The organism is Robertkochia sediminum (genome assembly GCF_016786255.1).
GTDB classification, from domain to species: Bacteria; Bacteroidota; Bacteroidia; order Flavobacteriales; family Flavobacteriaceae; genus Robertkochia; species Robertkochia sediminum.
This window is the reverse complement of record NZ_JADMKT010000073.1, coordinates 57,672-173,014: the sequence shown is the minus strand read 5'-3', so window position 1 is coordinate 173,014 and position 115,343 is coordinate 57,672. Positions and strand designations below refer to the sequence as shown.

The following is a 115,343-nucleotide window of genomic DNA, read 5'->3' as shown; positions in this document are numbered from 1 at the left end:
CCGCTTCAGTAAGTTTATAGACACCTATCTCGTTCCATCCGGGATCTTTTGTCAAGGGTATGGCAATAGAAGTTCTTTTACCACCGGAGAGCTTGTACTTCCAGCTTAACTTATCGTTTCGGGTTACCAATGCATACCCGTGATCATTACCCGTTACCTCCAGATCGAGCTTTACCGTATCTCCTGACGCTCTGAACCTGACGGAGGCCGCAGAACCTATGAGCTCTGCTACACCATCATCCCCTTGGCGCGTTCGACCGAAGTAATTATAAAGGGTATCAGGAGCACGTTCTTCCAATTGCATTTCAGGAGTATCGGCCACCAAAGGATCAAGACTGTCTTTTACCGTTTCAACCGGTGTTTCTTCCTCCTGCTTTTCCAATTCACCACCATTAGGTCCTGCCTCCTTTTGCGCTCCCTGCCTGCACCCCACAAGAAGTACCACAAGCAAGAAAATTAATTTTATAGATCTCATTACCAGTATTTTAACTAAAGATAAGGCGTTGCGACATGAGATACAACCGGCATGAAAAGAAAATAGTTGAGGTTACAAAACAAAGAAGTGCCTGTAACTAAATACAGACACCTCTTAAGAACGAAGTAAGTAAATTGATTATTGACCGGATCACCTGCCTTGCATGTGATCCTGAAACAGAGTGCTCTGTAGTCGGAGACAAACCTAAGCCAAACTTGTTACGAAAAGGTTTCGTGTATAAGAAATAATCATTGTGCTAATGTCAACAAATTAAAGAAGTCCTTAAGAGACTTCGGAATTTTCATCCTAACCACAAAAACAAGGCGTTTCACATCAATAATATGTAAGAATTACCTTATAGGCATAGGAATTACTATCTTAACGTTCCCAAATTTTATATACCACTATGAATCTTACCCGATATAAACTTCTGTTTCTTGGCATCGCCCTGGCAGTGATCGGCATTGCCCTGCACTTTCTAAAGGTGGAATTGTCTGACCTTATTTTTGGTACCGGATTATTGATCGCGCTTAGTGCAGCATTTATGTTTACCTATAAGGAGAAGGAAGAATAGTGGCGGACTGCTGCACATAACAACACCAGGCAATGAGGCATCCCATCCAACGCGCCGGCTGGCAGGTTGGGAGAGGATTGCAGATCCTTGGTTAACTCCCCTTTGCAAATAGAAAGACAATCCCACCTACTCCAAATACCTAAACTCCAGACAGCTCATTGCACCGATTGGCGGAAGGTGCATTCAGCGAACGCTGGAGACGGAAAGAGGCCAGGTAGAAATTACGGCGAACTACTGTACTTAACACCTACAAGCCATCAAGCACCCCATCCAACGCGCCGGCTGGCAGGTTGGGAGAGGGTTGCAGATCCTCGGTGAATTCCCCTTTGCAAATAGAAAACCCACAGGCCTTACAGGCCTGATGTTTTTTATACCCTTCCGTCTCCTACGAGCAAGCTCGGGAGACTTCAGGGTATAAAAAAACCCATCGCCTTCGCGATGGGTTTTCTGCTTGTAGTGACCCCGAGAGGATTCGAACCCCTAACCCTCAGAGCCGAAATCTGATATTCTATCCAGTTGAACTACGGGGCCTGTTCGTGTATACGAACCACTACGTATTGACGGGGGCTAATTTAACCCGCTAATTTATTTCTCACAATAGTAGAAATGGTTTTTCCATCGGCTTTTCCGGCCAATTCTTTAGAGGCCATTCCCATAACCTGCCCCATTTCCTTCATGCTTGAAGCACCGGTCTTTTCGATGATAGCCACAACTACCTTTTCGATCTCTTCTACGCTCATTTGCTCAGGCAGGAACTTCTCGATGATGGCAGCCTGTGCCAATTCAGGACCGGCCAGATCTTCACGTCCCTGCTCGGTGAACACAACAGCACTTTCCTTGCGCTGCTTCACCAATTTTTGCAAGATCTTGATCTCCTGCTCTTCAGTGAGTCCGTCCTTGGTCTCTGCATTGCTCTTAGCCAGTAAGAGTTCTGATTTCACCGCTCTTAAAGCCTCCAGAGCTGCGGCGTCCTTGTTTTTCATAGCGGCCTTCATTTCGGCCATTACTTTATCTTGTAAGCTCATAAATTCTCGCTTTTTAACTTCTTAAAAACAGCTTTGCGAAGATAAAAAAATAACCCGAGAACCTTGATCGGTTCCCGGGTTTTCGCGCAACACTGCATGTCGTTTTGCTATTAATCAACATTATCGTGTAAGAACGAATTATTACTTCTTAGCTGCACCTCGTCATTGCTGTCTGAACCAATGCTCATACGCGATGAAGAAGTGTCCTGAGAGCGATGGTCCTGAAGGTCGATACCCATGCGCTTATAGGCCGGCTGCTTCTCGATCTCATCGATCCTGGCGGTGTTATTCTGAAACTTATAATTGAAATCTTTAAGCTTGCGTCTGCGCTCTTCTGCACGCTTTCTCAAGCTGTCTTCGATCGAACTGTTGAACGGATCGGCTTCTTCTGAAGGCCTCACCTGAGGCACTTCCTCTGCAGGAACCACTTTCTTTTCTACCTGAAACTCTTCTTCCATAACCTCTGCAGGTTTAGGTGTCGGTTTAGATGCCGGCCCGGGTTGTTCTGCACGAGCGCTGTTCAACGTTTCCTCTACGTCCAGGTAATCTCCTAAACTGTATATCGTAGGCTCATCTGCAGGCTTAGGCGTCTCTGACACCACTTCTACAGGGTCCTTAACTTCCATGTCGTTTACCTCGTCGCCGAGATCGAAAGTGATCGTATTGTTCACTTCTTCTTCCTGTGGCTTAGTTTCCTGAAGAGGCAGATCAAAAGACAAAGAGATCTGCTTCTCTTCCTCTTCTCTCTGTAGCTCTTGCGCATCGACCACATCTATTCCGCGGATCTCATTTGTAGTATCGATGATCACAAAATCTTCTTCTTTAGCCTTTACCTCCTCAAAGGTCACCTCCATATTCCTGATCAACTCTGAAGTTGGTACGAGATCTATGGTTGGCACCTCCTGCTTAGGTTGCTGCTGTATTGTTTGCTCCTGTTGCATAGGAAGTTCCGGCTGCACCGGAGCCTCTTCAGGATCTTCCAACTGATGCACTACCGGTTTTGCTGCTTCCGGCCTGGGAGGCTGCTGTACCGGACGGTCGGTTTTAATCATCCCTGTCGCACTTCCTTCAGGACTCAGATCGTGAGTTGCCTTTTGTTCGTCTTCAAGGGTGTGTATAATGCGTTTTACCTCAGTATTGGTGATCTCGTGCTGCTGATCAGAATTAAATCCGGTGGCGATAATGGTTACAGAGATGGCATCACCCAGCTCTTCATCTTCACCAACACCCATAATGATGTTCGCATTATGACCGGCCTCTTCCTGAATATGATCATTGATCTCACCGATCTCATCGAGGGTGATCTCTTCGGTTCCGGAAACTATGAGCAACAATACGTTTTGAGCCCCGGAGATCTTATTGTCATTTAGCAGTGGCGAATCAAGCGCTTTCATGATCGCTTCCTGCGCCCTGTTGGACCCTGTAGATGTAGAAGACCCCATAATGGCGGTACCGCTGTTAGAGAGTACCGTTTTAGCATCCCTGAGGTCGATGTTTTGCGTGTAATGATGTGTAATAACCTCGGCGATACCTCGAGCTGCAGTGGCTAAGACTTCGTCTGCCTTAGAGAATCCGGCTTTAAACCCAAGATTACCGTATACTTCTCTAAGTTTATTGTTATTGATCACAATGAGTGAATCGACATTACTACGCAGGCGCTCTACCCCTTTTTGAGCCTGTGCACATCGATTCTTTCCTTCGAACTGGAACGGACTGGTTACGATACCTACCGTTAAGATGTTCATATCTCTGGCGATCTTAGCAATGATCGGCGCCGCTCCTGTTCCGGTACCACCACCCATTCCGGCAGTGATAAATACCATTTTGGTATTGGTGTCGAGCATGGATTGCAGCTCCTCAAGACTTTCTACCGCAGCCTGCTCTCCTACTTCAGGGTTAGCACCTGCTCCAAGCCCCTCAGTTAGTGAAACGCCGAGTTGGACCTTATTCGGTACCGGACTGTTCTGCAATGCCTGAGCATCTGTATTACACACCACGAAATCGACCCCTTTGATCCCTTGCTGGTACATGTAGTTGATCGCATTGCTTCCTCCTCCGCCTACACCGATCACTTTGATCACATTGCTCTGGTGCTTCGGCAGATCAAATGAAATGTTGCCCAAATTGTTGTTTTCTCCACTCATAATTACACTTTTTTACCCCTATTATTATTGGTTAGTTAACTCCGAAACGGGTTGGGTTATTCGGCGTTATCTAAAAAATCTTTAAGCTTATCTGAAAAGCGTTCCAGGAACGTTTTCTTTGGCGGCTCCTGTTTTTCCGGCTCCTCAGTCTCCCCATCCTCAGGCCCCTCTGTAACCTGTGGCTCATCGATCACTTCCGGCTCTTCTTCAATCACCATGGCGGCGGCATTGCGCTCACGCTGCTCCAGAGCCTTCATGACCAATCCTACTGCCGTGGCATAGATCGGACTGGCTACTTCGGCATCAGAATCACCGGCCAGGTGTTCATTTGGAAAACCGATACGGGTATCCATGCCCGTAATGTATTCCACTAATTGCTTCAAATGCTTAAGCTGACTGCCCCCACCGGTAAGAACGATCCCGGCGATCAGCTTTTTCTTTTGTTCTTCATGACCGTAGTTCTTGATCTCCATATACACCTGCTCGATGATCTCTACCACACGGGCATGGATGATCTTCGAGAGGTTCTTAAGTGTGATCTCTTTGGGTTCACGCCCACGAAGACCAGGTATCGATACGATCTCGTTGTCCTTATTTTCTCCGGGCCATGCAGACCCAAATTTGATCTTAAGCAGCTCTGCCTGTTTTTCAATGATCGAACAGCCCTCCTTAATATCTTCAGTGATCACATTACCTCCAAAGGGGATCACTGCTGTATGTCTTATAATTCCATCTTTAAAAATGGCCAGGTCGGTAGTTCCACCTCCTATATCGATAAGGGCTACCCCGGCCTCTTTCTCTTCCTGGCTTAACACTGCATTTGCCGAAGCCAATGGCTCAAGGGTGATACCCGAAAGATCGAGCCCTGAATTCTTTACACAGCGACCAATATTCCTGATCGAGCTCACCTGCCCTACCACAACGTGGAAATTTGCTTCCAGGCGACCGCCATACATTCCTATAGGCTCCTTGATCTCTGCTTGTCCGTCTACCTTATACTCCTGCGGAAGCACGTGAATGATCTCTTCACCCGGCAGCATCACTAATTTGTACACCTGATTACAAAGGTCGTCTACATCTTCTTCTCCAATAACTTCTTCAGAATTGGTTCTGGTAATGTAATCGCTGTGCTGCAAGCTTCTGATATGTTGACCTGCAATACCCACTACACAGTCGTGTATCTTAACACCTGAAGCACTACCGGCTTCTTCCACAGCCTGTTGTATAGATTGTATGGTCTGGGTAATATTATTCACCACCCCGCGATGTACCCCAAGGCTTTTCGATTTTCCTATACCCAGGATCTCGATCTTACCGTAATCGTTCTTACGGCCAACCATGGCCACGATCTTTGTGGTACCTATATCTAATCCAACAGCGTAATTAGTACTTTCCATATCTTATTTTTTGGTGCACACCACCTGGTTGTCAAAATCCAGGTCTACAGCCTTATACGCGGCCAACGACTTATCTTTGGTGGCTTTCTGGTAGAAAGCTTTAAAATTGTTAAACTTCTTATCGAGTCGTTCCAGGTCACTCAACCTCAAAACGAAATCGTCTGTTCGAAACCGGAGTTTAAATCCGGCCTTGTCCTTGTGAATACCAATGACATTCTTCTTTAAAAAATCATCATGGTAAATAAAATCCGCAAGGTGAAAAACCCCCTGCAATCTATCTTTTGCTACCTGCCCTGTAACCAACGGCACCCTGGCAGCATATACCGGCGACAAAGGCATCCACTTTCCTTCATCGTCTACATAATAATGTTCTTTCCCGGCGACCCTGGCTATCGGGGTACGCTGCACGATACGAGCTCCCAATGTTCCGGATACGGTGAGGCAAACCTCCGCATCCTTGATCATATCATGCTCATTAAGAAGCATTTCGACCTCATTTAAATCTAAACTTTCTCGGTGCACCTTCGAGGCTGTGTCCTTGTTTTGTATCAACAAGTTATTAACCGCATAGTGCGTGATATAGAGCGATTCCTCATTGAGAAATTCGATCTTTGTCTCCTTATTTACTGTACGTTTATCGTTGCGATAATTAGCGAACGAGAATGACACGATAACCAGGAGTACGATCAGCACGATCTTGATATGTTGCACGTACTTTTTCACGATATCAGAACATTTTTTATATCATTCACCATGGCGCCGATATCTCCGGCACCCATAGAAACCACGACCTCGTGTTGGCTCTTTCCTAAATATCCGAGCAGCGCTTCGCGGGTCATGACCTGCTTTCGGGGATGCTCGATCTTGCTCAGCAAAAGGTCGGCATTGATCCCGGGTATGGGCAGCTCACGTGCCGGATAGATCTCCATTAAAATAATCTCGTCGAACTTCTCCAGAGCTCCGGCAAAAGCTTCCAGAAAATCCCTTGTACGACTGTAGAGATGAGGCTGAAAAACAGCTGTGATCCGGCGATCCGGATGAAAACTTCGAACTGCTTCATGCACCGCTTCGATCTCTGTTGGATGATGGGCATAATCATCGATATACACCAATTCAGGGGTGAAGATCTGGTAGGAGAACCGGCGTTTTACACCCTTAAAGCTCTCCAGGGCTTTAGTAAGGCGGTCGAGGGGGGCACCCAGTTCGACCGCCATTCCCAGTGCTACTAAAGCATTAAGCAGGTTGTGCTGTCCAGGCTTTCTGAACACCACCTCGCGTGCCTCGCCATAAGGCGTAACCAAATCGCATGTGTAGGCTGAATTGGAAATCTTAATATTTTCAAACCGGTAATCGGCTTCAGGCTCGAATCCGTAGGTTATCCCATTCAGGGGTAAACCGTAACGCACCAAAAGCTTGCCTCCGGGTTTTATTTTCTTCACAAAGGCCCTGAAGCCTTCTTCGAGAACCGCTTTCTCTCCATAGATATCGAGGTGATCGGCATCCATAGAGGTGACACAGGCAATATCCGGATCGAGCTGCAGGAACGACCTGTCAAACTCGTCGGCTTCCACCACAGTAATCTCCTCACCTTCGATAAGGAAGTTGCTGTTAAAGTTCTCAGACACCCCGCCCAAAAAGGCTGTTATTGGGTATCCTGATGCCTTTAAGAGATGCGCCAGGATACTCGATGTGGTCGTTTTACCGTGCGTACCTGCTACGGCCAGACATTTAGAATCTCTGGTAATGAGACCAAGCACTTCTGCCCGCTTGAGCATGGCAAAACCACCATCGACAAAATAATTCCACTCCACATTAGTCTGAGGAATAGCAGGAGTATACACTACCAAAAGCCTCGGGGTATTTACCCTGAAAGCCTCGGGAATACTATCCGGATGGTCCTCATAATGCACATCGACCCCCTCTTCCTGAAGGGCACGTGTAATAGACGTTGCAGTGCGGTCGTATCCGGCCACCTCCATCCCTCTGAACTTAAAATAACGTGCAAGTCCGGACATACCTATACCTCCTATCCCGAGGAAGTATACTTTATCGATATGTTTAAGATCAAGCGCGTTCATGCTTATTTGTTCTTTCGGATATTTAATATGTTCACGATCTCGTCTACAATGTTCTCTGTTGCCTGTGGCAGGGCCATTTTCCTGATATTTGTTCCCAGCGCCTGTTGTTGCTCTTTAGATGTAATAAGCTCACGAAACACGGTTTCAAAACTCGCATCGAGTTCTTTTTCGGACAACATCAGGGCAGCACCTTTCTCCACCACCGCCATCGCATTTTTTGTTTGATGGTCTTCGGCAACATTAGGCGAAGGAATGAACAGCACCGGTTTTCCAACGATCGAAAGCTCGGAAACCGAACTTGCTCCCGCACGTGAGATCATTACCGAGGCACACCCATAGGCCAGATCCATCCGGCTTATAAAAGGCTTCACTTTTACACCTTCAGCCGCTAAATGCTTATACTGCTCATAATACAGCTTACCACATTGCCAAAGCACCTGCACCCCGAGCTCTTTGAACAGGTCGAGGTGTTGCGCCACCAGCTCATTGATGCGTTTTGCCCCCAGGCTACCTCCCATCACAAAGAGTACAGGCTTTCCGGATTCAAAGTCAAAGTAGGACATGGCCTCTTCTTTGAGATGATCGATCTTTAAAAGGTCGCTCCTTACCGGGTTACCGGTCTTAACGATCTTAGCAGCCGGAAAAAATCGCTCCAGGCCGTCATAGGCAACAAATATCTTTTCGGCCTGTGGTGCCAGCCACTTATTAGTGATCCCGGGATAAGAATTTTGCTCCTGAAGCACACAAGGCACCTGCATCGAAGCAGCCATCTTTAAAAGGGGACCGCTGGCAAAACCACCCGTACCAACAACAAGATCCGGCTCAAACGCCTTGATGATCTGTCTTGAACGGAAAAGGCTGCTTATAAGCTTAAAGGGAAACATCAGGTTGGTAAGGGTTAGCTTACGCTGAATTCCCGAGATCCACAATCCTTTGATATCAAATCCTTCTTGTGGCACTTTCTCCATTTCCATTTTATCCTTAGCTCCTACAAAAAGGAACGAGGCCTGCGGATAACGGGCCTGGAGTGCCTTCGCAATGGCTATAGCAGGATAGATGTGTCCTCCTGTACCTCCTCCGGATAATATGAACTTATAATTACTCACTTAATACCGCTATCGGATTAGATTCTTTCTCATTCATTTCTTCTTCTTGCTCCAAGGACTCTTGTCTTTTGGCGCTCACACTTAATATAACCCCCAATGCAACACAGGTCATCCATATAGAGGTACCTCCACTACTAATGAGCGGCAGGGTTTGCCCGGTTACGGGAAATAATTCTACAGCAACAGCCATATTCACAAAGGCCTGAAACACTATGGGCAAGCCCACTGCGGCAACAGCCAGCTTTCCATAGACCGAATCGGCCTTATGGGCTACCACTACAATGCGAAACAGCAATAACAGGTACAGGAACACCAGTACCAATCCGCCGGCAAGGCCGTACTCTTCCACAATAATGGCAAAAATAAAATCTGATGAACTTTGAGGCAGGAAATTCTTCATAACGCTCTTTCCTGCACCCATTCCTACGATACCTCCCTGGGCTATGGCGATCTTCGCCTTCTCGATCTGGTAATTATCTGAGGCATCCTCATTATCTCCCGTAAAACTTTCGATCCTGCTTATCCAGGTATCCACCCTGTTGGGAAATACACCCGGGAAGGCCTTGGCCGTAAGCACGAACATCGCAAATACTACCAGTCCGGCTCCCAGAATACCCAGCAGGTATTTTATCGGGTAACCGCCGAGGAAGCACACCATAAGAACCATTACAAAAAGGATCGCCGTCGTAGAAAAATTGGCTGGCAAAATTAAACCTAAAACCAAAAAAACAGGCATCCAAAGCGGAAGAATTGAGTCTTTAAAACGAGGTTTTTCATTCCTTATACGCGACAGGTAACGTGCCACATTGAGTAACAGCACAATAGCCGCCAGGGTAGAGGTCTGAAAAGAGACACCCACGAACGGAATGCGTATCCATCGGCTGGCATTGGCACCTCCAATCGTGGTGCCCTGAGCCAGAGTATAGGCTAACAACCCCAAAACCAGCGGTAAGGCCAGAATAGACAGTCCTTTAAAGTAACGGTAAGGTATTTTATGTACACCATAGATAATCCCGAATCCAACGGCCAGCAATCCACCGTGCTTTATCAGGTGCCCCAGGGTGGTCCCGTTACCTACCACGTACACCAGGTTGGTACTGGCGCTGTACACAGGCAGAAACGATATCACCGCCAAGAGGGTCACTATGGCCCAGATGGTCCTATCTCCTTTTATGTTGTTAAATATAGCTTGCACTTAAGCAGGTACTTAGTTTATTGGTTACTACGTCTACAACGATCTTACAGCATTCTTAAACTGATTCCCTCTGTCTTCATAACTCTCAAAGAGATCAAAGGAGGCACACGCCGGAGAAAGCAACACACTCTCCCCTTTATCGGCGATCTTATGCGCCATTTGCACCGCCTCGCTCATGGAGGTGGTCTCCACCATCACATCGACAACATTACCGAAGGTGTTCATTAGCTTGGCATTATCAACCCCAAGGCAGATGATCGCCTTCACCTTCTCGCGTACCATAGACATCAAAGGCAAATAATCATTTCCCTTATCTACACCTCCAACGATCCACACGGTAGGCGTTTTCATGCTTTCAAGCGCAAAGTAGGTAGCATTCACATTGGTAGCCTTAGAGTCGTTGATAAAAACCACATCATGGATCTTTAGCACCTGCTCCAGGCGGTGTTCTACCCCCTGAAAACTCTGCATGCTGTCTCTGATGGTCGATTTTCTGATCTTTAATAGCTGGGCAACTGCCGAAGCTGCCATGGCATTCTTTTGATTGTGCTTTCCTTGCAAGGTTAGGGTCTCTGTAGACATGTTTAATTGCTGGTTATTGATGTTTATTTTTATTTCGTTTTCTATTATACAAACGCCTTCTTCAGGCTCCTTCTCCAGGGAGAACGGTATCAAACGGGAGCGCACGGGGTGCTGCTCCAGCCACCCGGTGATCACCGGGTCATCGGCATCGTAAATGAGGTAATCTTCCTCTGTCTGGTTCATAGCGATCCGAAACTTCGATGCGATATACTTTTCAAACTGATATTCATAACGGTCCAAATGGTCGGGGGTGATGTTGGTGATCACCGCGATATGCGGCCTAAAATCAACGATACCATCGAGCTGAAAACTACTGATCTCAAGCACGTAGTACTCCGGCGATCGCGTTGCTACCATTTGCGCGAAACTATCACCGATATTTCCGGCCATGGCCACATCTAATCCCGCCTCTTTCAAGACGTGATCGGTAAGCATGGTCGTAGTGGTTTTCCCATTACTCCCGGTGATCCCTACAAGCACTGCATCGGTATAGCTGGCTGCAAATTCGATCTCTGAGATCACCTTGACCCCGGCTTCATGAAGTTTTTTCACCAAAGGAGCCGTATCGGGTATCCCCGGACTCTTCATGACCAGATCGGCATTAAGGATCTCCGATTCTGTGTGTCCGCCTTCTTCCCAGCGGATCTCGTTATGAATAAGAACGTTCTTATATTCGGGCTTGATCCGGCCTTTATCAGAGACAAAGACCTCAAAGCCCTTCTTTTTTCCTAAAATGGCGGTTCCTACACCGCTCTCTCCACCACCAAGCACTGCCAGCCGTTGCATACTACCTCAGTTTTAAAGTCACTATAGACAATACGGCGAGGATAATACCAACGATCCAAAAGCGGGTTACGATCTTACTCTCGTGATACCCTTTTTTCTGGTAGTGATGATGCAAAGGCGACATGAGAAAAATGCGCCTTCCTTCTCCAAACTTTTTCTTGGTGTACTTGAACCAGGACACCTGCATAACCACCGACAGGTTTTCTGCCAGGAAGATCCCGCAAAGCACAGGGATCAACAATTCCTTGCGTACAGCAATAGCGATCACAGCAATGATCCCACCGATAGTAAGACTACCTGTATCACCCATAAATACCTGGGCCGGATAGGTGTTATACCACAGGAACCCGACAAGAGCTCCAACAAAGGCTGAAATAAATATGGTTATCTCTCCCACTCTGGGGATGTACATGATATTCAGGTAATCTGAAAAGATGATATTACCAGAAACCCAGGCAAAGATCCCGAGGGTCAAGGCAATAATGGCAGAACTTCCGGCAGCGAGTCCGTCGATCCCATCCGTAAGGTTGGCCCCGTTAGAAACGGCAGTGATAATAAAGATCACGATGGGTATGAACAGTAACCAGGCGTAATCGCGGTAATTCTCACCGGTCCAGGCCAAAAGCTCGGAATAATCAAATTCGTTATTCTTTACAAAGGGGATGGTTGTCTTGGTAGACTTCTCTTCGGCCGTATATTCCTTATTCAATCTTTCTGATGCGTCTACCTGCACATTTTCAACCTGAACACCGGCCGGCGCCTTAAGCTCTTCTTTGACCGTCACCTCCGGGTGCATATACAGGGTAACCCCAACAATGATCCCGATCCCGATCTGTCCGATCACTTTAAAGCGACCTTTTAATCCTTCCTTGTCTTTCTTGAAGGTTTTGATATAATCGTCTACGAACCCGATAACACCCATCCAAATGGTGGTAGCAATAAGCAGCTCGATGTACACATTATCCAGTTTTGCAAAAAGCAGTACAGGAATAAGGGTAGCCAGGATAATAATAACCCCACCCATGGTAGGCGTTCCGGCCTTTTGCGACTGCCCCTCAAGGCCCAATTCGCGCACACTTTCTCCTATTTGCTTTTTGCGCAGATAATTAATGATCTTCTTACCGTAAATTGTCGAGATCAGCAAAGACAATATAATCGCCGCTGCCGCTCTAAAGGAGATAAACTCAAAGAGTCCCGCCCCCGGCAATTGATATTCTCTTTCCAAAAACTCAAATAAATAGTACAGCATATATCTTATTTTGAGATCCTATAACACTCAGGATCCGGTCTTATTTATCTAATTGGTTCAACAGTTCTTTTACCACCTTGAGGTCGTCAAAATCGGTACGCACCCCATTCACCTCCTGGTAGGTTTCATGCCCTTTTCCGGCGATCAGGATAATATCTCCTTTTTCGGCCATGGCACATGCGGTTTTTATGGCTTGCTTTCTATCAACAACAGAAAGGGTCTTTTTAAAGTTTTGGGCTTGCACCCCTTGCTCCATCTCTCCAATAATGGTTTGTGGGTCTTCTGTTCTCGGATTATCAGAAGTAAAGATGGCTTTATTGCTCATACGTGATGCGATATCGGCCATAACCGGACGCTTGGTCTTATCCCTGTCGCCTCCACACCCCACAACTGTAATGAGCACTTCATTACCCGTACGCACTGCGTTAATGGTGCTCAACACATTCTCTAATGCATCGGGAGTATGCGCATAATCCACGATGGCCGTGATCTTTCCGGCAGACACAAAATGCTGAAATCTACCACCCACACTCTCCAGTTCGCTCAACATACGAAGCACCTCAAAAGTCTCCAGCCCTAAAAGCGTTGCTGCCCCGTACACTGCAAGCAAATTGTACGCATTAAACTTCCCAATGAGCCTGCTCCACACTTCGTGATCGTCGATTTTCAGTACTAGACCGCTTAATTGGTTCTCCAGCACCTGCGCCCTGAAATCGGCGTAAGAACGCACGGCATAGGTATGTTTTTGCGCCCGGGTATTCTGAAGCATGACCATTCCGTTCTTGTCGTCGTTATTGGTCAAAGCAAAAGCTCCGGCCGGGAGACCATCAAAAAAGCGTTTCTTCACATCGCGGTAAGCAGCAAAAGTCTTGTGGTAATCCAGGTGGTCATGACTAAGGTTGGTAAAAATACCCCCCTTAAAGGTCAATCCGCCTGTGCGCTCCTGATCGATACCATGCGAGCTTACCTCCATAAAGCAGAACTCCACACCCTCCTGGTTCATCAGGTGCAGGTACTTGTTGATGCTCATGGAATCAGGGGTGGTGTGGGTGGCAGGGTATTCCTTCTCACCCACCATCACCCTAACTGTAGAAAGTAATCCTACCTTGTATCCCGCTTTGATAAAGAGTTGATATAAAAGAGAAGTCACGGTAGTCTTTCCATTGGTACCGGTCACTCCGACCAGCTGTAGGTTTGCTGAAGGATTATCGTAGAAGTTCGAAGCCATTACTGCAAGCGCCAGCTTGGTATCGGCCACCTGCACATAGGTAACCCCATTGACCAATTGCTCCGGCATCACCTCACAGATCACAGCCAAAGCTCCCTGGTCTAAAGCCTTGGAAATATAAGCATGGCCATCGACCTGCACTCCGCCGATAGCAACGAAAACATCATCGAGCCCAACCTTTCGCGAATCGAAATTGACCTCGTTGATGCGGATATCGGTACTTCCGACTACAGCTTCAATATTGACCTTATAGAGTATGTCTTTTAATATCTTCATGACAGCTTCAACACCACCTTTTTATTATCTTCAATTTTCACACCGCTCTTAGGCATCTGCTTTACAACTCTTCCCTGACCTTCGACCTCTACTTGCAACCCAAGGTTTTCAAGGAGCGAAACAGCATCCATCCCACTCATTCCTTTTACATCGGGAATAGCCTGATGGGAACCGCGCACCTTGGCGTAATAGGCCTCGTAACTTTTAAGAGCCGGTTTATTTTCTTTATTCAACTCATCGACCGTATCGATAAGCGGTGAATTGGTATAGATCTTATGAGCGATACTTTTAAATACAGGACCCGATACATCTGCACCGTAATACCCAACACTCTTATCGGGCTCATGGATCACAACGATACAAGAGTATTTAGGCGCCTCGGCAGGAAAGTACCCCACGAAAGACGAGATATAATTAAGTTTACTCTTATCGCGGTAATCCTTTTGTGCAGTACCCGTTTTTCCGGCCATGGAAAAGTTCGGACTATAGAGCCGGTGTCCCGTTCCATGCTCTTTCTCCACCACATTCTTCAACATGGACTGTAATTTCTTTACAGTTTCCTTTGAGCAGATCGACGGATTGAGCACCTCTTTCTCCATGATCTTTACAGGCTGATCCCATTGCCTTACCTCCTTAATGAGTCTTGGCTTCACCATTTCTCCATCATTAGCAACGGCATTGTACAAGCTTAGGATCTGTAATGGCGTAAGCTCAACCCCATACCCGTAAGCCATCCACTGCAAAGAGATCCCACTCCAGTCTTTATCGTTAGGATAGGGTATTATCGGATTTGCTTCACCCTCAATAGGCAAGCCGAGAGGCTTATTGAGGCCTATATTATATATTCTGTTTACGAAACGTTCCGGCTGATCTCCGTAGAACTCATCGATCACCTTCACCACTCCGGTATTCGAAGAAACTTCAAACACCTTAGAGGCTGTGATCTCTCCGTATCCACCCCTCCGGGAATCCCTTACGGCCTTCCCGTAGAATCGGAGCACTCCATTCTCTGTATCGATCACCGTGCTGGTGTCTACCGCTTTGTCTTCAAGGGCTGCCATCATAGACATAAGCTTAAAGGTAGACCCCGGCTCGAGTGACTCTCCAATAGCATAATTGAGGCGTTCGTAATATGTTCCGCTTTTTGTTCTTCCGAGGTTAGAGATCGCTTTCACTTCTCCGGTCTCGACCTCCATGACCACCACACAACCGTGGTCGGCATTGTATTTTTCCAACTGGGTCAATAAGGCGTGATGGGCAACATCCTGGATATTGATATCGATCGTAGAAACAACATCGTACCCATCAACTGGCTCCACCTCATTGTAATCGGTAATAGGCTTCCATTGCCCCTTGGCGATCTTTTGCTTCAACCTTCTCCCCTGCTTCCCTCTCAGGTATTCTCCAAAGGCGCGCTCCAGCCCTACCCCGAAATATTTTGACGTTTCGGCATTGAACTTCTCCCACCCCACACTTCGCTCGGCAATAGCCCCGAGCGGGTGCTCGCGTTGCGTCTCCTGCTCTACGATGCGTCCGCCCTTATAGGGACCAAGATCCAACATCGGGAAATTACTAACCCGTAAATAATCGGTATATCCCAGGTCACGGGCAAGGAGTAAATACCTATTCTTAGAAGCTCTTGCCTTACGCATGAGGTTCTGGTAATACGAAGAAGGTTTACCAAAAACCAACGACAGTGAATCGGAAAGCGCCTTTACATGCGCTTCAAAAACCTCTTGTTTTGGCGTTACAGCATCGAATCTCACATCGTAGCGCGTAACCGATGTTGCAAGAAGGCTCCCATCGTCCGAATAGAGATTCCCACGATTGGGCTCGATCACGAAATTCCGGATCGTACTGTCTTCTGCTTTTTTCTTGTAATGATCCCCTTCGACCACCTGGATGGTTACAAGTTTAACCACCACAGCCATGGCAAAGAGAAACATACAGCCGGCCACAAAATACAATCGGTTTGATATGTTCTTTTCGGTTATTGCCATGCTTATTAATCCCTGCTTACTACCTTTATTTTTTTCGGCGGTGCCTCTGACGGCACCAACCCATACTTTTCTACGTTGCTCCTTACATTCGATTCCAGCCTTCGCTGCTGTAACCGGGTTCGAACATCAACGAACTCACTCTTCAACTCCATCACTTCATCACTGAGCTCTGCCAGCTGATGCACCTTGCGATCGGCCTGGTGCGCACTTGTGATCATGATCCCCGCCAGCAGTGAAACAAAAAATATGAACCTCCAGTTCTTTCCCGCATCACCACTTATCAAAAAATTTCCTCTTAAGACATCTAAAAGTCTCCCCTTCATAAACTACAATCGTTCTGCTATCCTCAGACGAGCACTTCTGGCCCGGTTATTTTCTGCTATCTCTTCAGCCGAAGGCTTGATCAACCCTCCAACCTTTTTGAACGGCACAAGAAGATTTCCGTAAAAATCCTTCTCCGGCTCGCCCTCAAATTTTCCACTCCTTATAAAGTTCTTCACCAACCGGTCTTCCAGGGAGTGATAACTTATCAAACTCAACCTCCCCCCGGGCTTTAACACCTCCGGCATTTGCATCAGGAATTCCTTTAACACTTCGATCTCCTGATTTACTTCGATCCGGATGGCCTGATAAATGGGCGCCAGGATCTTTTGCTCCTTATGTGCAGGCAACAATCTACCCATCGCCTTCTTCAACCCGTCGGTAGTTTCTATCTCACCCTTCTCCCTATGAGCAACAATGGCCCGGGCAACCGCACCGGCATTTTTAACTTCACCATACATGCGCAATACAGTTCGAAGGTCTTCTTCACTATACTCATTAACCACCTGATAGGCCGACAACTCACTCCTCTTACTCATTCGCATATCCAAACCTGCATCGAATCGTGTTGAAAATCCGCGCTCCGCCACATCGAACTGATGGGAAGAAACCCCGAAATCACCAAGCACACCATCCACCTGCTTTACGCCTTCAAATCGTAAAAAGCGTTTGATAAACCTGAAGTTCTCATGAATAAGCGTAAACCGATCATCATCCAGGGCATTAGCCAAAGCATCCTCATCCTGATCAAAGGCGATCAAACGCCCCTGAGACCCAAGTCTGCTCAGGATCTCTTTTGAATGACCACCCCCGCCAAAGGTCACATCAACATAAACCCCATCGGGCTTAATTGCCAAACCATCTACGGTCTCCTTTAACAATACGGGATTATGATACTCACTCATCCTGATCCAAACTTAAATTCCCCATTACCTCTTCTGCCAGCTCAGAGAACCCATCGGCCCCTTCGTCCAACACATTATAATACCGCTCTTTATCCCAAAGCTCCATTCGACCAATAGTCTCACTCAACACCACCTCCTTGGTAATCCCGGCAAATTCCATGAGATTACGCGGAATGGACAAGCGTCCGTTTCCGTCTACCTGAACCAGGCGAACACCAGCCGTAAACTGACGAATAAAGTCATTATTCTTTTTTACGAACCGATTCAACTTCCCCACTTTCGCAGCTTCCTTCTTCCATTCCTCCACGGTATAGATCTCCAGACAATGCTGAAAAATGGACCTTTTGATCACCAAACCCTCGTGAAGCACAGGCGCAAGTTTGGCCCTTAGCGAGGAAGGCACCATAACGCGCCCCTTGCTATCTGCCTTGCACTCATACTCTTCGGTAAATTCGAACATACGACAATACGGATTCGGTGTTATTTTTCAAATATATAGAAATATTTACCACTTTTTACCACAAGTGAACACTTTTTACCACATTGTTGATAAATTACCCCGACATCCCTCGCAAACCAAGCAACAGTCTGGGGTACAAGAGTGTGAAAAAGTGGGAATCGAGGTAAACGCATCACAAAAACCCTCGAAAAAAACCAACATGGAGCAGCCATGAATACCTGTATTTCAAAAACGTTAAAATATCGTTGAAATGCCTATATTTGTTTCCATCAAAACATGTAACCGACCATTAATGGCATACGAATTAAAGAAGGAAGGCAAGTTTACCTATATAGAAGTTGGCCAGGGAACACCCATCATCGTCTTGCACGGACTCATGGGAGGTCTGAGTAATTTTAGTGGAGTTACCGATTATTTTTCACAAAGGGGATACAAGGTACTCATCCCGGAACTACCCATATACAGCATGTCACTGCTGAAGACCACCGTAAAAAGTTTCGCCAATTTCCTTGAAGAATTCATAGAATACAAAGCACTGGACCAGGTGATCCTGCTGGGAAATTCCCTCGGCGGACACATCGGACTGCTACATACCAAATTATACCCACAAAAGGTAAAAGGACTGGTGATCACCGGAAGCTCAGGACTATATGAAAATGCCATGGGCGACGGATACCCTAAGCGCGGAGATTACGAGTACATAAAAAAGAAGAGTGAGGACGTATTTTACGACCCTAAGATCGCCACGAAAGAGATCGTAGATGAGGTTTACGCTACGGTTAACGATCGCGCAAAATTGGTCAAGACACTCGCCATAGCCAAAAGTGCTATAAGACATAACATGGCTAAAGATCTTCCGGCGATGGATACCCCTACCTGTATTATCTGGGGTAAGAACGACACGGTAACCCCTCCTAATGTTGCCGACGAATTCAACCGATTGCTTCCGGATTCCAATCTGTTCTGGATAGATCAGTGTGGTCATGCCCCCATGATGGAACATCCTGACGAATTCAACAGGATCCTCGAAGAGTGGCTTACCTCACGTAATTTTTAGATCATGCATATAAAATCGGCCTCTTTCGTGATGAGTAATACCGATGTCGGGAAATGTCCTAAGGACCGTCTTCCGGAATACGCCTTTATCGGGAGGTCGAATGTGGGCAAATCGTCCCTCATCAACATGCTTACCGAGCGCAAGAGCCTAGCCAAGACCTCCGGCAGACCGGGGAAGACCCAACTCATCAACCACTTTCTGATCAATAAGAACTGGTTCCTGGTAGACCTTCCCGGATACGGATATGCAAGGGTATCAAAAACTGCAAAGAAGACCTTTCAGAAATTCATCACCAACTATTTCTCTAAGCGAGAACAGTTGGTTTCTGCCTTTGTACTGATCGATGTTCGTCACGAACCTCAGAAAATCGACCAGGAATTCATGGAGTGGCTCGGAGAACATCAGATCCCTTTCTCCATTATCTTTACCAAGGGCGACAAGCTCAAGCCCGCGGCCCTGGAACGCAACGTAAAAGACTACCTAAAAAAAATGGAAGAAGGCGTTTGGGAGCAGGCTCCGAATCATTTTGTAACCTCTTCATCCAGCGGCCTCGGAAGGGAAGATGTTCTGGAGTATATCGACGCGATCAACAAAGAGATCGGTGGCCAGGCACCCTAAAACCAAACTTCACGCTTTAGACGTTACACATTGCTATAGCCGTAGGTATTGTGCTGTAGGTTGTATGCTGTACACTTTAAGCTGTAGGCGGTAGGCTATACGCTGTAAGCTGTACGCTGCAAGCCATAGGCTGTACGCAGTAAGCTATAGGTTGTTGGCTGCAGGCTGTAAGATGTACGCTGTAAGCTGTAGACTGTACGCTTTAAGCTGTTGGCTGTAAGCTGTACGCTGCAGGCTATAAGTATTAGACATCAGGGGAAACCCCATAATCCTAAAATAAAAGATGGCGAATAATACCCCGGAATCTCTCAGAACTCCGGGAGTATTTTAACTTATCTTTAGTTGTAAAAGGGTATTATTACTCTTGTTTGAGTTCGAGTTTTTCTGCAAAGTAATCGCAAAAATCCCTCATCGTAGCCGACATTTTCTCGTCCTGGGTGGCTTGCTCAAAGGTATTTGCCATAGAAACCAGGGTTTGATGAAAGAACTTCTTCATTTCGTCTACAGGCATATCCTTGGTCCAGAGATCGATCTTCAGGGTTTCCTGACGGGCGCTATCCCAGACCGATAAGAGCACCGCTTTGGTATCGGCATTGCTTACGCCGCCATCTTCAGCACTCCATTTTAATTTTTCGGGAATCCTGTTCTCATCAAGACCTACGGTTATATTAATATCAGAAGTATGCTTAACTGCCATTATTTTAAAGGTTTAAAACGGGAATCATTAAATATCTTTTCAGCCGGTTCTCCCAGCATTTGCTGCAAAGATACTTCATTATTTTCCATATAGGCACTTACGATCTGCCAACCTATATACCTCCCAACGCGTCCCGGGGAATCGTGGTCCAGTTCGAGGTAGAACTTGGAGAAGGGGGCGGGATTCAAAAAGCGCTGATCCAGTTTACTATCGGTAGAAAATAAGAGATCACGATCTATAAAATACCTCCAGATCTCACTCTCATTGGCTTGCACCCAGGCAAACTCATTTTCTGTATACCCCATGACCGCAGCACCGGAAGCTTCCGGCAACAGTTGTTGCATAAGGTAATGAAGCTTACCAAAATAGATGACCTTAGCCAGGAAGCTTCTGTTTTCCGGACCACTAACCAATCTAAGCGCCACCTGTTCTGCAACATCCACCGGAATACGCTCAGGCTCCAGGTTTTTCCTGATGTATTGCTGTATCCCTTCGTAGAATCGGTGATCTGCACCCAGGTAATTATCAAGTCCAATAAGCAAAAGAGAGTCTGCGTAGATCACCCGGTTACGATAATCCACATCAGAGGTTACGGTAACCACATCGGGTATCGTTAGGTTAGGAAAATAATAATGAACGTGCTTAAAAAGGGTTTCAAGTGTATTGGTTTGCGAATCGAATCCCGAAAATTTATTACTCACCTCGATCAGTAGCTCCTGCTGCAAGGTATCTTCCATTCGCTTGTACCACACCGAATCGGCAAACTGCGCCGGAAAAAGATACGGGAACTGCTCTTTGAGCACCGGCAGGTCATTCTGACCGGCAGCAGCAAAAGCAAGATCAAATCGTTTTACCTCCAGATCGACATCTATAGCTGCGATCTCTTTTTCCCTTTGATCCATTTGAGAACAGGAATAAAAGCCGGCAACCACCATTAATAAGATCAGGATTTTCTTCATTTGTTCGTATTTTACTTAACAACCTGCCCGTTGAATGACAGGAGAATGATTTATTTTTGTGTGAGATTGTTCAAAACTAAAAATAATAACGTAAATCCCGACTCCAACCGGGACGAATAAAATCAAACACCCATTATGGATGCAGCAGCAGTAACCAATCACATCGTAAACTGGCTTAAAAACTACGCGCAGAACGCAGGAATGAAAGGATTTGTGGTCGGGATCTCCGGCGGGATCGATTCGGCCGTCACCTCTGCCCTATGCGCCAGAACGGGAATGGAAGTTCTCTGCCTTGAAATGCCCATTCACCAGGCTCCAAACCAGGTAAGCCGTGCCCTCAACCACATTGCCTGGCTGCAGGAGCACCACGACCTTGTACGAATGACCCAGGTAAACCTGACCCCGGTTTTCGATGCTCTTATCGACACGCTACCGGCGGTCGAAAAAGAGGAAGACCGCTTTATGTCGCTTGCTAATACACGCGCAAGACTGCGCATGACCTCCCTCTATTATTTTGCTGCCCTTGAAAAACTCCTGGTGGCAGGAACGGGTAATAAAGTGGAAGATTTCGGAGTTGGCTTTTACACCAAGTACGGCGACGGAGGAGTCGATCTGAGTCCGATAGCCGACCTTCTAAAAACCGAAGTGTACGAAATAGCTGCCTATTTAGGGATCAATCAAGACATCATGGAGGCAGCTCCCACCGACGGACTTTGGGGTGATGACCGCACCGATGAAGACCAGATCGGAGCCTCCTACCCTGAACTGGAATGGGCGATGGCTGAAGATGAAAAAGGCACTACTTCTGATGAATTAAGCGGTAGAAAAAAAGAAGTTTTTGATATCTACAAGCGCCTCAACAGGGCAAATAAGCATAAAATGGAGCCAATTCCGGTATGCACTATACCGTTGAACCTGAAATAATTACAGAATAAAAGAAAGTTTTTTCAACTATTTTGTGGTAGTATTTTTTTTAGTTATTTTTACGTATAATTCATCCCCATTTTCCCTTCACAGATCTTATAATTGAGCTTGCGTCACTTTGGCTGTCTTTTTAATTAATTAAAAAAACGCATTATGATCAAAGTATTAGTGGCCGATAATCATCCCGTTGTGAGAGAGGGACTGAATGCTGCCTTAGGAAGGACTGAAGAGTTTGATGTTATCGCCAGTGTCAGTACCACATCAGAATTGTTTGACGCTCTGGCAATGGAAAAGCCAGATGTTGTACTCCTGGAAATGGACATCCCGGAAGTAAATGGGATCACGGCACTCCGAAAAATGAAGAAAGACTATAGCGATGTAAAAGTGCTTATATTCAGCGCACAGGCAGAAGATGTTTACGCGCTGTCCACACTAAGGGCAGGAGCTTCGGGATACGTTTCAAAAACCGCTACCATTAGCACCTTAAAGAATGCCATAAGTAAAGTTGCAGAAGGCGGCATGTTTATTACCAATGAACTCGCACAGCGCCTTGCCTTTGATGAAAGCACGAACAAACCAAGAAGATTTTTCCGAAAACTCTCTACCCGTGAGGTCGAAGTCCTTAAACTTCTCGCCTCCGGAAAACGCAATAAGCACGTAGCAGAAGAACTGGGATTGAACGAAAAAACAGTAAGCACCTACAAGGCCCGCCTAATGAGAAAGCTCAATGTAGACAATATGGTAGATATGCTACAGCAGGCTAAGGCACTCGAGCTTTACTAGAGTACGCGGTTCAATTTATAAGACAATAACTTTTTTAGTTGGTGGTAATTCATGATCTCTTCGAGAATTTCATGAGTACCACCTTCTGCTTTTAAGACATCATCCTGCAACTGATCTACCCGCTTATCGATAAGATGGCACCGTAGCGAAAGGATGGTTTCACTCACCAGCTGGGTCATTCCTGCTTTTTTTTCTTTTACCAGGATGTTATTCTTCTCCCAATTATGCAGACTGTACTTTTCATCGTCCATAAGCATGGACGACAATTCTGAGGCTATGGCCGTGTCTAAATTATTCAGAAAACCATCTACCGAGAACGCCTCATCGGCATTCATCTGACTAATAAGGCGCTCGTAGACCTCCCTGAACATCGGATTAGAGAGTTCTACCTCATCCTGTTGCAGATCCAGGTAGATCTTTTCAAACACCTTTGCTTGTTGGGTCTCAGGCTCGAGCACAAGCTCCCCGTCTTCATCTTCCCTTAGAAAAAGATCCTGAAAATCGCCTTCTTCGAGTCCGTACAATAACAAAAGCTCAATGATCTTACGTTCCAGGAACTGCTGCGTATCGATCTTTTCCACCTGGGGTTCAGGTCGAACCACTTCAAAGGCCTTTTGCTCCCTTTTATGTTTCTTATTGGCCTCATCCAGATCTTTCCTGTCCTGTTGCGCAAGACTACTGTACAAGACCTCTTCTGAGATATCCATAATACGGGAACACTCTCGTATATAGACCTCCTGTTGTATGCGATCGGGGATCTTTCCAATACTGTTGATGATATCCCTGATCGTAGCCGCTTTTTTAACCGGGTCATGCTGTGTTTCATTCACCAGAACAGAAGCCTTGAACTGAATAAAATCCTTGGCCTGGGTTTCGAGAAAATACTGAAGTTCCTCGGGCGTATTTGACGCAGCAAAGCTATCGGGATCTTCCCCCTCGGGGAAAGTAACCACCTTCACGTTCATACCTTGCTCCAGGATAAGATCGATACCACGCATGGAAGCCCTTAATCCGGCAGCATCCCCGTCAAAAAGAACGGTAATATTCCTGGTCAAACGGCTTATCAGGCGTATCTGCTCTGAGGTAAGTGCAGTACCGCTGGAAGCTACCACGTTGGTGATGCCACTTTGATAAAACTGGATCACATCGGTATATCCTTCTACCAGGTAACAATTATCTTCCTTGGCTATGGTTTGCTTTGCCTGATACAGTCCATAAAGCACCTTACTTTTATGGTAGATATCACTCTCGGGAGAATTGAGGTATTTGGCTGCCTTTTTATCGTTCTTCAGGATCCTTCCTCCGAAACCGAGCACCCGACCACTCATGGAGTGAATAGGAAACATCACCCTCCCCTTAAAGCGATCAAAGAACCGATCTTCTCCCTTTACGATGGTAAGTCCGGTCTTTTCGAGAAATTCGAGTTGATACCCCTTATCCAGAGCAGCCCTGGTAAAGGCATCCCACTCATCGAGGCAATACCCTAAATGGAACTTTCTAAGGGTCTCATCTTTAAATCCGCGCTCCTTAAAATAGCTGAGTCCAATAGCCTTTCCGGGCTCTGTATTGTTCATGGTATCTTCAAAATACTGCCGCGCAAACTCAGAGACCAGGTACATACTTTCGCGTTCGCTGGCCTTTTCTTTCTGCTCATTGGTTTGCTCGGTCTCCTCGATCTCGATACCGTATTTTTTAGCGAGATATTTTATGGCTTCAGGGTAATTAAAATGTTCGTGCTCCATTAAGAATGCCACCACATTACCGCCTTTCCCACTACTAAAGTCTTTCCAGATCTGCTTTACGGGAGAAACCATAAAACTGGGGGTGCGCTCATCGGTAAAGGGACTGAGCCCTTTATAGTTCGAACCTGAGCGCTTGAGCTGCACAAAATCGCCGATCACCTCCTCTAAGCGGGCGGCATCGAACACCTTGTCTATGGTCTCTTTTTTGATCAATGGATAAGACTTTGGATTAAAAATAAGGATTCCCGCCGTGAAGCGGGAATCAAAAATAAACAAATTCTATTTAGTGATCAGAGCTCCCAACGCAGCCCGAATGCAACCTCATGCTGATCGGGGTTAGGATCCTTAAAGATCGTATTTAATCCGTAGCGTGCATACAGGGTGAGATCGCCAAACCCCACATACCCTGCGAGACCGTATACGGTATTAGAGGTGTTGTAGCTGTTCTTGATCTTCTCCTTGGTACGTTCGCCATCGATCTTGTATTTTAGCTTGTGCCGTGTGGTATAGTTTAACCCCGCATAACCCCCGAGTCCGACCCGGAATTTTCTATGCGTACTAAAACGAACGCTATTATTACTCTCGATACGCCTTGAAGGCCCCATCTCAAAATACACAGGTATTACGAGGTTATCCATTCGGAGCTTGGATTTCTTAAGATCACCATCAAAGGGCTCCAGCAGGGTCAGGTCGCCATCGCGAACAAAATAACGATCGTCTTCCGGCTTAAATCCGTTGAATTGAAAGTTGATCCCATAGACCAAACGCAGCCAGTTGGTGTCTTCAAAGACCCTGGTTTTAAATTGCCACCCTATTTCAAAGAAGCGACTACCGCCAATTTTATACGGACTATCATCCAGAGAGCCTCCATCGACCAGGGCATTACTAAACCCGGCTGCGATCACGAGATTTCCTTTGGTTCGTCTGCTCACCGACCAACCTTCGTGACATGAAAAGCAATCAAAGTCGCCAAAATAAAACCACTCGTCCCGGTCTTTTCCCTCCCTTTTGCGGTACACTACCTCTTCGGGCTCATCGGAGATGGTTACGAACTCGCCTCTTTTAACGAGCTCCATTTTATTTTCGATAATGGCTGTACGATTCTCAATGTTGCGGGCAGTGACCAGGGCAGCGGCCTCCTTTTTTTGTTTTGCCTGCTCTGCTGTGATCAGCCCATCGGAGAGCTCTTTGTCTATCTCTTCTAACTTTTGCTTCAGCAGGGCGCGTTCTTCTTCAAGCATTTCTGCTTTTACCTTTTCCAGACGCTCCAGCCGGGCCTTAACGGCAGGCGTCATTTCTGATTTTCCCTCCTGAGCCTGTAGCGGCAAGGCCGTGAGAAGCATGGCCCCGAAGAGGGCAATGATGGTTGATTTAAACATGATCTAAAAAATTATTGATTAATGAATGAACTATTCGTTTCTGTCGGCTACAGCCGATCGAAGTTTAACGATCTTCTTTTTGATAGCGTCCAATGCCTTATCCTTGAAGTTACGGTCCAGCTCTTCTTCAACATCGGCCAGCAATGCCGCTGCATCTACTTTCTTTTGAGTCTGAAGATCTCCGGCACCAACCTCACGCATAGCAGCTTCCAGGAGGGCATCGACCTCCTTGTTATACGCTTCGTCCGGAGACACCTCATCGGCAACGGCTACGACCGCTTGAGCCGACTCTTCATGGAGCTCTTCCACAATGGTCTCAGGTTTCTGCATTTCCGAATGATCTGATGGAGCTATAGCCGGAGAATTTTTATTCTGACGTGGCGTCGCGACAACAGCTTTGGTCAGATCGGTTACTTCTAAAGCGATCTCTCCTTCCGGTTGCGGCTCCTGCACAGGACGTTCTGGGATCACCTCCGATGACTTATCAGGAAGTGCTTCCGGCGCTGCCTCTTGCTCTGCTATCGGAAACGTATCGATGCGGTCGTCGGGAGTATATAGAAATCCGGACACGATCAGGATAATACCCGCTACAGCCGCGGCGAACCACCAGATCTTTTGGCTATTTGAGCCACCGGATTCCTGCTCGTCTAATTGCGACTGCAGTTTCTCCCATGCATTTTCGCTAGGCTGGATCTCCCGATGTTCCAGGGCAGACCGGACTTGTTTATCGAATTCTTCTGACTTCATATGCTTTATCCTTAATTTCGACCAGCTTATGCTGAAGCAACTTGCGGGCCTTAAACAACTGTGTTTTAGACGTGCTCTCAGAGATATTGAGAACAGCTGCGATCTCTTTATGCTGATACCCTTCAACGGCATACAAGAGAAATACCGAACGATAGCCCTCCGGCATATCATCTATAAGGCGCTGCAGTAATTCTACCTCCAGAGTATCAGACCAATTTCCGGGATCAGCCCCGTCTAACAAGGCGTCTTCAGAAGGATCTACAAATTGCTCCGGTCTTTTCTTTCTCAGATGATCGATACACTGGCGTACCATAATACGCCGCATCCATCCTTCGAAGCTCCCCTCTTCCCTGAATTTTGAGATCTGATCAAAAACCTTGAAAAAGCCCGTTACCATAATATCTTCAGCATACTGAAGATCGCTCACATAGCTCCTGCAAACACCCAGCATCTTTGGAGCATATCGCTTGTAGATCTCGTTCTGAGCCTCACGATCGCCGGCTTTAGCCCTCTTGATGAGCGATGACAGATGGTTATGTAAGCTAACTACTTTCAACAAAGGTTTCATTTGGTCTTCTGTTTATACAGACGCAGAAAAAGCATATCGGGTTGCCCGGGAATTGTATTTTTTTTGAAAAAATTCCCTGCCACTTTATTTAAAAGAAGCTCAAATCGCTAAAATGTTACAGAAAAACAGGTGAAATTGAAGAAAGATTCGACACCCATACCAGGGCGGCATAACCTCCTGAAGGCTACTTTTTACGTTCGATCACGTAATTCACCATGAGCTCCAGGGCATCCCGGTAGGGCGTTTTAGGATAGGTATTGAGAATATCCAAAGCCTCCTTTTGGAAGGCGAACATTTTTTGCTCTGCATATTCCAGTCCGCCGGAAGACTTTACGTAGGCAATAAGTTCACGCACCCGGACCTTGTCCTTATTGTGATTCTTAACCGAATTGATGATCCAGCGCTTTTTAGGTCTATCCGCCTGGTTAAGGCTATAGATAAGCGGCAGGGTCATTTTTTGCTCTTTAATATCGATACCGGTAGGCTTTCCGATAGGACCATCGGTATAATCAAACAGGTCGTCTTTGATCTGAAAGGCCATTCCTATCAATTCACCAAAACGGCGCATGCGCTCCACTTCTTCTTCGTCGTTGGTCACAGAGCAGGCGCCCAGGGCACAACAGGCAGCGATAAGGGTGGCTGTTTTTTGCCTTATGATCTCATAATAGACTTCTTCTGTAATATCGAGACGGCGGGCTTTTTCGATCTGCAGCAATTCTCCTTCACTCATTTCACGTACGGCTACCGAAATGATCTTTAACAGGTCGAAGTCACCGTGATCGATAGAAAGCAGAAGCCCCTTAGACAGGAGGTAGTCTCCAACAAGTACAGCGATCTTATTCTTCCAGAGGGCATTGATAGAGAAAAACCCTCTTCTGCGATTACTGTCGTCTACCACATCATCATGAACAAGGGTTGCCGTGTGAATGAGCTCGATAACCGAAGCGCCCCTGTAGGTACGCTCGTTCACCTTACCTCCGGAAGCCATTTTAGCCACCAGAAATACGAACATAGGGCGCATTTGCTTCCCTTTGCGGTTAACGATATAATGGGAGATCCTGTTAAGTAGAGCAACCCTTGAAGACATGGCATCATGAAACTTCTTTTCAAAAAGTTCCATCTCCTCATGAATGGGTTCTTTTATTTGCTCTACGACCTTCATCTAGTTCTCAAATATACTATTTTGAAGGTATTTTAAGACAATGTTCACTGGCAATTTGATCATATGCTTCAGCCCTTTTTATTGGCCAGCTGTCCGCAGGCAGCATCAATATCCTTTCCTCTTGAACGCCTTACAGTTACCGTGATCCCATTGCGCTCCAATTCTCTTTGATACATCTGTATGGCAGCGAAATCGGCCTGACGAAACTGCTCATCACCTATGGGATTATATTCGATAAGATTGACCTTAGAGGGTGCGAAACGACAAAATTGCACCAGGGCACGAACGTCTTCAATGCGGTCATTGACCCCTTTCCAGACCACATACTCATAGGTGATCTTACTCTTGGTTTTCTCATACCAATACTCAAGGGCTGCTCTGAGTTCGGATAACGGGAAATGTTCGTTAAACGGCATGATCGAGGTTCTCACCTCGTCAATAGCCGAGTGGAGGGATACGGCAAGCTTGAACTTTACTTCGTCGTCTGCCAGTTTCCGGATCATTTTTGGCACACCGGAGGTCGAGACGGTAATTCGTCTTGGCGACATGCCCAATCCGTCTTTCGACGTGATCTTATCAATGGCCTTGATCACATTATTGTAGTTCATGAGTGGCTCTCCCATCCCCATAAAAACAATATTGCTCAGGGGGCGGTCAAAATACAACCTGCTCTCGTTATCAATGGCAACGACCTGGTCATAGATCTCATCGGGATTCAGGTTGCGCATGCGTTTAAGCTTCGCAGTCGCACAAAATTTACAATCCAGGCTACACCCTACCTGACTGGAGACACAGGCCGTGGTTCTCGAGGGGGTAGGTATAAGTACCGACTCGACCACCAGTCCGTCGTGAAGCCTGACAGCATTCTTTATGGTACCATCGTTACTTCGCTGCATTTGGTCAACGCGAATGTGATTGATCACAAAATGGGCTTCCAGGATCTCGCGGGTCTCCAGGGAAATATTGGTCATTTCCTCAAAGGTATGGGCCGATTTACTCCACAACCATTCATACACCTGATTGCCGCGAAAGGCTTTATCGCCCCGGTCAACAAAAAAGGCTCTCAATTGCTCACGGGTCAAGGCCCTGATATCTTTCTTCGTGTCCTGCATAATTGTGCAAAGATAAGCGATTTAGCTGCTTAATTAAAGCCTGTTCTTGATATGGCCACAAACAGCTGTTTGATAAAAAACCCCGGTGGTATTCCGGGGTCTTTATATTTTCTAATAACGTATGCCATGACTCACTTAGAGAATGAGCATCGCATCGCCGTATGAGTAGAACTTATATTTTTCTTTAACGGCCTCCTTGTATGCCTTCATCATCAGATCGTGTCCAACAAAGGCAGAGATCATCATAAGGAGGGTCGATTTTGGTGTATGGAAGTTGGTTACCATACAATCGGCAATACTGAATTCATAAGGAGGGAAGATGAACTTATTGGTCCACCCTTCATAAGGATTCAGGGTTTGCTCTGAAGATACAGAACTTTCCAGGCCGCGCATTACCGTGGTACCGATAGCACAAACCTTTCTTTTATTACTCTTTGCCTTGTTTACGATATCGGCAGCTTTTTCGCTAATAAAGAGCTCCTCACTATCCATTTTGTGTTTAGAAAGGTCTTCTACCTCAACAGGGTTAAAGGTACCCAGCCCAACGTGAAGGGTCATTTCTGCAAAATCAATACCCTTGATCTCAAGACGCTTGAGGAGGTGCTTTGAAAAGTGCAGTCCGGCGGTTGGCGCAGCTACTGCTCCTTCTTCTTTGGCATAGATGGTCTGATAACGCTCCTCGTCCTCAGGCTCTACATCTCTTTTGATGTATTTAGGAAGCGGGGTTTCACCCAGCTCGTTTAATTTCTTTCTGAATTCCTCATACGAACCATCATAGAGGAATCTAAGGGTACGTCCTCTGGAAGTAGTGTTATCGATCACCTCAGCTACCAGGCTTTCATCTTCTCCAAAATACAGCTTATTACCAATACGGATCTTTCTTGCAGGGTCTACGAGCACATCCCAGAGGCGCTGCTCTACATTGAGTTCCCTAAGCAGGAAAACCTCGATCCTGGCTCCGGTTTTCTCCTTGTTTCCGAACAAACGGGCAGGGAATACCTTGGTATTGTTAAGCACCATTACATCGCCTTCATCAAAATAATCGATAAGGTCTTTGAACATCTTATGTTCGATCTCACCGGTTTCACGGTGAATGACCATCAAACGGGCTTCATCGCGATTTTCCGAAGGGTATTCAGCAAGCAGTTCTTTTGGGAGCTCAAAGTTGAAGTTTGATAATTTCATAGCCATATTTATTTTACCGGCCTTTTTGCTGTAATTTTTCTGAAACCAGAACCCGGCGAAATACAGGCACAAAGACGGTGATCTCTAGAGAATAATAAATTATACGTTCTTTTCTTACAGGAATCGCCCGGGAGGGAGCAAATATACAATATCGGTACAGGGGTTGTCAAGCAAATCGCCAATTATTTCCCTGCCAATCAATGTTGTGTCTTTGCGGCTAGAGGGGAGGTTTCGTGGTTACGATGCCTCACAAGTAAAATTCACCCTTGTCAAGATTCTATATAAAATCAAAAGGCTTGCTTATCGGTCCCGAGATCAGGGTAAGATCCGGACAGCTCCTTAACACGATTCCACATGAAATCCAAGAGCTTGCATATCGGTCCAGAAATCGGGGTATGATTTGGACACCACCTCCGCATCGTTAATGATCAAAGGCACTTTAACAGCCAAGGGGGCAAAGGCCATAGCCATACGATGATCGTTATAGGTATCAATGGCTACCTCAGTTTTGATCTGTCCGCCCGGCTCAAGGTACAGCGCTTCGTTGGTAACGCGAATATCAGCCCCAAGTTTTTGGAGCTCCGTTTTAAGTGCTTCAAGCCTGTCGGTCTCTTTGATCTTCAGGGTATGCAGTCCGGTTAATTCACACCCCACCCCTTTGGCAAAACAGCTTACCGCAATGGTCTGGGCGATATCGGGTGCATTGGCCAGGTCAAGCACGAGTCTTTCCGACGGTTGTCCATCTCCATCACAGGTCAACAGCAATCGATGACCATCGAAGGAGGTACTCACTCCCAGTGCCGGATAGATCTCTTGCAATACACTATCACCCTGCAGGCTGTTTGACTTATAGCTTTCCAGTTCAATTGAACTTTGGTTAGCGATAGCAGCCAGGCTGTAAAAATACGATGCCGAACTCCAGTCTGACTCAACGGTTAGTGTACGCGCTTTGGCAGCTCTTAACGGACTCACCCTAATGACACCACCGTGAAAATCGGTTTCCACCCCGATCTCGTTTAGCAAAGACAGGGTCATTTTGATATAGGGAACAGAAGTGATCTTTCCTTCCAGGTGTAGTTCCAAACCGTTTTCCAAAGCAGGGGCTATAAGCAGTAATGCAGAAATGTACTGACTGCTCACATTAGCGGCCATGGTCACCTTAGGGTTTGTAATAGCCGTTCCGCGAACGCGAAGTGGCGGGTAGCCTTCATTTTCCATGTATTGAATATCGGATCCCAGGCTTTTCAGGGCATCAACCAAAATAGCTATCGGCCTTTCCTTCATACGTTGCGACCCGGTGAGCACAACTTCCTTTTCCGGTTGGGTAGCAAAATAGGCGGTAAGAAAACGCATTGCGGTTCCCGCATGATGAATATCCACCGTACCCCGCTCCTTTTCCAAGCCCTGAAGCATAACGCCGGTATCGTCAGAATTCGATAGGTTGGTCACTTCAAGGTTCGGATAAAGCGCCTTTAACAATAGTAAACGGTTACTTTCACTCTTAGACCCGGTAACACGGATCTTTCCATTAATATTCTTTTCCGGAAATGTAAGCCTTAATCTCAATGCGCGTTTTTTTTTGGGATAGGCCGATAAAAATAAAAAAGATTCCCGCAGTTACGGGAATCTTTTAAAGCTTTTATTTTAGTTTTTCATTGTTGTGATGCCGGTCGTGATCGCGTTTGGTCTTCTTCTCCATTTTACGGTCAAAAGCCCCCTGTAGGTCGATCCCGGTTTGATTGGCGAGACAAAGTACCACAAATACCACATCGGCCAGCTCTTCTCCCAGGTCCTTATCCTTATCACTCTCCTTTTCACTCTGTTCTCCATATCTCCTGGCAATGATCCTTGCCACCTCACCGACCTCTTCGGTAAGCTGAGCCATATTGGTCAATTCATTAAAATAGCGCACCCCGTGTTCTTTGATCCATTCATCTACCGCCAATTGGGCATCTTTAATATTCATGTTGTTATGCTTTGGTGATTACAATTTTCTCTGCCTCTTTCTTGATCATTTCTCTGAAGAAGGTTCTCAAATGCTCGTAATACTCAGATGAAACCACATCGGTATTCAGGTCCGTGCTCACTCTTAGCTGTAACACATTACCGCGGTTTACGATCTGATACAGAAAACTTCCCAGATTATCAGGCAGCACAAATTTAGTACTTTCAGGCAGAGATTCTACCTGATAGCCTTGTGGCAACATATAATTAACCATGTATGAGTCTGTTTGCGGAAACAGGAAGTCTACGGGATACTCTCTTTTTTCTGATTTAAAGGGATGCTCGGTGGTCGTAAAGAACATTAAAGGCTCAAGGAACATCTTCCCGGAGATCGACTCTACCCCTTCGTCTTTATAAAACTCGAAGTTCTCCACTACCGGCTGGTAGGGATTCTTCAGGTTCTCTATCTCATAATTTTCGATCTCGATCCCGGAGTATTCGTTCTCGAGTTCCTGAAGGTATTCTTCTTCGATCATATTTACATTTTCATTTCTGAAGCCATATGCCCGGTGATGGGTATACTGCTTACGCACTCGCCCTTTTACACTACCATCCTCATTGACCTGCACGCTCAGATTGATCATATTTTTAGCCTTTTTTGAAGGGCTAAGGTCTACGGAAACTGAACTCCCGTCTTCGCGAATGAGCCTTCCATTCCAGTTCAACACCCGGTAGGGCATAATATTAGGCACGGCAAGTTTGGAGGTAGCATCGAGCAGCACGAGCTGTCCATCCAGTTCTACCGCAGCAACCACATAATTGAATCCGTCTGAAGTAGGGAAAATTGGGATACCGTGGGATTTTGTACTTACCAGGATCGGATTGGCCATAAAACCTGCATACCGCAACATAGCGATAAGCATCAGGTTGATATCGGCTACATTACCCGTGGTTTCCTTATAGGCTTTTCGAACTCCGTTACGTGCGCTGTAACCATAGGTTTCGTCCCAGTTCATTCTGGCCTTCACAAATTCGAAAACTGCGGCTATGCGCTCGCCCTGGCCGGAGTTTTTTTGTAATACAGGGTCCAGGTCTTCCCTGAAATACCCTTCCTTCTTCAATTCAGCCTCCAGTCCGCTCTCGTAAATAAATTTGGTTACGTCTTCCCAGGTTTGGGTAAAGCTCTTGTAGTAAGAACCGGGGATCTCGATCTTAGAAAGTTCAAAATTCACCCCAGCCCTGTAGTTTTCGATATTATCCACAAAGGGCTCCGCTTTTAGGGAAGGAATATCAGACTCGTTATACACATAAGACATATCTACGGTCTGGGTGTGTGGATTTTGCTTACTCTCCACCTTCGGATTCACAAAATAGTACCCTTTGTTTCTCATGTTAAAGGTAAAGGTCTTGGGAGCACTAAATTTCGCTTCCAGCTTGTTCACCGGAATACCGTATTGGAAACGAAACGGATCGATACTAAAATAATAGGTAGAATTCACCGTATAACGAACCTCGACCACAGAACCTTCTTTGACATTAGGCATGGTAAAAGAAACCTTGGTCCTGTACTCATTGATCTCCTCTTTAAAGATATCGTCCTTATCGAGCTTATATTCCTCCAGCTTACCGTTCTCTATATTGTACGTGTAGGCTTTAAGACCAACCAGGCGCTCCGATCCACTACCTCCATCATACAATCCGATCTCGAATTCGGCATACGGAAAGCCTTCATCAGTGTAGATCTTAACACGTTGATGGATGTCTGTAGTTAACTGTATACCATCTCCCTGAAAGGTATAATAGGAACTTCGGTAATGATAGAGATAGGCCGCCTCGGCATCCTTCTCCAGGGGATGTTCCTTTTCCATGACCTCTTCCTTTGACACTTTCCTGAACTTAAAATTCTGGGAATTACCCAAGGTGAGCGTAAAAACCACCAAGATGATGGTTAATAAAGATGTAGATCTCATTGTAATTTGGTGTTTGGTTTAATGATCGGTTATAAGGTGGTTTGGGTTGCGTTATTTTATTTCTCTGCCAACTCCCCATCGGGCACCAGCAGTACCTTAGCGTTATCCAGGGAGTTAACCTTTTTCATAAAAGCCCTGAAATCTTTGTATTTATCTTTAGGATACGATCCGCTCTTTAACAGCAGAGACCGTTTATAGATCACCGTTTGTGCATCGAGGAGGGAACAGGAGACCTCATAGATGCCAAATTCGGTTTCTATGGTTTCTGAAGCAGGCAGGTCTGCCAGGCGATACCCTTCCGGCAGATGATAGGTGTATTCATCCTGATCTAAAAATCCGCGTTTAATTTGAAAAGGTAATTTCCGGTTTCTGTAACGGTCGGGCAATTGGATCTTGCGATTAAAAGAATTGAGGTGAAGCAGAAATTGGTCGCCAGCCTCAGACATATAGCTTTCCACCTCAACCTCCAGGTCTTCTTTCAACACCACTTCATCTTTATTGTTATCATAGCTGTAGTCTTTTAGGGTAAACCCGTTGAGATAGGACCAGAAACGGGAATACCAATTTTTAATATCCTGTTCATCCCTGGTCATCTCCCACTTTGAAAAGTACCGGTCGTATTGTATCCCTGTAGCCGTTAGCGAAACCTTTCCTTTTAGCGCACCATCTTCTGTAAGGTGACAGTCGGCCTTCGTAACCAGACCATTCGAATGATCCAGATAGGCAACGGTGTGTCCGAGCTTTCCGCCCTCCGGGGTGATCACAAGTACATTGCGGTTATCGGTAAAATCTCCCAGGAATCCGAAAGGATGGATCTTAGAGGTACAGTCAGACCAGATATAGTCATCTTCATAGGGTATGGCCAGGATCACATGATCTCCGGCTCCCAGGCTGGCAAAATCTTCCGGAAAATCATAGATACCGGCTCCGGATTCCACATGCACGTAATACGCTTCAACGCCCACTTCTTTTAACAGGGCGATGGTGTAATTGGTTAACCCTTTACAGTCGCCGTATTTCACCTTATCAACATCGATAGCCGCAATAGGCTGAATACCTCCGATACCCACCTGCACACTGATATAACGAGTTTGATCCTGCACATAATTGTATACGATCTTACTCTTTTCGTAGACATCATCTACACCATCGGTAAGGGCTCTTACCTCTTGTTTTGTCGCTTCAGAGATCTCCTGTCGTCCGCTTAAGATATCGGAATACATCCAGGCGCCTATTTCTTCCCAGTTCGCCCCATAGCCATCTTTACCCTCATGGTGAAAGGCATTCATCGCGATCTCTATCTGCGGAGCGATCTTACTGAACTCAGGGGCCATGTACTCATCTTTTATAGCCTTGACATTTTTGGCAACATAATACACCCTACCCGGGGTCACTTCCTTTTGAAGATCCAGACCTTCCAGGTGCATCTCCCGGATCCTTGGAGGTTCTAACCCTTCGGCGTATATCATTTCGAACTCGGCCAGTTCCGAACTAATATCATACCCCATTAAGAATCGCATTCCCGCTCCTGAAGTGTTGGCAGTCGTAACCTCATAGGAGAACTCCATGGTAAAGGGATACGAAACCGGAGTATAGTCAAGGTACAGTCGTCTGCTTTCAGAATATAAGGTTCCACCGCTAACCGCACTGATATCGTGAAAATCACGCTCGCGGAATTTCTCCAGGCGCTCTCCCTTACGGTCGTAGATCACAGCCTCCACCTTTTTCACCTTTACAGAAGGGCTGTACCCTACAACGGGATACAGAAATTCGAGTCCGTCCTTATTAAAGACGGTGATCGCCCAGGTAGCCTGAACTTCAAATTTATCCTGATCAGACATTTCGTAGCGCACCTGATCTTTACGTACTACGGCATTTGAATTGTGTTTAAGGTCTTCGGGAATGAGAAAAGTGCTGTAATCCTGGGCAATTGTAGTATTAAAACACACAACACCCCATACGATAGCGAGAAGGATTCTGGACATGAGTGTAGAAAATATTTGCTATAAATGTAAGTATTTTCCGCACATACGAAAAGAAACGAAAGGTAATTATTCCCTGTTCTTACTGTCAATCAATATCGTAACAGGACCATCATTGATCAGACTCACTTCCATATGAGCCCCGAATACCCCGGTTCCGGGCTTCTTCCCGATCTCCCGTTCTATTCCGGCAATAAAATTCTCGTAGAGCGGAATGGCTGTTTCAGGACCGGCAGCACGGATGTAAGAAGGGCGATTGCCTTTTTTGGTAGCGGCATGTAAGGTGAATTGACTGACGACGATCACGTCTCCCTGAACATCCTTTACAGAAAGATTCATCACCCCCTGATCGTCGTTAAAAATTCGGAGACCGGCGATCTTACGGCACAGCCAGCTCACATCTTCTTGTGTATCGGAGTTTTCGATTCCGAGCAATACCACCAGACCTTTTTCTATATTGGCGGTTGGCACTCCATCAGAAATCACACTGGCTTGTTTTGCCCGTTGAATGACCACTCTCATAAAAAATCAAGGTATTTGATCAATCTGCTGTGTAGTTATCGGTGCGGTAGTTTTCGTCTTCCCCCTCAATGATCTGCAGGTAGCTCTTATAACGACTCCACGAGATCTCGTCGTTTTCCAGAGCTTCTTTTACCGCACATTTAGGCTCGTCTACATGCAGGCAGTTATTAAACTTACATTCACTTTTCAAGGCAAAGAACTCAGGAAAATAATCTCCCACCTCCTCTTTTTCCATATCCACGATCCCGAAACCTCTTATTCCCGGAGTATCGATGATCTGTGCATCAAATTCGAGGTCGAACATTTCGGCAAAGGTGGTGGTATGTTGTCCTTGTTTATGCTGTTCTGATATTTCTGCTGTACGGAGTTCCAACCCGGGTTGCAAGGCATTGATAAGTGTAGACTTCCCTACTCCGGAATGCCCGGAGAACATACTGGTTTTACCCTGCATCAAGTCTTTTAAACCATCGACCCCTTCACCGGTTACTGCCGACAGCTCCATACATTGGTATCCGATCTTTTCATAGATGGAGCGCAGGTATTTGACCTCGAACAATTGTTCAGGATCATAGGTATCTATTTTATTAAAAAGAAGCACAGGCGTAATATCGTATGCTTCGGCCGTTACCAGGAAACGATCGATAAAATCGGTAAAGGTCTTCGGATTGTCGATCGTTACCAAAAGAAATGCCAGGTCTACATTTGCGGCAATGATATGCGTACGCTTCGAAAGATTCACCGATTTTCGAACCACGTAATTCCTTCTGTCCAGGATCTCTGAGATCACCCCGTAGGTTTCATCCCCATTGGTCTCCAATTCAAAGTTTACTTTGTCGCCAACAGCAAGCGGATTGGTACTCTTGATCCCTTTGATACGGAACTTCCCCTTAATGCGGCAATCGTAAAATTGGCCTTCGGCGGTTTTCACGCTATACCAGCTACCGGTTGATTTATACACTGTTCCTGTGATCATAGGGTCTGAAACTTGAATATTAGATATTTAAAAAGCAAAATTAACTACATTTAATACAGCATACCATTAATCTGATAAAAATATGAAAAAGCTCTTCACCTTCATTTTCATCGTATTTATTACCGGCGAAGCACTTTCTCAAACCTACGAATACATGGTAATAACAAGTGTTGAATCAATCGTGCCAGCCGGCCTGGGACGTTCCCGGCTTATCTCTTCAGATGAAGATCGCAATTACCAGGACTACACCTCAAAGCGCAGCGAAGAAGACGACAGTCGTAACCGATCTAAACGAGAAGACATAAGGGTAAAGAATTTTGAAGAAACCAAACTGCTTAATTTTTACAATCTCACCGGCATCCGTTTCCAGAATATCGCGGCCAATGATGCGGTGATCACTTCGAAATTAAACGATCTTTCCGAAAACGGCTGGGAGCTCGCCTTTGTTACCAGTGGTGTAGAAAGCGATGCGGGGGAGCAGGACGGTAACGGGATCTTTATTACCCGATTCATCTTCAAAAGACCGTTAACCCAAGACTAAAGACCAGCAAATAAAAAAGCGGCTTGAAAAAAGCCGCTTTTTTATGGTTACTTATTAAGGATCTTCTCCTGGTGGTTGATCGATTCCTGGTGGATCGCCTTAAAGATTCGCAGCACGAATTCTTCACTAAGTCCGTGTTGCTCCCCCTCAAGTATCATCTTACCAAGGATCTCATTCCATCGCTTAGTTTGCAGCACCGCAACGTTTCGAGATTTCTTCAACGCCCCGATATTATCAGACACCTTCATTCTTCTTCCCAGCAGATCGATCATACTGTTATCGATAAAATCGATCTGAGCTCTTAAATTATCGAGCTTCATATTGTACTCACTTTCCGGGTCGGTCTCTTTCCTGATCTTAAGGTCTTTCATGATCTGCACCAGGGAATCCGGAGTTACCTGCTGTGCGGCATCACTCCATGCGTTATCGGGATCGGTATGGGTTTCTACCATGAGTCCGTCAAAGTTAAGGTCCAGTGCCGTCTGAGACACGTCATAGATCATATCGCGTTTTCCGGTAATATGCGAAGGGTCGCAGATCAAAGGCAGGTCAGGGAATCTGTTCTGCAATTCGATAGCGATCTGCCATTCCGGGATATTGCGGTATTTGGTCTTCTCATAGGTTGAGAATCCACGATGGATCACGCCAAGGTTTTTGATATCGCTCTTATATAGGCGCTCGATACCTCCGAGCCACAACGACAGGTCAGGGTTTACCGGATTCTTAAGGAGTACGATCTTATCGGTTCCTTTCAGGGCATCGGCGATCTCCTGAACAATGAACGGACTCACAGTAGAACGGGCACCGATCCACAGCATATCCACATCGGCCTCCAGGGCGAGCTCTACGTGGTTCTTATTCGCCACTTCGGTCGCGATCTTTAATCCGGTCTCTTCCTTTGCACGCTTCAACCAGTTGAGGCCTATAGCCCCAACTCCCTCAAAATTCCCGGGGCGTGTTCTGGGTTTCCAGATCCCAGCGCGAAAGTAATTAACATCGGTATCTTTAAGTTGGTGCGCTATGCCCAACACTTGTTCTTCGGTTTCTGCACTACACGGCCCGGCGATCACCACAGGGTGTTCTAATTTTAAGTTATCGAGCCAATTTCTTAGTTCCGGTGTATTTTTCATTGGTTAACTCTTATAAAGTTTTTATTGTAATTCCTTTTAATATATCCTTGATCCTGTTGGTGTTCTCCATTTCGCTATAGATAGCCTCGTAGTTCTCTTCGGCCAGCAGGTCACGGAAATGCCGCAGATTTTCTATATACCCGTCAAGCGTTTCCATGACGTTCTCACGGTTGTGCTTGAATATGGGAGTCCACATAGCCGGCGAACTTTTTGCCAGTCGCACGGTACTTTCAAATCCACTTCCCGCCATATCGAAAATATCTCTTTCGTTACGTTCTTCCTGGATCACTGTTTTCCCCAGCATGAACGAACTAATATGCGAAAGGTGGGATACATATGCAATATGTTTATCATGAGATTTAGGATCCATATAGCGAATACGCATGCCCAGGGTCTCAAAGATATCTTTGGCGCGTTCCTGTAGTTTAAATGCCGTTTTCTCTACCTCGCAAACAATATTGGTCTTTCCGGAGAAGAGACCGCTCTCTGCTGCCGCAGGACCGGAAAATTCAGTTCCCGCAATAGGGTGGGTAGCCAGAAAATTACGTCTTTTAGGATGGTTTGCCACCCGGTCGCATACCAGGGCCTTGGTAGAACCCACATCCATGACCAGGGTGTCATCATCTACCTTATCCAAGATCTCCGGCAACAACGCTACAGCTGCATTTACCGGTATGGCTACAACCACCACCCCGGTATTTGCCAGGTCATTCTCATCACCCGCCTTATCGATAAGCCCTAAGGACAAGGCTTCCTTCAGGTGATCCTCATTATGATCTATCCCGGTAATCGTATACACTCCCGAAGCCTTGAGGTCTTTTGCGATCGATCCTCCGATAAGTCCTAATCCAACAACACATATTCTCATACTGCTATATCTTTATCGCTACATCTGCTAATCGCTTCCTCAAGGGTATCTGCATTAACGCAGAGGGAAAAGCGCACATAGCCTTCGCCATTACTACCAAATACCGTTCCTGGTGTAATAAAAATGTTCTTCGTGTACAGTACCTCATCGGCAAATGCCTCGGCACCCGAAGCACCTTCCGGGATCTTTGCCCATACGAACATACCCACTGCTTCCCTGTCGCATACACACCCCAGGGAATTTGCCAGTTCATAGACCAATTCGCGGCGTTCTTTATACACACGATTGAGATTCGCATACCATTGCGATGAGAGCTCAAGGGCTTTCACAGCCCCTTTCTGGATACCGTAGAACATACCGCTATCCATATTGCTCTTTACCTTAAGTATGGAACTCAGATATTTTGCACTCCCCATGACAAAGCCTACTCTCCATCCGGCCATATTGAAGCTCTTACTGAGGGAATTGAGCTCGAGCGCTACCTCTCTTGCACCTTCGACCTCGAGAATACTTACAGGTTCATGATTGAGAACAAAGCTATACGGGTTGTCATTGATCAGGAGGATGTTATACTCCCTTGCAAAGTCAATGATCTTTTTAAAATCTTCTTTTGAAGCCTTTGCTCCGGTTGGCATATGCGGATAACTCAACCACATGAGCTTCACCTTGCTCAGGTCTTCTTTTTGCAACTGCTCGAGATCGGGCAGCCAATTTCCTTCTGCATTGAGATCGTAATACCTTGGTATGGCCTCCACGAGGTTGGTTACCGAAGTATAGGTGGGATATCCCGGATTGGGAATAAGCACCTCATCGCCTTTATTGAGAAAGGCCATGGAAATATGCATGATCCCCTCTTTTGACCCCATAAGCGGCAGGATCTCTGACGTCGGGTCAAGTTCTACGTGGAAGAAGCGCCGATAAAAACCGGAAGCTGCTTCCCGAAGCTCAGGAATACCCTGATAACTCTGATATTGGTGAGCATTTTCTTCATATACAGCGCTGGTAAGTGCCTTGAGCACTTCGGGCGACGGTGACATATCAGGACTTCCGATACCAATATTGATCACCGGCTTCCCATCCGCCATCATTGCTCGCACCTCTGCCAGCTTACGTGAGAAATAGTATTCTTCTACCGTGTTTAATCTGTGCGCTTGTTCAATCATCGTTTTGCATTTATATACTCTCCGTGAATTCTAAATTTTTCTGCCATGATCTCCAGTACCGATCTGGCCTTTTGGAAATGCTGATAGTCTTCAAAAGTGACATCAACAAAAAAGGCGTATTTCCAGGGTGTCTCCATGATGGGCAACGACTGGATCTTGGTCATGTTCAGCTTGCAATCGCTCATAACATTGAGCACTGTTGCAAGGCTGCCTCTTTTGTGATCAAGCTCGAACTTCATAGAAGCCTTATTGATCTTATCTGTCGGGATCACCGAATTTGTGGGTTGCACCACCACAAAACGGGTCTCGTTATTACGTATGGTCTGTATCTCGGCAGCCAGGATCTCCAGGTCGTAGAGTCCGGCCGCCGCCTTTCCGGCAATAGCCCCTACTCCTTTTAAATTCCCCTGGTGGATACGTCGGGCCACCTCTGCCGTATCGGCATCTTCCACCAATTTAATATGGGGGTATTGCTTAAAGAACTTCTTACACTGCAACAAGGCCATGGGATGCGAGTAAACCTCCTTGATATCTTCTATGGTTTGCCCCTTTAGCCCCATAAGGTTATGGTGAATATTCAGGTAGTGCTCACCGATAATATGCAACCTGTTCGCATCGATCAGGGCATAGTTCGGAATAATAGAGCCCGCTATGGAGTTCTCTATAGCCATGACAGCGGCATTGGCCTTTTTGGAGATCACCGCATCAACGAGGGCGTCAAAAGACATACACTCCTCTACGGCGCTATCGCCAAAATATTCCATAACGACCTGATGGTGGAATGACCCTTTAATTCCCTGAATTGCGATTCTTTGATCCATAACAAAAAAAAAGTCCCGGTTTCTCCGGGACTTTATATTAAATATTGTTGCTTAATATTATGCTATACAGGTCCCCTTCTCCCCTTTAAAAAAATAAAAGTAGAAGTAAAAGAAGGTCCAGATATAGCTAGATGCGTTCATCGTTCTTAACTAAGATTAATGCTAAGGTAAAAATTAAAACGAAACAACAAAGTGCCACCATTATTTTTTAAAGATATATTTATTTTCAGCCTTCTTTTTTATATTTTCCCCCGGCCTAAGTCCCGATCGCTAAGAATTCTCAATCTCTTTTAAAACTTTCTTTACGGCATGTCGATACAAGTAGAAAACCTCAGCAAGAACTATGGAGCCCAAAAAGCGCTTAACAACGTAAGTTTCAGCATCAAAACGGGGGAGATCGTTGGGTTCTTAGGACCCAATGGTGCGGGAAAGTCGACCCTCATGAAGATCCTCACCACCTACCTGGAAGCCGATGGCGGAAAGGCAGCGGTTAACGGAAAGCAGGTAGACCAAGAGAAACGCGACGTACAGCGAAGTATAGGATACCTGGCAGAGAACAATCCGCTTTACCCCGACATGTATGTGCGCGAATACCTTGAGTTCAACGCAGGGATCTACAAAGTGGGTAAGGAGCGTATAGAAGAGGTGATCACCATGACCGGATTAACCCCTGAAGCCGGCAAAAAGATCAGGGAGTTGTCTAAAGGGTACAAACAAAGAGTAGGCCTGGCCACAGCCCTGCTCCACGATCCAGAAGTACTGATCCTGGATGAACCCACCACCGGACTCGACCCGAATCAGCTTATGGACATCAGGGAGCTCATCAAGGGCCTCGGGAAAAAGAAAACTGTTCTGTTGTCTACACACATCATGCAGGAGGTAGAAGCCATGTGCGATCGGGTGATCATGATCAAAAAGGGTACTATCGTAGCCGACAAACAACTTACTGCACTTAAGGAAGACCAGGAGCAGATCATTGAGGTGGAATTCGACTATCGTGTAGAAGAAGTCTTATTGCAAAATATCCATGGCGTTACGGAGGTTAAGAATGTAGCGGGGTTCCTGTACCAGTTAAAGTTCAGCACCAAAAAGGATATGCGACCGGCAGTTTTTGATTTCGCCCACGACAACGGATTAAAGACCCTGCAACTCAACCAAAAGAACAAGAACCTGGAAAACCTCTTCCGGGAACTAACGGCAGATCAATCATAGATCACCTTTCCGGTATAGTTCTCTTCGACCTCGACCACCGGAGGTGTATTAAGCAAGATCAGATCTCCTGTACCCCAAAGCGATCCGGTAACAGAAACTGTTGGCCTTATCGTAATATCATGAGCACTTCGGTGATAAATATCGGCTGTCATCACCTCAAGATCGGGCATATACCCACGAACGGAATTATCAACCATTCGCAACCGTAAATGGTCTGCTTTACCGCTTATTTCAAAATTCGCCAGCACATTGGCCTCTATCTCCAGGGTATTGACATCTACATTCAAAAAGAATTCTCCAATAGCGACCCCCGTTGTCTCTGATAAGACTACCGATATTAATCTCAGGCGATCGAAATCCAACACCCCCTCCGAGCGTACTGCATACTGGGTATAACTTCTGATCTCCGAAAGCTCGGGCGTGGTTACAACTAATTGCACCACCTTGTTCCCAGAAGTGAACGCGCAGGGTCTTTTTGTACTTACAATAAGTTTACCTTCTGCCACCTCCAGTGCAACATCATCGATAAGATTCTTCCCCGCTATTACTTCCACCTTCTGCGCCTCTCCTTTTGCGACAATAAGTTCAATATCTTCATAGACTACGATCCCATCAAATGAAGACAGCGTTATTTCCCTGCGTACCGATTCTCCAGCCGAACCAAGGCAGTCCGTACTCACATCACAGCCCTGTGCCCCTGCCATAAGCAAAAACAACAATATCGTATTGCATAGGATCTTAAACATTCTTACCATCGGTATCCAATTCCAAGTTCAACAGCTTCGGCCTTTGCCCAATGACTTTTCAGGGTGACCGCTCCGAAAATATGTGGCCGGAAATACCTTTTGAGGCCCAACCTTAAATATACATCATTCTCAAACTCAATGGGGTTATACACATAATACCCCATCTGGGAGAGGATGCCTGTTTTCCCAAGAAAAAGCTCATGTCCAAGGAAAAGTCCGATACGCCTGTAATCTGCATCTGCTTCACGGTCTTCTTCAAAAAACGAAACTACCCTGTACCGGTTGTATTCGATCAGGAACTCTGAAAAGAACACATCGACTCCGGCCTGAAGGGCACTCTTTAAATTAATGCGCTTATCGGCGTAGAAAGACCCAACAACAAACGGATACTGTCCGCTACCCACGATATCACTTTCATTAACACCTCCACGTAGGACAAGATTATACCCCACGGGCTCTGTGTAGGCATTAGACACCTCTCGCCGTTCTCTTCTCAAAGGTTCGGAATCAAGGTCGTAATTAGCTCCCAGATTAAACACGATGGAGTTCGTACTGGTATTTGGGGCTTTGACATTCGCATTGGAGTAATGAATGAGCGACACCCCAAAATTGAGTCCGAGGCGTTTCCAGATGCGATCCCGATGGTAATTGAGCATCATATAGGTACTGCTTAGCAGGGTACTGCCATAGGCATTGTTCCTGAAATTAGTTTCCTTATCATAGGGGTTGGTAGCATAAGCTACTCCCTGCCCTACGCGAAACATCAGACGTCTCTTAAAAAAATAGAAGTTATAATGGGCATAAAGACCAAAGTTCTCACCCAGATACGTGTTTTTAAGGTCCTGATAGGTAAAGCTCACCCCGTAATCCGGAAAGTTGTACAGATGATGCCAATCCTGAGACCCATCGGTTCGCTTATTCCAGCTCACAATAACCCCGTTTGGGTTTTCGGTGATCAGGTGGAGGAGATCGGGATTATGCTCCATGATCGTACCGTAATAATAGTGAAGATCAAGAAAACTATTGCGCCTTTCTTCCTGCCCGCGGACAAGAACAAAACACAATAGCAACAACAAACTTAGGGCGTTACGATTAGCGATCATTACACCCAAAAATAAGTTTATTATTTAAAATACCGACTCTGCGATAGCCTTAATATTATCTGATTTCCCCATGGAATAATAATGCAATACGGGAACCCCGGCTTCTTTAAGCTCCCGGGATTGCTGTATACACCATTCTACCCCAACCTGGCGAACCGCTTTATTGTCCTTACATTTTTCAACTTCGGCAATAAGCGCTTCCGGCAGGTCGATCTTAAACACCTGCGGAAGGAGCTGCAGATGACGCTTGACAGCGATAGGCTTGATCCCCGGTATAATAGGCACCGTGATCCCCATAGCTCTTGCGCGTTCCACGAATTCAAAATAGGCCTCATTTCTGAAGAACATTTGAGTAACCACATAATCGGCCCCCATGTCGACCTTGTGCTTTAATTTTTTCAGGTCTGTTTCCAGGGAAGGCGCCTCGAGGTGTTTCTCAGGATATCCGGCCACCCCGATACAAAAATCGGCACGGTTTCCGGCTTCCATGGTCTCATGAAGGTATTTACCCTCTCTGAGGTTTCTGATCTGCTCTACGAGCTCGGACGCATACTCATGACCTCCCCTGGTTTTTTCAAAGTACCGCTGATGCTTCATAGCATCACCCCTCAGAGCCATAACGTTATCGATGCCGAGGTAGTTACAATCTACCAGCAGGTATTCTGTCTCTTCTTTGGTGAATCCGCCACACAAAACATGAGGTATGGTATCTACATCATACTTGTGTTTGATCGCGGCACAAATCCCTACGGTCCCGGGGCGCATACGTGTGATCTTGCGTTCGAGCAGACCTCCCTTATCGATATACACGAACTCCTCTCTTGAGGTGGTCACATCGATAAATGGCGGATCATACGCCATAAGCGGATCGATATTGCGATACAATTCGTCTATGCTACTCCCCTTCTTCGGCGGAATGATCTCAAAGGAAAAAAGCGTTTTACCTTCGGCCTTTTTAATATGTTCGGTTACTTTCATTCAGTTCTTTGTTGTTTCTTTTTGAGCTACGATCAACGATCTGCGATATTCGGATTAAGCCATTTTTGCGCTTCTTCCAGGGCTATACCTCTTCTTGAAGCATAATCCTCCACCTGGTCGGCAAGGATCTTCCCGAGACCAAAATACTTACTTTCAGGATGGGCCAGGTAGTATCCGGAAACAGAAGCCGCCGGCCACATCGCCAGGCTCTCTGTCAGGGAAACTCCAATGCGCTCTTCTACCTGCAGTAATTCCCATATGGTTTTCTTTTCCAGGTGATCCGGACACGCCGGATATCCCGGTGCCGGACGAATACCGCGATATGCTTCCGCAATAAGGGCCTGGTTGTCTAATTGCTCTTCAGCGGCAAAGCCCCAATGCTCCTTACGTACTTTTTCATGCAGGTATTCTGCAAACGCCTCAGCAAGTCGGTCGGCAAGGGCTTTTACCATGATACTGTTGTAGTCGTCATGGGCTTCCTCGAAGGCTTTGGCCTTTTCGGCCACCCCAAATCCTGCTGTCACACAGAAGGCCCCGATATGGTCGCGCTTTCCGGTAGCCTCAGGCGCAATAAAATCCGCTAGTGCCAGGTTAGGCACCTGTCCTGATTTTTTTGATTGCTGACGAAGGGTGAGGAATTTATGGGTTGGAACGCCCTGGGCGTCGTACAACTGAATATCGTCGTGATCTACGGTGTTCGCAGGGAAAACACCAAAAACACCCTTGATGTCGAACCAATCTTCATTTTTGATCTGCTTCAGCATGGCCTTTGCATCGGCAAATAATTCGGTAGCCTGAGCACCAACCTTCTCATCCTTAAGAATGGCAGGATATTTTCCGTGAAGGTCCCATGATCTAAAAAATGGGGTCCAGTCTATATACGGCTCAAGTTCTGCGGCGGTTACCGTTACCTCTACTATTTCTTTGGTGGCGGGCGTTACTGGGTCAAAAGCCTCCCAATCGAGTTGCAAGCGATTAGCCCTGGCCGATTCCAGGTCTAAGTACGACTTAGTTTTGGAACGACTCAGGTAGCCTTCCCTGAGCTTATCGTATTCTGCCCTTAATCCCGCTTTATAGGCATCGGCATCTTTTCTTCCTAAAAGGTTACCTGCCACGGTCACGGCTCTTGAAGCATCGTTAACATGCACCACACTACCCGAAAACTCCGGTGCGATCTTTACTGCCGTATGGGCTCTTGAGGTCGTAGCTCCACCAATAAGCAGCGGGGTAGTGATCTCGCGACGTTCGAGCTCTTTAGCCAGGTAAACCATTTCATCCAGCGATGGCGTAATGAGTCCGCTCAACCCTATAAGATCAACATTTTCTGCGACCGCCTGCTCGATGATCTTTTCCGGTGGCACCATAACCCCAAGGTCTACCACCTCGTAATTATTACACGCGAGTACTACGCTTACAATATTCTTTCCGATATCGTGAACATCGCCTTTCACGGTTGCCAGCAATACTTTCCCGGCACTTCTGGAATTCTCTTCTTTCTCTTCTTCAATAAAAGGCAATAAATAGGCTACCGCCTTTTTCATCACCCGGGCAGACTTCACTACCTGCGGCAGGAACATTTTCCCACTACCAAACAGGTCTCCCACCACGTTCATTCCATTCATGAGGTGCTCTTCGATCACCTGGATCGGGCGCTCTACCTCCTGACGCGCTTCTTCCACATCGACCTCAATAAACTCATCGATACCTTTCACGAGGCTGTGGGTTAATCGGTCTTGAAGGGGGGCTTCCCGCCATTCCATATTGGCTCTTCCCACGACCTTATCGCTACCCTTTACCTCCTGGGCAAAGGCCAGCAAGCGTTCGGTCGCGTCTTCGCGACGGTCAAGCAACACATCTTCAACATGCTCCAGCAGGTCTTTTGGGATCTCATCGTAGACCTCCAGCATTTGCGGATTCACGATTCCCATGGTCATTCCGTGCTGTATCCCATGATACAGGAATGCCGAATGCATCGCCTCGCGAACGGCATTATTCCCTCTGAAGGAGAACGACACATTGCTCACCCCTCCACTCACATGGGCACAGGGCAGGTTTTCCCTGATCCACTTGGTCGCCATAAAGAAGTCGACCGCATTCTTACGGTGCTCTTCCATACCCGTAGCTACCGGAAAGATATTGGGATCGAAAATGATGTCTTCGGGAGCAAAGTTCACCTCATCGACAAGGATACGGTAAGAGCGCTCGCAGATCTCGATACGTCTTTCGTAGCTATCGGCCTGCCCTTTTTCATCAAAGGCCATGACGATCACCGCCGCCCCATAGCGTTTTATTTTTTTTGCACAGGCCTTAAACTCGGCCTCTCCTTCTTTGAGGGATATGGAGTTAACCACACATTTTCCCTGTACTACTTTGAGTCCTGCTTCTATGATCTCCCACTTTGAGCTATCTATCATCACCGGCACTCTGGCAATATCGGGCTCTGATGCGATAAGTTTTAAAAAGGTAGTCATGGCGTGCACCCCGTCGATCATCCCCTCATCCATATTCACATCGATGATCTGTGCTCCTCCTTCAACCTGTGCCCTGGCAACTTCAAGTGCTTCTTCGTATTTCTCCTCCTTGATCAGGCGCAGAAATTTACGGGAACCGGTTACATTGGTACGCTCCCCGATATTTACAAAATTGGTATCGGGTGTTATGATCAGGGGCTCCAGGCCCGAGAGTTTCAAATATCTGTTACAGTTCATCATCATTCTGCTGTTGGGGTAAGCGTTCTGGGTTCATATTCGGCAACGGCATTGGCGATCTCACGGATATGCTCGGGGGTGGTTCCACAACACCCTCCGATAATATTCACCACGTGTTGATCGAGGTACTTTCTGATCAGAGCCTGCATCTCTTCAGGTGTCTGATCGTACTCCCCAAAATGGTTAGGCAGTCCCGCATTGGGGTGGGCCGAAATGTAGGTATGTGATTTTCGGGACAGTCGTTTCACATAAGGAAGCAATTGATCGGCACCCAGGGCACAGTTAAATCCGATACTCAACAGCGGAATATGAGACACGGAGATCATAAAGGCTTCGGCCGTTTGTCCGGAAAGGGTCCGGCCGGAAGCATCGGTAATGGTGCCACTTACCATAACCGGGATATCTTCACCTCTTTCTTCTTTCACCTCTTCGATTGCAAAGAGAGCTGCCTTGGCGTTAAGGGTATCGAACACGGTCTCTACCAGAAAAACATCGATCCCACCATCGGCCAGAGCTTCTGCCTGCTGTTTGTAGGCCAGGCGTAACTCATCAAAGGTCACCGCTCTGAACCCCGGATCGTTGACATCTGGCGACATACTTGCCGTTTTATTGGTAGGCCCCATAGACCCCGCTACAAAACGTGGCTTTTCGGGATTACCGGACGTAAATTGATCGGCAACCTCCCTGGCGATACGGGCGCTTTCAAAATTCAGATCGTACACGGCATCTTCCAGGCCATAATCGGCCATGGCGATCGTTGTAGAAGAGAACGTATTGGTCTCTATAATATCGGCACCGGCCTCGAGGTATTTCGCATGCACGGCAGCGATCGCCTCCGGCTGGGTAAGTGACAACAGGTCGTTATTACCCTTTTGAGAATGGGCCGCCTCTTTAAAACGGTCTCCCCGAAAATCGGCTTCCGTAAATTTATACTCCTGAAGCATGGTTCCCATGGCTCCGTCCAGCACCAGTATGCGCTTCTCTAACGCTTTTCTTATATCCTTCATGATCCTATTCTGTAAAGCAAAACACACAGGTTGCTTTACTGTTATTTTTTAATATTCCCGGTATGTTATCTGTGCAAAAAAAGGGAGATCAAGCATTCGTTATCTTTCCTTTTCAGGCAGAATGTAGCACCTTCTCCGGTTAGAGGGTTGCTAAGGTTTCAACGGGTCTTATCCCTTCACCTTTCTTGATAACACATCAATACCTTAGTGAATTGAGCTGCAAATATAACCACTATAATATTTCCCGCAAAAGCCTCTAAAACCGGGGATCTTCTCCCCATCACGCATCGCTGCTCTCTGATGTATGGGATCCGACTTTCGCTCTTTTTACCGCCGTCTGTAATGCCTGCTCCAGATCGGCCAGCACATCTTCCACATTTTCCAATCCTACAGACACCCTTACCAGGCCATCGGTGATCCCCACTTCGAGCCTGTCCTCCTCAGCCAGCTTACTGTGGGTGGTCGATGCGGGGTGGGTTACAATGGTACGGGTATCACCCAGGTTAGCAGACAAGGAACACATCTGTATGCTATTAAGGAACCTTCTTCCTCCCGCTATACCGCCTTTAACTTCAAAGGCCACGATACTCCCCCCGTGTTTCATCTGTTTTTTTGCTACTTCGTACTGTGGGTGCGATGGTAAAAAGGGATGACGCACCCAATTAACAGCATCGTGTTTCTCAAGGAACTGCGCTACCTTGAGGGCATTCTCACAGTGCCGGTCTACGCGAACAGCGAGGGTCTCCAAACTCTTCGAAAGCACCCAGGCATTAAAGGGCGACAGTGCCGGACCCGTATTTCTCGCAAACAGATAGATCTCTCTAATCAGATCGGCACGACCTACTGTTACACCTCCAAGCACCCTGCCCTGACCATCGATAAGCTTGGTAGCCGAATGAATGACCAGGTCGGCACCAAATTTTATGGGTTGCTGCAGGTAAGGGGTTGCAAAACAATTATCGATGACCAGGATCAGGTTGTGTTTTTTTGCGATCGCCCCCAGGGCTTCCAGGTCGAGCACATCGACCCCGGGATTGGTAGGGGTCTCGGCATAAAGTATCTTCGTTTCGGGCCTGATAAGCGATTCCAGCGTATGGACCTCATTGGCCTTAAAATAGGAAGTGGTGATATTCCACTTCGGGAGGTATCGGGTAAACAACCCATGGGTAGACCCAAATACCGAACGACAGGATACAATGTGATCCCCGCTGTTGAGGAGTGCCGCAAAGGTGGAAAATACGGCTGCCATCCCTGTAGCAAAGGCATATCCCGACTCAGCCCCCTCCATTTTACAGATCTTCTCAACGAATTCACTGGTATTCGGATTGGTGAAGCGGCTGTAAATATTGCGCTCTTTTTCTTCGGCAAAGCCTGACCTCATATCTTCAGCATCTTCGAAGACAAAGCTGGAAGTAAGGTACATTGGCACGGAATGCTCCTGGTATTCCGTGCGATTTAGCTGGGTTCTTATGGCGTTGGTTTCAAAATGATCATTATTCATACTATATGGTTTTCAGGTTAATGGTCAAACGTAATTTCTCTCACTTAATTTCAGGATATCTCCGAATACCCCTCTTGCGGTAACGGCCGCCCCGGCACCTGCTCCCTGGATCACAATAGGGTGCTCACCGTAGGATTCGGTATATATCTCAAAGATCGAATCGGCACCACGCACCTGTCCGAGAGCACTTTCCCGGGGCACCGAAACAAGGCTTACATCCAGGATCCCCTTATCCTGCTGCAGGTCACCGTGAAGATCTCCGATAAACCGAAGCACGTGACCCGGTTCCAGGGCATCTTTCAAACTTTGAAAATACCCGTCGAATTCATTAAGTCGCGTCAGGAATTCGGCCGGCTCCATGGCTTCGAGCGTCTCCGGAACAAGACTTTGCACGTTCACATCATCGAGCTCGTTCATAAGTTCGAGTTCTCTGGCCAGGATCAACAGTTTTCTTCCCACATCGTTCCCGTTAAGGTCTTCCCTGGGGTCAGGCTCGGTATACCCCTGGTTAAGAGCTTCTTTGAGGATGACACTAAAAGGAAGGTCTTCTACAGAGAATCGATTGAAGAGGTAACTCAGGGTCCCGGAGAACACCCCGCGAATACGGGTAATATTTTCACCGGAAAGATGTAGCAACCTGATCGTATCGATAAGGGGCAATCCCGCCCCTACATTGGTCTCATACAGGTATTGTTTCTGGTTGCGCTCCAGGGTCTCACGAAGCGACCTGTACTCGCGATACCCCAGCGTATTGGCGATCTTATTGGACGACACCAGGTCGAACCCTGCCGCTACCAGCCGCTCATAACTCGCGGGAAGCACATAACTTGCCGTATTGTCTACGGCTATAAGATTACCCAAATGGTGTTTTTCTGCAAAGGCTACCACCCCTTCCACCGATGACGTAACCGTGCTTTCTTTCAATCGCTCTCTCCAGTCGCTACCAACCCCGAAAGGATCCAGAAGCACCTGCCTGGAATTCGCAATGGCAACAATACGGAGTCGCACCTTTTTGCGCTTTTCAATATTCTTCGCTGAATTAAGGATCTGATCGATAAGCACGCCACCAACGGTACCATGACCGAAGACCGCAATATTGATCACCCTTGAGATGCCGAAGATCTCACCGTGAATCACATTGACCGCCTTATGCAGGTCTTTCTTCCTCACCACCAAACTCACATTCTTTCCGGTCACTGCATTATTAAAAAGCAGGGGGACCACCTTGTTCCTGATGAGGGTGGTATAAGGCTGATGGAAAGTACTGTGATCCTGTCCCACAATAGAGATCACCCCAACCTCGTCTGTTACCGAAATAGCATTCACATCATGAGTACGGAGGTCGGCCTCGAACTCCTTTTTTAGCGCTGCAACCGCATCCCCGGCTCTATTGGCATTCACCACGAGTCCGATACCCCTTTCTGAAGACCCCTGGGAGATGATGCTCACACTTATATGCGCTTCACCCAGCGCCCTGAAGATACGGGCATCGACCCCAGACCTCCCCAGCAATCCGCGACCTTCAAGATCTACAAGAGCCATATGGTCGAGCACCGATAACGACCGTATCCCTTCGCCCTCAGAATTTGCACTGATAAGGGTACCCTTGTTTTCCGGATCGAAGGTGTTGAGAATGCGCAGGGGAATATTCTTTTCCAGCAGCGGAATAATGGTTTTAGCGTGGAGTATGGTCGCCCCAAAATTAGCGAGCTCATTCGCCTCATTATAGGACAGCTTCTCTATGCGCCTCGCTCCCGGCACCCATTCGGGATCGGCTGTAAAAATCCCACTTACATGGGTATAGTTCTGGACCTCGGCAGCATCGAGATAGTTGGCCAACAAAGCCGCTGTATAATTACTACCATTACGCCCAAGCGTGGTGGTCTCATTCTTCAGGTTGGTTCCTATAAAACCGGTAAGCACATTAACCGTAGTGCCATTATGAGTGGTGAAATGTCGCACTACATTGGCTCGCGACACCTCATCTATAGGTTGAGCGTCACCAAAATCTCCGGTTGTTTTGATCAGCTCACGGGTATCTGCAAAATATGCATTCACCCCAGCTTTCTGCAGCAGGTGACTCACAGTGATTCCGGATAGTACTTCCCCCTGGGCCAGGACCTCATCCCTGATCTTATCGCTGTAATCACCGAGCAATCGCACTCCGGAAAGCAAGCTCTCCAGCCTATCGAATACCTTCCCCACAGGAGCATCGGGAGCCAATACCTGCTGATATGTTTTAAATTGCTCCAAAGCCTCAGCATAAGACCTGCCTTGAGCCGCACTTTCAAGCAGAGCCTCCAACTCGTCGGTGGCGCTCCCCCTGGCAGAGACTACAACGGCCAGGCGTTCTTTTCGCGCTGCCTTATCTTTAATGATGTTGATCGCATTTGAAACCCCCTGTCCATTGGCCAGGGAACGGCCTCCGAATTTCAATACGGCTATCTTCTCACTGCTAAGCTCAGGCCTGAATACAGGTTGGATCAATTTTGCCAATTGTCCGGTCTCGATCAAAAAGGCATCATGCCCGTGTACAGAGTCGATCTCTCCATAGCCCACGCGACCGCTAGAGGCAGCCAGTCGCTTATAGGTATCGCGATTTTCTTTGGCTGTGAAGAACAGGTCTGAACTCACACCTACAATAAGGATATTGGCATCGATCTCTTCCAGGATCTTAAAATCAGCCCCCCTGTCGCGGGTAATATCAATGGTTTTCAGCAACTGGTTCATGAGCTTATAGGCAGCAAGCTGAAAACGGTCTTGTAGTTTTTTGCCGTGATGCAACAACCAGCTCTCCACATTGAACACCTGAAGGGTTTCATTGGTACTTCTGCCAAACCGCTCATTGAACGATTCAGGGGTACGGTAGCACAGCATAGCATGCATACGTGCATCGTGAACGGGGTCGTTCGAATTGTTGAGAATTCGCTCTTGTATCTGGCAGTTGGCAATAAGCCAATCGGTAGATTTCCAGTCTGAAGCTACGGGAATAAGATGTTGGGTGATATGGGGAGCCAGCGCTGCCATTTCCCAGGCGATACCTCCCCCCAGGGAGCCCCCAATAAGGGCGAACAATTTTTCGACCCCGAGCACTTCAAGTCCCTTTAAGAAGACCGAAGCGATATCTCTGGCCACAAAATCCCGGTAATTATCAATAAGAACACCGTCGTAACCGTTTCCGGGAATATTAAATGAAAGAATGGTGTAGGTATGGGTGTCGATACACTTTCCGGGCCCGATAAGCTCGTTCCACCAGCCGTCGGGACCACTCACGTTAGAATTCCCGGTAAGGGCGTGATTTACAAGCACCACAGGTGCAGAAAGCAAAGGCTTTCCGAATACCTGGTAAGACAGGGCAACATCCTGAACAGCCCCGCTCAGGGTTTGAAATTCTTTGAGTTGTAATGACAACAGTTCTGTTTTCAGATCCAGCATGATCAAACTAATTATTCCTCATAAAATGAGGGGTTATGCCGAAGTACCCTGAAAGGCAGAACTACAAGAGTAGAATAAGGTTATCTTCCCCCAATTCGGGGTAGAATGTAGCACCTTCTTTTATTTCAAAAGGGTTGCTAAGGCTTCGCAGGGTCTAGTCCCTCCGCCTTTCCTGATAACTTCAGTCAGTAAATTTATGAACTATACAAGCGTGCTTTGTTGCTCTTTAGAGCTTGGCAGCAGTCGCTTCTTTAAAAGCAGGGGCAAACGCCTCCTTCACTTTTTCAACATGGTCTAATTTTTCCCAGGTAAAGAGCTCCACTTCCTTCTCTACCCTTCCGTTATACGGAGATTCAAACACCTTGGTGATCACCTGAGGATCTTTCCCCATATGTCCGTAAGCTGCGGTTTCCTGATAGATCGGTTCGCGAAGTTTCAGACGATCTTCGATCGCGAACGGACGCATATCAAAGAGTTCTTTCACCTTATTAGCGATCTCCCCATCGGTAAGGTCTACGTTAGCCGAACCATAGGTGTTTACAAAGATCGAGGTAGGCTCTACCACTCCGATGGCATAACTCACCTGTACAAGCACTTCTTCTGCCACCCCGGCAGCCACCAGATTCTTGGCAGCATGTCTTGCAGCATAAGCCGCACTGCGGTCTACCTTACTCGGATCTTTTCCGCTAAAAGCTCCTCCACCGTGAGCTCCCTTACCACCATAGGTATCTACGATGATCTTTCTTCCGGTAAGACCGGTATCTCCATGAGGACCTCCGATAACGAATTTCCCGGTAGGATTGATATGGTAGTTCACATCGGCATCAAAAAGCTCCTGAACATAGGCAGGCAACTGCGCCTGAACACGTGGCATAAGGATCTCTTTAAGGTCTTTCTGGATCTGCTTCAGCATCACCTCATCATCATCATGGAATTGATCGTGCTGTGTAGAGATCACAATGGTATCAATACGCTGGGGAATATTATCGTCTGAATACTCAATAGTAACCTGTGATTTGGCATCGGGTCTCAGGTAGGCGATCTGATCACCTTCCCTGCGAAGTTCTGCCAACACCTGAAGGATCTTGTGAGAGATATCCAGTGCCAGAGGCATGAAGTTGGCTGTTTCGCTGGTAGCATAACCGAACATCATTCCCTGGTCTCCTGCTCCCTGCTCTTCTTTGGTTGCACGATCAACCCCCTGGTTGATGTCCTGGGATTGCTCGTGGATAAGAGAGATCACCCCACAGCTGTCGCCGCTGAACTTATAGGCTCCCTTAGTATACCCGATCTTATTGATCACTTCTCTTGCTATAGACTGCACATCGAGATAGGTATCACTCTTCACCTCTCCTGCCAATACTACCTGCCCGGTAGTTACCAGGGTTTCACAAGCCACCTTACTCTCGGGATCAAAAGCCAGAAAATTATCCAGTAAAGCATCACTGATCTGATCTGCGATCTTATCCGGATGTCCTTCACTCACCGATTCTGATGTGAATAAATACGCCATACGATACTAAAATTTTGTTGCGGGAGGAGATCTGACGAAAGTCGTCTAAAGGAGATTACCACACTTCCGGGTTCGGAAAGGCGATAACTGCTTTAGCATTTTTTATTGAGGTTGCAATCAGTCAAATCTGTCCTCCGATAATTTGTAACGACAAAAATAGACATTATGTTTTGTTTGCAAAACGTTTTTAGAAATTATTACCAGTTTGCACTGAGCACCTTACCTGCAACAGGAAAGTATAAGAACACGTGAAACCGCAGCGGATCATATCATGAACATCGATTATGCTCTACAGGAATAACGGTTAAAACCACCGGTTTTAGAGAAAAACGAATCACCAAAAGGCCCTTTTAAAATTCGCTTTTAAAATTGTTTCCCTCCTTAGGCATAACTTGTATATTTACCACAAGAAGCTATCCTTAAATTTATAATTTCAGAACCAGATGCACGTTGCCATTGCCGGAAATATTGGAGCGGGTAAAACTACGCTCACACGTTTATTAGCAAAACATTTTAATTGGGAGCCACATTTTGAAGACGTGGTAGACAACCCTTACCTGGACGATTTTTACAACCAGATGGAGCGTTGGAGCTTCAACCTGCAGGTATACTTTCTCAACAGTCGTTTTCGCCAGATCCTTCAGATCAGAGAAAGTGGTAAGCAGATCATTCAGGACAGGACTATTTATGAAGATGCCCATATTTTCGCGCCCAACCTGCACGCCATGGGACTCATGACCAACAGGGACTTCGAGAACTACAGCAGCCTCTTCCAACTCATGGAGAGCCTGGTGCAGTCGCCGGACCTGCTTATTTACCTGAGAAGCTCTATCCCTAACCTGGTAAAACAGATACACAAGAGAGGAAGAGACTACGAAAACTCGATCTCTATCGACTACCTGAGTCGCCTGAACGAACGCTACGAAGCATTTATCCACCAATACGATAAGGGCAAACTACTTATAATAGATGTAGACCGTTATGATTTCGTAGACAACCAGGAAGACCTTGGGGAGATCATCAATAAGATCGATGCCGAGTTACACGGGTTGTTTTAGAGATGGTAAAAGGGTAAAGGAGTAAAGGGTAATGAATAAAGAGCAAAGATAGCGACTTTGACAGCAGGCACCGTTTCACCGCGTAACTGCGTCACCTCATAACTGTATAACCTTGTCATCCCCCGAAGCTTTAGCGAAGGAGGGCATAACCCAATAACAAAAAAACACCGCCATTGGGCGGTGTTTTTGTATTTACAAAACCTGTGGTTAGTTCTTTTCTGCCTCGGTTTTCTTAATTTTCACTTTTACTGCATCACCGTCAACCTCTTCAACCGCTTTCTCGATGTCTTCTTTAGTACCCTCAACGGTTACTTCTTCAACGGTCTCCTCTCCGGCAACAACTTTGGTGGTAGTGATCACAGCAGTAGCCTCTTCACCTTCACCTTGTTCAGCCACCACCTCAACACGGATCTCCTTACGCACCTCTTCAGCAGTCATAGCAGTACCTTCTACAGTGTGATGTCCAAGAATTGGAGAGATCACAAGACCTACCAAACAAGAAAGCTTGATCAGGATATTCATCGATGGCCCTGAAGTATCTTTGAACGGATCACCAACGGTATCTCCTGTTACAGCTGCTTTATGAGCATCAGATCCCTTATAGGTCATTTCGCCGTTGATCATAACACCGGCTTCAAACGATTTCTTAGCATTATCCCATGCACCACCGGCATTGTTCTGGAAGATAGCCCAGATCACACCAGACACACAGACACCGGCCATATACCCTCCAAGAGGCTCAGCACCGAATACCAATCCGATAAAGATAGGAGTCACAATAGTGATCACTCCGGGAAGCAGCATTTCTTTAAGTGCGGCCTGCGTAGAGATATCTACACACTTTCCGTATTCAGGAGTTCCTTTCCCTTCCATAATTCCGGGGATCTCCTTGAACTGACGACGCACCTCGTGAACCATTTCCATAGCTGCACGACCAACCGATTTCATGGCAAGGGCAGAAATGATCACAGGGATCATAGCACCCACGAACAGGTTAGCCAACACCTCCGCCTTAAAGATATTGATCCCATCAATACCTGTAAAGGTCACATAGGCCGCAAAAAGCGCTAAAGCAGTAAGTGCTGCCGAAGCAATAGCGAACCCTTTTCCGATCGCAGCGGTAGTATTACCCACAGAATCGAGAATATCGGTACGCTCACGTACTTCAGAAGGCATCTCGCTCATCTCTGCAACCCCTCCTGCGTTATCGGCGATAGGTCCGAAGGCATCAATAGCCAACTGCATCGCGGTGGTAGCCATCATAGCAGAAGCTGCAAGGGCAACCCCGTAGAAACCTGCCAGGGCATAAGACCCGTAGATCGCTACAGCGAACAGGGTAACCGACCAGAACGTAGATTTCATACCTACTGCAAGTCCGGCAATAATATTGGTAGCAGCCCCCGTAGAACTGTTGGTTACGATATCGAGTACCGGTTTTTTACCTAAACTGGTATAGTAAGAGGTCACATAAGAGATCACAGACCCCACGAACAATCCGATAAGTGCTGCGTAGAATACGTGACGGGAAGGAACACTCTTATACCCTTCCTGGAAAAAGCTCATTTCGATGGTTTCCGGAAGCATCCACTGGATCAGGAACCAACTCGCAAATACAGTAATCCCGATAGCTACCCAGTTACCGATATCCAAAGCGCGTTGCACCTGAGCTTCTTTAGCATCATTACTGCCAATACGCACCAGGAAAGTTCCAATGATAGAGGCGAGGATACCAACCCCGGCGATCACCAACGGAAGGATTATAGGCCCCATATTATTAAAATTATCAGAGAATTCCCCTACCACTTTCATATCGCGGATCAGGTAATTTCCAAGTACCATCGATGCCAGTACGGTTGCCACATAAGACCCGAAAAGATCGGCCCCCATTCCGGCAACATCACCAACGTTATCACCAACGTTATCGGCGATCGTAGCAGGGTTACGCGGATCATCCTCAGGGATACCCGCTTCTACCTTACCTACAAGGTCGGCACCTACGTCGGCCGCTTTAGTGTAGATACCTCCACCTACACGTGCAAAAAGAGCGATAGACTCAGCTCCCAGTGAGAAACCTGCAAGGGCTTCAAGCACCATGGTCATATTGTCATAGAAAGAACCTTCCTGCCCCATGAACATATTGGTAAAGAACAAGAAGAACAAACTAAGCCCCAGCACTGCCAGTCCGGCAACACCAAGCCCCATTACCGTTCCTCCTCCAAAAGACACCTGTAGTGCCTTAGGAAGACTCTCACGGGCAGCTTCTGCTGTTCTCGCGTTCGCTTCGGTAGCAATACGCATACCGATATTACCGGCAAGGGCAGAAAACAACGCGCCCGCGATAAAGGCGGGCACAATAAGCCAACTGGTAGTGGCTACGATCATCGAGATCCCGTAAAGGGCAATAGAAGCGATGATCACGAAAATAAATAGAATACGATATTCAGCTTTGAGAAAGGCAAGAGCTCCTTCTTTAATATGTTCCGAGATATCTTTCATTCGTTCATTCCCGGAAGATTGTTTTTTAACCCATGACGCCTTGATCAACATAAAGACGAGCCCCAGCAAAGCGAGGGCCACGGGAATATACACAAAATTAAAATCCATAATATATAGTAGTTAAATATTCGTTAAAGCGTTTAAAAGTAGTAAATAGCGGGTAATAAAAAAAGCAATAACATCATGCTATTGCTTTCTTTATCAACATATTTTAGTATGCTTTATCGAATACTCACCTTCTGGAAAGGAGTGTCACTCTCGCGGAATCTGTCGATACACTTAGAGATGATCTCTTTGGCTTCACCGGCATCTCCCCATCCACCAACACTTACTTTCTTCTGCTCCAGATCCTTGTATACCTGGAAGAAGTGCTCGATCTCGCTAATAAGGTGCGGATTCACTTCAGGAAGGTCGTTGAGCTTATTCCAGATCGGGTCTGACACAGGCACACAGATGATCTTCTCATCCGGTCCTTTTTCATCACCCATATGGAACACTCCGATAGGCTTCACCTCCATCACACATCCGGGGAAGGTAGGCTCAGTTACCAGAACGAGTACATCCAGCGGGTCACCGTCAAGGGCAAGAGTTTCCGGAATAAATCCGTAATCGGCCGGGTACATCATCGAAGAAAAGATCATACGATCGTAACGGATCTTCTTCAGTTCAAAGTCATATTCGTATTTATTCCTACTCCCTTTAGGGATCTCGATTAAAACATCAAATGAATTAATTTTTACTGGACTCATAGTTTCTTCTTTTAAAAGGGCTGCAAAAGTAAGCAAGCATCTCTTAATTTACAATGAATCACAAAGGTAATTTACATTACTTAAGATAAAGATGATCAAATCGTTAAAAAGTCACCTGGAAAGCCCCGGTAACTCCAAAGGGACGGGCATCCGGCAGATCCAGGTAATTACCGCGGAAGTTAAAATCGATACGAAAAACCTTAAAAATATTACCGATCCCAACTGAATATTCATAGTAAGGCGTGCTTTCGGGCGCCAGTAGTACGGTTCCTGAAGGGGCATTTAGCGCTATATTCTCTTCAGAAATACTCCCCCAGACACCTCGTAACCCGATAAGCTCACGAAGATTCAGTTTTTTCAGGAACGGAATACGCGCAAACAACCTGCCATTAAAATTGTGCTCCATTTGCACGCTCAGGTAGGTATCGGTAACGAATTCGTAGAAATTCAGGTTCGGAAAGGTGTTAAAGATCGAAAAATACGTCTGGTTCCCGGGAATCGGACTCAGCAAACTAAGAGGAACCTCACCGAAGATCTTTCCGGCTTCGAGATTGGTGGTCATACGCCCAACCCCGCCTATCTGTAGTGGCTGATTGTAATAGAACTGGATCTTTTTAAAGTTAAAATCACTTTTAAGCACATCTTTCATCCCCAGCGTATACCTCACGATGATACGGGCAAAATCGTCATTCACCGCGTATTGATCTACTCCATATCCCATTACCCTTCTACCGGGCGTATAGGCCATCTGGGTAACCAGAGCAAACTGTCGCACCTCATCGCTCACGCCATCGGGAGCATCGGGATCTACATAACTCAGATTGAACTGATCGGGCAAGGCCGATCGCATTTTACGGTAATCAACACCCCAACGAAAAGTGAAATTCTTAAAGAAGTCGTATTGTACAGCTGCTGTTGTGAGCCTGATATTGGTGAGGGTATTGTTGGCCCCGGCAGTGAATAAGGCCGACGACGCAAAGCTACGGCCCAATACATCATTGGTAGCTGTAAGGCTCACCCCCAGCTGTTCGATATCTCTTCGGGTTCCCGCCGAAATAATGAACCGGTGTTTGCGGTCAAGCATCCAGCGCCCCGAGATCCCGTATTTAAACCTGCGATCCCTGAAGCCGTAGGCCAGATACCCCTCCAGTCGCCACTGGTCGTTTTGCGAAAAATACGTTCGTCCGCCACCTCTTAACCGGATCCCTTCCACATCGTTATATCCAAAACTCGAAAAGATCGGGCCGTAATCGAGGTTAAGCCGGTCAAATTCGTAATACCCCGAGGCAAGTATCGACCCTGCATTGTAGAGCATCTTGAACTTGGGCACAGTTTGCAAGGTATCCAGCATGGTATAAATGCCCTGCTCATCTTCATTGAGCTCCTCAAGGCGGTTCATACGCCAAAACTCATCAGAGCGATTAAAAACCAGATCATTAAAGGGATCTACCTGCTGGTCGTAGAAGCTTCGTGGTTTCTCCCGGTCAAATTCATAACCATTATATATGGTAGTGCGTTTACCATAGACCCCCCTGGACTCTTCCTTTTTACGCAAACTGAAGTCAGACATCACATAATCGCGCTTCAATACAAACACCGAGTCATTAAGCACCTCGAATTCCTGTTCGATATAGAGGTCTTTTACCCAGTTCACATTGGCACTTTTTGACGCCTGCATATTGATCTCCTTCACGGCAAAGGTGGTATCGTTTACCCAGAAATCGCCTTTGAAGGTAAGCTCATTGGAACGCCGCGGATAATACACAATATTGTAACACCACTTATTGTCGCGATAGGTGCTGTCTGTAAGCACATAATTATACACATCGACCCCGGTTCTGGAGAGCGGACTCACAAAACTCTTATCAAAGAGTTTGATATAGTTATTGTAGATATCGTAGGTAGCATAGAGGTCCTGGATAAAACTCAACACTGCCTGATTGGCATCGAATCCCGAATTTTTATTCCCCTTAACGATCTCCCGTTCGGCATTGAGCTTATTATCACCAAAAACCTCGCTGGCAGTTTCATTAATAAATATAGGCAGATAGGTCTTACCGGTAACATTGGACGTATCGACTTTATCAAAGATGAATTCCATCCCCTTAAAGATGCGGTTCTTCATCAGGGTACTGTCGATGGTGTTGAGGTCAAACTCTATCTTCTCATATTTGTCGTAACGATACTGATCGAACATATTGAGGCCGTTGACACGCTTTTTCTCCCAGACCTTTCGTAAAAGATCGATGGCCGGGTTGTTCTTTTTAGGCTGCTTCCCCACATAGAGCACCACCTCATCCAGTTCTTCCCCCTCAATAAGGACCACCTCCATATTATAGGTCACCCGTTTTACCAGATCGATCTGCTGTGCGGTATAGCCTAGCAGTGTTACTTCAAGCACCTTATAGTTCTCCTCACTCTCCAGGTAAAACCTTCCATTCTCATCGGTAATGGTCCCTTCAAAAGAATCGGCAAAAAGCACGTTGGCATAGGCCACAGGCGCTCCCTGCTCATCGATCACCTTACCACTTACTTTGGTCTGAGCATAGGTAAAAACACAGGATAGTATAAAGAAAAAGCTAAATAGGTATCTCATAAAAAAAGAAAACTTCACCGCTCTGTTCAAGCGGTGAAGTTATATAAAAGATATGACTTACATTATTATTTGTAAAGCACCTTTTTCACGGCCTTCACCACATCGTCGGCGTTAGGCAACCACTTTTCCAGAAGTACCGGCGAATAAGGCGCTGGTGTATCTGCAGTGGTAATACGTTGAATAGGGGCATCAAGGAAATCAAATACGTTTTCCTGAACCTGGTATGTGATCTCGGAAGCCACACTTCCAAAAGGCCATGCCTCCTCGAGAATAACCAGGCGATTGGTTTTTTTAACTGAATTGAAAATAGCGTCGTGATCCATTGGCCTTACTGTACGCAGGTCGATGATCTCACAACTAACACCATCTTTTTCCAGTTCTTCTGCTGCTTTAAGAGCTTCTTTGATGATCTTACCGAAAGACACGATGGTCACATCGGTACCTTCTCTTTTGATATCGGCAACTCCAAGTGGGATCATGTACTCGTCTTCCGGCACTTCTCCCTTGTCTCCATACATTTGCTCCGACTCCATAAAGATCACTGGATCGTCATCTCTGATCGCAGCCTTAAGAAGACCTTTGGCGTCATAAGGATTAGAAGGTACGACAACCTTTAATCCGGGACAGTTGGCATACCAGCTTTCAAAAGCCTGTGAGTGCGTAGCTGCCAGCTGTCCTGCAGAAGCAGTAGGACCACGGAAAACAATAGGAACGTTAAACTGACCACCAGACATCTGACGCATTTTCGCGGCATTATTAATGATCTGATCGATCGCTACCAGTGAGAAGTTAAAGGTCATGAACTCAACGATCGGACGGTTCCCGATCATGGCAGAACCTACAGCAATACCTGCAAAACCAAGCTCTGAAATAGGTGTATCAAGTACACGATCAGGCCCAAATTCATCTAACATCCCTTTGGAAGCCTTATACGCACCATTATACTCAGCAACTTCCTCACCCATTAAATAAACGGTGTCATCTCTGCGCATCTCCTCGCTCATGGCTTCACACACAGCTTCTCTAAACTGAATTGTTCTCATGTATTCTTTAATTGAAAAATATTAATCGATTAGCCTTATCCTAAAAAGGTTAACAAAAATAGTAATTCTCAACCAACTTACTCCAAGAAGAACAAAGAAAAATATATTATGCATGCATAGTATTTTTGATAAAATATCAGTATATTGGCGTCGCATAATTCGAATCAAACCATTACAAAACGTATGAAAATATTAGTGTGTATAAGCCACGTGCCGGACACCACCTCAAAGATCAATTTTACTGAGGGCGACACCAAGTTCGACACTAACGGCGTACAATTCGTGATCAATCCAAATGATGAATTCGGACTTACCCGCGCCATGTGGTTTAAAGAAAAACAAGGCGCATCGGTAACGGTGGTTACCGTAGGAGGAGCCGATACAGAACCTACACTTAGGAAGGCACTGGCCATTGGAGCCGACGATGCTATTCGCGTTGATGCTCATCCTACCGACGGATTCTTTGTTGCGAAGCAGCTTGCTAACGTAGCCACCCAGGGAAATTACGACCTTATCATCGGAGGACGTGAATCTATCGACTACAACGGAGGTATGGTTCCCGGAATGCTGGCCACCCTGATCGGAGCCAATTTCGTGAACACCTGTATCTCTGTGGAGGTTGAAGGTAATGAAGCTACAGCGATCAGAGAGATCGACGGTGGTAAAGAGACCATTAAGACCACCCTTCCTTTGGTTCTGGGAGGACAGAAGGGGCTGGTAGAAGAAAAAGACCTGAGAATACCTAATATGCGTGGTATCATGATGGCCAGAAAGAAAGCGCTTAATGTGATGCCAGCAGTAGAATCTGCTCAACCTACCGCGGCCACTGCTTTCAGTAAACCTGCGCCTAAAGGAGACGTTAAGCTGGTATCGCCGGAGAATCTCGACGAGCTCATCGATCTTTTACACAATGAGGCCAAGGTGATCTAAGCACCACCTCCAAGTTTCATGAACCAAAAAATTTAAAAATCCATGTCTGTATTAGTATATACTGAATCTGAAAACGGAACGTTCAAAAAGACCGCTTTCGAAGTAGCTGCCTACGCAAGAGAGATCGCCAACACCATGGGCACCTCAGTTACTGCAGTTGCGATCAATGCTGAAGATGCCAGCGCTCTGGCCGACTACGGGGTAGATAAAACCCTTATGGTCGCTTCAGATAAACTCGAAAAATTCAATGCCAAGGCCTATTCCGATGTCATCGCCCAGGCGGCAAAGAAAGAAGATAGTCAAGTAGTTGTGATCAGCTCCAGCGCCAATGCCAAATATCTGGCACCCATTCTGGCGGTAAACCTGGAGGCCGGATACGCTCCTAATGTGGTAGCCTTACCGGAAAGCACCTCACCTTTTAAAGTAAAGCGAACAGCCTTTACCAACAAAGCCTTTAACCATACCGAGATCACTACCGAGGTAAAACTCATCGGTCTCTCCAAGAACTCTTTCGGGGTAAAAGAAGCCCAGGGAGCAGGAGCTACCGAAGACTTTACTCCGGAACTTAGTGCAGATGATTTCGGTGCAGAAGTGACGGCTGTAGACAAGGTTACCGGGAAAGTGACCATTGCCGATGCTGAAATAGTGGTGTCTGCCGGTCGCGGACTCAAAGGTCCGGAGAACTGGGGAATGGTTGAAGATCTGGCCGATGTTCTCGGTGCAGCAACGGCGTGTTCCAAGCCGGTTTCTGACCTCGGTTGGAGACCTCATGGTGAGCATGTCGGACAAACCGGAAAACCGGTAGCTTCCAACCTGTATATCGCTATCGGGATCTCTGGTGCCATCCAGCACCTTGCCGGGATCAACGCTTCAAAAACCAAGGTGGTGATCAACAACGACCCTGAGGCTCCTTTCTTTAAAGCAGCCGATTACGGTGTGGTTGGTGATGCCTTCGAAGTTGTGCCACAACTCATCGAAAAATTGAAAGCATTTAAAGCGAATAACGCATAATTTTTGTTAAATTGTGCCCTTAAGGGGCTGTCTGATTGCGGATAAGTTCGTAACAGACAGCCCCTTAATCATTTTACACACTTATGAGCTTAGTTAAATTAAATATCAAAGGGATTTCTTATAGCCAGACACAAAACGGTGCCTATGCTCTTATCCTGAATGAAGTTGATGGAGAACGCAAGCTTCCCATTGTGATCGGCGCCTTTGAAGCTCAGTCTATTGCCATTGCCCTTGAAAAGGAGATCAAACCTCCCCGACCGTTAACCCATGACCTTTTTAAGAATTTCGCAGACCGTTTCGACATCGTGGTCAAACAAGTGATCATTCACAAACTGGTAGATGGGGTTTTCTATTCCAGTATCATCTGCGAACGCGATAAGATCGAAGAGATCATCGATGCACGTACCAGTGATGCCATTGCTTTGGCATTGCGATTTAACGCCCCCATCTTTACCTATAAGAACATTCTGGACAAGGCGGGAATATACCTCAAGTTCACTCCAAAGGAAGAGAACGAGGAACACGAAGAAAGCATCATTGTAGACGAAGTGCTCAGTGGTGAAGAAAAACCCTCCCAGGGAAGCGGAGAAGACTACCGCACCTATTCCCTCCAGGAATTGTATTCCCTGCTCGACGGGGCCGTAGGTAATGAAGATTACGAAAAGGCCGCCAAGATCCGAGATGAGATCTCCAGAAGAGAGCAGAACTAGGGATAAAACCTTTCAATGCCTGGAATTATTTTAGCAAACAAAATTCAGAACACTTTGAGAACACTTCTGATCGCTTTACTCGCATTACTAAGCAGTACTGTTATATTTTCCCAGGAATTGGAAAAAACCTGGACTCTTGAAGACAACACATCGACCAACATTCCGCATACCATCGAATTCACCGATGGGGATTTTGAGATGCTGCACCTTGCCGACACCATCATGTATAAAGGCAATTACTTTGTACAGCAAAACAACCTCCTCCTCTATTTTGACGAGCCTGCAGACAGTACGTCTCGCTTTAAAATTCGGACCCTGACCGATTCGACCCTTACCCTGGAACACAAAACAGGAATACTCTCCTATCTTACGAACAAACCTATGGCACCAACAAGCCTTACGGAAGCCCCCGGCCTTATTCCAAGTACCGGGCTCAGCATGAGCAGCATCCTGAGAGGAGCCCTGGGGATGTTCGTACTCATTTTCATCGCATGGCTCTTCAGCAACAATCGCAGGGCAATACGCTGGAAAACTGTGGCCATAGGCCTGGCGGCACAGCTGCTACTAGCTGTTGGAGTATTACTTATACCCTTTGTTCAGAGCGGCTTCGAATGGGTCGGAGGCATCTTCGTGCTCATCCTCGACTTCACCAAAGCGGGTAGTGAGTTCTTACTGGGAGGCATGATGGATGTTAGCTCATACGGATTCATCTTCCTGTTTCAGATCCTGCCAACCATTATCTTCTTCTCTGCGTTAACCTCCGTACTGTTTTACCTGGGGGTGATCCAGATCGTGGTAAAAGGACTTGCCATGCTACTGTCCAAAACCCTTGGGATATCCGGAGCAGAAAGTCTGTCTGTGGCGGGTAATATATTCCTGGGCCAAACTGAAGCCCCACTTATGATCAAAGCCTACCTGGAACGCATGACCCGATCAGAGATCCTCCTGGTCATGGTTGGTGGTATGGCTACCGTTGCCGGTGGTGTACTCGCCGCCTACATCGGATTCCTGGGTGGTGATGACCCTGAACTGCGCGTACAATTTGCAAAACACCTCCTTGCCGCCTCCGTAATGGCCGCACCCGGAGCTATCGTAATATCCAAGATACTTCACCCGCAGCAGCAGGAAGTAGACACTAATGTAGAGGTCTCTTCCGAAAAAATAGGGAGCAATATCCTAGACGCCATCGCCAATGGAACGACTGAAGGACTGCGACTGGCCGCTAATGTAGGAGCCATGCTCCTGGTGTTTATCGCCTTTATCGCCATGATCAATTATTTTCTGAATTGGGTTGGCGGATTCACCACGCTAAATGACCTTCTCGCTACCCACACCCCCTATAACAGCTTTTCGTTAGAAAGTATTCTGGGGATCATTTTCGCCCCGCTCATGTGGGCTATAGGGGTTGCCCAGGAAGACATCATGCTCATGGGACAATTGCTCGGAATAAAACTCGCAGCCAGCGAATTCGTGGGCTATGTGCAGCTGGCCGAACTCAAGGACGCCAGTTCTGCCATTAACTTCACCTATAACAAATCGGTGATCATGGCCACTTATATGCTTTGCGGATTTGCCAATTTTGCCTCTATCGGTATACAGATCGGAGGTATCGGCTCTCTCGCTCCCGGACAACGAAAAACACTTTCTGAATTCGGACTCAAAGCTGTACTTGGCGGATCCTTAGCCTCCCTCATGTCGGCGACCATTGCCGGAATGATCATTGGTTAAACCGTTGATAATTTTTTGATAACTAGACCGGTTAAACACTTCTCCGGATAAGGCCTTATGCCTATATTCGCCACGGAGGTGATTTCTTAGATCCCTGCACCCGAATTATTAATATTAAAATACCCGAACAGGATGAAACAATATCACGACCTGCTAAAACACGTACTGGAACATGGAGTAGAAAAGGAAGACCGCACAGGAACCGGTACAAAAAGTGTATTCGGGTATCAAATGCGTTTCGACCTGTCTGAAGGTTTCCCGATGGTCACCACCAAAAAGCTCCACCTCAAATCGATCATCCATGAACTGTTATGGTTCCTTAACGGCGATACCAACATCAAGTACCTTCAGGAGAACGGCGTTCGCATCTGGAACGAATGGGCCAACGAAAACGGAGACCTCGGCCCTGTATACGGCCATCAATGGCGCAATTGGAATTCTGAAGATATCGACCAGATCACAGAGATCATCGAAACTCTGAAGACCAACCCAGACAGCCGCCGCATGTTGGTTTCCGCATGGAACCCCAGCGTGCTTCCCGATACTTCGGTTTCGTTCGAAGAGAATGTAGCCAACAACAAAGCGGCCCTCCCGCCCTGCCATGCCTTTTTCCAGTTTTACGTGGCCAATGGCAAGCTATCTTGTCAGCTTTACCAGCGCAGCGCAGATATCTTCCTGGGAGTGCCTTTCAATATTGCATCCTACGCCCTCCTCACCATGATGATGGCACAGGTATGCGGCTATGAAGCCGGTGAATTCATTCACACCTTTGGCGATGCTCATATCTACAACAATCATATGGATCAGGTAGCACTTCAATTGAGCAGAACACCGCGTGCCCTGCCACAAATGAAGATCAATCCTGAGGTTAAAAGCATCTTCGACTTCAAATTTGAAGACTTCACCCTGGAGAACTATGACCCGCACCCGCACATTAAAGCCAGCGTAGCGGTTTAGGACATGGAGAACGTCATATCTGCTGGGCAGCAGACAAAAAATAACCTTTAAAGACCACCCTTCCGGTGGTCTTTTTTATTGCGGTATCGGGGTGTTGAAATATTTTATTACGTACCTCCCTCTATATTAGCGCTTTATTCTTATTTTTAAGAAAAAAGCACAACAACCAAATATGATCATCACCAGCTCAATAATCACCGAATTCCTCCAAACCAGGCAGGCAACCGATGAGATCTGCGCCCCCCTGAAAATTGAAGACTACGTGGTACAACCTGTGCAGGATGTATCGCCCCCAAAATGGCATCTCGGACACACTACCTGGTTCTTTGAAACGTTCATACTTCAGAAATACAAACCGGGCTACGAACCTTATGACGAGCGCTACGCCTACATCTTTAACAGTTATTACGAAACTGCAGGAGACCATATCCTGAGAACAAAAAGAGGCAATCTTACACGTCCTACAGTAGAAGAGGTCTACGCCTACAGGGATTTTATCACCCAACAGCTTACCGAATTCCTGGAAGACCATCTCAACGAAGAGATCCATGAAGTGGTTACCCTGGGAATCCACCACGAGAAGCAGCACCAGGAACTACTGCTTACAGACATCAAATACATCCTTGGCCATAATCCTTTACTTCCACGATATTCCCAAACCTTCGAAGAACACGATCTGGAGAAGCAAAAGCCAAAATGGCTACGTGTAAACAAGGGCCTTTACGAGATCGGCCATAACGGTCATGACTTTTGCTTTGACAACGAGCTCAAAGCTCACAAGGTACATCTCATACCGTACAAGATCAGCAACAAACTGGTAACCAATGGGGAGTTCATGGAATTCATGGCGAGTGGCGGTTACGACAATGTAGAACTCTGGCACGCCGAAGGCTGGGACTGGATCAAGAGAGAAGGCATTCGCTCACCGCTGTATTGGTACTGGCACAAGAACCGATGGAAACACTACACCCTTAAAGGATACAAAGAAATAGATCCGGAAAGTCCGGTGACGCACATCTCGTACTACGAGGCAGCAGCTTTTGCACGCTGGCAGGATGCCAGACTCCCGACAGAATTCGAGTGGGAGGTTGCCCAGGACCGATTTGACTGGGGAAAACGCTGGGAGTGGACAGACAGTAGCTACCAGCCCTACCCCGGTTTTAAACCACAAAAGGGCACCCTGGGAGAATACAACGGTAAATTCATGATCAACCAAAAGGTGTTGCGGGGCGCTTCTGTGGCCACCTCAAAAAATCACAGCAGGCCAACCTACCGTAATTTCTTCCACCCCCATTTAAGGTGGCAGTTCACCGGGATCAGACTTGCCAAATAACGGCCTTCATGAAATCGGAACAGCATCCAATAACGGTTAAAAGTACTTTCGAAAAAGATGTTTTTGAAGGGCTCACAGCCTATCCAAAATACCTACTTTCCAAATACATTTACGACAAAAGAGGAGACGCCCTCTTCCAGGAGATCATGGCACTGCCGGAGTACTACCTTACCCGCGCCGAGTACGACCTGCTGGATACCAATAAACGCGATATCGCTGCACTTTTTGAAGATCCCGATGGCTTTGACCTTATCGAACTGGGGGCCGGAGACGGCAAAAAAACAAAACTGGTGCTAAGCGAACTACTGTATCGCAAGGCCGATTTCACTTATATTCCTATTGACATAAGCCTTAATGCTCTCGACAAACTCACCCTCTGCCTGAAACAAGAACTACCGGAACTCGAAGTTCAACCGGGACAGGGCATGTACTTCGATGTCTTAAAGCGATTGAGCAGTTATAATCGCAGAAAAAAGGTGATCATGGTCCTGGGATCCAACATCGGCAACCTGCTTCATCCAAAAGCCATCGAATTTCTCAAAAAGATCAAAGACAGCCTTAGCAGGAACGATCTGTTGTTCATGGGGTTTGATCAGAAAAAAGAGCCTTCGGTGATCTTAAACGCCTATAATGATCCTACAGGAGTTACAGCAGCATTCAATAAAAACCTTTTGGTGAGGATCAACAGGGAGCTAGATGCTAATTTCGATATCGACAACTTCAAACACTGGGAAAGTTACGATCCGGAAACAGGCACTGCCAAGAGCTTCCTGGTAGCGCAAACCAAAATGGAGGTGACCATTAAAAAACTGGACCTTACCATAACCTTCGACCCCTGGGAAACCATACATACAGAAATTTCTCAAAAATACGACGACAGAACAGTGAGTTGGCTCGCCAACGAAGCCGACTTGAGAATAAGCAGGATATTTCAAAGTCCTGATGGTGGCTACAAGAATTATGTTTTTACAATGAAGTAAGATAGATCATGGAACGTCCGAACCTTATTAACACACACCAGAACAAGCTTCATCACCTCGCCCAATTCCCGGCTGCCTTCGGAGCAAGCTTTTTACCCGCCCGTGAAGATCACAGTCAAACTACTATGGAATGGAGTATCGCAAAGAGCTCCCTGATATCGCAAACCTATCAAGACGTTCACCTCGAGCTGGAATACCCCGGACTCATGTTCCATCTGGTGCATAAAGACAAGAAACATTCCTACGATCCCCTGGGAGCTACCCTCAGTGATCTGGATCACTGGATACGGGAAACCCTCTCGGAGGTCGGAATCGACCCATCTCCTTTTTCCCGGGATATGGGATTTACCTTATCCACTCCCGTCGATGTATTTATAAGCCTGGACAACGACGATGAAAAGATCTTACTGCAACTCACAGAAGAGCGCAATATTGCACAGAAAGCGCTAAGCACGCTCAGTGAAGAGAGTGAGATGACTTGTTCTGAAATACGGGTATGGCCGCATCATTTTGACACTGCGATGCTCATGTATCCCGAAGCGAAAAACAAGCATAAAGGAATATCTCTGGGTTACTCCCCGGCCAATGCGGTCTCCAACACACCGTATTATTATGCCAGCGCCTGGTCTGACAAGGAGATCGATCACAGCGCCCTTCCGGAGTTAAAACACGGCTATTGGCATCTCAACAAATGGAAAGGCGCCCTGATCCCTGTAAACCAGGCCCTGGACCTAAGGGTGATCATTGCCTTCTACGAAGATGTTGTCCCGACTCTCAAGAACCGATTGTGATCAAACGCTGAGCACAGCATTTTCGGCTCCTGCATAGTCGTTCCAACGATAGGCATCGGCCTCTGCTTCATTCACATAAGCGCCATCTATGAGGTAACGAAATTCGTATGAATTGTCTACAGGAATATTAATAGTCCCTTTAAAGTTTCCGTTCTTCAGCTTTTTCAGGTCTGCCTTGGCAGGATCCCAATCGTTGAAGTCACCAACTACTGCCACCTTATTAGCTTCCGCTGCCGGAACGGTAAAGGTTACCTTACATACCGGCTTCGATTTTAGATACTGCTTAGAAATTGCCATAATATAAATTGTTTAAGCGATTTTATGAGAGCAAATTTATCAATAAAGCACACCCAAACAACTGCTTTACAAAGAATTAGCAATTTCCTAAAATAGACAACTTCAAAACAACAGATCATTAAAAAATGAGTGCTATTTCTACTCCTTTCTAATTCCCCGAACTCTTTTTAAGAATATTCAACAGCCGATCGACCTCTTCTTTTTTATTGTAAAAATGAAATCCTACGCGCATTTTACCTCCTCGTACTGCAAAAATCACCTCCCGGGATTCCAGTGCGCTTTGCTGCTTCTCATTAACCTCCAAGGCGAAGAAAGGAGCGTGCTCCTTACGTTCCATGATACGGGGATCGAGAAAACCATGAGATGTTAGTTGTTCCCCTGCATAAGACCGCAGTATCTTTAGCTCTGATGCGATCTCCTGCACCCCTGTTTCCTGCAATAATTCAATAGCCCTCTTCAGACTCCCCATGCTCAGGCTATCCAGATGGCCGGGCTCTACATGATTTTGCAAATGATCATTGTCTCTTAAAAAAGGTTCCGTTTGCGGCTCAAAGGGTAGGGTATGCGCATAAAAACGCTCGTCGACACCTGACCTTACCAAAAAGAAACCGTTACCCGTTCCGGCCAACAACCACTTATAACCACTTGCTCCCAGGATATCAATTCCGGAATCATCAAAATCAAAAACACCGGTACCCAGGTACTGCGTACCATCGGCCACAAAGAGGGTATCGGGGTACATCCCTTTGAGCTCTTTTATAAAATCACCGGCCAACTGCAATCCGTTTAGGTATTGCACCATACTAAACGCAAAAACATCGGGTACCGCTGTTTCAAAGGCTTTTAAAATGGCACCCTCCATCTCCGGGGATGCAGCCACCTTTCTCACCGAGCTAAAGCCCCCGGTGATCACCGGCCAGTTGAGGGAAGGATAATCTCCATCGAGCAACAAAAAAGAGGTTTTCTTATCCAAGCCTCCACACAATACCTTCCACCCAAAGGAGAAATTGGGCACCAGGTAAACCTTATCTGCGTCGACAGCACAATACGCTGCCACCGTTGATCGCACCTGATCAAGACCGGCAAGCGACCGCTCCTTGAACCTGCTCCCTCCTATGAGGTGATCCAGGTCATGCTCCTGGCGCCACTCCATGAGCTCTTCAGACAGCAAGCCATAGGCGGGAGTATTCAAGTAGGTATACTGTGCCGTATACGGAAAATGCATTGAAAATTTACCTTTCATCTTCTTATCGTTTAGTTTAAGGGTAGTACCGCAGAAAAATGATCTGCTTTGCGTAACTTTGTTACACACCTAAAGGTAATGAATATGCGCTCAAAGCAGAGATCCATCAAAGAGATCGACCCCGAGCAACACGAAATGCTCGAGAAGGCACAAAGCCGGATCAGGCAAAAAAAGCGATTGTATTATCACTTTGTTATTTTCCTGCTGGGCAGCGTCTTTATGATCGTACTCAACAAGGTGCTTAAATACGGTGAACAATACGATTGGTTTGTATGGGCCATTTCCGGATGGGCTTTTCTGTTCATCATCCACTTCATCAACGTATATATCACCTCTGTATTCTTAGGAAAGGAATGGGAGCGTGAGCAGCGTGAGAAGTTGGTGCTCAAACAAAAAACGCGTATTGCAGCATTACAAAAGGAAGTTGAAAAAGAACACCCCTTACCTCAAGACCCAACTAAAACACCCGAATAAATGATTACCATGATCGCGGCAGCAGCCGAGAACAATGCCCTGGGCAAAGACAACGATTTGGTCTGGCACCTTCCGGACGATTTTAAACGATTTAAAACCCTTACTACCGGCCATTATATCCTTATGGGCCGTAAGACCTTCGAGAGTTTCCCTAAGCTTCTTCCAAAACGCACTCACGTAGTGATCACCAGGCAAAAGGACTATGCTCCTGAAGGTTGTATCGTGACCAACAGCCTTGACAAGGCTATTGAAATTGCGAAAGACGACCCACAGCCGTTCATTATCGGTGGAGGCGAGATCTACAAGCAAGGCATGGAAAAAGCAGATATGATCGAGCTCACCAGGGTACACGGTGAGTTTGAAGCAGACACCTATTTCCCGGAGATCGACGAAAACGAGTGGGAGCTTGTCGGAGAAGAGTTTCACCCAGCAGACGATCGTCATAACTACGCTTTCACCTACCTCACATACAAAAGAAGGAACTGATCCATGCTACCAGAAACGGTACGGTGCGATATCGAACAGCAACTGGGGACTATTACCGGCGATCCAAGTACACTGCACGGCGGTGACATCAATAATGTTTTCCTTGTCAACATCGCTAACGACAGGGTGGTCATTAAAACCCACGCAACCCCTTATCCCGGAATGTACGAGGCGGAAGCCAGCGGATTGATCGCGCTTTCAAAGGCAGCGGGATTTCGCATCCCCAAAGTGCACTATACCTGCGATGCGTATATCGCTCTTGAATACATTACTCCTGGGCCGCAGCAGCAGGTGAAAGGGGCAGCCCTGGGTATAGCCCTGAGCAGCTTACACCAGACTACTTCTGAAGTTTATGGTTGGGATCACGACAACTACATAGGCAGCCTGCCTCAATCGAATGCCCAACATAAGGACGGAATTGCCTTTTACAGAGAAGAGCGCCTGTTACCGCAATTTAAACGCGCAAAGAACAAAGGCTTCACCTTTCGCAATCTGGATACCTTTCTGAAAAATCTGGATGATCTCATTCCACAAGAACCTGCCTCCCTCATTCACGGAGACCTGTGGAGCGGGAATTTCATGGTAAGCGACCGGGGAGAACCTTGTCTGATTGACCCCGCCACCTGTTATGCCAACAGAGAAATGGACCTTGCTATGATGGCCCTATTCGGTGGATTTCCTAAAAATTACACCGATAGCTATAACGAGGCTTATGCACTTTACCCCCGCTGGAAAGAACGCATCCCGCTTTGGCAGCTGTATTACATCCTGGTACACCTCAATCTTTTTGGTGCCGGATATTACTCGAGGTGTATGCAGATCATTAAAAGGTATTCCTAATCACCCAGCCCGCCGGGATACAAGGATTAGGGAATAGGGAATAGGGAATAGGGAATAGGGAATAGGGAATAGGGAATAGGGAATGGGGGAATTGGAATTGGGAGTAAGGAATTGGGAGTAGGGAATTGGAATTGGGAGAAGTGCCTGAAACACCTCAGGAACGGAATACTCCAGTTTCTTCACCTCCTTTACCCTCTTTACATCTTCACCCCTTTACCTCTTTACCCTCTCACACTCCGTAGCTTTAGCGAAGGAGTGCTTTACCTCCTTTATGAGATCGCCGCGTTCACTGCGCTCACTCGTGAAGACAAAACACCACATTCATCATTCAGGATCCACCATCAAATCGTTATTTTCTCTACCGTATAAGAATCCTCCACATCTGTAAGGAAGGAACTAAGAAGCTGCGGATCGCTATTCGTATAAAACTTAAGCGCTGCCTTTCCTGAGGGTCGATCGGCAAGGAGATCGTGTTTTTCGAGTATCCTTTTGGTCTGGGCTGCCACTGCCCTGCCGCTATCGATAATATTCACGTGAGTCGGAAGAATTTCCTTAATACGCCTTATGAGATAAGGATAATGGGTACACCCGAGCACCAGGTGGTCGATCCCTGCAGTGATCATAGGTGCCAGGTAGCGGTGTAACAGTTCGGTCATCTCATCAGAGTCTATACGTCCCTGCTCGATAAGCGGCACGAGTCCGTCACCCATCTGTTCGATCACCCTGATCCCTGAGGCGTAGTTTCCCGAGGTCTTTGCAAAAAGCTCACTGCTCAGGGTCCCACGGGTAGCAAGCACCCCCACGGCCCCACTTCGGGTATGCAGTGCAGCAGGTTTTATGGCCGGTTCGATACCAATAAAGGGCAGGTCGTAATTGCTCCTTAAATAAGCAATGGCATTGGTGGTAGCCGTATTACAAGCTACAACGATGAGCTTACATCCTTTGGAGAGCAACCATTCTGTATTTTTAATACTCAGATCGAGTATCTCGGGCTTACTGCGTTCTCCATAGGGAGCATTGGCACTATCGGCAAGGTACACTGTAGATTCACCGGGCAAAAGCCCGTGGAGTTCCTTCCAGATCGAAGTCCCCCCTACCCCTGAGTCGAATATTCCGATAGGCTTTTGGTTCATGAAGTCTAAAAATAAAAAAACTGCCCGCATTGACGCGGGCAGTTCTCAAAAATATTTTACACGGATCTTTACTTAGAATCCGAGAGCCGCTTTAACATCGGCAGTGATATCGGTACCTTCAGCAAGGATGATCCCTGATCCGCTTGAAGCGTCAAGAACGTAGTTAAATCCTTTGTCTCTTCCTACTTTCTGGATCACGTCATTCACTTTTCTAAGGATCGGCTCGAGAAGCTCCATTTTCTTTTTCTCGATCTCCTGAGCAGCTACCTGCTGTGCCTGCTGAATGTTAGCCTGCATTCCCTGGATCTCCTGAGCTCTCTTAGCGTTCTCCTGATCGGTCTTAGAAGCAGCTTCGTTCTCATAAAGCTGAGCTTTGTTCTGAAGCTCCTGGAATGTAGATCTTATATCGGCTTCATAGCTTTTTCCTAATTTCTGTAGCTCAGCCTCTGCAGCCTTCATTTCCGGCATTTCGGCCATAAGTTGGTCAACAAAGATGTGAGCCACTTTGGTTTGCGCATTGGCGAAACTCATCGATCCTACTGCAATTACAACGGCAATTACTAACGTCTTTAAGTGTTTCATGGTGTTTAAATTTCAAAAATAGATTTAGTATTATTTTTATTTATTTTCTTCTGTACTCCCGGAGTTTTCTTCTCCATTTTCTTCTTTCTTCTTCTCTTCTCTCGCCTTACGCTTGGCTTCGCGCTCCTCGAGCATTTTCTTTCTGCGTTCTTCGTATGCTTTCTTACGCTCTTCGATCTGCTTTAACTTGGCAGCTCTTCGGGCTTCAATGATCGAATCCCTTTCGGAAACCTTTTCTTCATAAGCGCTTTTTCTGGCCTTAAGTTCCGGGTCTTCCTCTTTATAGGCATCCATCACCGAAGGCTCACCATTACGCTGTGTGGTCTTACGGGTCACATCGATCATACGCAATACCTGGTCGCTCAGGTCATAGCGCTTTTCTGCAAAGAGCATGACCACATCGGCAGAACGATCGAAAATAAAATCGTACTTGCGACTTTGGGCGAGTTCCTGAACTGCACTGAACACCTGGTCTTGCACAGGTTTCACCAGTTGTGTACGTTGACGCACCAGGTCGCCTTGCGGCCCGAAACGATCCTGTTGATAGTCCAGCACTTCTTGTTCAAGGGCCTTGATCTCCAGTTCACGCTCTTCGATAAGCTCTTTGGTTAAAAGAATACGCTCGGTATCGAGGTCTTGTCTCATCTGGTCAATAGCCAGTTGTTGTTCTTCGACCTCTTGTTTCCAGCGATCTACTTTTTTCTCAAGCAGTTCATTGGCCACCTTATACTCCTGCACCTGTGCCAGGATGTAATCCATATCAACATAACCGATACGAACACTTCTCTGGGCACTAACGGCCTGAAGCATTAAGGTTGAAAGCAATAAAAAAAGAACTTTTATTCTCATGGGACTTTCTGTTTTGTTCCTTTGGTAAACCAGGATCAAAATAAGCATTTAATCCCGATCGGAAAGCAGCCCAAATATATTAACAGCGATTTACTTATAGAAAATATCGTGCCAAAAATTAAAACTGCTGTCCTATGATAAAGTGGGTTTGCCATCCACTGATCTCCTGCTCACCCGGTACTCTGTCGAATCCATATCCAAAGTCGATCCCAAGAAGACCGAAGGCAGGCATAAAGATCCTGATCCCTAAACCGGCCGATCTTTTCAACTCGAAAGGATTGTACTGCTGGTAGTCGTCAAATCCGGCTCCACCCTCTGCAAATCCAAGTGCGTAGATCGAAGCCGAAGGCTTTAAGGTGATCGGGTAACGCAATTCAAGTGAGAACTTATTATAAATAGCCGAACCGTCTACGGTAGACAGCTGTTGGTTAGGATAACCTCTCAACTGAATGTTCTCCCTACCATCCAGGGTAAAGTTTCCGAGTCCGTCACCTCCAAGGAAGAAACGCTCGAACGGGATCACTCCACGATCCTGGTTATAGGCTCCGAGGAATCCAAATTCGAATCCACTTTTCAGCACCAGCTTTTCAATGATATTGGTATACCACGCACCGGTGAACTTGATCTTGTAAAATTCAAGCCAATCCAGCTTTTTCTGAGAGATCTTCCCTTCATCAGGAACCACCTCACCCTGCTCATTAAGGGTTTGGTATTCGGGATCGTTCTCCAGATTAGCATAGTCAACTCCGTTAAACAATGAATACGGAGGTGTTAACTTAAGACTGATATTAAACTGCGAACCACTCATTGGGAAGATCGGGTTTACCGAGGTATTATTCCTTGTGAGGGCAACGGTATAAGCAAAGTTCTTTGCATTTCCGTTTCCGTCAGGGAAAGGGAAAAGCGAAATAAAGTAATTCTTCAGTTCGTATTGCTGAAAGGTAAGGGCGTGCGAAAGCTGGAAGCTATCGTCCGGCCATCTCAACCGCTTCGCCAATCCGAGGGTGACCCCGTTAATTGCAAAACGCTGATCGCGATCTACATCCCTGGTAAGCGGATTGAACTGGAACTGAAGGGTCCTTGAAAGCGACACAGAGAACTGTACCGGCTTTTTACCTCCCCACCACGGTTCTGAGAAAGAGAAACTATAGGTCTGGAAGAATCTACTCGCCTGTAAACGCAGCGATAAACGCTGTCCGTCACCCATTGGGATCGGTTTATAGGCATCTTTATTAAACAGGTCTTTGATCGCAAAGTTATTGAATGACAGTCCGAGGGTACCAATGAAGCCTCCTCCACCGTATCCACCCTGGAGTTCGATCTGCGAAGACCCCTGCTCCTGCACTCCGTACTGCAGATCTACAGTTCCTTCCTGCGGATTGGGATTAAGTACCTGGATATCTATGCTTTCAGGATCGAAGAATCCCATTTGACCAAGCTCTCTGATCGTACGAACCACACGATCTTTAGAATAAAGCTGTCCCGGACGGGTTCTCAGCTCCCTGTAGATCACATGATCATTGGTCTTATCGTTTCCAATAACATCAACGCGATTCAAATAAGCCTGCTTTCCTTCGTTCACACGAATTTCAAAATCGATGGTGTCGTTCACAGCCGCAACCTCTACCGTATTGATCGAAGAGAAAAGATATCCTGTATTCTGGTATAGGTTTTCAATAGTGTTGGCGTCGGGATTAGGATCGCTCACCTGTTCGGCAAGAAGCACCCCGTTATACACCTCTCCCTTACCGATACCCAGAAGGTTTTGAAGGTAGGCGTCGGTGTAGGCAGCATTCCCTACAAAATCGATATCACCAAAGTAGTAACGGCTTCCCTCTTCAACATCTATAGCTATAGAAATGGTATTATCGTCATTATAGATAATAGAATCTGAAACAATTCTGGCATCGCGGTAACCGTTCTCCTTATATTTATTAACGATACCCTTAAGGTCTTCCTGGTAATCTTCGGGAATGAACTTTGATTTTTTCCAGAAGCGTCCAAAGAATTTCTCTTTGGTGTTCTTCATGGACTTTTTCACCTTGGCATTGTTGAGCTTCTCATTTCCGGAGATCTGGATATCATTTATCTTCACTTTCTCTCCGGTATCAACATTGATCACCATTTTTACTCCGTTCGCCTGAGTGGTATCGGGAATGGTATTGATGTTCACCTTGGTATTGAGGTAACCCTCTTTCTTATATTTATTCACCAGGTAGTTTCGGGTATTCGACAAGAACCCTTCGGTTACTTTCTCTCCCTTCTTAACATCGGCTTCTTTTAAAACCGCCTCTGCCTTGCGCTCTTTTACACCTTTGATCTTTACATCGGTAAGGGTAGGCAATTCTACGATCTCGAGTTCAAGAAAGATCTTATCACCCTCGATACGGGTTTGGTAGAAATTAATATCGCTAAAGAGTCTGAGTCCCCAGAGCCTGTTAATGATCTCACTCAGATCTTCACCGGGAATAGTGATCTCCTGTCCAACACGCAGTCCTGTAAAGGTAAGTACGGTTTGTTCGTTAAAACTTTTGAGTCCCGTAACTTCGAGTCCTCCAAGGGTATAGGTCTTACCCTGTTCGTATGAGGTATCCTGAGCCGTTACTACTGTAGTCATTGCTGTGAACAGGACCACAAAAAATACACTTAAAAATCTTTTAAGCATGATATTTTCAGCTAAGTTGTTCGCTTGTCTTTCCAAATCTGCGCTCTCGGTTTTGATAATTTAAAATTGCTTCGAACAAGTGTTCTTCGGTAAAATCGGGCCATAAGGTACTGGTAAAGTACAATTCGGCATAGGCGATCTGCCACAAAAGAAAATTGCTTATCCGATGTTCTCCACTGGTACGGATAAGCAAGTCTACATCTGGCAGGTTGTGGGTATAAAGATGATTATTAATGAGCTTTTCATCAATATCATCCTTAGAAATTATGTTATTTTTAACTTTGTCTGCGATCTCTTGTACTGCGGTTTTCAGCTCTTCACGAGAACCATAGCTCAGGGCAAGGGTGAGGGTCATTCGTGAATTCTCACTGGTCTTATCCATCACTTCATGCAACTCTTGTCTCGCCTTCTCCGGCAATGCATTCAAATTACCAATGGCGTTGAGTCGGATATTGTTCTTGGTGAGGGTCTTCATTTCCTTTTTCAGCGAAGACACGAGAAGCTTCATCAGGGTCTGCACCTCCATTTTTGGGCGCTTCCAGTTCTCTGTAGAAAAGGCGTATAAGGTAAGGTTCTCAACTCCCAGACGGGCGCAGGCCTCTACGGTTCTGCGTACTGCCTTGGTACCATTCTCATGGCCAAAAATGCGCAGTTTCCCTTTTTGTTTTGCCCATCTTCCATTACCATCCATAATGATGGCAATATGCCTGGGCAGGTTTTCCTTATTAATTAGTTGTTCATTCATCAGACATCATTCATAACAACTGTAACACGGCTTGCGTATAAAGGTGTAGGTTAGGGTTACACCTGTAAATACATACCAGTCGTCACTGTACAAATTTCCAAATCGCTCAAAATTACTACCCGCCTGATCACCGGGATTACTCCCGTCGAGGTTATCGGTCAGGGCATACCTGGCCCCCACCTCTGCTCCCAGAACAAAATGCTGTCCGACCTTACCTTTAACCCCTACGGTCATCGGGAAGGCCACAGTACTTTTTCGTCCGTCGGCCAGCGCTGCTGTACCCGGAGCATTGTAATACAGGTTGTCGTGCATGAGAACCGATACACCACCGTGGAGATAGGGCGTGAACGGATGCCTGAAATCATGTAGGTTAAATTCCACAAAATTAAATTCCATACCGAGAGACACTTCGAGGGCTTTGTTCGTAAACCTGTAATTTCTTTGGTTACGCGCTGTACTCGAGGCATCTGCATCATCACCACTCAATTCTGAGTAGATCACACTTACACGGTATGAATAGCGATCGCTTAAATTCCACTTCCCTATACCTCCAACTGCCAGTTCGTTCGGATTAATATACCGTTCTGAACCTACATCGCCTATGGTATTAGACCCACCCAGGAAAACACCTAGTTCATAGGTTTGGGCATGGACCGCACAGGCAGCACAAAGCAGTATGGCAATAAGTAAGGCTCTCATATAATTCAAGGTTTGCAAATATATACAATATGACATACCAAAGGTAGTATCACGTGAATGAATCTGCTTTAAAAACAAAAATTTAGGGCAATTATTGCTCTTATAATTCGTTTTGGGGCACTATCAATTTCGCTTATCCTCTCCCCAAAGCAATTTCTGCCGCAGCGTATTTAAAAAACTCTCCTCTGTGAGGTATACCATTCCTATAGTAAATGGCGCTTTTTCGATCCTAATATCGGTATCGTTGTGCAAGGTGGCGATCCTGCTGTCCAGAGCGATCAAAAAATACTCCTCTCTCCCACTCACAGATAACCTTATATGGGTTTTATCGGGTATCACCAACGGCCTGGCACTCAGGTTATGGGGAGCTATTGGGGTGAGCACAAAGGCATCGGTCGCCGGGGTCACCACCGGACCGTTACAACTCAGAGAGTACCCGGTAGACCCGGTGGGTGTCGCGATAATGAGCCCGTCGGCCCAATAGGCCGTAAGGTATTCATCGTCAAGCCAGGTATTCACCGTGATCATAGACGTCGTATTCTTCCGGCTTACTGCAACTTCGTTCAGCGCGAAGTTCACCTCGGTCTGCTCCTCAACACCGGGAGTGGTGGTTACCTGCAGAAGGGATCGTCTGCGCACCTCGTATTCACCGGAAACCACTGCATTTACCGCTTTTTCGATATCGCCTTTTTGCACGGTCGATAAAAACCCTAACCTTCCGGTATTAACCCCCATGATAGGAATATCGAGATCTCTCACAAAAAGGACGGAGCGAAGCATGGTGCCATCGCCTCCAACACTTATAAACAGATCAAAGCTGTTATCGAGGTCGTAAAAAGAAGAAAAGGTATCGTAAGTGCGCTTGAGCACTCCGTGGCGCTCCAGGTCCTTGCAGTATTTACGCTCTATGTGTACTTCGGCATTTTTCTGTTGAAGCAGATCCAGCAATTCACTAACATAGATCGCAGCGTCTTCCTGGTAATACTGACCGTAAACTCCTATTTTCAAAAGTATGCTCTTTTATGATTGATTAATTTCTCTGAAGTATGCCTTAGGGGAAGTTTGGGGAACGATCAAATATTAAGGTAGCGATCGAGGTATTGAGAACGCTTTTTAAGCTCATCCAGATACGCATCATCCTCGGTACCTGAAACCACATTATAATTATACCGCCGGAAGGTTTGCAGGATCTCGTTCAATCCGGAAGACCCCACCTTAACCGTTACCTGGGTAATATCGTCGTGCATGTCTGAGATAAAAGCTCCCAGCACCCTGCCCTCATTACTCTCCACGATCTGGGAGATCTCACTAAACGAATAGTCGTTGGTCCCTTTTTCCACGATAAGCACCCCACCCTGCTCACTTAAGAACGGAGTTTCTCTGAATAGCCCTATGATATCTACCAATTCGTAATATCCGAGATAATTACCCTTGCGATCGAGAACCGGCATAACGTTCGAATCGCTCCTTGCAAAAGCCTCCAGCACATCGAGCCAAACCGTATGCTTACTCACAAAGAAATGATCGAGAAGATAGAGGTAATCACTTAACTTCTTCTCACTATCAAATCCCTCAACATCTTCTTCAGAAAGCAAACCCAGCAATTTCTCATCATCGACCACCGGGATATGGGAACAGGTTGTTTTTGCAAACAAGGCTGCAGCCATCCCTATGGTGTAATTAGGCAACAGGGGTAAACACTCGTTCGATATGTGTGATTGCAAATTCATTTCCCAATATTTCTTTAGCAAATTAATTAATTTATATAACAATAAAGCAGGCGAAGCTTCGTATTTTTGACAAGATTTTTTCAAACCTTGCAGAATCATGACGAAGTTAAGTGTGAACATAAACAAGATCGCAACGCTGAGAAATTCACGTGGAGGTAATGTACCCGACGTTCTCAAAGCCGCAAAGGACATCCAGGACTTTGGAGCAGAAGGGATCACCATACACCCCAGGCCCGACGAGCGACACATTCGCTACCAGGACGCCCGCGACCTGAAACCCATCGTGCACACCGAATACAATATTGAAGGTAATCCGATCAAAAAATTCATCGACCTGGTTCTTGAGGTCAAGCCCACACAGGTAACCCTAGTGCCCGACAGCGTAGACGCTATCACCTCAAATGCAGGATGGAACACCATCAAGCATCGCGACTTCCTGAAAGAAGTTATTTCAGAATTCAAGGCTAATAATATCAGAACCTCTATATTTGTCGACCCTGTAACCGAAATGGTAGAAGGTGCTGCCGCCACGGGTACCGATCGCATCGAACTGTACACCGAGGCCTATGCTGTAGAATTTGCCAGAGGAAATACTAACGGAGTACAACCCTATGCCGAAACAGCGGCTTTAGCCACGTCCTTAGGCATGGGTGTCAATGCCGGTCACGACCTCAACCTTGAAAATCTAAAGTATTTCAGACAACAGCTACCTTCACTACTCGAGGTCTCCATAGGTCACGCCCTGATCTCGGAGGCCCTCTACATGGGACTTGAGAACGTAGTTCAAATGTATCTGGAAAGATTGAGATAAATGACAGACCAACTGTACAGTAAAATACTTGGAGAAGGCGCCCCCCTGCTGATCCTGCATGGCTTCCTCGGGATGTCTGACAACTGGAAGACCCTGGGAGCAGAATACGCAAAGAACGGATATCAGGTTCACCTCATCGACCAGCGTAACCACGGAAGAAGCTTTCACGCCGAGACCTTTAATTACCCTACCTTAAGTGACGACCTGGCAAGGTATGCAGACCAACACCAACTGGAAGACTTCAATATCATCGGGCACTCCATGGGAGGCAAAACTGCTATGACCTTTGCATGCGATCACCCGGAAAGAACAGCAAAATTACTTGTTGCCGATATCGCACCCAGGTATTACGCCCCTCACCACCAGGAGATCATCAACGGACTTAAAGCAATAGACCTCCGGGCGGTAAGATCAAGAGGAGACGCAGACCGCATGCTGGCCGAGCACCTTTCGATACCCGGAATCCGTCAGTTCCTGTTAAAGAACTTGTACCGAAAGCAGCCCGATCAATTCGCGTTTCGCTTTAACCTCGATGTGCTGGCCAACAGGCTCGAGGAGATCGGTGAACCATTGGAAGCCGATAACACCTATAATGGAGACACCCTGTTCTTAAGCGGGGCAAAATCAGACTATATAAGAGAAGAAGACACACCTCTGATCCGAACGCATTTCCCAAATGCACAGATCAGGGAAATAGCCAATGCAGGCCATTGGTTACACGCAGAAAACCCAGCAGCATTCCTCGAGGAAAGCCTGGATTTTTTTAAACACTAATTTCTATAACCTACAATTAGAATCAAGGGTATATCGGAACAAGAGCCGAAGCCCAAAATCAAATCATTCTTATGAGAACAAGATTAACAACAATGGTAGCCCTTATGGCTATGGCAATTAGCTATGCCGGAGGTTTCAGAGTAGCGCTTCAGGGGCAACGTGCCCTGGCTATGGGACACACCGGAGTAGCCGTGGTAAACAATGCAGAGACGGCATTTTTCAATCCTGCCGGAATGAGCTTTTTAGAAGAGAAGTTCACTGCAAGTTTCGGAGCAAATGCGATCTTCAGTAACATCGTTTTTCAAAACGAAGCTTTCGGATACAGCACTGCAGCCGACAATCCGCTGAGCACCCCTTTCAGCCTTTACGGGTCGTACAAGATCAATGAGAAACTAAGCCTGGGTATCGCGGTTTACACCCCCTATGGATCAAGTGTTGAATACCCGGAGAACTGGGAAGGTTCACACCTCGTTCAGGACATATCCCTGAGAGCGATCTTCTTTCAGCCTACGATCTCATATAAAATAAGCGATAAACTGAGCATCGGCGCAGGACCCATCTACGTAAGCGGAAGTGTGAACTTCAGCAGAAACCTGGACCGCGCCACCACCAATACCGAAGGCGAAAGACTGGGTGTCACCATCGATCAAAAAGGTATCGGTGCCTGGGGTTACAACGCTGGTGTGATGTTCAAGGCGAACGAAAAACTCACCCTCGGACTTAACTACCGTTCGGAGATCGTGATGGAAGCCCGCGGTGGAGATGCCGATTTCCGTAATGTACCCACCTTCCTGCAAGGACAATTTGCCGATGGCACGTTCGATGCCGACCTGCCACTACCTGCAGAGCTCAGCGTGGGAACCTCGTACCAGATCAACGATCAGTGGATGGTTGCCTTCGATTACAACCGCGTATTCTGGAACTCTTACGACGCACTTGATGTGATCTTTTCTAACGGACTCGAATCGATCAACCCAAGAAATTATAAAGACGCTTCAAGCTACCGTTTCGGATTCCAGTATAAAGCCAACGAAACCTTTACCCTTAGAGGAGGTTATTACTTTGATGAGTCACCGGTACAGGAAGGGTATTTCGCTCCGGAGACGCCAAGAAACGATTCCAACAACTTTACCGCCGGACTTAGCGTTCAGCTTAGCGAGCGTTTTGCGCTTGACGCCTCATTCCTTTACATTCACTTTAGCGAGATCGACGCCTCTTACGATTACTACCTCGAGAACGGTGTTGCAGCTCCTTTTGGAGGGACGTACAAGAACAACGCATTTATTCCCGGGATCGGAATTACTTATTCCCTTTAATAACCTCAGAAAAAGAAAACACTCATGAAAAACAAGTTCATATATATCGCTCTGGCCATGGCGGCCTTCACCAGTTGTGAACCCGAATTCAACGATCCGATCGACGAGAGCGGATTCTACACCCAGGGAGAAGCAGACCTTTCAAACTACGTAGCCCTTGGTAACTCGCTAACCTCAGGATATACCGACGGCGCGCTTTACCTCGACGCTCAAATGAGCTCATACCCGAACATCATGGCCGAAAAATTCGCCATGGCAGGCGGAGGTGCATTCACCCAACCTCTGGTTAACGACAATCTTGGAGGACTCCTTCTTGGAGGGCAACAAATTGCAGACACCAGACTTGTACTCAATTTTGACGAGAACGGAAATCCGTTCCCAACACGTCTCGCCGGTACACCTACCACAGAGATCACCAATGCTCCGGAAGGTCCCTTCAACAATATGGGCGTTCCGGGCGCCAAGAGTTTCCACCTGGTAACCCCAGGCTACGGAAATGTGGCTGGGATCGGCACTACTGCCAACCCTTATTTCGCCCGAATGGCTTCTTCTGCAGAAGCTACCGTATTGGGAGACGCCCTGGCACAACAGCCTACCTTCTTCTCGCTCTGGATCGGGAACAACGACGTATTGAGCTACGCCGCTTCTGGAGGTATAGGAACAGACCAAACAGGAAACCTTGACCCGTCGAGCTATGGCAGCAACGACATCACAGACCCTAACGTTTTTGGTGCTGTTACCAGTGAGATCATCAACAATATGAGCGCAAACGGAGCCAAAGGAGTCGTGATCAACATCCCTGATGTTACCCTGGCACCTTTCTTCCGCACCGTTCCTAATAACGCCCTTGTACTTAGCGCTGAGCTAGCCGGACAACTTACCGGATTCTTCCAGGCAGTAGCAGGGATCACCACACAAGGACTTATTCAACAAGGGGTAGACCCGGCAACGGCTCAGGCCCTGGCCAGCCAGTACGCCATTACTTTTAACGAAGGCCCTAACCGTTGGATCATCGACGTACCGGTTTCTCAAACCAATCCGCTTGGTTTCCGTCAAATGACAGAAGAAGAACTGGTACTCCTTACGGTAGATCAGGCCGCACTGGCTTCCGGATACGGGAGTGTTGTTCTTACTCCGGAAGTACTTCAGGTACTCGGAAAACTACAACAAGGCATGGAGATCACTGCAGAAGAAGGTGCATTAGTGATCGGCGCTGTTAGCGGACTTGACGACCAGGACGCTCTTGACAATGATGAGATCGCCGCGGTGAACCAGGCCAGAGCAGCTTACAACAGCACCTTAAGCGCCCTTGCTGCGCAGAACGACCTCGTTCTTATGGATGTTGAATCGCTGTTTACCCGTATTGCCGAAATGGGATACGATTACGGAAGTGGTAGTGTAACCACCGACTTTGGAACAGGAGGCGCTTTCTCTCTTGACGGGATCCACTTTACCCCAAGAGGATACGCCATCGTTGCCCACGAGATCATCGAGGCGATCAACGAAGGTTACAACGCTTCGATCCCGGGCGTAAACCCAGGAGATTACCCAACGGTATTTATTCAATAATCACCAGCTGAAGTATCAGGGGGACGTTTGAAAATTCTGTATCTTTAGTATAAATTAAACTGAGCTATGAATTACATTTTCAAACTCCTCCTGAGCGCTTTAGCCGTTTTCATCCTCGTACAAATACTTCCCGGCGTTTCTGCCGACAATTTTGGCACTGCCATCTGGGTGGCATTCGCACTAAGCTTGCTCAACCTGTTCGTAAAACCCTTGCTCATTCTTTTCACCCTTCCGGTGACCATACTTACCCTTGGCTTATTCCTCCTGGCCATAAACGCTTTTATTATCATGATGGCAGGTTCGCTGGTCGATAATTTTCACGTTGACAGCTTTTGGTGGGCCCTGCTCTTTAGCTTATTGCTCTCTATCCTGCAATCGTTCCTGCAATCCCTAGCCAAGGTCAAAAAGCGTTAATACGCTCAATTTCAAAACAATTCCTACACCACATTGATCATCGGCACCCGGTTTGGCCGTTCGCGAATATTAAAATTTTAATAATTTGTAATTCAGCAACTTAAAAACTTTGGGGAGTTCACAATTTGTGCTATTTTTGCAAGCCGAAATTAAGGGGTATATAATATATTTTTAGTAAGAATGAATATTACAAGAGAGCAAATTGATGAGCTGAATGCAATTGTAAAAGTTGCCATCACCAAAGAAGATTACAGCGACCGTGTTGACAAGATCCTGACCGACTACCGCAAGAATGCAAACATTCCAGGTTTCCGTAAAGGTCATGTTCCCATGGGCTTGGTTAAGAAACAATACGGGAAAGCCGTACTGGTTGACGAAGTAAACAAGCTTCTTCAGGACTCCCTTAACAACTACCTTACAGAAGAAAAACTCGACGTACTCGGGAATCCGCTTCCTAAGGCGCAGGATAATCTGGACTGGGATGCCGAAGAATTCAATTTCGAATTCGAACTCGGACTGGCTCCTGAATTCGAAGTAGAACTAGCTACCAAGGATGCCATCACCCAATACAACATCGTTGCAGACGAGAAAATGATCAACGAGCAGGTTGAGCGTATCGCTAAACAATACGGTAAACTGATCTCTCAGGAAGAAGTTACCGAAGACAGCGAGATCACCGGAACCTTCAAGAACGAAGAGAAAGAGATCGAGAACCGTTTCACCTTTTCGCTTGACGCCATAAAAGGAAAGACCAATGCTAAGAAATTCACCGGAGCAAAAGCTGGTGATGTGCTTAACCTGAAAAGCAAGAACCTTTTTGAAGACGAGCACCAACTCATGCAGGCCCTTGCCGTTAGCCATGACGAAGTTCACGACCTGGACATCGAGCTTACGTTCACTGTTGAGGAGATCAACAAAAGAGAAGCTGCAGAACTCAACCAGGAGCTTTTCGACAAACTTTTCGGAAAAGACACCGTTGCTTCTGAAGAGGAAATGAAAGCGAAGATCAAGGAAGATGCTGAAAAGCAATTCGCTCAACAAGCCGATCAGAAATTAATGAACGACATCGTTGAGTATTTGGTAGAGAACACCAAATTCGACCTTCCTGACACCTTCCTTAAGAAATGGATCCAGATGACCGGAGAGCAAGAGCTTACCGAAGAGCAAGCCAGCGAGGAGTATGCAAAGTCTGAAAAAGGACTTCGCTACCAACTCATCGAAGGGAAACTGGTAAAAGATCACGGGATCGAAATGCAGTACCAGGATCTTAAGGATTTCGCCAAGGATTACGTGAAAATGCAAATGGCACAGTTCGGACAAACCGATCCTGAAGACAGCGTTCTTGACGATATCGCCGGACGTGTACTTTCTAACCAGGAAGAAGCCAAGCGTCTTTCTGAACAACTGATGAGTCAGAAGCTTATCACTCTTTTCAAAGAAAAGGCGAATCTTAAGACCAAAGAGATCACTTACGACGACTTCGTAAAAGAGGTTTACGGGTAGATCTGTATAAAATAAATAAGTATATTTAAGGCGTTAGAACGTAAGGTTTAACGCCTTTTTTATACAAACCGTTTAGTCAATCGAAACCCTATGCATTTAGAAAAAGAATTTAAAGCCTACGCTACCAAACACCAGGGCATCAACAGCATGTATTACGACAAGATCGTAAGCTCGCTCATCCCGGTGGGGCTCACTCCAAATATCATTGAAGAACGCCAAATGAATGCCGTGGCCATGGATGTATTTTCAAGGCTTATGATGGATCGTATCATCTTTCTCGGTACGGGTATCAACGACCAGGTGGCCAATATCGTACAGGCCCAGTTGTTGTTCCTGGAAAGTACCGACGCCACCAAAGACATCCAGATCTACATTAACTCCCCGGGAGGAAGTGTATATGCCGGATTAGGTATTTACGATACCATGCAGTACATCAAGCCCGATGTGGCTACCATCTGTACCGGTATGGCTGCGTCAATGGGAGCTGTTTTACTATGTGCAGGGGAGAAAGGAAAACGTTCGGCCCTGCCACATTCCAGAGTAATGATCCACCAGCCATTAGGAGGCGCTCAGGGTCAGGCAAGCGACATCGAGATCACTGCCAGAGAGATACTGAAGTTAAAAGATGAACTCTATCAGATCATCTCCAAGCATTCAGGGCAAACCCTCGAGAAAGTGAACGAAGACAGTGATCGCGATTACTGGATGAAGGCTAAAGAAGCCAAAGCATACGGAATGATAGATGAAGTACTGGAAAGAGGAAAATAACCCCCTTTTCGGTCTGTAATGAAGTGTTAACCGAACCGGTCCGGATATCGACCGGGAATGCAAGTTACTTAAAATGACAAAAGAGAATCTAGAATGTTCTTTCTGCGGCCGCAAAAAACCGGAGACCAACCTGCTTATTGCGGGGCTTGATGCTCATATTTGCGATCGTTGTATCGAACAGGCACACGGTATTGTTCTGGAAGAGACCAGTCAATCAAAATCTGATGAGCTTTCATCAGAATTAGTGCTTAAAAAACCTATGGAGATCAAATCTTTCCTTGATGAGTACATCATTGGACAGGATGTGACCAAAAAGGTGATGTCTGTTGCGGTGTACAACCACTACAAAAGGCTTTTACAACCTACCACCAAGGACGATATCGAGATCCAGAAGAGCAATATTATCATGGTGGGGCAAACCGGTACCGGTAAGACCCTTATGGCTAAGACCATCGCCAAAATGCTCAATGTACCGCTTGCCATTGTAGACGCCACCGTGCTTACAGAGGCCGGATATGTGGGAGAAGATGTAGAAAGCATCCTTACCCGCTTACTACAGGCAGCCGACTACAACCTGGAGAAAGCGGAAAGAGGGATCGTATTTATCGATGAGATCGACAAGATCGCCCGTAAAAGCGACAACCCTTCTATTACCCGCGATGTTTCGGGAGAAGGTGTACAACAGGCCTTGCTGAAACTTCTGGAAGGAACTACCGTGAACGTACCACCAAAAGGCGGTCGTAAGCACCCGGATCAGAAATTTATCGAGGTGAACACCGAGAATATTCTGTTCGTGGCCGGTGGTGCCTTTGACGGTATCGAGAGAAACATCTCCAAGCGCCTCAATATGCAGGCCGTTGGATACAACTCAGGAAAGGACCAGGACCAGGTGGATCAGGATAACCTGCTGCAGTACATTATCCCTAAGGACCTGAAAGACTTCGGACTCATTCCGGAGATCATTGGCCGTTTACCGGTACTTACGCATATGGATCCGCTTGATGCGAAAACCCTGCGTTCGATCCTTACCGAACCTAAGAACGCCATCATCAAGCAGTACATCAAACTGTTTGAAATGGACGATGTGAAGTTCGACATTACCGACGACGCCCTTGACTTTATCGTAGAAAAGGCTATCGAATACAGCCTGGGAGCACGTGGTCTTCGCTCGCTTTGCGAAACCATTCTCACCGATGCCATGTTCGAGCTGCCAAGTCAGGACGACAAGGAATTCGTGGTAGATAAGGACTACGCTGAAGAAAAGCTCACACGATCTAAGATCAATAAGCTGAAGGCCGTTTCATAATCTTCACGCATATATTATAAAGATCCCGAACCTCCGTTCGGGATTTTTTTTATCTATAATCCGGATAATCCTTACATTAGATCAACTAACCACTTCATTATGTTTCGCAATCCGTTATTTTTCATCGCCTGCGCCCTACTATCACTATCCCTTAGCGCCCAGGGATTATCACCACAGGAAAAAGCCATCGTTAAAAGCATTGAACAGAATCACGAAGCTGCCTTAAAATTCCTGGAGCGCACAGTGAACATCAATAGCGGTACACTCAATAAAGCCGGCGTCAAAGCGGTAAGCGCGCTCTATAATGAAGCGTTGAGTGAAATGGGGTTCGCCACCCAATGGATCGAAATGCCTGAAGCAATGGAACGTGCAGGTCACCTCTTCGCCTCCCGAAAGGGCGCGAAAGGAAAAAAGATCCTGCTCATCGGTCACTTGGATACCGTATTTGAAGAAGACAGCCCATTCCAGAAATATACCGTGATCAATGATTCCACGGCCACCGGGCCCGGGATCAACGATATGAAAGGAGGTAACGCGATCATCGTTTACGCCCTAAAAGCCCTTTACGAGAACGGATTGCTCGAGAATACTCAGATCACCGTAGCCCTTACGGGAGATGAAGAGAGCACAGGAAAACCCCTCTCCATAAGCCGAAGGGATCTGATCGCAGCCGCAAAAGAAAGCGATATTGCTCTCGGATTTGAAACCTCCAGCGGATTTGAATATGCCGTTGTAGCCAGACGCGGATCTTCCGGTTGGCAATTAAAGACTACAGGGAAGCGAGCCCACTCGTCGGGGATCTTTAGCGAAAATACCGGTGCCGGAGCAATTTTTGAAGCATCGCGCATACTCCATGAATTCTACTCCCGCCTAAGCGATGTAAATTACCTCACCTTTAATGCCGGGGCGATCATGGGAGGTACCAACCTCGACCTGGAAAACCCCTCAAAAGGAACGGTTTTCGGAAAGAGCAATGTCGTACCCCAAACCGCTTTTGTGAGCGGCGGACTCCGGTGTATCTCAGCACAACAACAGGATAGCGTTCGCGCGGTAATGAAGGAGATCGTTAGCAAGAACCTGCCACAAACCACTGCAGAGATCACCTTTACAGACAGTTATCCGTCCATGCCCCCAACCAAAGGAAATACAGCCTTATTAGACCTGCTAAACGAAGTGAGCAAGGACCTTAATCAGTGTGAAGTTATGGCCTATGACCCCGGAAAACGCGGTGCAGCCGACATCTCATTTGTAGCGTCGTATGTTGATGGACTCGATGGCTTGGGTGCCATGGGAAGCTATGCACACACCCCAAAGGAAACGATAGACCTCAACACCTTTAAAGCGCTAACGGAACGAACAGCCATCCTTCTGTACAGGCTACTTCAGGATGAATAAGGGATAGTCGAGGAGCTAGGTTATGGCTCAGCAAGATCATGACCTAACATGATTATGGTTTAGCCGAATAGTAGTTTAACAAATTATGCCCCGACACTCCGGAAAGCCCTTATGCATTCATCTTTAGCAATTCTTCCAGATAATCCCTGCTATTGGCCAGGCGAGGCACCTTATGCTGCCCTCCCAGCTTATCGCGCTCCTTGAGCCAGTCGTAGAACAGGTTGTGTCGGGCAACGTTGAGAAGTGGCCTGTTCAGGGTCATATTGTTATAGCGCTTGGCATCGTAATCAGAGTTAAGCTCCCGCAGGGACGCATCGAGCAGATCGGTGAACTCCTCTGCATTCTCCGGATGCTTTCTAAACTCCACGATCCATTCGTGGGCACCTTTTTCTTTTCCCTGCATAAACACAGGAGCAGCAGTATAATCTATGATCTCGGCACCGGTAACCTTACACGCACGCTTGAGCGCCTCTTCGGCATTCTCAATAATTAGCTCTTCTCCAAACACATTGATATGGTGCTTGGTGCGACCGGTAACCTTGATCCTGTAAGGGCTCACCGAGGTAAAGCGCACGGTATCGCCAATGAGATACCTCCAGAGACCGGCATTGGTAGAGATCACCATGGCGTAGTTCACCCCGGCCTCGACCTCCCAAAGGGGGATCACCTTTTGACGAGGTGTTCCATAGGTATCCATAGGAATAAATTCGTAGAATATACCGTAGTCGAGCATTAGCAAAAGCTCGTCAGAATCGTTCCTGTCCTGTATCGCAAAGAAACCTTCTGAGGCATTGTAGATCTCGTAGTATTTAAAGCCTTCCTTAGGCAGTAACTTTTCGTATTGTTCGCGGTAGGGGTTAAAGCTCACCCCTCCGTGAAAGTACACCTCGAGGTTCTCCCACACCTCGAAAAGGTTGTCTTTCCCGGTTTTTTCAAGCACCCGGTTAAGCAACACCAGCATCCAGGAAGGTACTCCGGCAAAACTGGTAACATCTTCCTTTATGGTTTCTTCAACGATAGCCTCGAGCTTGGACTCCCATTCGGTCATCAGGGAAACCTTATGACTGGGGGTACTGCTCATTTCGGCCCAGAAGGGCAGGTTATCAATAATAATGGCAGAGAGGTCACCAAAAAAGGTATTGCGGTCCTGGTAGAGCTCTTTACTTCCTCCCAGTCGTAAACTCTTACCATCGAAAAGCCTGGAATCTTCATTGTTGTTAAAATACAATGACAGCATGTCCTTACCGGCCTTAAAATGGCAATCTTCCAGCGACTCATTACTTACGGGAATGAACTTACTTCGCGCATTGGTGGTACCACTGCTCTTTGCGAACCATTTGATGGGTGTAGGCCAGAAAATATTGCTCTCCCCTTTCCGCGCCCTTTCGATCATAGGCTCGAGATCCTCGTAGCGACTAATCGGCACCCTTTCAGCAAAATCTTCGTAATTCACCACCGAGGTAAATCCGTATTGCACACCTACTTCGGTGTCCTGAGCAGCACTGAGCAGCTGGTGGAGCACTTCGGTTTGCACTTCTTCAGGATATTTCAGAAAAAGTTCGATCTGGTGGAACCGCTTTTTCAGAAGCCAGGATGCCACGGAATGAAATAAGGGGATTGGCATTTTTTTGATTTATATTTGGATAAAAATAGCAAAAAAGTTTCACCATGTACGAAGGCGTTCTCACTAAAATGGAAACCGAATTTACCAGCCCCGTTAACTACTACCTGGTATTTGAAAATGATTTCCTGAACCTCAACCAACTACTGGACAAAAAACTAAAGATCACCTTCGTAAAACACCAGTGTTTGAATTGCGGACTCAACAAGCCGATCTACCGCCAGGGGTTTTGTCAGAGCTGTTTCTTTGAAGTGCCCCAGGCCGCAGAATGGATCATGAAGCCGGAGCTCTCAAAGGCACATACCGGCGAAGAAGACCGGGACCTCGAATACGAAAAAAGGGTGCAGTTGCAACCCCATATCGTATACCTCGCCAACTCCAGCAGTGTTAAGGTTGGCGTTACCCGAAAGACCCAGGTGCCTACCCGATGGATCGACCAGGGCGCTCATGAAGCCATTGAGATCGTCGAGGTACCCAACCGCTACCTGGCAGGGATCACCGAGGTGGCGCTCAAAGACCACGTTTCAGACAAGACCAACTGGCGCAAGATGCTTAAGAATGACATCGACGATGAAGACCTGGAAAGCTACAGGGAAAAACTCAGGGAATTTATCCCGGAGGAGGCTAAAGAATACTTTATCGCGAACAATAAGGAAACGAACATCGAATTCCCCGTATTGCAATACCCGGAGAAAGTAAAGAGCCTGAACCTGACCAAAACCCCCGAATACTCAGGCGTACTGAAAGGGATCAAGGGGCAGTACCTCATTTTCGAAGACCAGACCGTGTTTAACGTGAGAAGCTATGAGGGATTTGTGGTGAAGATCGAAATAGCGTAAAGAAGAAAGAACAAAGAGTAAAGACGGTTAAGGGGTATGAGTTAAGGGTTAAGAGAATGGTGAATTTTGGATTGTGAATTTTGGATTCACTGCGCGCTTATCACCTGTTACTTGTTACTTGCATAACCGCGTCACCGTATCACTTTATCACCGTATCACCGTGTCACTGTATAACTGTATAACTTCATAACCGTATAACCCCATAACTTTCCCTATATTTAACCTATGGAAACACCACTTCTTTTCAAAGCCATCAGGGAGAACCAACTTCACAAGGTTCGGGACCTCCTTACCGAAAATCCAACATGGATAAGCGCTACCGACGAGCGCGGATCGAGCCCGTTGCTATTAGCGACCTATTCCGGACTAACCGACATGACCGATGTTCTGCTGGAATTTAAACCGGACGTTAATGCCAGGGATCTTTCCGGGAATACCGCCCTGATGGGCGTAGCCTTTAAGGGGTTTACCACGATCGCCCAACGTTTGCTGGAGGCCGGTGCCGATGCAAACCTGGTTAACGGTAATGGTGCTACAGCCCTTATTTATGCCGCCACCTTCGGCAAGGAAGAAATGGTAAAGGTCTTACTGGATCACGGTGCCGACAAAGGGATTACCGACAGTGCCGGGCACACCGCTGCAGACCACGCGCGTATGCATGGCTGGGATAGCGTGATGCGTCTTGTGGAAGCCTGACCCCAACTCCCCTTACATATGATCCATATGGTATTCGAGTAAGCCATCAATAGGCCTTCGTATGAATTTACCCGGCATCATCCCTCTTTCTTCCAACATGGCCGAAAGACGTTCACGACAATGATAAGCAATAGACCCAACGAAATGGATGGGGTATTGTTTCAACTCCTTCTTATAAAAAGACAGGTGGGTGGCTATGAACGAATTCAAGGCTTCATCCAATAATGCCTGCATAAAAGGGTGACCCTGGTTTTCCAGCACAAAGGGCGCAAAGCTCGCCAGGTAGGCATTAGGGTAATCTTTTTTATACAGATTCTTCTTCACCTTTGCTGGCTTCACCTTATAATTAGCTTCGAACAAGCCCTCGAGGTCTGCAGGCAATTGCTTGAAGTAATACGCTCTTAACAAGAGTTTACCCAGGTGGTTTCCACTGGCATCATCCATCAGGGTATAACCAAGAGAAGGCATGCGCACCTTGATCTCTCTTCCGTCAAAATAACAACAATTGGAACCGGTACCCAGAATAGCGATCACCCCAGGCTCTGAAGTACAGCTATGCACGGCACCGATAAGGTCTTCACTTACCCTGATACGGGTAGCATTTTCAAAAAATGACCCCAGGTTCTTTTCCAGGAAACCGGCAAACTTAGGAGTGCCACAGCCGGCTCCATAAAAATACACTTCGGTTACCAGGCGTCTGAAATCGCTAAGATCCAAAGATTCATAGAGTCGTCTTTCGATCTCACTGCGCTTAAGCATACTTGGGTTTAGCCCCCTTGTACGCACTTTAAACCTGGATGACCCTGACTGATCAAAAAGTATCCAGTCACATTTTGTTGAGCCGCCGTCTGCAATTGCTATCATCTTCTAGTTTTAAAAATAGTACCTTTTAAACGCTTCCATTGCCGCATAGTCGGCAAGGCCGAGCTTGTGGTAATTGGCTGCAGTTTCTTTATTACGCTCCTCGGCTCTCACCCAGAATTCTCTGGAATCGTCGCCCTGGAACATCACTCCATCCTTTTGCGATTGATGGAAGAATATCGAGTGGCGCTTTTTAAGCACTTGGTCCGGACTCATAGGTACGGCCATTTCGATCTCATGCATATCCCACTCGTGCCATGCGCCTCTGTAAAGCCAAACCCAGCAATCGCTCATATACGGCTTTTCCTTGAGCACTTTGAGCGACTCCAACAGGGCGTCGAGACACACTTTATGCGTACCATGCGGATCGGCAAGATCTCCGGCAGCATAGATCTGATGTGGCTTCACCTTATCTATCACCTCGCACATAAGGTCTATATCTTCCTTACCCAAAGGTTTTTTCTTGATCGCGCCCGTCTCATAGAATGGCAGTTTCAAAAAATGAACCTGCTCATCCGGCAGCCCCATATATCGGGTTGCCCCAAGCGATTCTTTTTCTCTGATAAGTCCTTTAAGCTTCAGCACCTCCGGAGAATCAATCCCACCATCGGCAGCAGATCGCATATTCTCAATAAGGTCGGTGAATACCGAAGCGTCAGGGGTAAGGCTTGCACTTACCTCTGCAAACTTGATCGCTTCATGGTTAGACACTGCGATATTTCCCGAAGTCTGATACACGATATGCACTTCATGCCCTTGTTCTACCAATCGATCGAAAGTACCTCCCATGGAGATCACATCATCATCCGGATGGGGGCTAAATATAATAACTCTTTTCTTTGCCGGCGCAGATCGCTCCGGACGTTTTGCATCATCTGCGTTAGGCTTACCACCGGGCCATCCTGTAATGGTATGCTGTAGCACATTGAACATTTTGATATTGAGGTCATAAGACGACCCTTCTTTGGTAAGAAGGCCTTCCATACCATGATCATTATAATCTTTGTCGGTAAGTCTCAAGATCGATTTCCCGGTCTTATCACACAACCACACCACTGCCTTACGGGTAAGTGCCGTATTCCATTCACAAGGACCTACCAACCATGGCGTCTTTATACGGGTAAGCTCAGAGGCTGCACCCACATCCATTACAAAGGTGGTGTTATGGTGTTCCTGCAGGTAGGTAGAAGGCACCTGAGGGGTTACCGGTCCTTCGACAGCTTTCTGAATGATCTCCGCCTTATTCTGCCCCCATGCGAGCAGCACAACTCTTCGGGCTTCAAGCACGGTACGAATCCCCATGGTAATGGCCTTTTTAGGCACATTCTCTATGCCCAAAAATGCAGGGGCAGCATCAGACCGGGTTAAATGGTCCAGGGTAACCATACGCGTTCGGGAATTAAAATGCGACCCGGGCTCATTAAATCCGATATGCCCGGTTCTACCAATACCCAAAAGCTGAAAATCCAGTCCGCCACAAGCTTTGATCTTATTTTCATAAGCCACACAAAAATCCAGCACCTCATCAGGGTGCAGCTCCCCATTGGGGATATTGATATTCTCTGCCGGAATATCGATATGCTTAAACAAATACTCGTGCATGAAGTAATGGTAGCTCTGCACGTTCTGTTTTGTCATCGGGTAGTATTCATCGAGGTTGAAGGTGATCACATTCTTAAAGCTCAAACCTTCTTCCTTATGGAGTCTGACCAACTCACTATACACTCTGATCGGAGACGAACCTGTTGCCAGTCCCAAAACGCACGGCTTCCCTTCTTTCTCTTTTTGACGAATGAGGTCGGCGATCTCGCGGGCTACTATTGCAGAAGCGTGGTATGCGTCATCGTAAACCACATTGTGGATCTTCTCAAAGCGGGTGTTTTCATAAATACCTGCCTCCTGGTAACTGATGTCGGTAAGGTTACGTAACTGTTCTTCAGCGATCATTCTTGTAACGGTTTTATTGGTTAGTAGGATATATCATTCGGGGACCTCCCTTTTATTACTTTCAATTTTCCGGGTGCATATGAGCAGTCTCAGCATTCCTGAAGATCACGGTTCCCCTGCATGCAATTTCACCGCCACCTTGCCCAAACTACGATAACTAAGGTCTTAAAAGAGTGCCCGCCGTGAGAATTTATTCGACTAATAACGAGTGTCAAACGCTTAATAACTGAGAAAACACCCTATGGAAAACCGGATATCGACCTCCATTTTCAGGGGTATAAAAAAAGGAGGGGTTCCCCCCTCCTTTCACAAGTATTAAAACATACATTTAACTATATGAACAAGTCATTTTATTGCGCCCACCAAAGTTTGGTCGCCTGGGTGTCGGGGCCTTGCTCTGAAACGGCCGCATTGTAATTAGATCCGTTTCCGGTTTGCACTCCTGATCCGTACCGCATACGCTGCGGATAAGCACCATTAAGCGTTCCCGGTTCATAGATCACCTGGTCAGAAACGCCCTGAGCCAGCTCAGAAGGATACCCTGTATCCCTAACCACTGCCCAGGCTTCAAAACCGTCGGTATAGTTGGCGATCCATCTCTGGATAGCGATCTTCTCCAGTTTTTCTTCTGTGGTTCCAACAGTAATGTCGGCAAGGGGTGCATTGGCGATATATGTTTGCGCATCACCTTCTCCGATCTCCCAAACCTTCATCGCTTCTACGATCCCCATTTCCATCATCATCTGAGCATCGTCTGAACTCAACCCTTTCACGGCAGCTTCAGCTCTCAGGAAGAAAGCTTCGGCAGAGGTCATCACGATCTCAGGATACATTTTACCTGCCAACTTAGGTTGGATCACCAGGTCTGATGGCGTACTAAACAAGTTGTAATTCGCATAGGGAGCTGTTAAACCGTTAAGTCTTGTTGGCTGCCCGATATACTGACCGGAAGCCAGGCTAACGGTAACCTCATCGGTACCCACACCGGTAACGGTATAGTCTGCATTAGCGTCATCAAGAACACCAAGGATAAAATCTACTCTGGCATCGAAGTTGGTCGCTGCCTCTCCTTCAGCAGGTCGCGTAAAGGTCATATCGCCACCGGCAGCAGGTTTTGCATAAACAGCAAGCCTTGGATCGTTATTATCTCTCAGGTGATCGATTAGCACTTTCCCCATGGTCCACTTTGAACCGAGGCCACCAAAGTTATGCCAGATATCCCCATAAGCCGCACTGGCCCATTGGGTGATCTCGGCATCTTTTGCCATTAATACACTTCCTGAAGTTTCATCCAGCAGCGGAGCACTAAGGGCTTCATTGACGGCCGTGGAAGAGAAATCGTCTCCGGCAGCTCCATTGGCTCTAAGCGCTATACGCAACTTAAGGGTATTGGCCAGCCGCTTCCATTTCTGAAGATCGCCATTACAGTACACGTCGTTTTCGGCAACGTCGTCAATACCAACACCGGTACGCTCTGTATCGCCAATGATCTGCATGGCCATATTGAGGTCGGATATAATACCTTTATAGATCTCTGCCTGGGTATCGAACTTGGGTGTCACAATACCTTCAACACCGGCTTCACTGTAAGGGATCATCCCGAAGATATCGGTATACATCTGGAAATAGAGCGATTTGGATATAAGTCCGATAGCATACATATACTGATTTTCGAACTCCCCGCCTTCGCTAGTCATTTTAATAAAATTATCGATACCTCCGAAGGCGCCTTCCAGCCATCCCCATGAGGCATCAGTATACCCTGTGTTGTAGGCATACCCGAGTCCGTCACTCCACCATGAACCACTGTGTCCGAAGGTAAAATGCCCGGCATAGCGGTCGGCGTGAATCAAATGCGCCCTCCAATAAGGAAAACGGTTCGGACCATAAAGCTGGAACAGGGGCTCAGTAAGGAAATACTTAGCACTTACTTCCTCCGGTAAAAACCCGTTGGGGTCTTGATTGATCTCGTTAAAATCGGATGTACAGGAGGCTAATGCCAATCCTGCTACCACACCCACTTTGTATATAAAACTTTTCATACCTGCTTAAAATTTAAGATTAAGATTCATACCAACACTGCGGGTTGTAGGCAGGTTGTTATAAAGAACTCCCTGAGCGAAGTTACTGGTCGAGAAGCTGGACTCCGGATCGAAGTTATCCATCTTCTTGTATAAAAATAATAAGTTTCTTCCAGTAAGACTAAGGGACGCACCTGTTAAGAAGGTCTCTTTCAGCATATTCGAAGGAAAATTATAGGTTAGTGCCACCTCGCGTAAACGAACATTGGTTTGATCGTATACGTAATTGGAAGCAATACCACTAACGGCTCCCCAATATTGCTGAGCTGTGATAGAAGAGGTGTTTGGCGTAATATTACCAGCACCGTCATCGATAAATCCTTCGAGTACCACACCCTCTTCACGATACTTAAGCGTTCTCTCTGACACCCCTGAGGCATCAAGAGATGCATCGGTTCCTGAGTACACTTCTCCTCCGATACGATAGTCGATAAGGAAACGAAGTCCCCAGTTCTTATGCGTAAAGGAGTTGGTTACCCCTCCGATCATATCAGGCTGATAGTTCCCCAGGTTCACGAGCTCATCAGAGCGTTGCGGACGTCCCACATTATCGAGCAGCAAAGCCCCGGCATTAGGCCCGGACTCCACTCTCTTGAAGTCTGTTCCCCAGATCTCTCCGAATCCGCCACCTACGGTAGCCTGTACTTTAACAGTTCCGGCATTATTCCCGGTGAAAGAGAAATTGTCAAGGTCGTCAATAAGCGATACCAGCTCGTTCTCGTTCTTTGCGATATTGGCAGAGATCTCCCAGGTGAAGTTATCACTCTGAATTGGCGTACCTCCAACCAGCAATTCAAAACCTTTGTTGGTAAGTTCTCCCACATTTTCACGGAAAGCACTATACCCGGTAGATTGCGGAACAGGAACGTCAAAGATCAGGTCTTTAGAAGAAATGCTATAGTATGAAGCATCAAGGAAGAGCCTGTTCGAGAACATGCTAAACTCTACCCCGAATTCTATTGAAGTTACCTCCTCCGGTCTCAAATTCTCATTAGCCCTAACAGAAGGCCTGGAGATCTGGGTGAGTCCGAGATATCCGTTCGCTGCAAGACTGTAGGTCTCATTTAACTGGTACACCCCGGTATCGTTACCCACCTGGGCCCAACTCGCTCTGAACTTCATAAAGTCGAACGGCGAGCCGCTAAAGTCAAATGCTGAAGTTGGTATAAAACTGAAACTCGCAGAAGGATAGAAATACGACCTGTTATCTTCTGATAAGGCAGACGACCAGTCGTTTCTTCCTGTAAGGTCGAGATAAAGGAAATTATCGTAGGCAAAAGATGCCGCCCCATAAAGTGAGTTCACCTTCTTTTCCTGCAAAGGCACATACGACTGCATAGGATCCTGAAGGTTAGAAACCGTGATCCTGGTCGGGATCTTAAATCCGCGTCCGTTGATCCCGATCGCCTTATACGTCCTGTAAGAGTGGTTACCCCCGAAACTGGCATTTACATTAAGCTTTTCGGTGATATTCTTATTAGCAGTGATCAGGAAGTCGGCATTGGTCTCTCCAACGGTATTCTCATTAATGAATAATGCCCCCTCCTGGTTAAAGTGATGTCCGTATTGATTCGCAGTAAAGATATCCTGGCTCACCATATCGGTACCGACACGGGCAAAAGCAGACAGCCAATCTGTAAACTGATAATCTACCTTTGCAAATCCGGTAATACGCTTCCTGGTGTCTTCATTAATATCGTTCTCGAGGATCCAGTAAGGGTTACCTGCCGTTCCCCAGGAGATCACGTTATAGGGTGAATCCGGATTAACAGGATTATCAATATCCTGATATCTCTTCACGTCGTTAAGCGCCACATTTCTTGGCATGGTATACACATAGGCCAACACCCCCTCGGTACCCTGGGTTGCCCTGTTCTGCGCATATTGCTCGAAATAGGTCACCTTGGCGTCCAGCGTTAACTTATTGGTTAGCTTAGAGAATCCACGAAGGTTGAAGTTGTGTCTCTCCACATCTGAATTCGGAAGAATGGCATTCGCCTCTGTATTCGTGTAGGAGAAAAGCACATTCGACTTATCGTCACCTCCTGTAAGGGTGAGCGCATTGATAAAGGTGGTTCCCGTTCTGAAGAAATCCTTTACATTATCGGGTTGCGCCACATAAGGACGTGTATCCCCGGTGTAGTAAAATTGATCAGACCCATCAAAGGCAGGACCCCATGAGCTGTTGCTCTTAACGGCGTTCACCTGCTCTTCAAAAGTACCACCGGCCGGGATCTGCGGAAAGTTCCCCTGGCTACCACGACCGTATTTGTTTTGATACTCCGGCAAAAGCAATGGCGTATCAACTGTAGCCGATGAGCTAATGGTAACTCCCAGGCCTCTTCCCGAAGTTCCTTTTTTGGTGGTGATCAGGATCACCCCGTTACTCGCTCGCGACCCGTAAAGTGCCGCTGCGTTAGGACCTTTAAGAACGGTCATCGATTCGATATCCTCAGGGTTAATATCAGAAATACCGGTACCGTAATCGGAACGGGAGAATTCTGAAGTATTCGCACCTGCTGCCGATCCAAATCCGGAGTTATCGATCGGAATACCATCTACAACATACAATGGCTGGTTGTTCCCAGTGATCGAATTATTACCCCTGATCACTACACGGGCACCTCCGGCAGGCCCGGAAGTAGACTGGGTGATCACCACCCCGGCAACCTTACCGGAAAGTGAATTCACCACGTTGGGCTCCTTGGCCGTATTGAGGTCTTCACTACTCAATTCTGACACGGCATAACCCAGCGCCTTTTTCTCCCTGGAAACACCTAAGGCAGTTACCACTACCTCATCAAGTTGTTCGAGATCTTCCAGCATTTCCAGATCGATCACACTACGACCTTCTACACTGATCTCTCTGGTAGAAAAACCGATAAACGAGAAAACCAGAACAGACTCACCGTCAACAGTAATGGAATAATTACCATCAAAGTCGGTGGTTGTTCCCACAGTGGTTCCCTTTACAGCCACACTAACACCCGTTAACGGAATTCCATTCACGGCGTCTGTAACTGTTCCGGAAACTGTCTGCGATTGCGCCTGCACCCATTGTGTTAACAACAGCACTGCGCAAAACAAAAAGCTTTGAAAAGTTCTTGACATAAAATTGATTTTAATTAAAGTTGGGATGTTTAAAAGTTGGTTCACACATTTCTATAAATGTATCTATTTACCTACGAAAGATTCAGAATTTTCGACCAATAACAACGCTAAAGTTCTGAACAACGGTAAATTCCAATATTGCAGAATTGCAAAATAAAGGCCCGTCAGGCCTCTATTTATTTGATGATTCTTAAAAAGAACAGTGGAAAACTAAGAATAAGCCATCGTGAAAAGCCGCCGGAACACGCCCTGAGCCGCACGCTTTTTGGCACGCCTCCGGTCGAACAGCAATTACATACACATCAATACACCCTGACGGCTACAGTGCGCTAGCTTATTTTATACGTGGCATCAATAAGGGTGCTCTCCATTTCGCCGTGTTGCACGGCGTAATTAAATCCGGGTCTCAGGCAATACGATCCATAGCCTCCCGCTTTATTAAGAGCGATAAAACCTACCTGAAGGTATTCTCTGTCCGGTGAATTGCGATAGATCCTTTCGATACGATCAACCACCTCCTTACAGGCTTCTTCCGGACTGGCGCCATTACGCATGAGCTCTACGACCATAGCACTTCCGGCAGTTTTAATAATAGCCTCCCCCAGACCGGTTGCGGCAGCACCCCCCACCTCATTGTCGAGGAACAGACCTGAACCGATAAGAGGCGAATCGCCCACGCGTCCATGCATTTTCCATGCTGCTCCGCTGGTGGTACACGCACCGGCAATGTTATTGCGAACATCCAGAGCCAGCATGCTTATGGTGTCGTGATTTTCGATATTGATCACAGGTTTGTACTGGGACTTTTCACGCCAATTGCGATAGGCTTCAAGCGCCTTCTCTGTAAGCAACTCTTCTTTCCTGAATCCCTGATCCAGGGCAAATTGCAATGCCCCTTCTCCCACCAGCATCACATGGGGTGTTTCTTCCATGACCTTTCTGGCTACGGAGATCGGGTGCTTGATATGCTGTAAAAAAGCAACTGCCCCTGCATTGCTTTTATGATCCATGATACAGGCGTCAAGGGTAACCTGCCCCTCACGGTCGGGCCACCCTCCATAGCCTACGCTGCTCACCTCAGGGTTTGCTTCGGCAGTTCTCACTCCGGCCTCTACAGCATCTAATGCCTGACCGCCGGCCCGGAGTATATCCCAGGCCGCAGTATTCGCAGGAAGACCGTGATTCCAGGTGGAGATCACCAGGGGCGATCGGTTTCCATCTGCTTCAGGTATTGGGGGAACATCCTTGGTCTGTTCCGGAATGGCGGTATTACAGGCTTGCAATGTACCCACAGCAAGGGTGCTAAGGGCAGCGTTTTGTATAAATTCTCTTCGCTTCATGGATCTATATGCTGTTTTTATTATTCCTGTTCGGATCTTTTGAGTTCGCTGATCACTTCGAGATGCGCAGGCTTAAGGGCTCCTGCATCAAACAGGGCCACCCCTTTTGCACCGTGATCTTTCGCTTCAAGAACAGCCATACGCAATTCTTCAGGCGAAAGTGAAGGAATAAAAAGTCCGGTATGCAATTGGGTGTTCTTCGTCTCGAGGTCTTTTACTCCCTGACCGGTCGCATAGCCTATCCAGTCGATCTCTTCATTGTAAAAATTGTGATAGACCATAGGGAGTACAGCATCGATCTTCCACTTATCCCATCGTTGGCGCACCATATGGTCTGCCATTTCCGGATAAGGAAAAACGGCTGCCGTGAGTATTTTTCCCTGGGCATGAACCCGCTCATAGGCTTCATCTACCACACTCTTGATGCGATTTAAGCGAAATTGCTTCCACTCGAGGTCCAGGGCAGGATCCTTGAGCACCAGCGGACTCTTATGATGTTCCTTCTCAAAGGCAGAGACACAAACCTCACAATAGCAAAAATCAAATTCGGGAAGTTCCTCCTCCTGTACCAGGTCGTATTTTGGCAACAATCCAATGGGAAGAAAAATATCAGAATACCTGATATAATCCAGGTGTACACTGGTTATCCCATCAACCTTGGCCAGATCTTCGGTCAGGGATAGCACATGCTCTCTGGATTCGGCCCGGGTAGGACACATCCACTGGTAATAATCTACATAAGGGCGGGTATCAAAACACGACTTCCCCTCCCGGCTTACCGCATACCATTCAGGGTGTTTCAAGGCTACCGTATCCCCCGGACGGTTCATAGCCATGATCCATGCATGCACCTCCAGTCCTGCATCAAGAGCCATGGGGGTTAGCCTCGACAATAAGGTGGTATCTGTATTCGTATTGATCAGTACAGCATCAATACCTCCGGCTTTTAATTGCTCGAACTGATCAATATAGAGGGAATCTGCACGATCGGCACTACTACCCATCCAGGCCCAGTATTTAAAAGGTTCCGGAGCAACTTCAGCCTCCGTTTTTTCAGTATTTGGCACTTGGTTACAGCTAAACATTCCTACAACAACTATGAGCAAGCATATTTTTTTAAACATATTCACGATCTGGTTATTTAAATCTATATTTTCCATCGTTCTGAATCATGTGCACCCCTTGTCCCGAGGGATCTGTAGCCACAAGGTTCCAGCCACCATGGTGAAATTCTATGGCAACTGCCACCTCACTGCCATCAACCCATAGCGCAGGGAGCTTACTTTTTCCTTGCCTGATTTGTTCAGTAAGGCTTCCATTATCCCTGATCAACTCCCTGTAAATGGCATACAACCGCCATTTTACAACCTCTGCCTCCGGGATCTCGAAGGTCGACACTTCCCCCTGAGGCTTAAAATAAACATAACCCCAGCGTTCAGGCTCATGCATATTTACAACCTGCTGGGCAGACCACACCCAGTTGTACTCCGGAGCAAAATTTCCATCTTCATCCTTCTTACGGGAATACCTCCCATCTTTCAGATCATGATCCCAGTTGACCCGCGAAAAATTCACCCTCCAGAACTTCCCTTCAGGAGGCACCGGCATGTGGGAAGCTTCCGAGAGCACATCCCAGGGCATGGCGATCTCTACGCTCCACCCCCGGTCTTCATCAGAAGCATCGTTAAGCGACCCGTCTATATGCACTGCGGTTTTTAGTCCGTTAATATTCCAATGATCGAGAACGCTACCCCCGTTTCGGTAGGGTTTTACCAGCAGCAGATCCCAAACGGTATTGAGGGCATTCATTTCAAACTCGTAATATTCGTGCGTGTCCCCATCCGGATCGATAAAGATCTCAAAGTCGTTGTTATAAAAGATCACGGTATCTCGTTGCTTCAGCGTACCCCATACGTGAGGCTCCTCCATTTCGGCATAAAAGTACAGGTAGTGCTCATCCCAAAGCATTTTCATTCGCGTTTCGAATTGCGGCGTGATCTCCCCTTCAATATCTATGAACTTATCGGAAAACGGCGTTTTTTCCCATCCCTGCTCATCGCCCTTTCCATCGATAACGATCTCACTATCTGCAAAAAACGCCTCATAGGTTTGAGGAACCACCAGTTCCCGTCGCTGGGCAAAGCCTTTAGATCCTGGGACCAATAGCAGCAGTAGCGATACCAAACTCGCGAGGGCAGAGGTTCCTAAAGCTCCATTAACATGAGACAAAGACCTTAAATTTGGGCTACTTAACAATCCTCCCGACTTATGGATACTCATGAAATTAATTTTGTCTGATTGTCATAAATATTTATATTTTTAGAATCACAATAACCATTATTTAGACCAACAACGATTCTGAAAAGCTAAACACCGGGAGTTTAGTAAAGTCGGCTACCCCAGATCAACTATGAATATTTTCAAAGCCACCCCCCCTCTTACCCGCTACTTCAAGTACGGGATCTCCTACTGGCACCATATCATTTTTTGGGTGATCTACTTTTTATTCAACACAATCCGATGGGGATTCTATTACGACGACTTCCTCTTTTCACTCAAGGGCAACCTGCTTGAATTTCCGATACACATCCTTATTTGCTACACCACGATATACTACCTGATCCCCCGATTTATTCCATCGAAAAGGTATTTTTCCTTCTTCGCGATAGTGATCGGCATGGTGATCGGCATGATGTACCTCAAATTCGAACTCACCTACCACCTCATCAGCAAGAACGTTTGGCCGGAAGGGCCGGAGTATACAGACACCCTCACCCCGAATTACCTTATCACCATTACGATGGGAGAGATCTACGTGCTATCTTTTGTCACCGCCATCAAGGTAACCATCGAATGGCTTAAAGAGAATCAGCGGGCCAAGGTACTGCAAAGAGAACAGTTGGAAACAGAACTGCTTTTTCTGAGGTCTCAGATCTCACCGCATTTTTTCTTCAACACCCTTAACAACATCTACTCATTGACCATGGAAAAGTCTGACAAGGCTCCCGAGGTGATCTTAAGGCTTTCAGACCTGATGCGGTATTTACTCTACCAGACCAAACACCACAAACAGCCCCTTAAACAGGAAATAGAATGCATTCACAATTACCTGGAACTGGAAAGGCTTCGTTATGGTGACCAAGTACAGGTTAAAATGAATGTAGAGGGCGATCCCGACAACAAGACCATTCCCCCGATGTTACTCATTTCTTTTGTAGAAAACAGCTTTAAACACGGGGCGGCAAAAAACCTTCAGAGAACAGATATTCATATCAATTTTCAGATCACGAAAAACGAGCTCCTCTTTAAGGTCACCAACACCCTGCCTCCTGAAAGGTCCAGATCATCAGGACGAAATAGCGAAGGTATAGGATTGAAAAATGTGAAAAAACGACTCGAACTAAGCTATACTCCCGGAACGTACGAATTAAACAATTGTATCAAAGACAAGGAATACAGCGTAACATTAAAAATACCGGCATGACGAAATTAAAATGTGTTATTATCGACGATGAGCCATTAGCCATTAATGTGATTCGAAACTACATTGCTGAAATAGATGCTCTGGAGGTCACCGCAACTTTTAACAGTGCTGTAAAGGCCGGTGAATATCTCCGGGAAAACCCGGTAGACCTGTTGTTTTTAGACATCAACCTGCCCATGCTCAGCGGCCTCAATCTACTCAAGGATTTTGACATTGAGCCTAAGGTTATCCTTATCACCGCCCACGAGCAGTACGCACTTGAAGGCTATGAATTGGATGTTACAGATTACCTGTTAAAGCCGGTAGCCTTTCCCCGCTTTGTAAAGGCCGTGAACAAGGCCAAGGAACTCATCGAAAAGGACCGAAGTAAGGAAAGCGCACCATCGTACGGAGACCGGAGTTTTCGCTTCATCAAGATCGACAAAAAGAAGCTTCAAAAGATCTACCTTGATGAGATCATTGTAGTGGAAAGCCTTAAAGACTACATTCGTATCATTACCGAAAAAGGACGCTATATTGTGCACCAGACCCTGAGTAGTTTCACCGAAGAGCTTCCCGAAAATCAGTTTATTCGCATTCACCGGTCGGTGACCGTTTCGCTTGAAAAGATCGAAGCCCTGGAAGGCAACAGTGTGGAAATAGGCGGCAAGCGCTACACGATCGGCCGCAGCTATCTCAACGAAGCGAAAAGCACCATTCTTCAGACAGAAGAAATAACGGAGACCGAATAGGAAATTGCCCGCAGGTCTTACCTAACCATATAAAAAAAGCCCCGAACATGGACCGGGGCTTTTTCTTTATTGCTTGTTCGTAGTATCCTTCTTCTTCTTTTTAAAGAGGTTGTTGAGCAGGTCTTTTGCCGTCTCTTTTACCGGGTCTGTCGCTGCAGAATCACCTTCCTTCTTAGCCTCTCCTCCGATCACCTGTTCTACCAATTTACCCAGCTCGCCTTTGCCTTTTTCTACCAGTTCTGCTTTCTTTTCTTCAGATAGCTGAGCGATAAAATTGGCTGTAGCCTTATCGAGATTAGTCGTGAACTTCGGATCTTTAATTCCGCCTCCAATAAGCACATCAACCGGGATCTTTCGGCTATCCAGGTCCTTGACCCCCACGGAGGAGGCCAGTTCAGAGACCTCGCTACCCAGGTAAGATGCCGGCATCTGAAGGGTAAGGGTATAATCCATAGCCCCATCGAATTCATGAGTCCCGCCAAGGGTCGCTTCCACCCCATTGAGGTTAAAGGCTACCGGTTGTAAAGTCACCTTACCGTCCTGAAATTCAAAAGAGCCTTTCAGGGCCTTTCCGCCCAGTTTTGATAGGTCCATGAACGACAAGGTACTGTTTAGCGACTGTACGAATCCCAGCTCACTTTGCTTCACCTCTTCTACCGTCAGGTTTCCGGCAAGGCCTCCCGTGAGTGAATTCAGCACGGGTAGCATATCACTACCAAGCAATCCCGATAATTGTATACTTCCGTTGAGTTCCCCTTCAAGGGCACGCGCCAGGGGCATTACACCCTTCAACACGTTCATATGTGCAAAAGCATCTGCAAGGTCAAATCCGGAAGCTTTGATATCCATTTGGTAATCGGGCTTATGGGTAGCTCCGTTGAGTTTTCCCTCCAAACCAATGCGACCTCCAAAGACCTCAGAGCTAAGCTCCCTGATCTCCAGATTCTGATCGGCAAGTTTCATGAACACCGAAGCGTTGTTTAGCGTAATATCATCATAAACCACCTCTTTCGCCTTACCCCTAATGGTGAGGTCCAGGTTGGCAGGCAACAAGGGCTCGTTTGCATTTTCATCTTCCCCGGCATCCTGCGTACCCTCTTGATCACCTCTGTCTGCAGGACCTGCCTCAGCAGCAGTCACATCTACCAGGTCAGCCACCTCAAGACGCCCTGATTCCATACGCAGGGTCCCTTTTACGACTCCCGTTTCTGATACCGCCTGCAGGTAATCGTCGATCTGCCCCTGCAATTGCAGGTCAGAATTTCCAGTGGTTAACCGGGACTCCTTCAGGGTCATCACACGATCATCCAGGGTCATGACAGCAGACGCCACCGTCACTTCCTTAGGCAGGTATGGTGTATTGAACTTCATCCCGGTAACTTCAATAGCACCGCGGTTCCTAATAGCCGCATAATCTTCTCTTTCTATGGCCGCCATATCAAATCCGGAGCTCATATCGAGTTTCAGTACCCCCTGCAGCCCCTGTAGGGTTTCGGCAGGCATGAGTTGGGCAAAGTTCTCCAGGTTGAGCACTCCGTGAGCATCGAGCTCGATCTTTGGCGACGCCCCCAGTGCCTCGGCTTTCATAACCATATCCATGCGGTCTCCTGCCAGCTTAAAATGCAGGGTATCCACCCTCAGGTAGGTATCCTCCACCCGTTCTGTGGTATTGGCCAACCTGCTTCTCAGGGTGATCTCTTCCATGGTCAATGGCATTTCGGCATATTTAAAAAAGGCCTTCTCTGCCTCCATAGCGATATCAAAACGAGGAATGCGCTCTTCGTGATACACCCCATTAACCTCCCCTTTTACAGTAAAGCGTCCGCCGGCGTTCACCCCTTCCAGGTCACCGGAATAAGCCTCGGGAATGAGGGATAAGAACCGTGTGAATTCTGTTGAAGGCGCAGTAAAACGGAGGTCTACGGCGATCTCGTCTCCGGGCATGGCCACCCCACCTTCAAAGATGAGTGGGAGCCTGTTGATATGGGCGGTATTGTCCTTAAAGTCGAATGTCATCGCCTCGAGGTCCATAGCAATAGCTGCCTCCCAGTCGATGTTATTCCTGTTCAGGTAAGTAGTCTCCCCGTTCACTACAGTAAGCAAGGCACTACTGTTGGTGCTCAGTACCGTGTTTTGCGCAGACAGATCTCCCTTCCCGCTATGGTAAAGACTATCCAGAGCAACCACTAGTGACTGCCCCCGGTCTTCATAAACGAGGGAGACATCTTCAAACTCATAGCGCTCCAGTCGAAGTCCCGTGGCAGGTGCAGCTTCAGCATTTGCCGTGTTTTGAACCCCATCCTGTTCCGTATCCGCCTTAGCTATATCGTAATTGGCACGACCTTCAGCATCAGTCACCAGATTCACCTGAGCCCTGCTCACTTTGAAATGAGAAATGGTATACGGATCTACCCCGGAGGCAAAAAGCGTTTTTAGCGGCATATCGAGGTCTATACGCTCCGCATAAAAGAGGGTGTCACCCTCAAAAGGAGCAATATTCACGACGCTTAATCCCTTTACCCCTAAAGCCATATTCGGAAAGCTACTAAGCAGGCTCAGGCGGGCATCTTCAAAATCAACACGGGCATTAACCTGTGCATTGATCTGTTCCTTCACAGACTTCGCGATCTTATCTTTAAAAAGAATGGGCAGCAATACAAGAGCTGAGATCAGTAAACTAAATGTCAACAACGCGATCCTAATGAACTTTTTCATATTCAGGGCTTAATTATTTTATAAGATGAAGTACCGTATCTATTCCAGGCCAAAACCAAGGTCGATCTCCTCGTTAGGTTTAAGGCCGAATGTCTTTCGCAGAATATACACAAAAAGATAGAGCAAGGGCGTATCCAGGGCGGCGATCATCACCTTAAAAATGAATCCGCTAACTACCAATCCGTAAAAACTGCTCCAGGGCAATACCCCAAAAACACACAACAAAAAGATAACGGTAAAGGTATCTATGAATTGTGATGAAAAGGTAGAGAAATTGTTACGGAGCCACAGGTATTTCCCTTTGGTAAGACGTTTCCAGAAGTGATAGATCCCAATATCGATATACTGAGCGAAGAGGTAGGCCATCATAGATGCCAGCACCGCCAGTGGCGAAAGGGAAAAAACGGTTTCGAATAACTCATTATTAACCGGCGACCAAGGATTGGCAGGCACCGCATCGGCCACAAAAATAATGGTCATAGAAAAGAGAGAAGCAAAGATCCCGGCGGTAACCACCTGGTTGGCCTTTTTCTGTCCGTAGATCTCAGAGATCAGATCGGTAATGAGAAAGGTGAGCGGATACGGCAATATGCCCACCGACAGTTCGAACAAGGGTGCTCCGAACAGGGTAGCATCTTCTCCAAAAGGATACCAGTAAAAGAACTTCTGGAAGATGAGATTAGAAACCACGAGGGAAGTAATGAACAAGGCTCCCAGGTAGAGATACACCTTAAAGGCAAGGCGCTTTTTCTTTATATCCATGGCGTGTTACTGTATTTTCAGTTCGTAAGGCAGTCTGGCCTGCACCCCCTTCATTCCCGCCATATGTTTTATTTTCATCATGAGCTGGTAGACCTCTTCTCCCAGTTCTTCTTTTAGCAGCTCTTCTTTGGTGTCAAAAAATCCGATTCCCAGGTCGCTCAGGGCATCGGCGAAATTAGATTCATATACGGGATAGTCTACCGTAACATAATCAGCGACTTCCACAAGCTGAGCGGCATAGGCCACTGCATCATCGAGAGACCCGAGCTCATCGACCAGTCCTTTTTCCCTGGCCTGAACTCCGCTCCACACCCTTCCCTGGG

Annotated in this window: 99 protein-coding genes, 1 tRNA gene and 2 riboswitches (2 of these 102 cut by a window edge); of the genes, 32 read left to right on the top strand and 68 right to left on the bottom strand. The window is 46.8% G+C overall.

The features are described 5' to 3' along the window. Positions 1 to 475, bottom strand: partial view of an SGNH/GDSL hydrolase family protein gene (locus IS446_RS06730; RefSeq protein WP_203059244.1) — the beginning only. It extends 749 nt beyond the left edge of the window; only the first 475 of its 1,224 coding nucleotides appear in the window; the start codon lies at positions 473 to 475; its stop codon lies beyond the left edge, outside the window. A gap of 406 nt (positions 476 to 881) precedes the next feature. Here IS446_RS06730 and IS446_RS06725 point away from each other — a divergent pair, with 406 nt between their 5' ends. Next, a complete protein-coding gene (locus IS446_RS06725; RefSeq protein ID WP_203059243.1) occupies positions 882 to 1,049 on the top strand; it encodes a hypothetical protein in 168 nt (55 codons plus the stop codon). A 457-nt stretch (positions 1,050 to 1,506) separates the two neighbouring features. Here IS446_RS06725 and IS446_RS06720 read toward each other — a convergent pair. From IS446_RS06720 to IS446_RS06650, 15 genes are all read right to left on the bottom strand, one after another. Then, positions 1,507 to 1,580, bottom strand: a tRNA-Arg gene (locus IS446_RS06720). A gap of 41 nt (positions 1,581 to 1,621) precedes the next feature. Further along, positions 1,622 to 2,074, bottom strand: a complete 453-nt coding sequence (locus IS446_RS06715) for a GatB/YqeY domain-containing protein (protein WP_203059242.1) — start codon at positions 2,072 to 2,074, stop codon at positions 1,622 to 1,624. 110 nt (positions 2,075 to 2,184) lie between these two features. Further along, positions 2,185 to 4,218 carry a cell division protein FtsZ gene (gene ftsZ / locus IS446_RS06710; protein ID WP_203059241.1) on the bottom strand — a complete coding sequence of 678 codons (2,034 nt, stop codon included), beginning with the start codon at positions 4,216 to 4,218 and terminating at the stop codon, positions 2,185 to 2,187. A gap of 56 nt (positions 4,219 to 4,274) precedes the next feature. Continuing rightward, entirely contained in the window at positions 4,275 to 5,615 is a 1,341-nt protein-coding gene (ftsA, locus tag IS446_RS06705; protein WP_203059240.1) for a cell division protein FtsA, read from the bottom strand. 3 nt (positions 5,616 to 5,618) lie between these two features. Further along, positions 5,619 to 6,338, bottom strand: coding sequence for a cell division protein FtsQ/DivIB (locus IS446_RS06700; RefSeq protein WP_203059239.1), 720 nt, complete (start codon positions 6,336 to 6,338; stop codon positions 5,619 to 5,621). Further along, positions 6,335 to 7,693: a UDP-N-acetylmuramate--L-alanine ligase gene (gene murC / locus IS446_RS06695; RefSeq protein ID WP_203059238.1), complete on the bottom strand. Its 1,359-nt coding sequence runs from the start codon at positions 7,691 to 7,693 to the stop codon at positions 6,335 to 6,337. The genes IS446_RS06700 and murC overlap by 4 nt, the downstream gene beginning before the upstream one ends. Before the next feature lie 2 nt (positions 7,694 to 7,695). Then, positions 7,696 to 8,799 (bottom strand): undecaprenyldiphospho-muramoylpentapeptide beta-N-acetylglucosaminyltransferase, encoded by a 1,104-nt coding sequence (gene murG, locus IS446_RS06690; RefSeq protein ID WP_203059237.1) that lies wholly within the window; start codon positions 8,797 to 8,799, stop codon positions 7,696 to 7,698. Then, a complete protein-coding gene (locus IS446_RS06685; protein WP_203059236.1) occupies positions 8,792 to 9,994 on the bottom strand; it encodes an FtsW/RodA/SpoVE family cell cycle protein in 1,203 nt (400 codons plus the stop codon). The genes murG and IS446_RS06685 overlap by 8 nt, the downstream gene beginning before the upstream one ends. Positions 9,995 to 10,027: 33 nt before the next feature. Beyond that, the gene (gene murD, locus IS446_RS06680; RefSeq protein WP_203059235.1) at positions 10,028 to 11,362 is read right to left on the bottom strand and encodes a UDP-N-acetylmuramoyl-L-alanine--D-glutamate ligase; all 1,335 of its coding nucleotides are present in this window, start codon (positions 11,360 to 11,362) and stop codon (positions 10,028 to 10,030) included. A 1-nt stretch (position 11,363) separates the two neighbouring features. Continuing rightward, positions 11,364 to 12,611 carry a phospho-N-acetylmuramoyl-pentapeptide-transferase gene (gene mraY / locus IS446_RS06675; RefSeq protein WP_203059234.1) on the bottom strand — a complete coding sequence of 416 codons (1,248 nt, stop codon included), beginning with the start codon at positions 12,609 to 12,611 and terminating at the stop codon, positions 11,364 to 11,366. A 40-nt stretch (positions 12,612 to 12,651) separates the two neighbouring features. Continuing rightward, entirely contained in the window at positions 12,652 to 14,115 is a 1,464-nt protein-coding gene (locus IS446_RS06670; RefSeq protein WP_203059233.1) for a UDP-N-acetylmuramoyl-L-alanyl-D-glutamate--2,6-diaminopimelate ligase, read from the bottom strand. Then, a complete protein-coding gene (locus tag IS446_RS06665) occupies positions 14,112 to 16,115 on the bottom strand; it encodes a penicillin-binding protein (RefSeq protein WP_203059232.1) in 2,004 nt (667 codons plus the stop codon). The genes IS446_RS06670 and IS446_RS06665 overlap by 4 nt, the downstream gene beginning before the upstream one ends. A gap of 5 nt (positions 16,116 to 16,120) precedes the next feature. Beyond that, on the bottom strand, positions 16,121 to 16,438 hold the full coding sequence (locus IS446_RS06660; protein WP_203059231.1) for an FtsL-like putative cell division protein: 318 nt from the start codon (positions 16,436 to 16,438) through the stop codon (positions 16,121 to 16,123). 3 nt (positions 16,439 to 16,441) lie between these two features. Beyond that, positions 16,442 to 17,341 (bottom strand): 16S rRNA (cytosine(1402)-N(4))-methyltransferase RsmH, encoded by a 900-nt coding sequence (rsmH, locus tag IS446_RS06655; protein ID WP_203059230.1) that lies wholly within the window; start codon positions 17,339 to 17,341, stop codon positions 16,442 to 16,444. Then, positions 17,334 to 17,801, bottom strand: coding sequence for a division/cell wall cluster transcriptional repressor MraZ (locus IS446_RS06650; protein WP_203059229.1), 468 nt, complete (start codon positions 17,799 to 17,801; stop codon positions 17,334 to 17,336). The genes rsmH and IS446_RS06650 overlap by 8 nt, the downstream gene beginning before the upstream one ends. A gap of 292 nt (positions 17,802 to 18,093) precedes the next feature. Between IS446_RS06650 and IS446_RS06645 the strand changes: the two genes are divergently transcribed. Together IS446_RS06645 and yihA are read left to right on the top strand one after the other, a co-directional pair. Then, the gene (locus tag IS446_RS06645; protein ID WP_203059228.1) at positions 18,094 to 18,858 is read left to right on the top strand and encodes an alpha/beta fold hydrolase; all 765 of its coding nucleotides are present in this window, start codon (positions 18,094 to 18,096) and stop codon (positions 18,856 to 18,858) included. Positions 18,859 to 18,861: 3 nt separating this feature from the next. Then, entirely contained in the window at positions 18,862 to 19,476 is a 615-nt protein-coding gene (yihA, locus tag IS446_RS06640; protein WP_203059227.1) for a ribosome biogenesis GTP-binding protein YihA/YsxC, read from the top strand. Positions 19,477 to 19,834: 358 nt separating this feature from the next. Here yihA and gldC read toward each other — a convergent pair whose 3' ends face one another. Beyond that, positions 19,835 to 20,173: a gliding motility protein GldC gene (gene gldC / locus IS446_RS06635; RefSeq protein WP_203059226.1), complete on the bottom strand. Its 339-nt coding sequence runs from the start codon at positions 20,171 to 20,173 to the stop codon at positions 19,835 to 19,837. After that, positions 20,173 to 21,132 (bottom strand): gliding motility lipoprotein GldB, encoded by a 960-nt coding sequence (gldB, locus tag IS446_RS06630; protein ID WP_203059225.1) that lies wholly within the window; start codon positions 21,130 to 21,132, stop codon positions 20,173 to 20,175. Before gldB ends, gldC begins: the two co-directional genes overlap by 1 nt. Positions 21,133 to 21,267: 135 nt before the next feature. Here gldB and nadE point away from each other — a divergent pair, with 135 nt between their 5' ends. Together nadE and IS446_RS06620 are read left to right on the top strand one after the other, a co-directional pair. Then, a complete protein-coding gene (nadE, locus tag IS446_RS06625; protein ID WP_203059224.1) occupies positions 21,268 to 22,056 on the top strand; it encodes an NAD(+) synthase in 789 nt (262 codons plus the stop codon). A 153-nt stretch (positions 22,057 to 22,209) separates the two neighbouring features. Beyond that, complete coding sequence (locus IS446_RS06620; RefSeq protein ID WP_203059223.1) at positions 22,210 to 22,839, top strand: response regulator; 630 nt, start codon at positions 22,210 to 22,212, stop codon at positions 22,837 to 22,839. Here IS446_RS06620 and dnaG read toward each other — a convergent pair. From dnaG to rsgA, 13 genes are all read right to left on the bottom strand, one after another. After that, complete coding sequence (gene dnaG, locus IS446_RS06615) at positions 22,836 to 24,794, bottom strand: DNA primase (protein ID WP_203059222.1); 1,959 nt, start codon at positions 24,792 to 24,794, stop codon at positions 22,836 to 22,838. The two genes, IS446_RS06620 and dnaG, sit on opposite strands and share 4 nt — an antisense overlap. Positions 24,795 to 24,871: 77 nt before the next feature. Next, positions 24,872 to 25,960: a hypothetical protein gene (locus tag IS446_RS06610; protein WP_203059221.1), complete on the bottom strand. Its 1,089-nt coding sequence runs from the start codon at positions 25,958 to 25,960 to the stop codon at positions 24,872 to 24,874. A gap of 30 nt (positions 25,961 to 25,990) precedes the next feature. Beyond that, entirely contained in the window at positions 25,991 to 26,707 is a 717-nt protein-coding gene (locus tag IS446_RS06605; protein ID WP_203059220.1) for a hypothetical protein, read from the bottom strand. Then, the gene (locus IS446_RS06600; protein WP_235996429.1) at positions 26,685 to 27,275 is read right to left on the bottom strand and encodes an RNA polymerase sigma factor; all 591 of its coding nucleotides are present in this window, start codon (positions 27,273 to 27,275) and stop codon (positions 26,685 to 26,687) included. The genes IS446_RS06605 and IS446_RS06600 overlap by 23 nt, the downstream gene beginning before the upstream one ends. A gap of 184 nt (positions 27,276 to 27,459) precedes the next feature. Next, a complete protein-coding gene (locus tag IS446_RS06595) occupies positions 27,460 to 28,437 on the bottom strand; it encodes a polyprenyl synthetase family protein (protein ID WP_203059219.1) in 978 nt (325 codons plus the stop codon). Positions 28,438 to 28,505: 68 nt separating this feature from the next. Beyond that, positions 28,506 to 29,549, bottom strand: a complete 1,044-nt coding sequence (rlmN, locus tag IS446_RS06590; RefSeq protein ID WP_203059218.1) for a 23S rRNA (adenine(2503)-C(2))-methyltransferase RlmN — start codon at positions 29,547 to 29,549, stop codon at positions 28,506 to 28,508. Between the two features lie 135 nt (positions 29,550 to 29,684). Continuing rightward, positions 29,685 to 30,734, bottom strand: coding sequence for a tRNA preQ1(34) S-adenosylmethionine ribosyltransferase-isomerase QueA (gene queA / locus IS446_RS06585; protein ID WP_203059217.1), 1,050 nt, complete (start codon positions 30,732 to 30,734; stop codon positions 29,685 to 29,687). Positions 30,735 to 31,073: 339 nt separating this feature from the next. Beyond that, positions 31,074 to 32,300 carry a 3-phosphoshikimate 1-carboxyvinyltransferase gene (aroA, locus tag IS446_RS06580; RefSeq protein ID WP_203059216.1) on the bottom strand — a complete coding sequence of 409 codons (1,227 nt, stop codon included), beginning with the start codon at positions 32,298 to 32,300 and terminating at the stop codon, positions 31,074 to 31,076. Between the two features lie 73 nt (positions 32,301 to 32,373). Continuing rightward, the gene (locus IS446_RS06575) at positions 32,374 to 32,700 is read right to left on the bottom strand and encodes a nucleotide pyrophosphohydrolase (protein WP_203059215.1); all 327 of its coding nucleotides are present in this window, start codon (positions 32,698 to 32,700) and stop codon (positions 32,374 to 32,376) included. Between the two features lie 4 nt (positions 32,701 to 32,704). Beyond that, positions 32,705 to 34,648, bottom strand: a complete 1,944-nt coding sequence (locus IS446_RS06570; protein ID WP_203059214.1) for a DUF3857 domain-containing protein — start codon at positions 34,646 to 34,648, stop codon at positions 32,705 to 32,707. A 56-nt stretch (positions 34,649 to 34,704) separates the two neighbouring features. Beyond that, entirely contained in the window at positions 34,705 to 36,633 is a 1,929-nt protein-coding gene (locus tag IS446_RS06565; protein ID WP_203059213.1) for a DUF3857 domain-containing protein, read from the bottom strand. 66 nt (positions 36,634 to 36,699) lie between these two features. Then, positions 36,700 to 37,152, bottom strand: coding sequence for a D-aminoacyl-tRNA deacylase (gene dtd / locus IS446_RS06560; RefSeq protein WP_203059212.1), 453 nt, complete (start codon positions 37,150 to 37,152; stop codon positions 36,700 to 36,702). Positions 37,153 to 37,171: 19 nt separating this feature from the next. Beyond that, entirely contained in the window at positions 37,172 to 38,122 is a 951-nt protein-coding gene (gene rsgA, locus IS446_RS06555) for a ribosome small subunit-dependent GTPase A (protein ID WP_203059261.1), read from the bottom strand. A gap of 85 nt (positions 38,123 to 38,207) precedes the next feature. On the opposite strand from rsgA, the gene IS446_RS06550 reads away from it, so the two are divergent. Further along, entirely contained in the window at positions 38,208 to 38,666 is a 459-nt protein-coding gene (locus IS446_RS06550; RefSeq protein ID WP_203059211.1) for a hypothetical protein, read from the top strand. A gap of 47 nt (positions 38,667 to 38,713) precedes the next feature. On the opposite strand, the gene IS446_RS06545 is transcribed toward IS446_RS06550, so the two are convergent. The 4 genes from IS446_RS06545 to IS446_RS06530 are packed head-to-tail and all read right to left on the bottom strand — an operon-like array spanning position 38,714 to position 42,648. Further along, a complete protein-coding gene (locus tag IS446_RS06545; RefSeq protein WP_203059210.1) occupies positions 38,714 to 39,796 on the bottom strand; it encodes a bifunctional 3-deoxy-7-phosphoheptulonate synthase/chorismate mutase type II in 1,083 nt (360 codons plus the stop codon). Positions 39,797 to 39,806: 10 nt separating this feature from the next. Beyond that, the gene (locus IS446_RS06540) at positions 39,807 to 40,664 is read right to left on the bottom strand and encodes a prephenate dehydrogenase (protein ID WP_203059209.1); all 858 of its coding nucleotides are present in this window, start codon (positions 40,662 to 40,664) and stop codon (positions 39,807 to 39,809) included. Continuing rightward, positions 40,661 to 41,827, bottom strand: a complete 1,167-nt coding sequence (locus IS446_RS06535; protein WP_203059208.1) for a pyridoxal phosphate-dependent aminotransferase — start codon at positions 41,825 to 41,827, stop codon at positions 40,661 to 40,663. Before IS446_RS06535 ends, IS446_RS06540 begins: the two co-directional genes overlap by 4 nt. Continuing rightward, entirely contained in the window at positions 41,824 to 42,648 is an 825-nt protein-coding gene (locus IS446_RS06530) for a prephenate dehydratase (RefSeq protein WP_203059207.1), read from the bottom strand. Before IS446_RS06530 ends, IS446_RS06535 begins: the two co-directional genes overlap by 4 nt. 309 nt (positions 42,649 to 42,957) lie before the next feature. On the opposite strand from IS446_RS06530, the gene gldA reads away from it, so the two are divergent. Further along, entirely contained in the window at positions 42,958 to 43,860 is a 903-nt protein-coding gene (gene gldA / locus IS446_RS06525) for a gliding motility-associated ABC transporter ATP-binding subunit GldA (protein ID WP_203059206.1), read from the top strand. Here the strand turns inward: gldA and IS446_RS06520 are convergent. The 8 genes from IS446_RS06520 to metK form a co-directional block, all read right to left on the bottom strand. Next, complete coding sequence (locus IS446_RS06520) at positions 43,851 to 44,606, bottom strand: GIN domain-containing protein (protein ID WP_203059205.1); 756 nt, start codon at positions 44,604 to 44,606, stop codon at positions 43,851 to 43,853. The two genes, gldA and IS446_RS06520, sit on opposite strands and share 10 nt — an antisense overlap. A 2-nt stretch (positions 44,607 to 44,608) precedes the next feature. Continuing rightward, positions 44,609 to 45,709 (bottom strand): acyloxyacyl hydrolase, encoded by a 1,101-nt coding sequence (locus IS446_RS06515; RefSeq protein ID WP_203059204.1) that lies wholly within the window; start codon positions 45,707 to 45,709, stop codon positions 44,609 to 44,611. A gap of 24 nt (positions 45,710 to 45,733) precedes the next feature. Next, complete coding sequence (gene metF / locus IS446_RS06510) at positions 45,734 to 46,687, bottom strand: methylenetetrahydrofolate reductase [NAD(P)H] (protein ID WP_203059203.1); 954 nt, start codon at positions 46,685 to 46,687, stop codon at positions 45,734 to 45,736. Positions 46,688 to 46,719: 32 nt separating this feature from the next. After that, a complete protein-coding gene (metH, locus tag IS446_RS06505; RefSeq protein ID WP_203059202.1) occupies positions 46,720 to 49,398 on the bottom strand; it encodes a methionine synthase in 2,679 nt (892 codons plus the stop codon). Beyond that, positions 49,398 to 50,402 carry a homocysteine S-methyltransferase family protein gene (locus IS446_RS06500; protein WP_203059201.1) on the bottom strand — a complete coding sequence of 335 codons (1,005 nt, stop codon included), beginning with the start codon at positions 50,400 to 50,402 and terminating at the stop codon, positions 49,398 to 49,400. Before IS446_RS06500 ends, metH begins: the two co-directional genes overlap by 1 nt. A gap of 96 nt (positions 50,403 to 50,498) precedes the next feature. Further along, positions 50,499 to 50,597: riboswitch (SAM riboswitch) on the bottom strand. 85 nt (positions 50,598 to 50,682) lie between these two features. After that, positions 50,683 to 51,903, bottom strand: a complete 1,221-nt coding sequence (locus IS446_RS06495) for a trans-sulfuration enzyme family protein (RefSeq protein WP_203059200.1) — start codon at positions 51,901 to 51,903, stop codon at positions 50,683 to 50,685. Between the two features lie 24 nt (positions 51,904 to 51,927). Then, positions 51,928 to 55,338, bottom strand: a complete 3,411-nt coding sequence (gene thrA, locus IS446_RS06490; protein WP_203059199.1) for a bifunctional aspartate kinase/homoserine dehydrogenase I — start codon at positions 55,336 to 55,338, stop codon at positions 51,928 to 51,930. A gap of 77 nt (positions 55,339 to 55,415) precedes the next feature. After that, a riboswitch (SAM riboswitch) is annotated at positions 55,416 to 55,520 on the bottom strand. A gap of 44 nt (positions 55,521 to 55,564) precedes the next feature. Further along, positions 55,565 to 56,851 (bottom strand): methionine adenosyltransferase, encoded by a 1,287-nt coding sequence (gene metK / locus IS446_RS06485; RefSeq protein ID WP_203059198.1) that lies wholly within the window; start codon positions 56,849 to 56,851, stop codon positions 55,565 to 55,567. 443 nt (positions 56,852 to 57,294) lie between these two features. Here metK and IS446_RS06480 point away from each other — a divergent pair, with 443 nt between their 5' ends. Beyond that, positions 57,295 to 57,909 carry a deoxynucleoside kinase gene (locus IS446_RS06480; protein ID WP_203059197.1) on the top strand — a complete coding sequence of 205 codons (615 nt, stop codon included), beginning with the start codon at positions 57,295 to 57,297 and terminating at the stop codon, positions 57,907 to 57,909. Positions 57,910 to 58,116: 207 nt separating this feature from the next. Here IS446_RS06480 and IS446_RS06475 read toward each other — a convergent pair whose 3' ends face one another. From IS446_RS06475 to IS446_RS06460, 4 genes are all read right to left on the bottom strand, one after another. Continuing rightward, a complete protein-coding gene (locus IS446_RS06475) occupies positions 58,117 to 60,513 on the bottom strand; it encodes a sodium-translocating pyrophosphatase (RefSeq protein ID WP_203059196.1) in 2,397 nt (798 codons plus the stop codon). Between the two features lie 113 nt (positions 60,514 to 60,626). Beyond that, a complete protein-coding gene (locus IS446_RS06470; RefSeq protein ID WP_203059195.1) occupies positions 60,627 to 61,154 on the bottom strand; it encodes an inorganic diphosphatase in 528 nt (175 codons plus the stop codon). A gap of 103 nt (positions 61,155 to 61,257) precedes the next feature. Beyond that, positions 61,258 to 63,750 carry a DUF5686 family protein gene (locus IS446_RS06465; protein ID WP_203059194.1) on the bottom strand — a complete coding sequence of 831 codons (2,493 nt, stop codon included), beginning with the start codon at positions 63,748 to 63,750 and terminating at the stop codon, positions 61,258 to 61,260. A 65-nt stretch (positions 63,751 to 63,815) separates the two neighbouring features. After that, positions 63,816 to 64,793 (bottom strand): pyruvate dehydrogenase complex E1 component subunit beta, encoded by a 978-nt coding sequence (locus IS446_RS06460; protein ID WP_203059193.1) that lies wholly within the window; start codon positions 64,791 to 64,793, stop codon positions 63,816 to 63,818. A gap of 183 nt (positions 64,794 to 64,976) precedes the next feature. Here IS446_RS06460 and IS446_RS06455 point away from each other — a divergent pair, with 183 nt between their 5' ends. From IS446_RS06455 to IS446_RS06420, 8 genes are all read left to right on the top strand, one after another. Then, entirely contained in the window at positions 64,977 to 65,723 is a 747-nt protein-coding gene (locus tag IS446_RS06455; RefSeq protein WP_203059192.1) for an electron transfer flavoprotein subunit beta/FixA family protein, read from the top strand. Positions 65,724 to 65,765: 42 nt separating this feature from the next. After that, the gene (locus IS446_RS06450; RefSeq protein ID WP_203059191.1) at positions 65,766 to 66,734 is read left to right on the top strand and encodes an electron transfer flavoprotein subunit alpha/FixB family protein; all 969 of its coding nucleotides are present in this window, start codon (positions 65,766 to 65,768) and stop codon (positions 66,732 to 66,734) included. Positions 66,735 to 66,817: 83 nt separating this feature from the next. Further along, positions 66,818 to 67,444: a bifunctional nuclease family protein gene (locus IS446_RS06445; protein ID WP_203059190.1), complete on the top strand. Its 627-nt coding sequence runs from the start codon at positions 66,818 to 66,820 to the stop codon at positions 67,442 to 67,444. 54 nt (positions 67,445 to 67,498) lie between these two features. Beyond that, the gene (locus IS446_RS06440; RefSeq protein WP_235996426.1) at positions 67,499 to 69,172 is read left to right on the top strand and encodes a NupC/NupG family nucleoside CNT transporter; all 1,674 of its coding nucleotides are present in this window, start codon (positions 67,499 to 67,501) and stop codon (positions 69,170 to 69,172) included. Between the two features lie 132 nt (positions 69,173 to 69,304). Then, on the top strand, positions 69,305 to 70,129 hold the full coding sequence (locus tag IS446_RS06435) for a thymidylate synthase (protein ID WP_203059188.1): 825 nt from the start codon (positions 69,305 to 69,307) through the stop codon (positions 70,127 to 70,129). A gap of 172 nt (positions 70,130 to 70,301) precedes the next feature. Further along, entirely contained in the window at positions 70,302 to 71,462 is a 1,161-nt protein-coding gene (gene egtB, locus IS446_RS06430; RefSeq protein ID WP_203059187.1) for an ergothioneine biosynthesis protein EgtB, read from the top strand. 8 nt (positions 71,463 to 71,470) lie between these two features. After that, positions 71,471 to 72,442 (top strand): L-histidine N(alpha)-methyltransferase, encoded by a 972-nt coding sequence (locus tag IS446_RS06425; protein WP_203059186.1) that lies wholly within the window; start codon positions 71,471 to 71,473, stop codon positions 72,440 to 72,442. Positions 72,443 to 72,450: 8 nt separating this feature from the next. Continuing rightward, positions 72,451 to 73,233, top strand: coding sequence for a hypothetical protein (locus IS446_RS06420; protein WP_203059185.1), 783 nt, complete (start codon positions 72,451 to 72,453; stop codon positions 73,231 to 73,233). Here IS446_RS06420 and IS446_RS06415 read toward each other — a convergent pair whose 3' ends face one another. Together IS446_RS06415 and IS446_RS06410 are read right to left on the bottom strand one after the other, a co-directional pair. Next, positions 73,234 to 73,530 carry an isoamylase early set domain-containing protein gene (locus IS446_RS06415; protein ID WP_203059184.1) on the bottom strand — a complete coding sequence of 99 codons (297 nt, stop codon included), beginning with the start codon at positions 73,528 to 73,530 and terminating at the stop codon, positions 73,234 to 73,236. A 148-nt stretch (positions 73,531 to 73,678) separates the two neighbouring features. After that, complete coding sequence (locus IS446_RS06410) at positions 73,679 to 74,773, bottom strand: aminotransferase class V-fold PLP-dependent enzyme (protein WP_203059183.1); 1,095 nt, start codon at positions 74,771 to 74,773, stop codon at positions 73,679 to 73,681. An 84-nt stretch (positions 74,774 to 74,857) separates the two neighbouring features. On the opposite strand from IS446_RS06410, the gene IS446_RS06405 reads away from it, so the two are divergent. Genes IS446_RS06405 through IS446_RS06395 form a run of 3 tightly spaced genes read left to right on the top strand, consistent with a single transcriptional unit; the run spans position 74,858 to position 76,573 of the window. Continuing rightward, positions 74,858 to 75,247, top strand: coding sequence for a 2TM domain-containing protein (locus tag IS446_RS06405; RefSeq protein WP_203059182.1), 390 nt, complete (start codon positions 74,858 to 74,860; stop codon positions 75,245 to 75,247). Continuing rightward, positions 75,248 to 75,733, top strand: a complete 486-nt coding sequence (locus tag IS446_RS06400) for a dihydrofolate reductase (RefSeq protein WP_203059181.1) — start codon at positions 75,248 to 75,250, stop codon at positions 75,731 to 75,733. Between the two features lie 3 nt (positions 75,734 to 75,736). Continuing rightward, positions 75,737 to 76,573 (top strand): fructosamine kinase family protein, encoded by an 837-nt coding sequence (locus tag IS446_RS06395; RefSeq protein ID WP_203059180.1) that lies wholly within the window; start codon positions 75,737 to 75,739, stop codon positions 76,571 to 76,573. A 341-nt stretch (positions 76,574 to 76,914) separates the two neighbouring features. On the opposite strand, the gene murI is transcribed toward IS446_RS06395, so the two are convergent. From murI to IS446_RS06355, 8 genes are all read right to left on the bottom strand, one after another. Continuing rightward, positions 76,915 to 77,706 (bottom strand): glutamate racemase, encoded by a 792-nt coding sequence (murI, locus tag IS446_RS06390; protein WP_203059179.1) that lies wholly within the window; start codon positions 77,704 to 77,706, stop codon positions 76,915 to 76,917. Between the two features lie 72 nt (positions 77,707 to 77,778). Continuing rightward, on the bottom strand, positions 77,779 to 78,288 hold the full coding sequence (locus IS446_RS06385; RefSeq protein WP_203059178.1) for an OmpH family outer membrane protein: 510 nt from the start codon (positions 78,286 to 78,288) through the stop codon (positions 77,779 to 77,781). Between the two features lie 36 nt (positions 78,289 to 78,324). Continuing rightward, positions 78,325 to 79,137 (bottom strand): OmpH family outer membrane protein, encoded by an 813-nt coding sequence (locus tag IS446_RS06380; protein WP_203059177.1) that lies wholly within the window; start codon positions 79,135 to 79,137, stop codon positions 78,325 to 78,327. A gap of 118 nt (positions 79,138 to 79,255) precedes the next feature. Beyond that, positions 79,256 to 81,802, bottom strand: coding sequence for an outer membrane protein assembly factor BamA (bamA, locus tag IS446_RS06375; RefSeq protein ID WP_203059176.1), 2,547 nt, complete (start codon positions 81,800 to 81,802; stop codon positions 79,256 to 79,258). Between the two features lie 7 nt (positions 81,803 to 81,809). Continuing rightward, entirely contained in the window at positions 81,810 to 82,547 is a 738-nt protein-coding gene (locus IS446_RS06370) for an isoprenyl transferase (protein WP_203059175.1), read from the bottom strand. A gap of 6 nt (positions 82,548 to 82,553) precedes the next feature. After that, on the bottom strand, positions 82,554 to 83,246 hold the full coding sequence (gene porG, locus IS446_RS06365) for a type IX secretion system protein PorG (RefSeq protein ID WP_203059174.1): 693 nt from the start codon (positions 83,244 to 83,246) through the stop codon (positions 82,554 to 82,556). A 123-nt stretch (positions 83,247 to 83,369) separates the two neighbouring features. Further along, positions 83,370 to 84,254 carry an NAD kinase gene (locus tag IS446_RS06360; protein ID WP_203059173.1) on the bottom strand — a complete coding sequence of 295 codons (885 nt, stop codon included), beginning with the start codon at positions 84,252 to 84,254 and terminating at the stop codon, positions 83,370 to 83,372. Between the two features lie 65 nt (positions 84,255 to 84,319). Then, positions 84,320 to 84,976, bottom strand: coding sequence for a CBS domain-containing protein (locus IS446_RS06355; protein ID WP_203059172.1), 657 nt, complete (start codon positions 84,974 to 84,976; stop codon positions 84,320 to 84,322). Positions 84,977 to 85,073: 97 nt separating this feature from the next. Between IS446_RS06355 and IS446_RS06350 the strand changes: the two genes are divergently transcribed. The 9 genes from IS446_RS06350 to IS446_RS06310 all read left to right on the top strand — a co-directional run bounded on the left by IS446_RS06350 (position 85,074) and on the right by IS446_RS06310 (position 94,832). Continuing rightward, the gene (locus tag IS446_RS06350; protein WP_203059171.1) at positions 85,074 to 85,787 is read left to right on the top strand and encodes a pyridoxine 5'-phosphate synthase; all 714 of its coding nucleotides are present in this window, start codon (positions 85,074 to 85,076) and stop codon (positions 85,785 to 85,787) included. After that, positions 85,788 to 86,561 (top strand): alpha/beta fold hydrolase, encoded by a 774-nt coding sequence (locus tag IS446_RS06345; protein ID WP_203059170.1) that lies wholly within the window; start codon positions 85,788 to 85,790, stop codon positions 86,559 to 86,561. A gap of 71 nt (positions 86,562 to 86,632) precedes the next feature. Beyond that, on the top strand, positions 86,633 to 87,877 hold the full coding sequence (locus IS446_RS06340) for an OmpP1/FadL family transporter (RefSeq protein ID WP_203059169.1): 1,245 nt from the start codon (positions 86,633 to 86,635) through the stop codon (positions 87,875 to 87,877). Between the two features lie 24 nt (positions 87,878 to 87,901). Continuing rightward, positions 87,902 to 89,446 carry an SGNH/GDSL hydrolase family protein gene (locus IS446_RS06335; protein WP_203059168.1) on the top strand — a complete coding sequence of 515 codons (1,545 nt, stop codon included), beginning with the start codon at positions 87,902 to 87,904 and terminating at the stop codon, positions 89,444 to 89,446. Between the two features lie 66 nt (positions 89,447 to 89,512). Continuing rightward, the gene (locus tag IS446_RS06330; protein WP_203059167.1) at positions 89,513 to 89,860 is read left to right on the top strand and encodes a phage holin family protein; all 348 of its coding nucleotides are present in this window, start codon (positions 89,513 to 89,515) and stop codon (positions 89,858 to 89,860) included. Positions 89,861 to 90,040: 180 nt separating this feature from the next. Continuing rightward, positions 90,041 to 91,363 carry a trigger factor gene (tig, locus tag IS446_RS06325; RefSeq protein ID WP_203059166.1) on the top strand — a complete coding sequence of 441 codons (1,323 nt, stop codon included), beginning with the start codon at positions 90,041 to 90,043 and terminating at the stop codon, positions 91,361 to 91,363. A 90-nt stretch (positions 91,364 to 91,453) separates the two neighbouring features. Then, positions 91,454 to 92,131 (top strand): ATP-dependent Clp endopeptidase proteolytic subunit ClpP, encoded by a 678-nt coding sequence (gene clpP / locus IS446_RS06320; protein WP_203059165.1) that lies wholly within the window; start codon positions 91,454 to 91,456, stop codon positions 92,129 to 92,131. 73 nt (positions 92,132 to 92,204) lie between these two features. Continuing rightward, positions 92,205 to 93,437, top strand: coding sequence for an ATP-dependent Clp protease ATP-binding subunit ClpX (gene clpX, locus IS446_RS06315; RefSeq protein ID WP_203059164.1), 1,233 nt, complete (start codon positions 92,205 to 92,207; stop codon positions 93,435 to 93,437). Between the two features lie 99 nt (positions 93,438 to 93,536). After that, the gene (locus tag IS446_RS06310) at positions 93,537 to 94,832 is read left to right on the top strand and encodes a M20/M25/M40 family metallo-hydrolase (RefSeq protein WP_203059163.1); all 1,296 of its coding nucleotides are present in this window, start codon (positions 93,537 to 93,539) and stop codon (positions 94,830 to 94,832) included. 109 nt (positions 94,833 to 94,941) lie between these two features. Here IS446_RS06310 and IS446_RS06305 read toward each other — a convergent pair whose 3' ends face one another. Further along, positions 94,942 to 96,456 (bottom strand): GH3 auxin-responsive promoter family protein, encoded by a 1,515-nt coding sequence (locus tag IS446_RS06305; protein WP_203059162.1) that lies wholly within the window; start codon positions 96,454 to 96,456, stop codon positions 94,942 to 94,944. Positions 96,457 to 96,500: 44 nt separating this feature from the next. Between IS446_RS06305 and IS446_RS06300 the strand changes: the two genes are divergently transcribed. After that, on the top strand, positions 96,501 to 97,292 hold the full coding sequence (locus IS446_RS06300) for a DUF2797 domain-containing protein (RefSeq protein WP_203059161.1): 792 nt from the start codon (positions 96,501 to 96,503) through the stop codon (positions 97,290 to 97,292). A 225-nt stretch (positions 97,293 to 97,517) separates the two neighbouring features. Next, positions 97,518 to 97,988 carry an ankyrin repeat domain-containing protein gene (locus tag IS446_RS06295; protein WP_203059160.1) on the top strand — a complete coding sequence of 157 codons (471 nt, stop codon included), beginning with the start codon at positions 97,518 to 97,520 and terminating at the stop codon, positions 97,986 to 97,988. Between the two features lie 12 nt (positions 97,989 to 98,000). On the opposite strand, the gene IS446_RS06290 is transcribed toward IS446_RS06295, so the two are convergent. The 7 genes from IS446_RS06290 to IS446_RS06260 form a co-directional block, all read right to left on the bottom strand. Next, on the bottom strand, positions 98,001 to 98,747 hold the full coding sequence (locus tag IS446_RS06290) for an N-acetylglucosamine kinase (protein ID WP_203059159.1): 747 nt from the start codon (positions 98,745 to 98,747) through the stop codon (positions 98,001 to 98,003). A gap of 114 nt (positions 98,748 to 98,861) precedes the next feature. Further along, entirely contained in the window at positions 98,862 to 100,796 is a 1,935-nt protein-coding gene (gene nagB / locus IS446_RS06285) for a glucosamine-6-phosphate deaminase (protein WP_203059158.1), read from the bottom strand. Positions 100,797 to 101,146: 350 nt separating this feature from the next. Continuing rightward, a complete protein-coding gene (locus tag IS446_RS06280) occupies positions 101,147 to 102,838 on the bottom strand; it encodes a SusD/RagB family nutrient-binding outer membrane lipoprotein (RefSeq protein WP_203059157.1) in 1,692 nt (563 codons plus the stop codon). A gap of 6 nt (positions 102,839 to 102,844) precedes the next feature. Continuing rightward, positions 102,845 to 105,988, bottom strand: coding sequence for a SusC/RagA family TonB-linked outer membrane protein (locus IS446_RS06275; RefSeq protein ID WP_203059156.1), 3,144 nt, complete (start codon positions 105,986 to 105,988; stop codon positions 102,845 to 102,847). A gap of 329 nt (positions 105,989 to 106,317) precedes the next feature. Further along, complete coding sequence (locus IS446_RS06270) at positions 106,318 to 107,328, bottom strand: N(4)-(beta-N-acetylglucosaminyl)-L-asparaginase (protein WP_203059155.1); 1,011 nt, start codon at positions 107,326 to 107,328, stop codon at positions 106,318 to 106,320. A 20-nt stretch (positions 107,329 to 107,348) separates the two neighbouring features. Next, positions 107,349 to 108,452 carry a putative glycoside hydrolase gene (locus tag IS446_RS06265; RefSeq protein ID WP_203059154.1) on the bottom strand — a complete coding sequence of 368 codons (1,104 nt, stop codon included), beginning with the start codon at positions 108,450 to 108,452 and terminating at the stop codon, positions 107,349 to 107,351. Between the two features lie 13 nt (positions 108,453 to 108,465). Further along, a complete protein-coding gene (locus tag IS446_RS06260) occupies positions 108,466 to 109,608 on the bottom strand; it encodes a carbohydrate-binding family 9-like protein (RefSeq protein ID WP_203059153.1) in 1,143 nt (380 codons plus the stop codon). Between the two features lie 130 nt (positions 109,609 to 109,738). Here IS446_RS06260 and IS446_RS06255 point away from each other — a divergent pair, with 130 nt between their 5' ends. Further along, positions 109,739 to 110,812, top strand: a complete 1,074-nt coding sequence (locus tag IS446_RS06255) for a sensor histidine kinase (protein ID WP_203059152.1) — start codon at positions 109,739 to 109,741, stop codon at positions 110,810 to 110,812. Continuing rightward, positions 110,809 to 111,543: a LytR/AlgR family response regulator transcription factor gene (locus tag IS446_RS06250; RefSeq protein WP_203059151.1), complete on the top strand. Its 735-nt coding sequence runs from the start codon at positions 110,809 to 110,811 to the stop codon at positions 111,541 to 111,543. The genes IS446_RS06255 and IS446_RS06250 overlap by 4 nt, the downstream gene beginning before the upstream one ends. Before the next feature lie 66 nt (positions 111,544 to 111,609). Here IS446_RS06250 and IS446_RS06245 read toward each other — a convergent pair whose 3' ends face one another. The 3 genes in view from IS446_RS06245 to sppA are tightly spaced (at most 39 nt apart) and all read right to left on the bottom strand, a layout consistent with a single transcriptional unit that may run on beyond the window. Then, positions 111,610 to 114,258 carry an AsmA family protein gene (locus IS446_RS06245; protein ID WP_203059150.1) on the bottom strand — a complete coding sequence of 883 codons (2,649 nt, stop codon included), beginning with the start codon at positions 114,256 to 114,258 and terminating at the stop codon, positions 111,610 to 111,612. A gap of 39 nt (positions 114,259 to 114,297) precedes the next feature. Next, positions 114,298 to 115,020, bottom strand: a complete 723-nt coding sequence (locus IS446_RS06240; protein WP_203059149.1) for a queuosine precursor transporter — start codon at positions 115,018 to 115,020, stop codon at positions 114,298 to 114,300. A 6-nt stretch (positions 115,021 to 115,026) separates the two neighbouring features. Next, positions 115,027 to 115,343 carry the 3' end of a signal peptide peptidase SppA gene (gene sppA, locus IS446_RS06235; protein ID WP_203059148.1) on the bottom strand. Its footprint extends 1,444 nt past the window's final position, so 317 of the gene's 1,761 nt are visible here — the last part of the coding sequence; the start codon falls outside the window, past its right edge; it ends in the stop codon at positions 115,027 to 115,029.

Coding starts and splice junctions, on each gene's coding strand:
- IS446_RS06725 (WP_203059243.1), top strand. CDS start 882: ATGAATCTTACCCGATATAAACTTCTGTTTCTTGGCATCGCCCTGGCA.
- IS446_RS06715 (WP_203059242.1), bottom strand. CDS start 2,074: ATGAGCTTACAAGATAAAGTAATGGCCGAAATGAAGGCCGCTATGAAA.
- ftsZ (WP_203059241.1), bottom strand. CDS start 4,218: ATGAGTGGAGAAAACAACAATTTGGGCAACATTTCATTTGATCTGCCG.
- ftsA (WP_203059240.1), bottom strand. CDS start 5,615: ATGGAAAGTACTAATTACGCTGTTGGATTAGATATAGGTACCACAAAG.
- murC (WP_203059238.1), bottom strand. CDS start 7,693: ATGAACGCGCTTGATCTTAAACATATCGATAAAGTATACTTCCTCGGG.
- murD (WP_203059235.1), bottom strand. CDS start 11,362: ATGCAACGGCTGGCAGTGCTTGGTGGTGGAGAGAGCGGTGTAGGAACC.
- mraY (WP_203059234.1), bottom strand. CDS start 12,611: ATGCTGTACTATTTATTTGAGTTTTTGGAAAGAGAATATCAATTGCCG.
- IS446_RS06670 (WP_203059233.1), bottom strand. CDS start 14,115: ATGAAGATATTAAAAGACATACTCTATAAGGTCAATATTGAAGCTGTA.
- IS446_RS06665 (WP_203059232.1), bottom strand. CDS start 16,115: ATGGCAATAACCGAAAAGAACATATCAAACCGATTGTATTTTGTGGCC.
- IS446_RS06660 (WP_203059231.1), bottom strand. CDS start 16,438: ATGAAGGGGAGACTTTTAGATGTCTTAAGAGGAAATTTTTTGATAAGT.
- rsmH (WP_203059230.1), bottom strand. CDS start 17,341: ATGAGTGAGTATCATAATCCCGTATTGTTAAAGGAGACCGTAGATGGT.
- IS446_RS06650 (WP_203059229.1), bottom strand. CDS start 17,801: ATGTTCGAATTTACCGAAGAGTATGAGTGCAAGGCAGATAGCAAGGGG.
- IS446_RS06645 (WP_203059228.1), top strand. CDS start 18,094: ATGGCATACGAATTAAAGAAGGAAGGCAAGTTTACCTATATAGAAGTT.
- yihA (WP_203059227.1), top strand. CDS start 18,862: ATGCATATAAAATCGGCCTCTTTCGTGATGAGTAATACCGATGTCGGG.
- gldC (WP_203059226.1), bottom strand. CDS start 20,173: ATGGCAGTTAAGCATACTTCTGATATTAATATAACCGTAGGTCTTGAT.
- gldB (WP_203059225.1), bottom strand. CDS start 21,132: ATGAAGAAAATCCTGATCTTATTAATGGTGGTTGCCGGCTTTTATTCC.
- nadE (WP_203059224.1), top strand. CDS start 21,268: ATGGATGCAGCAGCAGTAACCAATCACATCGTAAACTGGCTTAAAAAC.
- IS446_RS06620 (WP_203059223.1), top strand. CDS start 22,210: ATGATCAAAGTATTAGTGGCCGATAATCATCCCGTTGTGAGAGAGGGA.
- IS446_RS06610 (WP_203059221.1), bottom strand. CDS start 25,960: ATGTTTAAATCAACCATCATTGCCCTCTTCGGGGCCATGCTTCTCACG.
- IS446_RS06605 (WP_203059220.1), bottom strand. CDS start 26,707: ATGAAGTCAGAAGAATTCGATAAACAAGTCCGGTCTGCCCTGGAACAT.
- IS446_RS06600 (WP_235996429.1), bottom strand. CDS start 27,275: ATGAAACCTTTGTTGAAAGTAGTTAGCTTACATAACCATCTGTCATCG.
- IS446_RS06595 (WP_203059219.1), bottom strand. CDS start 28,437: ATGAAGGTCGTAGAGCAAATAAAAGAACCCATTCATGAGGAGATGGAA.
- rlmN (WP_203059218.1), bottom strand. CDS start 29,549: ATGCAGGACACGAAGAAAGATATCAGGGCCTTGACCCGTGAGCAATTG.
- queA (WP_203059217.1), bottom strand. CDS start 30,734: ATGAAATTATCAAACTTCAACTTTGAGCTCCCAAAAGAACTGCTTGCT.
- IS446_RS06575 (WP_203059215.1), bottom strand. CDS start 32,700: ATGAATATTAAAGATGCCCAATTGGCGGTAGATGAATGGATCAAAGAA.
- IS446_RS06570 (WP_203059214.1), bottom strand. CDS start 34,648: ATGAGATCTACATCTTTATTAACCATCATCTTGGTGGTTTTTACGCTC.
- IS446_RS06565 (WP_203059213.1), bottom strand. CDS start 36,633: ATGTCCAGAATCCTTCTCGCTATCGTATGGGGTGTTGTGTGTTTTAAT.
- dtd (WP_203059212.1), bottom strand. CDS start 37,152: ATGAGAGTGGTCATTCAACGGGCAAAACAAGCCAGTGTGATTTCTGAT.
- IS446_RS06550 (WP_203059211.1), top strand. CDS start 38,208: ATGAAAAAGCTCTTCACCTTCATTTTCATCGTATTTATTACCGGCGAA.
- IS446_RS06545 (WP_203059210.1), bottom strand. CDS start 39,796: ATGAAAAATACACCGGAACTAAGAAATTGGCTCGATAACTTAAAATTA.
- IS446_RS06540 (WP_203059209.1), bottom strand. CDS start 40,664: ATGAGAATATGTGTTGTTGGATTAGGACTTATCGGAGGATCGATCGCA.
- IS446_RS06535 (WP_203059208.1), bottom strand. CDS start 41,827: ATGATTGAACAAGCGCACAGATTAAACACGGTAGAAGAATACTATTTC.
- IS446_RS06530 (WP_203059207.1), bottom strand. CDS start 42,648: ATGGATCAAAGAATCGCAATTCAGGGAATTAAAGGGTCATTCCACCAT.
- gldA (WP_203059206.1), top strand. CDS start 42,958: ATGTCGATACAAGTAGAAAACCTCAGCAAGAACTATGGAGCCCAAAAA.
- IS446_RS06520 (WP_203059205.1), bottom strand. CDS start 44,606: ATGTTTAAGATCCTATGCAATACGATATTGTTGTTTTTGCTTATGGCA.
- IS446_RS06515 (WP_203059204.1), bottom strand. CDS start 45,709: ATGATCGCTAATCGTAACGCCCTAAGTTTGTTGTTGCTATTGTGTTTT.
- metF (WP_203059203.1), bottom strand. CDS start 46,687: ATGAAAGTAACCGAACATATTAAAAAGGCCGAAGGTAAAACGCTTTTT.
- metH (WP_203059202.1), bottom strand. CDS start 49,398: ATGATGAACTGTAACAGATATTTGAAACTCTCGGGCCTGGAGCCCCTG.
- IS446_RS06500 (WP_203059201.1), bottom strand. CDS start 50,402: ATGAAGGATATAAGAAAAGCGTTAGAGAAGCGCATACTGGTGCTGGAC.
- IS446_RS06495 (WP_203059200.1), bottom strand. CDS start 51,903: ATGAATAATGATCATTTTGAAACCAACGCCATAAGAACCCAGCTAAAT.
- thrA (WP_203059199.1), bottom strand. CDS start 55,338: ATGCTGGATCTGAAAACAGAACTGTTGTCATTACAACTCAAAGAATTT.
- metK (WP_203059198.1), bottom strand. CDS start 56,851: ATGGCGTATTTATTCACATCAGAATCGGTGAGTGAAGGACATCCGGAT.
- IS446_RS06480 (WP_203059197.1), top strand. CDS start 57,295: ATGCACGTTGCCATTGCCGGAAATATTGGAGCGGGTAAAACTACGCTC.
- IS446_RS06475 (WP_203059196.1), bottom strand. CDS start 60,513: ATGGATTTTAATTTTGTGTATATTCCCGTGGCCCTCGCTTTGCTGGGG.
- IS446_RS06470 (WP_203059195.1), bottom strand. CDS start 61,154: ATGAGTCCAGTAAAAATTAATTCATTTGATGTTTTAATCGAGATCCCT.
- IS446_RS06465 (WP_203059194.1), bottom strand. CDS start 63,750: ATGAGATACCTATTTAGCTTTTTCTTTATACTATCCTGTGTTTTTACC.
- IS446_RS06460 (WP_203059193.1), bottom strand. CDS start 64,793: ATGAGAACAATTCAGTTTAGAGAAGCTGTGTGTGAAGCCATGAGCGAG.
- IS446_RS06455 (WP_203059192.1), top strand. CDS start 64,977: ATGAAAATATTAGTGTGTATAAGCCACGTGCCGGACACCACCTCAAAG.
- IS446_RS06450 (WP_203059191.1), top strand. CDS start 65,766: ATGTCTGTATTAGTATATACTGAATCTGAAAACGGAACGTTCAAAAAG.
- IS446_RS06445 (WP_203059190.1), top strand. CDS start 66,818: ATGAGCTTAGTTAAATTAAATATCAAAGGGATTTCTTATAGCCAGACA.
- IS446_RS06435 (WP_203059188.1), top strand. CDS start 69,305: ATGAAACAATATCACGACCTGCTAAAACACGTACTGGAACATGGAGTA.
- egtB (WP_203059187.1), top strand. CDS start 70,302: ATGATCATCACCAGCTCAATAATCACCGAATTCCTCCAAACCAGGCAG.
- IS446_RS06425 (WP_203059186.1), top strand. CDS start 71,471: ATGAAATCGGAACAGCATCCAATAACGGTTAAAAGTACTTTCGAAAAA.
- IS446_RS06420 (WP_203059185.1), top strand. CDS start 72,451: ATGGAACGTCCGAACCTTATTAACACACACCAGAACAAGCTTCATCAC.
- IS446_RS06415 (WP_203059184.1), bottom strand. CDS start 73,530: ATGGCAATTTCTAAGCAGTATCTAAAATCGAAGCCGGTATGTAAGGTA.
- IS446_RS06410 (WP_203059183.1), bottom strand. CDS start 74,773: ATGAAAGGTAAATTTTCAATGCATTTTCCGTATACGGCACAGTATACC.
- IS446_RS06405 (WP_203059182.1), top strand. CDS start 74,858: ATGCGCTCAAAGCAGAGATCCATCAAAGAGATCGACCCCGAGCAACAC.
- IS446_RS06400 (WP_203059181.1), top strand. CDS start 75,248: ATGATTACCATGATCGCGGCAGCAGCCGAGAACAATGCCCTGGGCAAA.
- IS446_RS06395 (WP_203059180.1), top strand. CDS start 75,737: ATGCTACCAGAAACGGTACGGTGCGATATCGAACAGCAACTGGGGACT.
- murI (WP_203059179.1), bottom strand. CDS start 77,706: ATGAACCAAAAGCCTATCGGAATATTCGACTCAGGGGTAGGGGGGACT.
- IS446_RS06385 (WP_203059178.1), bottom strand. CDS start 78,288: ATGAAACACTTAAAGACGTTAGTAATTGCCGTTGTAATTGCAGTAGGA.
- IS446_RS06380 (WP_203059177.1), bottom strand. CDS start 79,137: ATGAGAATAAAAGTTCTTTTTTTATTGCTTTCAACCTTAATGCTTCAG.
- bamA (WP_203059176.1), bottom strand. CDS start 81,802: ATGCTTAAAAGATTTTTAAGTGTATTTTTTGTGGTCCTGTTCACAGCA.
- IS446_RS06370 (WP_203059175.1), bottom strand. CDS start 82,547: ATGAATGAACAACTAATTAATAAGGAAAACCTGCCCAGGCATATTGCC.
- porG (WP_203059174.1), bottom strand. CDS start 83,246: ATGAGAGCCTTACTTATTGCCATACTGCTTTGTGCTGCCTGTGCGGTC.
- IS446_RS06355 (WP_203059172.1), bottom strand. CDS start 84,976: ATGAATTTGCAATCACACATATCGAACGAGTGTTTACCCCTGTTGCCT.
- IS446_RS06350 (WP_203059171.1), top strand. CDS start 85,074: ATGACGAAGTTAAGTGTGAACATAAACAAGATCGCAACGCTGAGAAAT.
- IS446_RS06345 (WP_203059170.1), top strand. CDS start 85,788: ATGACAGACCAACTGTACAGTAAAATACTTGGAGAAGGCGCCCCCCTG.
- IS446_RS06340 (WP_203059169.1), top strand. CDS start 86,633: ATGAGAACAAGATTAACAACAATGGTAGCCCTTATGGCTATGGCAATT.
- IS446_RS06335 (WP_203059168.1), top strand. CDS start 87,902: ATGAAAAACAAGTTCATATATATCGCTCTGGCCATGGCGGCCTTCACC.
- IS446_RS06330 (WP_203059167.1), top strand. CDS start 89,513: ATGAATTACATTTTCAAACTCCTCCTGAGCGCTTTAGCCGTTTTCATC.
- tig (WP_203059166.1), top strand. CDS start 90,041: ATGAATATTACAAGAGAGCAAATTGATGAGCTGAATGCAATTGTAAAA.
- clpP (WP_203059165.1), top strand. CDS start 91,454: ATGCATTTAGAAAAAGAATTTAAAGCCTACGCTACCAAACACCAGGGC.
- clpX (WP_203059164.1), top strand. CDS start 92,205: ATGACAAAAGAGAATCTAGAATGTTCTTTCTGCGGCCGCAAAAAACCG.
- IS446_RS06310 (WP_203059163.1), top strand. CDS start 93,537: ATGTTTCGCAATCCGTTATTTTTCATCGCCTGCGCCCTACTATCACTA.
- IS446_RS06305 (WP_203059162.1), bottom strand. CDS start 96,456: ATGCCAATCCCCTTATTTCATTCCGTGGCATCCTGGCTTCTGAAAAAG.
- IS446_RS06300 (WP_203059161.1), top strand. CDS start 96,501: ATGTACGAAGGCGTTCTCACTAAAATGGAAACCGAATTTACCAGCCCC.
- IS446_RS06295 (WP_203059160.1), top strand. CDS start 97,518: ATGGAAACACCACTTCTTTTCAAAGCCATCAGGGAGAACCAACTTCAC.
- IS446_RS06290 (WP_203059159.1), bottom strand. CDS start 98,747: ATGCTTAAGCGCAGTGAGATCGAAAGACGACTCTATGAATCTTTGGAT.
- nagB (WP_203059158.1), bottom strand. CDS start 100,796: ATGATCGCTGAAGAACAGTTACGTAACCTTACCGACATCAGTTACCAG.
- IS446_RS06280 (WP_203059157.1), bottom strand. CDS start 102,838: ATGAAAAGTTTTATATACAAAGTGGGTGTGGTAGCAGGATTGGCATTA.
- IS446_RS06275 (WP_203059156.1), bottom strand. CDS start 105,988: ATGTCAAGAACTTTTCAAAGCTTTTTGTTTTGCGCAGTGCTGTTGTTA.
- IS446_RS06270 (WP_203059155.1), bottom strand. CDS start 107,328: ATGAAGCGAAGAGAATTTATACAAAACGCTGCCCTTAGCACCCTTGCT.
- IS446_RS06265 (WP_203059154.1), bottom strand. CDS start 108,452: ATGTTTAAAAAAATATGCTTGCTCATAGTTGTTGTAGGAATGTTTAGC.
- IS446_RS06260 (WP_203059153.1), bottom strand. CDS start 109,608: ATGAGTATCCATAAGTCGGGAGGATTGTTAAGTAGCCCAAATTTAAGG.
- IS446_RS06255 (WP_203059152.1), top strand. CDS start 109,739: ATGAATATTTTCAAAGCCACCCCCCCTCTTACCCGCTACTTCAAGTAC.
- IS446_RS06250 (WP_203059151.1), top strand. CDS start 110,809: ATGACGAAATTAAAATGTGTTATTATCGACGATGAGCCATTAGCCATT.
- IS446_RS06245 (WP_203059150.1), bottom strand. CDS start 114,258: ATGAAAAAGTTCATTAGGATCGCGTTGTTGACATTTAGTTTACTGATC.
- IS446_RS06240 (WP_203059149.1), bottom strand. CDS start 115,020: ATGGATATAAAGAAAAAGCGCCTTGCCTTTAAGGTGTATCTCTACCTG.